The organism is Pseudomonas sp. WMBT8 (assembly GCF_050916005.1).
Taxonomy (GTDB): Bacteria; Pseudomonadota; Gammaproteobacteria; order Pseudomonadales; family Pseudomonadaceae; genus Aquipseudomonas.
The window spans coordinates 5,065,296-5,177,289 of the sequence record NZ_CP188096.1 but is presented as its reverse complement, the minus strand read 5'-3'; the positions used below and the strand labels follow the sequence as shown (position 1 = coordinate 5,177,289).

Genomic DNA, 111,994 nt, shown 5'->3' with positions numbered 1-111,994 from the left:
GCAGGCAGCCTTGCGGGCGGTCATAACGGCCGGGGACGATGCCCGGCAGCGTCGACAGACGCGCAGCGCCCATGCTGTGTTCCGGGATCGCGGCCAGCAATGCCTCGCTGTACGGGTGCGCCGGTACGTCGAACAGGCCGGGCACCTGGCCGACTTCCACTGCTTGGCCGGCGTACATCACGCACACGCGCTGGGCTGTTTCGGCCACTACCGCGAGGTCGTGGGTGATCAGCACCAGGCCCATGTTCTGCTCTTTTTGCAGGGCCAGCAGCAGCTCCATGATCTGCGCCTGGATGGTCACGTCCAGGGCCGTGGTCGGCTCGTCGGCGATCAGCAGTTTTGGCTCGCCGGCAATCGCCATGGCAATTGCCACACGCTGGCTCATGCCGCCGGACAGCTGGTGCGGGTAGGCATCCATGCGGCTGGAAGCGCCTGGGATCTCGACCTTTTCCAGCAGTTCGATGGCACGTTTGCGCGCTTGCTTGCCGGACATTTTCAGGTGCAGGCGCAGTACTTCTTCAATCTGGAAACCCACGGTGTAGCTGGGATTCAGCGCGGTCATCGGGTCCTGGAACACCATCGCCAGGTCTTTGCCGACGATCTGCCGGCGCTGGCGGTTGCTCAGCTTGAGCATGTCCTTGCCGTCGAAAGTCAGGGAGTCGGCGGTGACGATGCCGGGATGCTCGATCAGGCCCATCAGCGCCATCATGGTCACGGATTTACCCGAACCCGACTCGCCAACGATGGCCAGTACTTCGCCTTTGTCCACGGCCAGATCGAGGCCATCGACCACCGGCACAGCGGTTTTGTCGCCGAAGCGCACATTGAGATTCTTGATTTCTAGCAGTGACATGGGAATCTCCTCACGCGGCATTCTTGAGTTTCGGGTCCAGCGCATCGCGCAGTCCGTCGCCCATCAGGTTGATTGCCAGCACGCTGAGCAAAATGGTCAAGCCAGGCAGGCTTACAACCCACCAGGCGCGTTCGATGTAGTCACGGGCCGAAGCCAGCATGGTGCCCCACTCAGGCGTCGGCGGTTGCACGCCAAGGCCGAGGAAGCCCAGGGCGGCGGCATCGAGAATCGCCGAGGAGAAGCTCAAGGTGGCCTGCACGATCAATGGCGCCATGCAGTTGGGCAGCACGGTGACGAACATCAGGCGCGGCAGGCCCGCACCGGCCAGGCGCGCGGCGGTCACGTAGTCACGGTTGAGCTCGCCCATCACCGCCGCGCGGGTCAGGCGCACGTAGGACGGCAACGACACAATGGCAATCGCGATCACGGTGTTGATCAGGCCAGGGCCGAGGATGGCGACAATCGCCACGGCCAGCAGCAGCGAGGGCAGGGCCAGCATGATGTCCATCAGACGCATGATGGTCGGGCCGAGCAAGCGCGGGAAGAACCCGGCGAACAGGCCCAGCAGGATCCCCGGGATCAGCGACATCACCACCGACGACAAACCGATCAGCAATGACAGGCGCGAGCCCTGGATCAGGCGCGACAGCAAGTCACGGCCCAGTTCGTCGGTGCCCAGCAAAAACTGCATCTGCCCGCCTTCCAGCCACGACGGCGGGGTCAGCAGGAAGTCGCGGTATTGCTCGCTGGGGTTATGGGGCGCGACCCAGGGGGCGAAGATCGCGCAGAACACGATCAGCAACATAAACAGCAGGCCGGCAACCGCGCCCTTGTTCTTGGAGAAGGCTTGCCAGAATTCTTTGTACGGCGACGGGTACAGCAGGCTCTGATCGACTGCTGACACTTGAGTTGGTGTGGTCATGGTCATGGTCTCAGCGCTGGTGACGGATGCGTGGGTTGGCGAAGCCGTAGAGGATATCCACCACGAAATTCACCAGGATCACCAGGCAGGCGATCAGCAGGATGCCGTTTTGCACCACCGGGTAGTCCCGCGCGCCAATGGCTTCGATCAGCCATTTGCCGATGCCGGGCCAGGAGAAGATGGTCTCGGTCAAGACCGCACCGGCCAGCAGCGTGCCGACTTGCAGGCCGACCACGGTCAGCACCGGGATCAGCGCGTTACGCAGGCCGTGCACGAACACCACGCGCGCCGGCGACAGGCCCTTGGCCTTGGCGGTGCGGATGTAGTCTTCGCGCAGGACTTCAAGCATCGAGGAGCGGGTCATCCGCGCAATCACTGCCAGCGGGATGGTGCCGAGCACGATGGCCGGCAGGATCAGGTGATGCAGTGCATCCCAGAACGCGTCCGGTTCGTCGGCCAGCAGGGTGTCGATCAGCATGAAGCCGGTGCGTGGCTCGATGTCGTAGAGCAGGTCGATACGCCCGGAAACCGGGGTCCAGCCCAGGCTTACCGAGAAGAACATGATCAGGATCAGGCCCCACCAGAAGATCGGCATCGAATATCCCGCCAGGGAGATGCCCATCACCCCATGGTCGAACAGGGATCCTCGCTTGAGTGCCGCGATCACCCCGGCCAATAGCCCGAGGATGCCGGCGAACAACAGGGCGGCCATGGACAGTTCCAGGGTCGCGGGGAACAGGGCGCTGAACTCGGTCCACACGCTGGTGCGGGTACGCAGGGATTCGCCGAGGTCGCCTTGGGCGAGCTTGCCGACGTAGTCCAGGTATTGCGCATACAAGGGTTTGTTCAAGCCAAGGCGTTCCATTGCCTGGGCGTGCATCTCGGGGTCAACCCGCCTTTCGCCCATCATGACTTCTACGGGGTCGCCAGGGATCATGCGAATCAACGCAAAGGTCAGCAGCGTGATGCCGAAGAACGTGGGGATCAATAACCCCAATCGGCGGGCAATAAAACTAAACATCGTGTTGTGTACCTCAATCAGCCGGTTAGGCAGGTCCGGCCCCGTCAACGTCGACGGGGCCGGGCGTCTCTTATTACTTCACCTGGGTGGTGGCGAAGTTATTGTTGGTCAGGGGGCTTTGGGTATAACCCTCGACGTTCTTGCGCATGGCAGTGAACATTTTCGGGTAAGCCATGGGGATCCACGGTTGGTCCTTGTCGAAAACGTCCAGCGCTTGTTCATAGAGTGTGGCGCGCGCGGCGGGTTCAGCCACGGCGCGGGCCTTGTCGATCAGGCCCTGAAACTCTTCGTTACACCAGCGGGCGTAGTTTTCGCCGTTTTTCGCTGCATCGCAACTCAGGTTCGGCGTGAGGAAGTTGTCTGGGTCGCCGTTGTCCCCGGCCCAGCCGGCGGAAACCATGTCGTGCTCGCCGGCTTTGGCGCGCTTGAGCATCTCGCCCCACTCCATGACCTTGATATTGACCTTGAGGCCAATCTGCGCCAGATCCGCCTGCATGCGCTGGGCGCCGAGCATCGGGTTGGGGTTGGTCGGGCCGCCGCCGTTGCGGGTGAACAGGCTGAACTCGGTGCCTTCCGGCACGCCGGCTTCCTTGAGCAGGGCACGGGCCTTGTCCAGGTCGCGGGCCGGGTTTTTCAGCTTGTCGTTGAAGCCTAGCAGGGTCGGCGGGTACGGGCCGGTGGCGTCGATGGCATTGCCTTTGCCGTACAGGGATTCGTTATAGCCATGTTTGTCGAACGCGATGTTGATTGCGTGGCGTACCCGCGCGTCGCTCATGTACTTGTGGGTGGTGTTCATGGCGGTGTAGGCGGTGGTCATCGCCGCCAGTTCCGCGACCTTCAGGTTTGGATCGGCCTTGATGCTGGGCAGGTCGTCAGGCTTGGGATACAGGGCGATCTGGCACTCATTGGCCTTGAGCTTTTGCAGGCGCACGTTGTTATCCACCGCGATGGCCAGGATCAGCGGGTCGGCGGGCGGCTTGCCACGGAAGTATTCCGGGTTGGCCTTGAAGCGCACCTGGGCGTCCTTCTGGTAGCGGGTAAAGATGAACGGGCCGGTGCCGATCGGCTTGCTGTTGAGCTCGCCGGTCTTGTTGGCGGCCAGCAGCTTGTCGGCGTACTCGGCAGAGTGGATGGCGGTGAAGGGCATCGCGACATCGGCCAGGAACGGAGCTTCAGGGCGGGTCAGGGTGAAGACCACGGTGTGGTCATCGGTCTTCTCGACGCTTTTGAGCAGTTCCTTGAAACCCATGCTTTCGAAATAGGGGAAGCCGGTGGTGGACTTGTTGTGCCACGGGTGTTTGGGGTCCAGTTGGCGCTGGAAGCTCCAGAGCACGTCGTCGGCATTCAGGTTGCGCGTGGGCTTGAAGTAGTCGGTGGTGTGGAACTTGACGTCATCTCGCAGGTGGAAGGTATAGGTCAGGCCGTCCTCGCTGATGTCCCACGATTTGGCGAGTGCGGGTTGGATTTCAGTGGTGCCGGGCTTGAAGTCCACCAGGCGGTTGAACATGGTTTCGGCGGCGGCATCGGCGGTGACGGCCGTGGTGTACAGGACCGGGTCGAAGCCTTCCGGACTGGCTTCGGTGCAGACCACCAGGGGTTTGGCCGATACGCCGATAGCGACGCTTAATAGCGCAGCGGCAACGGCAGCTTGTAGCGGGAGCATTTTCATTCAGAGCCCTCTGCAATCGATGGGACCAGGCAAGCGTAGACGGCGGGCTCGTCCTGAGCCCGCCGTCTACCTGGTGCGATTTAAAGAATGTTGAACGGGACGGTGGTAACCAGACGGAATTCTTTGACGCTGCCGTCAAACTGGTTGGCGCTGCCACGGTGTTCGACGTAGGTGGCACGAATCGCGGTGGCCTTGAGCGGGCCGCTCTGGACCGCGTATGCCGCGCCCACGCCGTATTCCTGGTGTTTTTCGCCGTCCTGGGTCTCGATGCCGGTGTAGGCGTAAGCGCCGTTGCTGTTCCCCGTGTAGTGGGTACCGTCGATGCCCCAGCCGCGTGCGGAGTAGATGTTGAACTTCAGGCCCGGCACACCGTATTCGGCCATGTTGATGGCGTAGGCGACCTGGAAGGATTTCTCGTTCGGGCCGTTGAAGTCCGACGTCAGGGAGTTGGCCAGGTAGATGCCGTTGGTTTCGTGCAGGTAGTCGAAGTACTCGTTACCGTTCACTTGCTGGTAGGAGAAGGTCAGGCTGTGAGCCTGGTGAGCCAATCCAAGGGACAGGGAGTAGGTATCGTTGTCGATCTCCCCCATCAGCTTTTTGCCTTCATCGACGGTCTTGTAGTAGTTCAGGCCGGTGGTCAAGGCCAGGACTTGGCTGTCACCCAGCTGGTGGGTTGCACCGAAGTAGTACTGGTTCCAGAAGTCCTTGACGTTGGCGCCGAAGAAGCTGGTTTTCAGGCTCTCGAACGGCTGGTAGTTGGCGCCCAGGGTGTAGACCTTGTCGGTTGTCGCACTGTTGGCGCCTTGTTGGCTGTACTCGCTGCGGAACTTCGACAGGCTCTGTTCGGAACGTGGGGAGACGCGGTCAAACACGCCGCCCTGGAACGACAGGTTGCTGAACTCTTCGCTGTTGAAGCTCACACCCTGGAAGCTCGATGGCAGGGGACGGTTGCCGATGGTATCGACGATGCCGCTGCTGAAGTTCTGGCGACCGGCCGTCAAGGTGGTGTTGGAGACACGGAACTGCACGTTGGCCAGGCCCAGTTTGCTCCATTGGTCTACGGCATTGCCGTCAGAGTCAGCCAAGGTACGGTTAGAGCCGCCCTTGATATCGCGTTTGCTGCGGTCCAGAACCAGAGCGTTGTACACCGCTACTTCGGTCTTTACGCCAACAGTGCCCTGGGTGAACCCCGAGCTGGCGTTGAGGATGGTGCCCTGGATCCAGTTGGTACGGTTGCGGTCGGTCTTCGCCACACCGTGCTCTTTGTATTTGAACTTGCCACCACGGTACAGGCTCTCGTGGGAGTACCAGTTACGCGTGGTGCCGCCCAGGCTGAAATCTTCGATAAAGCCCTTGGCCTCGCTTTGGGCGCTGGCACTGGCCAGCGTGGTCGGCACGAATTGCTGGCTTGCAGGTTCGGCGTAAGCGGTGGCGGTGATGCTGCTGATGGCCATGGCCAGTAGCACTTTGCTGCTCAATTTCATGGGTGGAGCTCCTTTGGTTCTCTTTTTTTTATGCCGGCCTTATTGGGTGAACCGGCTATTGGGTGTGTAACTCTTCAAGCATTTGCAAACGTTTGCTGTAGGAGATTTCGCGAATTACAGCTACACGTTTGCGACAGGGCCAACGTGGCCCTGCGCATCCGGTTATTTTTTTATGGGGTAATACTGACGCCCGAGAACACGTTGCGGCCGAAGGGGCTCACTTTGAAACCTTCGACCTTGGTGCTTAACGGCTGGTTGACCGTCGAGTGGGCGACAGGCGTGATCGGCACCTGCTGTTTGAGCAGTTGCTGCGCCTGTTTGTACAGAACAGTCCTTTGTTCACGGTCGGTGACGACCTTGGCTTGCTTGATCAGCTTGTCGTACGCCGGGTCACACCACATCGAGTAGTTGTTCCCGCCGATGGCGTCGCAGCTGTAGAGGGTGCCCAGCCAGTTGTCCGGGTCGCCGTTGTCGCCGGTCCAGCCGATCAGGCTGATATCGTGCTCGCCGTTCTTGATGCGCTTGATGTACTCGCCCCACTCATAGCTGACGATCTTGACCTTGAGGCCGATCTTGGCCCAGTCGCTTTGCAGCATCTCGGCCATCAGCTTGGCGTTGGGGTTGTACGGGCGCTGGACGGGCATGGCCCACAGGGTGATCTCGGTGCCTTCCTTGACGCCGGCAGCCTTGAGCAATTCCTTGGCTTTTTCCGGGTTGTAGGCGCTGTCCTTGATGGTGTCGTCATAGGACCACTGGGTTGGCGGCATACCGTTGACCGCCAGTTGCCCCGCGCCCTGGTACACGGCATTGAGAATGCTCTGCTTGTTCACCGCCATGTCCAGGGCCTGGCGCACTTCGAGCTGGTCGAAGGGCTTGTGTCGCACGTTGTAGGCGATGTAGCCGAGGTTGAAGCCGGGCTTGGTCAGCAGTTGCAGGTTCGGGTCGGCCTTGAGGGCGTCGACGTCGGCGGGGCGTGGATGCAGGGTGACCTGGCATTCGTTGGCCTTGAGCTTCTGCACGCGCACCGAGGCGTCGGTGTTGATGGCGAAAATCAGCTGGTCGAGCTTGACCTTGCTCGGGTCCCAGTAGTGTTTGTTGCCGGCGAAACGGATCTGCGAATCCTTCTGGTAACGCTGGAACACGAACGGCCCGGTGCCGATCGGCTTCTGGTTGATATCGCTGGGTTTGCCGGCCTTGAGCAGTTGCTCGGCATATTCGGCCGAGAGGATCGCGGCGAAGCTCATGGCGATGTTCTGGATAAACGCGGCGTCGACCGTGTTCAGGGTCATCACCACGGTGTGCGGGTCGGTTTTCTCGACCTTGGCGATGTTCTTGTTCAGGCTCATCCCGTTGAAGTACGGGAACTCGGTGGGGTAGGCCTTGCGAAACGGGTGGTCGGGGTCAAGCATGCGATTGAAGGTGAATAGCACGTCATCGGCGTTGAAATCCCGTGTTGGCTTGAATTCCTTGTTGCTGTGGAACTTCACCCCTTCGCGCAAGTGGAAGGTGTAGGTCAGGCCGTCTGGCGAAATATCCCACTTAGTAGCCAGCCCTGGTACGACGCCGGTTTCACCCTTTTCGAACTCAACCAGGCGGTTGTAGATCGGTTCGGCCGCATCGTTGTCGGTGGCGGTGGTGTATTGCGCGGTGTCGAACCCGGCCGGGCTGCCTTCGGAGCAGAACACCAGGCTTTTCTTCTCGGCAGCCTGGCCCATCGAGGCGACGGCCAGCAGGCCGGTGCCGAATATCGCGGATAGAACGGTGGTATGGCGCATGACTGTCCCCCAATCCATGTTTATCGTTTTCGTCAGTGAACAGTCGCCACGCCTTACCTGGCTTGGCGAAAGCACTGCTCCCATCCACAGCAAATGCCGTATCGGAACTACGCGTTTGCCTACCTCGACGTTAGGGAACGAGGGCAGGGCAGTAAATGCGCAGAACCGGACAGACCGTGTAGGTATCGGACGGAACCTGCGCAGTTAGCTGCTGTAGGACGGCAGCCTCTGCGAAAGTAGTTCGATTCCTAGGGTCTTGGCGGATGCAATAACGGCGACGTTATGAAACGTCGCCGTCAAAGATCACTACTTGCTGACGCTCACCCCGTAGAAGGAATTCAAGCCAAATGGGCTGATCTTGAAGTCCTGCACGTTGGAACGCATGGGTTGATACACCGTCGAGTGCGCGATAGGTGTCATGGGGACTGCATCTTTGAGGACGTGTTGCGCCTGTTTATACAGTTCGGTGCGCTTGGCGACGTCCGAGGTGGCCTTGGCTTCTTTTACGATGCCGTCGAATTTCTTGTCACACCATTTGGAGAAGTTGTTGCCGGACAGGGAGTCGCAGCCGAACAGCACGTTCAGCCAGTTGTCCGGGTCACCGTTATCACCGCTCCAGCCGATGATCATGGCCTGGTTCTCGCCGCCCTTGGAGCGCTTGATGTACTCACCCCACTCGTAGCTGACGATGTTGACCTTCAAGCCGATCTGCTTCCAGTCGTTTTGCAGCATCTCGGCCATCAGCTTGGCGTTGGGGTTGTACGGACGCTGGACGGGCATGGCCCACAAGGTGATCTCGGTGCCTTCCTTGACGCCGGCTTGCTTGAGCAGTTCCTTGGCCTTGGCCACGTCGTGCGGGACGTCCTTGATGGTCTCGTCATAGGACCACTGGGTCGGCGGCATGGCGTTGACCGCCAGTTGGCCTGCGCCCTGGTATACCGAGTCGATGATCTGCTGCTTATTGACCGACATGTCCAGGGCCTGGCGCACGCGCAGGTCGGCCAATGGGTTGGCGGCAGTCTGGCCCTTGAGCACAGGCATGACGTTGTAGGCGATATAGCCCAGGTTGAAACCGGCCTGGTGCGGCAGTTTCAAAGTCTTGTCCTCGCCCAGTGCCTTGAGGTCGGCCGGACGTGGGAACAAGGTCACCTGGCATTCGTTCTTCTTGAGCTTCTGGATACGCACCGATGGGTCGGTGGTGATGGCGAAGATCAGGTTATCGATCTTCACGTCTTCAGGCTTCCAGTAGTCCTTGTTGCCGGTGTAGCGGATGTTGGAGTCTTTCTGGTAGCTCTTGAACACGAACGGACCAGTGCCGACCGGCTTCTGGTTGATGTCCTGGGGCTTGCCTTCCTTCAACAGTTGGGCGGCGTACTCAGCCGACTGTAGCGAGGCGAAGCTCATGGCCAGGTTTTGGATAAACGCGGCGTCCACGGTGCCAAGGGTGAACTTGACGGTGTGGTCGTCGATTTTCTCGATGTTCTTGATGTTGGTGTCCATCCCCATGTCCGTGAAGTACGGGAACTCGGTGGGGTAGGCCTTACGGAATGGATCGTCTTTATTGATCATCCGGTTGAAGGTGAAGAGGACGTCGTCGGCGTTGAATTCACGAGTTGGCTTGAAGTACGGCGTGGTGTGGAACTTGACCCCTTCGCGCAGGTGGAAGGTGTAGGTCAGGCCGTCTTCGGAAACGTCCCAACTGGTGGCCAGGCCAGGAATCACGGCGGTGCCGCCGCGCTCGAACTGGCTGAGCCGGTTGAACATGGTTTCGGCCGAAGCATCGAAGTCTGTTCCGGTGGTGTACTGGCCTGGGTCGAAACCCGCCGGGCTCCCTTCGGAGCAGAACACCAGATTAGTCGCCGCCTGGGCGAAAGGTGCAGCGGCCATTAAACCGGCGCTGACTAAAAACGGAATGACTGCGTGTTTAAGCATGTTGGCCTCATGATTTGTTGTCATTTTTGGAATTGAGGGCGACCTCGTGAGTCGGCCTGCGGATACTTATGCAGGCCCCATACCCATTGCAAGACGTTGAGAGGCTACAACTGCCAAAGAGTGGTACGAACGTACAGGAATGTCGCATTCATATAATTTTCGACACGAAACTGTATTTTCGAGGGCTTTTTTCGGTGCGTGGAGTGCACCGAATAAGCCCAACCGAGGTGTCTGGCGCACCCGGTTGGGGCATGGTTGTTACTTATTCAGACTTACGCCGTAGAACGGTGTCAGGCCAAACGGGCTGATCTTGAAGTCCTGGACTTCCTTGCGCAGCGGCTGGAAAACCGTCGAGTTCGCAATAGGCGTTATAGGTACTTGATCCTTAAGTATTTTTTGCGCCTGCTGATACCACTTGATGCGTTGGTCACGGTCACTGCTGAGCTTGGCCTTCTGCACCAGTTGGTCGTACTGCGGGTTACACCATTTTGCATAGTTGCTGCCCTTGACCGCAGCACAACTGTAGAGCACGCCCAGCCAGTTATCCGGGTCGCCGTTGTCGCCGGTCCAGCCGTAGATCATCACATCGTGCTCGCCGTTTTTTGCGCGCTTGATGTATTCGCCCCACTCATAGCTGACGATATTGGCAATGATCCCGACTTTGGCCCAATCCTGCTGGATCATCTGCGCCGACATTCGCGCGTTGGGATTGGAGGCGCGCTGCACAGTCATCGCCCACAGATTGATGGTGGTACCTGGTGCAACCCCTGCTTCTTTTAGTAGCGCCCGGGCCTTGGCAGGGTCGTGCGGTGCGTCCTTGATGCTGGGGTCATAAGACCACTGGGCCGGCGGCAGTGCGTTCTGCGCCAATTGCCCGGCACTTTGGTACACCGCCTGGATAATCGCCGGCTTATCGATGGCCATGTCCAGGGCCTGGCGCACCTTGAGCTGGTCCAGCGGCGGATGGGTCACGTTGTAGGCCAGAAAGCCCAGGTTGAAGCCCGCCTGCTGCAGCACACGCAGGTTTGGATCCTGCTTCATCACCTCGATATCCGAGGGGCGCGGATAGCCGCTGACCTGGCATTCGCCGGCCTTGAGCTTTTGCAGGCGCGACGCGGCGTCCGGGGTGATCGCAAATACCAGGCTGTCGAGTTTCACATCCTCAGGCTTCCAATAGTCTTTATTGGCGACGTAGCGAATCTGCGAGTCCTTCTGGTAGCGCTTGAACACAAACGGCCCGGTGCCGATCGGTTTCTGGTTGATATCGGCGGCCTTGCCGTCTTTAAGCAACTGCGCCGCGTACTCGGCCGATTGCACGGATGCAAAGCTCATGGCCAGGTTCTGTACGAAAGCGGCATCGACGTTATTGAGGTTGAAGCGCACGCTGTGCTCGTCGAGCTTTTCCACGCTTTTGATCGTGGTGTTCAGGCCCATATCGGTGAAGTACGGCGACTCGGACGGGTAGGCCTGGCGGAATGGATGGTTGGCGTCCAGCAGGCGCTGGAAAGTGAACAGCACATCGTCGGCATTGAAGTCGCGGGTCGGGGTGAAGTACTCGGTGCTGTGGAACTTGACCCCGTCGCGCAGGTGAAAGGTGTAGGCCAGGCCGTCCTTGGACACCTCCCAACGGGTCGCCAGGCCCGGCTCGACTTCGGTCCCGCCGCGCTTGAATTGGGTCAGGCGGTTGAACACGGTTTCGGCCGAGGCATCAAAATCGGTGCCGCTGGTGTACTGGCTCGGATCGAACCCGGCGGGGCTGGCTTCGGAGCAGTAGACCAGGGTGCTTGCCGCTTGGGCCGTGGGCATGCACGCCAGCAGGCTGGCAGCGAGAAGGAGCGGCTTAAAGACAGTTCTATCCATGGTGACCCCTGAGATGGCAGGTAAACAACGGCCAAAAAAAACGGCGGTCACCGAGGTTACCGCCGTTGTGGGTCATCAGGTAAGGCTTATGGCATCTGTACTTCAATCACGCCATCGGCGCTCATGCTGACCTGGCTGGTGCCGGCTTCGACTTCAGGTGTCGGCGCCGAATCCATTGCCGCCGCCTTCATCATCATGCCGCCATTTCGCGCGTACGGCATTGGGTAGCCGTTGGTGTTGAAGTTCAGGTTAACGATCTTGTAGCCCTTGCCGCCGAGTGCATCGGTGGCCAGTTGGGCGCGGGCCTTGAACGCGGCGACCGCATCCTTGAGCAGGGCATCTTCGCTGGCCTTGCGGGTTGGGTCGGCAATGGCGAAGTCCATATTGTCCATTTTCAGGGTGTTGAGCAGCTCGCCGGTGAGCTTGGACAGCGCCGGGAAGTCGGCACTTTCCAGGCGCAGTTCGGCGCGCTCGCGCCAGCCGGTGATCTTCTGGTTCTTGTTGTCGTAGATCGGATAGCTGTTGCGGCTGCCCTGGCGCAGGGTCACGCCTTTTACTTCGCGAGCCTCGCCCAACGCCTTGTTCATGATGGTCGTGACTTCGGCGGCGAGCTTGGCCGGGTCGGTGTTTTGCGACTCGGTGTAGAGAGTGACGATCATCTTGTCACGGGCCACTTCCTGGCTGACTTCGGCCCGCAGGGAAATCTGGTTGTAGTGCAGTTGATCGGCGGCCAGCGCAGGCAGGCTGGCAACGCTGCCAACACTGAGGGCAATAAGGGCGGCACTGCGAGTGAAACGTGACATGGAAGCTCCTTGAGGGTGATCGTGTTCGGTAAGACTGTAGACGGGCGATTGGGGTTCGGCGGGTTACAAATTCTCTACATCTGGGTACGATGCCGACGAACGGTAAAATCCGCCTTGACCCTTCATATAAGCCATGACCTGCGTCAAAGGGCCACACACGCGCTGCCTGTACTGTCGCTTCGTTTATACTTGCTGCGATCCGCCTGGAGCGCTCATCAGGAGAGCTCATGCTCGCCCCCGTAAAACTGACTTCCGCCACTCGCCAGAACCTCTGGCGCCTGACGTTTATCCGCACCCTGGTGCTGGCCGCACAGGCCGGTTCCGTCGGGCTCGCCTATTGGTTTGAACTGCTGCCGCTGCCTTGGCTGCAACTGTGGGTGACCCTGGCCTTTTCCACGGTGCTGTGTGTGTTCACGGCCATCCGGCTGCGCACCACCTGGCCAGTGACCGAGCTTGAGTACGCCCTGCAACTGGCCTGCGACCTGTTTATCCACAGTGTGTTGCTGTATTTCTCCGGTGGTTCCACCAACCCCTTCGTTTCCTATTACCTGGTACCGCTGACCATCGCCGCCGTGACCTTGCCGTGGCGCTATTCTGTGATCCTGTCGGGGATTGCCCTGGCGCTGTACACCTTGTTGCTGGCGCAGTTCTATCCCCTGGAAACCTTCCCGATCGCCCGGGAAAACCTGCAGATCTACGGCATGTGGCTGAGCTTCGCGCTGTCGGCGGCGGTGATCACGTTTTTTGCCGCGCGCATGGCCGAAGAACTGCGGCGCCAGGAAGAACTGCGCGCTATCCGCCGTGAAGAAGGCCTGCGCGACCAGCAACTGCTGGCAGTGGCGACCCAGGCCGCTGGCGCGGCCCATGAACTGGGCACGCCGCTGGCAACCATGAGCGTGCTGATCAAGGAAATGCGCCAGGACCATCACGACCCGGCCTTGCAGGACGACCTCGGCGTGCTGCAGGAACAGGTCAAGCAGTGCAAGCAAACCCTGCAGCAACTGGTGCGCGCCGCTGAAGCCAACCGGCGCCTGGCGGTGGATATGCAAGACGTCACCCAGTGGCTGGACGAAGCCCTGAACCGCTGGCACTTGATGCGGCCCGAAGCCAGTTACCGTTTCCACCTGCTGGGGCAGGGCGCAGTGCCGCGCATGGCGCCACCACCGGATTTGACCCAGGCGTTGTTGAACCTGTTGAACAATGCAGCCGATGCCTGCCCGGAAGGGCTGGAAGTGCAGCTGGACTGGGATTGGGAAAACCTCACCATCAGCATTCGCGACCACGGTGCCGGTGTGCCGTTGGCCATTGCCGAGCAGATCGGCAAGCCATTCTTTACCACCAAGGGCAAAGGCTTCGGCCTGGGCCTGTTCTTGAGCAAGGCCAGTGTGACCCGTGCTGGCGGCTCGGTGAAACTTTACCCCCATGAGGAAGGCGGCACGCTCACCGAGCTGCGCCTGCCCCGTGCTGCACGAGGAGACATCGATGAGTGACGAGATCCAAGTCGAAGGCGAAGAACTGCCGCACCTGTTGCTGGTAGATGACGATGCCACCTTTACCCGCGTGATGGCGCGAGCCATGAGCCGTCGCGGGTTTCGCGTCAGCACCGCAGGTTCCGCCGAAGAAGGCCTGACCATCGCCCAGGCCGACCTGCCGGACTACGCGGCACTGGACCTGAAAATGGACGGGGACTCGGGCCTGGTGCTGTTGCCCAAGTTGCTGGAGCTGGACCCGGAAATGCGCGTGCTGATCCTCACCGGGTACTCGAGCATTGCCACTGCGGTCGAGGCGATCAAGCGCGGCGCCTGCAACTACCTGTGCAAGCCGGCGGACGCCGATGATGTGCTGGCCGCCTTGCTCTCCGAGCATGCCGACCTCGACACCCTCGTGCCGGAGAACCCGATGTCGGTGGACCGCCTGCAGTGGGAGCACATCCAGCGCGTGCTGACCGAGCATGAAGGCAACATTTCGGCCACTGCCCGCGCCCTGGGCATGCACCGCCGGACCTTGCAGCGCAAGTTGCAGAAGCGTCCGGTACGGCGCTGAACTACGGTGAGTGGGCTTGTGTGGGAGCGGGCTTGCTCGCGAAGGCGGAATGTCAGTCAAGTCTTTAATAACTGACACTGCGCCTTCGCGAGCAAGCCCGCTCCCACATGGGATCTCCATTGTTCTGCCGATCCAGTTCCAACAAAAAGCCCGGCTGATCATCGATCAGCCGGGCTTTTTGTGTGGTTTGAAAACGCCTTACTTTTTCAAGCCGTAATGCTCATCCAGCATGCCGGGGGCGTTCGGCGTTTTTGGCGCGTAGTCCCGCGGCGGTTCCTGGTTTTCCCGCGGCGGGGTCAGGCGCTCCCGTGGGGCTTGCGTGGCATCGGAATGCAGCGCGGCCAGCAGGCGCTGACGGGTGATGTCGTCCAGGGCCAGGCGGTTGGCGCCATCGGCGAGGTGATCCTGTACTTCCTGGTAGCTCTGGGTGAGCTTCTTGACCAGGGTCGCGGTGCTGTTGAAGTGGGTAACAACCTCGTTCTGATAACTGTCAAAACGTTCCTGAATGTCATCCAGCTGACGCTGCGTGCGGTTAGGCGCGGCATTCGGCAGCAGGCGAGCAACCAGGAATCCAATGGCGACACCGGCAACCAGGGCAAGAGTCGGCAACAACCAAACTAAGAGCGAGTGTTCCACGAGTCCTTCCTCTATAAACGGCTTTGCTTTACGTTAACGGCTCGGACCTGCGCTGTATACCGCGATTAAGCTCGCAATGATGCCATGCACAGACTTTTAGCTAGACGAGTCGACCCCTTGAGAGGTCACGGAGTTCATTCCTTGCTCATGCGTGAAACCCCCGTTTTGATCGATGGCCCGCTAGGCCAATTGGAAGCCTTGTACCTGGATCACCCCGAGCCGCGTGGCCTGGCGCTGATCTGCCACCCCAACCCGGTGCAGGGTGGGACCATGCTCAATAAAGTCGTATCGACCCTGCAACGCACCGCCCGCGACGCCGGTTTGATTACTTTGCGTTTCAATTACCGTGGCGTGGGTGCCAGTGCCGGTACCCATGACATGGCCACCGGTGAAGTGGACGATGCCGAAGCTGCCGTCAGTTGGCTGCGTGAAAAACACCCGGACCTGCCCATCACCTTGCTGGGTTTCTCGTTCGGTGGATTTGTGGCCGCAAGCCTGGGCGGGCGCCTGGAAGCCAAGGGCGAAAAACTCGCGCACCTGTTCATGGTCGCTCCGGCCGTCATGCGTTTGCGTGATGAGGACCAGCTTCCACAGGGCTGCCCGCTGACCGTGATCCAGCCGCAAACCGACGAAGTGGTCGACCCGCAACTGGTCTACGACTGGTCCGCGGCCCTCAAACGCCCCCATGAGCTGCTGAAAGTGGCAGAATGCGGGCACTTTTTTCATGGCAAGCTCACCGATCTCAAGGATCTGGTGCTGCCGCGCCTTTCGAATTGATAGCAGTCTGATAAGCGATTACCCATGACGACTCGTACCCGTATCCTCACCGGCATCACCACCACCGGCACCCCGCACCTGGGCAACTACGCCGGTGCCATCCGCCCGGCGATCCTCGCCAGCCAGGATGCCAATGCCGATTCGTTCTACTTCCTGGCCGACTACCACGCCCTGATCAAGTGCGATGACCCGCAGCGCATCCAGCGCTCGCGCATGGAAATCGCCGCGACCTGGCTGGCTGGTGGCCTGGATGTGAACCGGGTGACGTTCTACCGCCAGTCCGACATCCCGGAAATTCCCGAGCTGACCTGGCTGCTCACCTGCGTCGCGGCCAAGGGCCTGCTCAACCGCGCCCACGCCTACAAGGCCTCGGTGGACAAGAACCTGGAAAACGGCGAAGACCCGGACGCCGGGATCAGCATGGGCCTGTACAGCTATCCGGTACTGATGGCGGCGGACATCCTGATGTTCAACGCGCACAAGGTGCCGGTCGGCCGCGACCAGATCCAGCACGTGGAAATGGCCCGTGATATCGGCCAGCGTTTCAACCACCTGTTTGGCAAGGGCAGGGAGTTTTTCACCATGCCCGAGGCGTTGATCGAAGAAAGCGTCGCCACCTTGCCGGGCCTGGATGGGCGCAAGATGTCGAAAAGCTATGACAACACCATCCCGTTGTTCACCAGCGCCAAGGATATGAAGGACGCGATCTCGCGGATCGTCACCGACTCCCGCGCGCCGGGTGAAGCCAAGGATCCGGACAACTCGCACCTGTTCACTCTGTACCAGGCGTTCGCCACGCCTGAACAGGAGCAGCAACTGCGCAGCGAACTGCTCGATGGCCTGGGTTGGGGTGAGGCGAAGAGCCGCCTGTTCCAACTGCTGGACGGCCAGTTGGGCGAAGCCCGCGAGCGTTACCATCAATTGATGGCGCGTCCTTCGGACATGGAAGACTTGCTGCTGATCGGCGCCACGAAGGCCCGCGCCGTTGCCGGTCCATTCCTGCAAGAACTGCGTGAGGCGGTAGGCCTGCGCTCGTTCGTCAACCAGGCCCCCGAGGCTGCCAGCACCAAGAAGAAGGCCGTCAAGGCTGCGCGTTTTGTCAGCTTTCGTGAAGACGACGGCAGCTTCCGTTTCCGCCTGCTGGCGGCTGACGGCGAACAACTGTTGTTGTCGCGCAACTTCGCAGATGGCAAGGCGGCGGGCGCTGTCACCAAGCAGTTGCAATCCGGCCAGGCGCTGGATGTGCGCAGCGAGGCCCTGGGCTTTACGGTGTGGCTCGACGGCGCGTGTATCGCCGACAGCCCGGCATTTGCCGATAGCGCTGCGCGGGATGCCGCCATCGAAGCTGTGCGCGTGGCGTTGACCCCAATCGAGGACTGACCCGACCAAGGGTTGATTGCCATTATCCGGGGCCGTCGTTACAGTGACGGCCCGTTTTTGTTGCCTTGCTAACGAAATTATGACGCCCCTAGAACGATATCAAGCTGATCTGAAGCGCCCCGACTTCTTCCATGATGCTGCCCAGGAAACGGCGGTGCGCCACTTGCAGCGCCTGTACGAAGACCTGGTCGCCTCTTCCCAGAGCAAGCCGGGGATGCTCAGCAAGTTGTTTGGCAAGAAAGACCAGACGCCGGTCAAGGGCTTGTACTTCTGGGGCGGCGTGGGTCGCGGCAAGACTTACCTGGTCGACACCTTCTTTGAAGCGCTGCCGTTCAAGGAAAAGTCACGCACTCACTTCCACCGCTTCATGAAGCGCGTGCACGAAGAGATGAAGACCCTGCACGGCGAGAAGAACCCGCTGACTATCATCGCCAAGCGCTTTTCCCAAGAGGCGCGGGTGATTTGTTTCGATGAGTTCTTTGTGTCCGATATCACCGACGCGATGATTCTCGGCACCCTGATGGAGGAGTTGTTCAAGAACGGCGTGACCCTGGTCGCCACCTCGAACATCGTGCCGGACGGCCTGTACAAGGACGGCCTGCAGCGCGCGCGCTTCCTGCCGGCCATCGCCCTGATCAAGCAGCACACCGATATCGTCAACGTCGACAGCGGCGTCGACTACCGCCTGCGTCACCTTGAGCAAGCCGAGCTGTTCCACTTCCCCCTGGACGACGCGGCCCACGAAAGCCTGCGCAAGAGCTTCCGCGCGCTGACCCCGGAATGCACCCAGGCGGTGGAAAACGATAAGTTGATGATCGAAAATCGCCAGATCATTGCCCTGCGTACTTGCGATGACGTGGCCTGGTTCGACTTCCGCGAACTGTGCGACGGCCCGCGCAGCCAGAACGACTACATCGAACTGGGCAAGATCTTCCACGCCGTGATCTTGAGTGGCGTCGAGCAAATGAGCGTCACCACCGACGACATCGCCCGGCGCTTTATCAACATGGTCGATGAATTCTATGACCGGAACGTCAAGCTGATCATCTCGGCTGAAGTCGAACTCAAGGACCTCTACACCGGTGGGCGCTTGAACTTCGAGTTCCAACGGACCTTGAGCCGCTTGCTGGAGATGCAGTCCCACGAATTTCTGGCGCGGGCGCACAAGCCTTAGGCAAACACCGAACCAAAATGTGGGAGCGGGCTTGTTCGCGAATGCGGTATATCAGTCGACTTATTCGTTAACTGACACACCGTATTCGCGAGCAAGCCCGCTCCCACATTTGATTGTGCCCGGCTTTAGTTAGGCGGCCTGCTGGAATTGCTGGCGATACTGGTTCGGCGATAACTCCGTGTGCTGCCTGAACAGCCGCGCAAAGAAGCTCGCATCGTCATACCCCACCTCATAGCTGATGGTCTTGATGCTCTTGCGGCTGCCCGACAGCAAGCCCTTGGCCGTCTCGATCCGCAGCCGTTGCAGGTAATGCAACGGCTTGTCGCCGGTAGCCGTCTGGAACCTTCGCATAAAGTTGCGGATGCTCATGCCGTGTTCGCGGGCCACGTCTTCAAAGCGGAATTTGTCGGCGAAGTGCTCCTCAAGCCAATGCTGGATCTGCAGGATGATTACGTCCTGGTGCAGCTTCTGCCCGCCAAAACCGATGCGCCCCGGCGCGTAGTTGCGCTGCACTTCGTAGAGAATGTCGCGGGCCACGGCCTGGGCGATGTTGGCGCCGCAGAAACGCTCGATCAGATAGATATACAGATCGCAGGCCGACGTGGTGCCGCCGGCGCAGTACAGGTTGTCGGCGTCGGTCAGATGCTTGTCCTGATTGAGCTGGACCTTGGGGAAGCGTTCGCTGAAGGCGTTGAAGAAGCGCCAGTAGGTGGTCGCCTCCTTGCCATCGAGCAGGCCGGCTTCGGCGAGCCAGAACACCCCGGTGGCCTCACCGCATAGCACCGCCCCCCGGGCATGCTGCTCGCGCAGCCACGGCAGGATCTGCGGGTAACGTCTGCTCAGGGCGTCGAAGTCGTCCCAGAACGCCGGCAGCACAATGATGTCGGCGTTTTCCAGGCCACCGTCCACCGGCATGATCACATCGCTGAAGCTGCATACCGATTGCCCGTCGGGGCTTACCAGGCGGGTTTCAAAGGCCGGCGTGAGGCCCAGGCCCTGTTGTTTGCCGTAACGCAGGCTGGCGAGGTGGAAGAAATCCTTGGCTTGCATGAGGGTAGAAGCAAACACCCGATCAATGGCCAAAATGCTGACGCGCCGCAAGGGCGTGGAGACGAGGCTAGACATAATTTCGATTATTCTTATAGGGGAAAGTGGTCAACTAACGGCTGGATCGTCTTATTTTTTGTCGCATGTGTCCAGTGTCCCGTGACGTCCGTGCAGCTTAGGCTCTGTGATCTTGTTTTTGTCTGACAATCGACGCAGGTGACTCATGATTCCCAGAACCTTGTTCAGCTCCGAGCACGAACTCTTCCGTCAGAGCGTGCGCACCTTCCTCGAAAAAGACGCGGTGCCGTTCCATGCGCAATGGGAGAAGCAGGGCCATATTGACCGCGCCCTGTGGAGCAAGGCGGGGGAGGCGGGGATGCTCTGCTCCCACCTGCCGGAAGAATACGGAGGCCTGGGCGCGGACTTTCTCTACAGCACCGTGGTGATCGAAGAGATCGGCCGTCTGGGCCTGACCGGGATTGGCTTCTCCCTGCATTCGGACATTGTTGCGCCGTACATCCTGCATTACGGCAGTGAGGCGCTGAAGCACAGGTACCTGCCCAAGCTCGTTTCCGGGGAGATGGTCACGGCCATTGCCATGACCGAGCCGGGCGCCGGGTCGGACCTGCAAGGGGTCAAGACCACCGCCGTGCTGGATGGCGATGAGTATGTGATCAACGGCTCCAAAACTTTTATTACCAATGGTTTCCTGGCGGACCTGGTGATCGTGGTCGCCAAGACCGACCCCAAGGCCGGCGCCAAGGGCACCAGCCTGTTTCTGGTGGAGGCCGATACGCCGGGCTTTGACAAGGGCAAGCGTCTGGAGAAGGTGGGGATGAAGGCCCAGGACACCTCCGAGCTGTTCTTCCAGGACGTGCGGGTGCCCAAGGAGAACCTGCTGGGCCAGGCGGGGATGGGTTTTGCCTACCTGATGCAGGAACTGCCCCAGGAGCGCCTGACCGTGGCGATTGGCGCTCTGGCCTCGGCCGAAGCGGCGTTGCAATGGACCCTGGACTACGCCCGCGAGCGCAAGGCGTTTGGCAAGGCGATTGCTGACTTCCAGAACACCCGCTTCAAGCTGGCGGAGATCGCCACCGAGGTGCAGATCGGCCGGGTATTCGTCGACAAGTGCCTGGAACAGCATCTGCAAGGCAAGCTGGATGTGCCGACGGCGGCGATGGCCAAATACTGGACTACTGACTTGCAATGCAAGGTGCTCGACGAGTGCGTGCAGTTACACGGCGGCTACGGTTACATGTGGGAATACCCGATTGCCCGGGCCTGGGCGGATGCGCGGGTGCAGCGCATTTATGCGGGGACCAATGAAATCATGAAGGAGATCATTGCGCGGGCGCTTTGAATCGTTGGTGCTGCTATCGCCGGCAAGCCGGCTCCTACAGGGGAATGGGTTCCAAATGTAGGGGCCGGCTTGCCGGCGATGGCGTTCTAGAGATCAATCAAGGCGCAGGATTGGGATGATCCTTCTGAATCGCCTCGATCCCCTCCAGCACCTCTTTCGACAGCTTCAGGTCAGCACTGGCGATGTTGCTGTCCAACTGCGCAAGCGTCGTCGCCCCAATGATATTGCTGGTCACAAACGGCTGTTGCGTCACAAACGCCAGGGCCATCTGCGCCGGGTCCAGGCCGTGCTCGCGGGCCAGGGCCACATAGCGGCTGCACGCAGCTTCCGATTGCGGGTTGAAGTAGCGGCTGAAGCGGCTGTACAGGCTCAAGCGGCCCTTGGCCGGCCGTGCGCCGCCTTCGTACTTGCCGCTGAGCATGCCGAACGCCAACGGCGAGTACGCCAGCAAGCCACATTGTTCACGGATGGCAATCTCCGCCAGGCCCACCTCAAAGCTGCGGTTGAGCAGGTTGTAGGGGTTCTGGATCGACACCGCGCGGGTCCAGCCACGGGCCTCGGCCAGGGCCAGGAACTTCATGGTGCCCCACGGCGTTTCATTGGACAGGCCGATATGGCGGATCTTGCCGGCCTTGACCTGCTCGTCGAGGGCTTCGAGGGTTTCTTCAAGTGGCGTCAGGTCGGGTTCTTCCTGGTGCTTGTAGCTCAGTTGGCCGAAGAAGTTGGTGCTGCGTTCCGGCCAGTGCAACTGGTACAGGTCGATCCAGTCGGTCTGCAGGCGCTTGAGGCTCGCGTCCAGGGCGTCGACGATGTGTTTGCGGTTGTGCTTGAGCTGGCCGTCGCGGATGTAGTCGATGGTGTTGCCGGGCCCGGCGATCTTGCTGGCGAGGATCCAGTCGGCGCGGTCGCCACGGCTCTTGAAGTAATTGCCAATGTAGCGCTCGGTGGTGGCGTAGGTGTCGGCCTTGGGCGGCACCGGGTACATTTCTGCGGTATCGAGGAAGTTGATCCCTGCGCCTTTGGCCCGCTCAATCTGGGCGAAGGCCTCTGCCTCGGTGTTCTGCTCGCCCCAGGTCATGGTCCCGAGGCAGATCGTGCTTACGTTCAGATCGGTCCGGCCCAGCTTTCGATAATCCATCGGGTACTCCTTTGGGGAAAACAATCATAAAAGCAGGTTGAATTTTTTTTCGCAATCTGCATAATTGCCCACCTCTTTCTGCAGTGGAAGTGATGCGCCGCCTGCCGAAGAATCTTGCCGTTGAACGGACGCGCTGACCCGAGCCCCCGATAGCGTCTGTATCCGGCTGCCTTTGACTTGTCAAAGTACGCACTATTCAGTAAGATCCGCCGTCTAATTTACAGGGCGGCCCCTGAGGCTATTAAAGAATGACAACTTTTACTGCAAAACCGGAAACAGTTCAGCGCGACTGGTTTGTCGTCGACGCCGCTGGTCAGACCCTGGGTCGTCTGGCCACTGAAGTCGCCAGCCGTCTGCGTGGCAAGCACAAGCCTGAGTACACCCCTCACGTCGATACCGGTGACTACATCGTGATCATCAACGCTGAGCAGGTTCGTGTAACCGGCAACAAAGCAAGCGACAAAATGTACTACCGTCACTCCGGTTTCCCAGGCGGTATCAAGTCTTCGAACTTCGAAGGCCTGATTGCCAAGAAGCCTGAAGCCCCGATCGAGATCGCGGTTAAAGGTATGCTGCCGAAGGGCCCACTGGGTCGCGACATGTATCGCAAGCTGAAAGTCTATGCGGGCGCTGCTCACCCTCATGCTGCTCAGCAGCCCCAAGAACTGAAGTTTTAACGGAATAGTTCATTATGTCGGCGACTCAAAATTACGGCACTGGCCGTCGCAAAACCGCAACCGCACGCGTTTTCCTGCGTCCGGGCACTGGTAACATCTCGATCAACAACCGCACTCTGGACAACTTCTTCGGCCGCGAAACTGCCCGCATGGTAGTTCGTCAGCCGCTGGAACTGACCGAGACCGTTGAAAAGTTCGACATCTACGTCACCGTTATCGGTGGCGGTGTAAGTGGTCAAGCTGGCGCAATCCGCCACGGTATCACTCGCGCTCTGATGCAGTACGACGAAACCCTGCGCGGCGCTCTGCGCAAAGCTGGCTTCGTGACTCGCGATGCCCGTGAAGTTGAACGTAAGAAAGTCGGTCTGCGTAAAGCGCGTAAGCGTCCGCAGTACTCGAAGCGTTAATTCGCTTTACGTTCCACAAAAACGCCCAGCCTCCTCACGGAGCTGGGCGTTTTTTATTGCCCGCGTTTTATGCGGGTTTTTTCTGTGTGACAACTTGCCACATCCGTAGACCCCCTATACTACAAGGCTTGGGGCTTAGGCTTCGGGTAATTACCTTGTCAGAGGTGGGGCTTTTCATTACCATTCGGCAAAATTTTTATAAGTTCAGATTTAATACTTAGTAGACGCCTGATTTAACAGGCCAAAAAGCTGATGGGAGAGGACTGAATGAGCAATGACGGCGTGAATGCAGGCCGGCGTCGCTTCTTGGTAGCAGCCACATCCGTGGTGGGTGCTGCAGGAGCGGTGGGGGCTGCGGTCCCGTTCGTGGGGTCATGGTTTCCCAGTGCCAAGGCGAAAGCCGCAGGTGCACCGGTGAAGGTGAATGTCAGCAAGATCGAGCCAGGCCAGCAGATGATTGCTGAATGGCGCGGCCAGCCAGTATTCATCGTTCGTCGTACCGAGGAAATCCTGGGGAATCTGAAGAAGATCGAGGGCCAGTTGTCTGACCCCGAGTCCAAGAATTCCGACCAACCCGCCTACGCCCAAAACGAAGTGCGTTCGATCAAGCCAGAGATTCTGTTGCTGGTCGGTCTTTGCACGCACCTGGGTTGCTCGCCGACCTTCCGCCCGGAAGTCGCGCCAGTGGACCTGGGCAAGGACTGGGTCGGTGGCTATTTCTGCCCTTGCCACGGTTCCCACTACGACCTGGCCGGTCGCGTCTACAAGTCCCAGCCTGCTCCGTTGAACCTGCCGGTTCCGCCGCACAACTACGAATCTGACGACGTTATTGTCATTGGTGTCGATAAGGAGAGCGCGTAATGAGCAAGTTCATGGATTGGGTGGATGCGCGCTTCCCCGCCACCAAAATGTGGGAAGACCATCTCAGCAAGTATTACGCGCCGAAGAACTTCAACTTCTTCTACTTCTTTGGTTCCCTGGCATTGCTGGTACTGGTCAACCAGATCGTTACCGGTGTCTGGCTGACCATGAGCTACACCCCGTCGGCGGAAGAAGCGTTTGCCTCCGTCGAATACATCATGCGCGACGTCGAGTACGGCTCGATCCTGCGCCTGCTGCACTCCACCGGCGCTTCGGCGTTCTTTATCGTGGTCTATCTGCACATGTTCCGTGGCTTGCTCTACGGCTCGTACCAGAAGCCGCGTGAGCTGGTATGGGTGTTCGGCATGCTGATCTACCTGGCGCTGATGGCAGAGGCCTTCATGGGCTACCTGCTGCCGTGGGGCCAGATGTCCTACTGGGGCGCCCAGGTGATCATCTCGCTGTTTGGTGCGATCCCGGTCATCGGTAACGACCTGACCCAGTGGATCCGTGGTGACTACCTGATCTCCGGGATTACCCTGAACCGCTTCTTTGCCCTGCATGTGGTGGCCTTGCCGATCGTGATTCTCGGCCTGGTGGTGCTGCACATCCTGGCGCTGCACGAAGTGGGTTCGAACAACCCGGACGGCGTGGATATCAAGAAGCACAAGGACGAGAACGGCATTCCGCTGGACGGCATTCCATTCCACCCTTACTACACCGTGAAAGATATCGTCGGCGTAGTGGTGTTCCTGTTCGTGTTCTGCTCGATTGTGTTCTTCTTCCCGGAAATGGGCGGCTATTTCCTCGAAAAGCCGAACTTCGAACAGGCCAACGCATTCAAGACCCCGGAACACATTGCCCCGGTCTGGTACTTCACGCCGTTCTACGCCATTTTGCGGGCAATCCCCGACAAGCTCATGGGCGTGATCGCCATGGGTGCGGCCATCGCCGTGCTGTTCGTGTTGCCATGGCTCGACCGTAGCCCGGTCAAGTCCATGCGCTACAAGGGTTGGCTGAGCAAGATCTGGCTGTGGGTGTTCTGCATTTCGTTCGTGATCCTGGGTGTGTTGGGCGTACTGGCGCCGACCCCAGAGCGCACGTTGCTGTCGCAGGTCTGCACCTTCCTGTACTTCGCCTACTTCATTCTGATGCCGTTCTACACCCGGCTCGAGAAGACAAAACCGGTTCCGGAAAGGGTGACTGGCTGATGAAAAAATTATTTGCTGCATTGATTCTTGCTGCCCTGCCGGTATTGGCCTTCGCGGCCGAGCACGGCGCAGAGCTGGAAAAAGTCGACATCGACGTTTCTGACAAGGCCGCCATGCAAGACGGCGCCCGTACGTTCGCCAACTACTGCATGGGCTGCCACAGTGCCAAGTTCCAGCGTTACGAGCGGGTTGCCGATGACCTGGGTATCCCCCATGAGCTGATGCTCAAGAACCTGGTGTTCACCGGTGCCAAGATTGGCGACCACATGAACATCGGCATGCAACCGGCCGACGCCAAGGCCTGGTTCGGGGCTGCGCCGCCCGACCTGACCCTGGTAGCGCGCGTACGTGGCACCGACTGGCTGTACGGCTACCTGAAATCGTTCTACGAAGACCCTACACGTCCCTGGGGCGTGAACAACAAGGTCTTCCCGAACGTCGGTATGCCTAACGTGCTGGTCGGCCTGCAAGGGCGCCAGGTGGTAGGATGCAAGCAGGTTCAAGTCGTGGAAAACGGCAAGAAGCAATATGACCCGCTGACCGGCACGCCGTTGACCCATGAGGCCTGTGATCAACTGACCATCGTGCCCAAGAGCGGTGCGCTGAACGAGGAGCAGTTCGACGAGAAGGTCAAGAACCTGGTGACCTTCCTGGCGTACTCCGCCAACCCGGTCAAACTGGAGCATCAACGCATCGGTACCTATGTGTTGCTGTACCTGGCTTTCTTCTTCGTATTCGCTTATTTGCTCAAGCGTGAATACTGGAAGGATGTGCATTGATCCAACCTTAGGCAATTGCTGTTAATCTTGCGCGCCCAGCGACGTCTCTGAACGGGTAACGCTCTGGTTGATCCAGGTGTTACGAGAGATGCTTTCTGGGCGCGCTCGTTTTTGAGCTTTCGATAATTTCAACAAGCGAGGAGGACCGCCATGGGCGTGACCAACCGGTTGGCCTGTTACTCCGACCCCGCCGACCACTATTCCCACCGAGTACGCATCGTACTCGCAGAGAAGGGTGTCAGCGCCGAGATCATCAGTGTGGAGGTGGGTCGTCATCCGCCGAAACTGATCGAAGTGAACCCTTACGGCAGCTTGCCCACCCTGGTCGATCGTGACCTGGCGTTGTGGGAGTCAACCGTGGTGATGGAATATCTGGATGAGCGTTACCCCCATCCACCTTTGCTGCCGGTGTATCCGGTGGCGCGTGCCAACAGCCGCCTGCTGATCCATCGGATCCAGCGTGACTGGTGCGGGCTGGTGGATCTGATTCTGGATACACGCAGCAAAGAAGCTGCCCGTGTGCAGGCGCGCAAGGAATTGCGCGAGAGCCTGACCGGGGTTTCGCCGCTGTTCGCCGACAAACCTTTTTTCCTCAGTGAGGAACAAAGCCTGGTGGATTGCTGCCTATTACCCATACTCTGGCGTTTGCCGATTCTGGGCATTGAACTGCCGCGGCCTGCCAAGCCGCTGCTTGATTACATGGAGCGCCAGTTTGCGCGTGAGGCTTTCCAGGCAAGTCTGTCTGGCGTCGAACGTGATATGCGCTAAGGCTTAAGGAGCCGTTGATGAACTCCAGTCGACCTTACCTGGTCCGCGCGCTCTACGAGTGGATTGTGGACAACGATTGCACCCCGCACATGCTGGTCAATTCCGAGTTTCCTGCGGTGCAGGTACCACAAGGTTTTGCCAGTGACGGACAGATTGTCCTGAACGTTTCGCCCAGTGCCGTACGCCAACTGCACATGGACAATGAAGCGGTCAGCTTTGAAGGGCGTTTTGGTGGGGTACCCCATACGCTCTATGTGCCCATCGGCGCGATCCTGGGGATTTATGCCCGGGAAAATGGCCAGGGCATGGTGTTTGATCTGGAGTCGTCCCTTGAAGACGACGAAGCGATTGAAATTGAAGATGATCTGCCGCCACCAGATTCCGAGCCACCGCGCCCTAGCGGCCGGCCGAGCTTGAAAGTGGTGAAGTGACAAAACATGCGCCTGCGGGTATGTGTTGAAAGTGCCCCGGCTTAGGCTGGGGCATTTTTTTGCGCGCGATAAGCTTTGGGCAAATCATCCAGAGCGGTGATCGTACAACCCGCTTGGGCTATGATGCCCCTTTGAATCATCGAGATAGTTGCCTGCCCATGGAAAACCCCAGCACAGCCCCGCGTCTTCCCCGCAAGCGCCGTAGCCTTGCCCAGGAACTGGTCACGGTGTTGTCCGAGCAGATCCGCGATGGTCAGCTCAAGCGTGGCGACAAGCTGCCCACCGAGTCAGCGATCATGGAAGCCCATGGGGTCAGCCGCACGGTGGTGCGCGAGGCAATCTCGCGGCTGCAGGCAGCTGGGCAGGTGGAAACCCGGCATGGCATCGGCACCTTTGTGCTGGATACGCCGAGCCCCAGCGGGTTTCGCATTGATCCGGCGACCGTGGTCACGCTGCGTGATGTACTGGCGATCCTCGAGTTGCGCATCAGCCTGGAAGTAGAGTCCGCCGGCCTCGCGGCCCAGCGTCGCAATGACGAACAGCTGGCAGCAATGCGCGCAGCCCTCGATGCGTTGAATGAAAGTGCGGCGCACGCCAGCGATGCAGTGGCCTCGGACTTCCAGTTCCATCTGCAGATTGCCTTGTCCACCGGCAACCGCTACTTCACCGACATCATGACCCACCTGGGCACCAGCATTATCCCGCGCACCCGCCTGAACTCAGCGCGCCTGGCCCATGACGACCAGCAGCACTACATGAGCCGCCTGAGCCGTGAGCACGAAGAGATTTATGAGGCGATTGCCCGCCAGGATTCGGATGCGGCGCGGGCGGCGATGAGATTGCATTTGACTAATAGTCGAGAGCGGCTGCGCCAGGCTCATGAAGAGGCGCAGGCGCAGCGCGGATAATTCGATGCCTGCCAGGAAGGCATGTCACGCCAAGAAAAAGTCGATTTGGGTAACTTCACCATTGTTGATATGGAAGTTCTTGCCCAGGACCAGGGCCGGCGGGTCACCATCAAGTTGAATGGTGTCACCAATATTGGGTAGGTCCACAGGATCGATGTTCTGCGTCGATGCCTTGGAATTATTGGATTTGGATTTAAATGTGCATTTTTTTTCGGTAGCCATGGTGTGCCTCACTGGTTGTGGATGAGTAAAGGGCCTCCAAGGTGACTGCACCTGCTGCATGTGCTGAGGTAACCCGGCGGTCGCACCCAATCTAGGGGCAGCGAGCCGGTCGCCGATACTGTCAGAATTCACAGTGACGACGAACGGTCCCCTGTGTACGAGTCATCCGCCCACAGGGGAACTATGGCTACCTCAAGGCTGCGGCTTGTTCGGCTTGTAATCCTTAAGCAACAGATACGTACTCCACCCCCACCAATCATTGGTCCATTGCTTGTCGTTCAGGTTGTTGACGTCCTTGCGTCGCAACACCTTGTCGCCCTCAGCCTTGAACAGTGGCGAAAAGTTGTTCGCCGGGTTGTTCGCCGCATTCAGGTCCGGCACGTGCAGCGGTGCCTTGAACGTGGCCGGGGAGGGCGCGATACCGCTGATGTACGCGTCGAAGATCTCATCGGCCGAAGACTGCACCGCACGCTTGACCTGGGTGCGGTTGGCGGCGTCATTGCTATCGAAATAGCGTTTGTCGCCATAGGCATGCCACTCATCGCCCAGGGCATTGCGTACATTGAGCCCGAACTTGCTGTCTTCATCGTGCATAAAGCGGCTGATCAACGACCCCAGTTCACCCGGTGTCACCACGGCCGCCAGTTGTTTGCGTGGGACGCGCAGGTGCCCTGCGGAAAACAGGTCGGTCAAGAAGTGATCAGCAAAGCTGTTCATGGCGTAAGCCAGTTCCAATTGCTGGCCACTGCCGCTTTGGTGGGCCACGACCGCTTGTTGCAGGGCGGCGGTATGCCCAGCTAGGTAGGCAGACAGCGCCCATTCGCCGAAATGGTCGGCATTATCGGCCGCCAGCTTCAGGTAGCGCCCCAGGGGAACCATGGCTGAAACCACGCTGCCACCGCCAGTGATGCGGTTCCACTCTTCGGACAACGTATCTCCTAGCGCGTCGTAGGCCTCATGGGGTTGCTTGCCATCCTGTATGGCCTGCTTCACTGCGTTGATCTCTTTTTGCATGACTGCGAGGATTTTGCCCGCTTCCTCCCGTGACGCCGGCAAAGTTGCCAGCGAGTTAAACGCGGCGATGAAACGCTGCACACGCTCGGTGGGTGACGCACCGTCACTGATGGGCTGGCCGGGAATCCCGTAGAAATCGCCGCCCAGGGCAATGATCTGGCCATAGGTCAGGGCCAGGCCGTTGGGCAGGTGCAGTTGGACTTTTGCCCCAGCAATTGCTGGCTTGCCCGGGACAAAACGCAGCAGGGTCTCGTCGCCAATGGCGGTGTGCTCGCCGCCTTCGAAGCGTAGGGCGGGGATAGGGTTTTCGGTGTTGATCGACTTTAGTTCTGACATGTTAGCTCCTTGCTATGTCGTATGAATCTTCCTTGATAGCTGTATGTATATACAGCTGTCGCAAGCATAGAGGAATAATTTCCTACGTCAAGGCGCTCTCAATAACCGACCGCAAAACCCTGGCAAGCCGACGAAATAACATTGACGGATGATTTTATAGTTGTACGATGACGTACAACATTAACAACAACTGTTCATCGATAGTCTTTACCCAGGGTGTTCGAATAATGAATCCACAAGAACTGAAGTCCATCCTCTCCCACGGTCTGCTGTCTTTTCCGGTGACCGATTTCAATGCCCAGGGCGATTTCAACCAGGCAGGCTATATCAAACGCCTGGAGTGGCTGGCCCCTTACGGCGCCACAGCCTTGTTCGCAGCGGGCGGCACCGGTGAGTTTTTCTCCCTGGCGGCCAGTGAATATTCCCAAGTGGTGAAAACCGCAGTGGATACCTGCGCCACCAGCGTGCCGATCCTCGCCGGTGTTGGCGGCTCTACTCGCCAGGCCATCGAGTACGCCCAGGAAGCCGAGCGCTTGGGGGCCAAGGGTCTGCTGCTGTTACCGCACTACCTGACCGAAGCCAGCCAGGACGGGGTTGCCGCCCACGTCGAAGCCGTGTGCAAGTCGGTAAAAATCGGCGTGGTGGTCTACAACCGCAACGTCTGCCGCCTGACCGCGCCGCTGCTTGAGCGCCTGGCCGAACGTTGCCCGAACCTGATTGGCTATAAGGATGGCCTGGGCGATATCGAGCTGATGGTGTCGATCCGCCGTCGCCTCGGTGATCGTTTCAGCTACCTGGGCGGGTTGCCGACCGCAGAGGTTTACGCCGCTGCCTACAAGGCCCTCGGCGTGCCGGTGTACTCCTCGGCGGTCTTCAACTTCATTCCTAAGACCGCAATGGACTTCTACCACGCGATTGCCCGGGAGGATCACGCCACCGTCGACAAGATCATCGACGACTTCTTCCTGCCTTACCTGGACATCCGTAACCGCAAGGCCGGCTACGCCGTAAGCATCGTCAAGGCGGGCGCAAAAATCGCCGGCTATGACGCAGGCCCGGTGCGCACCCCGCTCACCGATCTGTTGCCAGAAGAATACGAAGCCCTGGCCGCGCTGATCGACAAGCAAGGCGCGCAGTAACCCATTAATAAAGCCGCTGAGTGATCAGCGGCTTTTTGCGTAAGGAGAAGATGCGTGTCCCAAGCCAAGCGTTTTGACAACTACATCGGTGGCCAGTGGGTGGCCGGTGCTGACTACTCAAGCAATATCAACCCGTCGGATCTGTCGGATGTCATCGGCGATTTTGCCAAGGCCGACGTGGCTCAGGTCCACGCCGCTATCGACGCCGCCCGCGCGGCGTTCCCGGCATGGTCGACCTCCGGCATCCAGGCCCGGCATGACGCCCTGGATAAAGTCGGCAGCGAGATCCTCGCGCGCCGCGAAGAGCTCGGTACGCTGCTGGCCCGCGAAGAGGGCAAGACCCTGCCGGAAGCCATCGGCGAAGTGACCCGTGCCGGTAATATCTTCAAATTCTTTGCCGGCGAGTGCCTGCGCCTGTCCGGTGACTACCTGCCGTCTGTACGCCCGGGGGTCAACGTCGAGGTCACGCGCGAAGCCCTGGGCGTGGTGGGCCTGATCACCCCGTGGAACTTTCCGATTGCGATCCCCGCCTGGAAAATCGCCCCGGCCCTGGCCTACGGCAACTGCGTGGTGCTCAAGCCGGCAGACCTGGTGCCCGGCTGCGCCTGGGCCCTGGCCGAAATCATCTCCCGTGCAGGCTTTCCCAGTGGTGTGTTCAACCTGGTGATGGGCAGCGGCCGGGTAGTGGGCGATGCGCTGGTCCATAGCCCGAAGGTCGACGGCATCAGCTTCACCGGTTCCGTGGGCGTGGGCCGGCAGATCGCGGTCAGTTGCGTGTCGCGCCAGGCCAAGGTGCAGTTGGAAATGGGCGGCAAGAACCCGCAGATCATTCTCGACGATGCCGACCTCAAGCAGGCTGTCGAGTTGTCGGTACAGAGCGCGTTCTACTCCACCGGCCAGCGCTGCACGGCATCCAGTCGCTTTATCGTGACCGCCGGGATTCATGACCAATTCGTCGCCGCAGTGGCTGAGCGCATGCAGTCGATCAAGGTTGGCCATGCCCTGCATGCCGGGACCGACATTGGCCCGGTGGTGTCCCAGGCCCAATTGGACCAGGACCTGAAGTACATCGACATCGGCCTGGGCGAAGGCGCGCGGCTGGTCAGCGGTGGTGGCCTGGTGATGTGTGACACCCAAGGCTACTTCCTCGCGCCGACCTTGTTTGCCGACAGCGAAGCCGCTATGCGCATCAGCCGTGAAGAAATCTTCGGCCCGGTGGCCAATGTGGTGCGCGTGGCGGACTACGAGGCAGCACTGGCCATGGCCAACGACACCGAGTTCGGGCTGTCGGCGGGCATTGCCACCACCTCGCTCAAGTACGCCAACCACTTCAAGCGCCACTCCCAGGCCGGGATGGTGATGGTCAACCTGCCGACGGCGGGCGTGGATTATCACGTTCCCTTCGGGGGTCGCAAGGGTTCATCCTACGGGTCGCGTGAGCAAGGTCGCTATGCGCAGGAGTTCTACACCGTGGTGAAAACCAGCTACATCGGTTCGTAAACGCAATAAATGTGGGAGCAGGCTTGCCTGCTCCCGCAAAAAAGCAGTGCGCAGCACCAACACGACAATTACCCGCAAAAAAAATAATTAGTGGGAGTACATCTACATGCAAGCGACCAAGCCGACGCACGTCCGTTATTTGATCTTGCTCATGCTGTTCCTGGTGACCACGATCAACTACGCCGACCGTGCCACCATCGCCATCGCAGGTTCCAGCCTGCAAAAAGACCTCGGCATCGACGCCGTCACCCTCGGTTACATCTTCTCTGCTTTCGGTTGGGCCTACGTGGCCGGGCAAATTCCCGGCGGCTGGCTGCTCGATCGTTTCGGCTCGAAAAAAGTCTATGCCCTGAGCATCTTCACCTGGTCGCTGTTCACCGTGCTGCAAGGCTATGTCGGTGAGTTCGGCGTCTCCACCGCCGTGGTTGCGCTGTTTATGCTGCGCTTTCTGGTCGGCCTGGCCGAAGCGCCATCCTTTCCCGGCAATGCGCGCATAGTCGCTGCCTGGTTCCCAACCGCCGAGCGCGGCACGGCTTCGGCGATCTTCAACTCGGCGCAGTACTTCGCCACTGTGTTGTTTGCCCCGTTGATGGGGTGGATCGTCTACAGCTTCGGCTGGCAGCACGTATTTATCGTGATGGGCGTGATTGGCATCGTGTTCTCGCTGATCTGGCTGAAAGTGATCTACAGCCCGCGCGAGCACCCGCTGATCAATGAGGCTGAGTTCAAGCACATTGCCGCCAATGGGGCGATGGTCGATATGGACCAGGACAAGGCCAAGGGTAAGAAAACCGACGGGCCGAAGTGGGATTACATCCGCCAGTTACTGACCAACCGCATGATGCTTGGCGTGTACCTGGGCCAGTACTGCATTAACGGCATTACCTACTTCTTTCTCACCTGGTTCCCGGTGTACCTGGTGCAGGACCGCGGCATGACCATCCTCAAGGCCGGCTTCATCGCTTCGCTGCCGGCGATCTGCGGTTTTATCGGCGGCGTGCTGGGCGGGGTTATTTCCGACTACCTGCTGCGCAAGGGCCACTCCCTGACCTTCGCGCGCAAGGCGCCGATCATTGCTGGCTTGCTGGTCTCCAGCAGCATCATTGCCTGCAACTATGTGGATGTGGAGTGGATGATCGTGGGCTTCATGGCCCTGGCCTTCTTCGGTAAAGGCGTTGGCGCACTGGGTTGGGCGGTGGTGTCTGACACCTCGCCCAAACAAATCGCTGGCCTCAGCGGCGGCTTGTTCAATACCTTCGGCAACCTGGCTTCCATCACCACGCCTATCGTGATCGGCTACATCATCAGCACCACCGGTTCGTTCAAGTGGGCCCTGGTGTTCGTCGGCGCCAATGCGCTGGTGGCGGTATTCAGCTACCTGGTGATCGTCGGCCCGATCAAGCGCGTGGTGCTCAACGAGCCACCGAGCAAAGGCCCTGAATTGACTAACCTTTCCCAAGCGCAATCCTGAAGGGGCCGTGTGATGCAGTTGATTGAACATGCCGACTCGCCGCGCTCCATTCGGTTGCACGAGCGCGACAACGTAGTAATCGTGGTCAATGATCAGGGTGTGCCAGCCGGCACCGAGTTCCCGGACGGCCTGGTGACCGTGGAGTTCATCCCCCAGAGCCATAAGGTGACCCTGGAAGATATCCCACAAGGTGGTCAGATCATTCGCTATGGCCAGACCATCGGTTACGCCTTGCAACCGATACCACGCGGCAGTTGGGTCCAGGAGGATCAACTGCGCATGCCCACTGCACCGCCGCTGGACAGCCTGCCGCTGTCCACCGAAGTGCCCGAGGCCCAGGCGCCATTGGAAGGTTTCACCTTCGAGGGCTATCGCAATGCCGATGGCACTGTGGGCACGCGCAACATCCTCGGCATCACCACGACCGTGCAGTGCGTGACCGGCGTGCTGGACCATGCGGTCAAGCGCATCAAGGACGAGTTGCTGCCCAAATACCCGAATGTCGATGACGTGGTGGCACTGACCCACAGCTATGGTTGCGGCGTGGCCATTACCGCCACCGACGCCTATATTCCGATCCGCACCGTGCGCAACCTGGCGCGCAACCCGAACCTGGGGGGCGAAGCCCTGGTGATCAGCCTGGGCTGCGAAAAGCTGCAAGCCGGGCAGGTGATGCACGACAACGACAGCTCGGTGGACCTCAGCGAGCCGTGGCTGTACCGCTTGCAGGACGCAAGCCACGGGTTCAGCGAAATGATCGAGCAAATCATGGAGCTGGCCGAAACCCGGTTGAAGAAACTCGACCTGCGCCGGCGGGAAACCGTACCGGCCTCGGAGCTGATCCTGGGCATGCAATGCGGCGGCAGCGACGCGTTTTCCGGGATCACCGCCAACCCGGCGCTGGGCTACGCGTCAGACCTGTTGCTGCGGGCCGGGGCGACGGTGATGTTTTCCGAAGTGACTGAAGTGCGCGATGCCATTTACCTGCTGACCTCCCGCGCCGAAAACCAGGAGGTCGCGCGGGAACTGGTGCGGGAAATGGACTGGTACGACCGCTACCTGGCCAAGGGCGAGGCCGACCGCAGCGCCAACACCACGCCGGGCAACAAGAAGGGCGGCCTGTCGAACATTGTCGAGAAGTCCCTGGGGTCTATCGTCAAGTCCGGCAGCAGCGCGATCAATGGCGTGCTTGGGCCGGGCGAGCGCTTCAAGGGCAAAGGCCTGATCTTTTGTGCGACCCCGGCCAGTGATTTTGTCTGCGGCACCTTGCAACTGGCGGCGGGGATGAACCTGCATGTATTCACCACCGGCCGCGGCACGCCCTACGGGTTGGCGATGGCGCCAGTGGTGAAGGTTTCGACCCGTACGGAATTGGCCCAGCGCTGGCCGGACCTGATCGATATCGATGCCGGACGGATCGCCACCGGGCGTGCGACCATCGAGGAACTGGGCTGGGAGTTGTTCCATTTCTACCTGGATGTGGCCAGCGGCAAAAAGCAGACCTGGGCCGAGCAACATAAGCTGCACAATGACATCACCTTGTTCAATCCGGCGCCGATCACCTAGCCCAGGTCAGGACAGGGCGCCGATCAAGGCCTGCAGATGGGGGTAGACCTGCTGCGGGCTGGCCGCGCGAAGGATGTGTCCGCTCATCTCGGGCATGGGTTGGCGGGTGTAGTAGTCCGCACACACAAAACCGTCGACCCAGCCATCGACATACACCTGGTGGTCTGAGCGGGCATCGCCGACGATCAGCGCCCGGCCCTTGAGCCTGCCGCTTTCGCGCCACCGTCGCACGATCCGGCTTTTGCCGGTACCGGGGTTGATCAGCGGCGAAGGCCGGGGGCACAGGGCCCGCGAACCGGCCCAGAACAGGCGGTTGGCGAGCACGTTGCGGGTGTCGATATCCAGCGAGCGGGCAATCGGGGCGATCCATTCGGTGTAGCCGCCAGACAGGATATGCACCTGCACGCCCTCGCGCTGTAGGTTGTGCAGGGTCAGCATCAGGGCCGGGTCGAGGCTGCCAATGACCGTGTCGACGTAGCGCTGGATATGCTGGCGGCGGATGCGCGGGATCACCTTGACCAAGGACAGCAGTTCCCAGGCACTGGCGCGACCGGCCAACGCCTTGGGCGCGATCAGTTGCAGTTGCTCCAGCATGGCTTGCCCAGCGGGGCTGTCGCCAATCGCCGACTGGATGATCGCAAGGGTGCTTTCGTGGTTCACCAGGGTCTGGTCAAAGTCGAAAATCACATGGGTAGTGCCGGTTGCGGTCATGGGCGTGCCTGCGCATCGAGCTGGCGATAGCGGTGTTTGTCTTCGCGGGTCCACGGGGTGGTCGCAATGCCCAGGTGTTGGGCGATGCGGGCCTGGATTTGGTCTGCAAAGGCCTGGCCGCTTTGCTGCTCCTGGCGTTCGCAGCGTTCCAGGTAGCTCATTTCACAGATCATCCAGGGCATCGTCAGCAAGCGCAGGAAACTTGCCAGGCCAGAGGCATGCAGTGGGCTGGCGACCAGGCCGAAGGGCAGAATCAGGCGCCCGGCCAGGGGCACGACGGGCAAGCCGCGGCTCAGCAGCCCCGCGCGAAAGCGATACAAACCCCGGCCGTTGTTAATGGTCGCTTCGGGGGTGGTGTAGAGGGCGGTGCCTTGCGGGTTGATGCGCAGTTTATGCAGGTTACGGGAGAATGCCTTCTTATCGGCACCGTTCCAGAACTGTCCGCCCGAGCATTTGAGCAACAGGAAGGCGGTGAAGGCGATAAAGCGGTTGTAGCCACTGGCCGCCACCAGTGTTGCGCCTGGCATCGCGAGGATGGCGAATGGATCAATCACGCTGACGTGATTGGCGGCCACTACGCAGCCGTCGGTGATCAGGGCGATTTGCCGCGATGAATGGCTGCAACGGATGCGAATGCCCATTATCCACAGGAGCCCTCGATACATCACGGGCCTGGCAGCCAACGGAAGCGGCCAGGCGAGCAGGCTCACCACGACCATCGACAGCAGGCGCAGGCCCGCCAATACGCAACCAAACGGCAGGTAGACCTGGCGTCGCAAGCAGCGGTAGGCCCAGGTTTCCCGGGTGCACAGGCCCGCTACTGAGTGAAGGGGGTCGGGTGGAGGCAGAATGTTTTTCACGGGGATGTTGCTCAGTGATGGTTTTGGTCAGGCCAGCTTGCTGTGCTCGGCGGTTTTCATCCGGCGCGAAAACCGGTCGATGCGCGCCAGGTTGGCAGGGCTGATTTCCCTGAACCGTTCGCGGGTAAGATCAATCTTCACGTGGGGGCCGTAAGGGGTTTCAATCACTTGCCCGGCCAGTTGTGGCGCGTGCAAAAACGCCCGGTTCATTTCCAGTGCGCGGTGGTGCCGGATATTGGTCAGGGTGTAGATCTGCTCGAACCCCAGGTGCTCAAAGCCGTATTCAAGCGCCAGGTGGATGGCAATAAAGGGGTAGGGCGTTCCCCAGTATTTCTTGAGGAAACGGTTGCCGAAATTGATGCCGTATTCTTTTTGCGCGAACCCGGCATAACCGATAAAAGGGCCTTGCAGGCCAATGCTCACCGCCCAGCGTGACCAGTTTTGGTCGGTCATTTCTTTTTTGAAGGTGGCGATTTCGTTGGCGGCGGCGGTCATGTCCCGGGTGGTGCCGGCGGAAATGAATTTCATCGCCTCGGGGTCACTGAGTAGTTCGGTGTAACCCGCAATGTCCTCATCGTCCCAGCTTCTGATATGCACATTGTGTAAATGGTTGACGGATCTACGCATGGGGCCCCCCTGGAGTTATTCAGTTGTTACAGGAGGGGGATTTTCAGGGGCGGCGTTACTGAAGCGGAGGTGTGGATTCTCGTTAGTGCGTGGGAGCTTGTGCAGTGCTTTGTGGGACGGGTGAACCCCGGCCGGGATAGTGGGATTACCTCCTACGAAGTAGCCACAGTTCCCAATTCTGGACTTTTTTAGTTCGTGTTTATGTTTCGAAATCCAATATCAACAGTGCAGCCCACTGCTTTATCATGACGATTCCCTGAAAACAGGACTTAGCATGCTCGCCATTTTCCTTGCGACGCTCACCATCACTGCGCCGGTGTTTGCCATGCTGTTCCTGGGGGTGCTGCTCAAGCGCATCAACTGGATCAACGACAATTTTATCCACACCGCGTCAGCCCTGGTGTTCAACGTCACCATGCCGGCGTTGCTGTTTCTGGGGATCTTGCACGCCGACCTGCATTCGGCGCTCAAGCCAGAACTGCTGATCTATTTTGCCGTGGCCACGGTCGCCAGCTTCGCCCTGGCCTGGGGCTGGGCGATTTTCCGTTGCCCGCGGGAAGACCGGGGCATTTATGCCCAGGGCGCGTTTCGCGGGAACAACGGGGTGATCGGCCTGGCACTGGCGGCCAGCATGTACGGCGACTACGGGATTTCCCTGGGGGCGATCCTCGCGGGGCTGGTGATCCTGTTCTACAACACCCTGTCGACCATTGTGCTGGCGGTGTACAGCCCGGTGATCAAGTCGGACCCGTGGAGCATCTGCAAGAGCGTACTGGCCAACCCGCTGATCCTCAGTGTGATTGCCGCCACGCCATTCGCCTATTTCCAGATCGGCCTGCCCAGTTGGCTGGAAACCTCCGGGAGGTACCTGGCCGACATGACCCTGCCCCTGGCATTGATCTGCATTGGGGGCACTCTGTCCCTGGCGGCCTTGCGCCAAAGTGGCAACATGGCGTTGAGTGCCAGCCTGGTGAAAATGATCGGTTTGCCGCTCGTGGCCACCGTCGGGGCCTGGCTGTATGGCTTCCGGGGACCGGAGCTGGGGATTCTGTTTTTGTATTTTGGCGCGCCGACGGCCGCCGCCAGCTTTGTCATGGCCCGTGCGGCCCAGGGCAACCATGAGTTGGCGGCGGCGATCATTGTGATCACCACCCTGATGGCGGCAGTGACCACCAATATCGGGATCTTTGTGTTGCAGGCCGGTGGCTGGATCTGAAATGAGTGGTGTTTTTTAGGGCCTATCGCGGGCAAGCCCGCTCCTACACTTGAGGGGGTTCACCACTAATTGTGGGAGCTGGCTGATACGTCTCAATCACTTCCTGCGCCGCGCGAAACGCATCAATCGCCGCCGGCACACCGGCATACACCGCGCAATGCAGCAACGCCTCGCGAATTTCTTCGACAGTACAGCCATTGTTCAGCGCGCCGCGCACATGGCCCTTGAGCTCCTGCGGGCACTTCAAGGCGGTCAATGCCGCGAGGGTGATCAGGCTGCGGGTCTTCAGCGGCAGGCCTTCACGGTTCCACACCCCGCCCCAGGCATGTTCGTTGACGAAGTCCTGCAACGGCTGGGTGAACTCGGTGGCATTGCCCAAGGCGCGGTCGACAAATACGTCGCCCATGACCTGGCGACGCATTTGCTCGCCGGATTTCGGTTGATCGGTCATTGCGACTCCCTCTTGTGGTGTTGGCGGCGCCAGGCCCGCAGCGAAGTGAACAACAGGAAAGCCACCAGCGCTGGCAGGACGTAGTACAGCATCAGTTGTTCGAGTTTATTGGCCAGCGGCATGCCGGTGGTGAACGACACCACGTGCAGCCCATACGCCAGGTACAGCCCCAGCAGCAGCAAGCCTTCGGCGCGGGTAATGCGGTAGCCGGTGTAAAACACTGGCAAGCACAACACCACCACGCCGAGCATCACCGGCAGGTCGAAATCCAGGGCATTGGGCGATACCGACAAGGGCGACGGCGCCACCAGCGCGGTAAAGCCCAGTACCCCCAACAGGTTGAACAGGTTGCTGCCGATCACGTTACCCACCGCAATCTCCCGTTCGCCGCGCAGGGCGGCGATCAGGGACGTGGCGAGACACGGCAGAGAGGTGCTGACGGCAACGATGGTCAGGCCGATCACCCGTTCGGACAGGCCCAGGTCGCTGGCCACTTCCACGGCCGCCCCCAGCAGCAGATGCCCGGCGAATACCAGCAGCGCGAGCCCGGCGATCATCCACAGCAAACTGCTCAGCCACGGCGCTTGCACTACCGTGTCGCGGGTCCGCGGGCGGCGCGAATGGCGGGTCTGGTACAGCAACAGCGCGAGGTAGGCGAGCAGGGCTGCCAGTAAGGTCAGGCCGTCGAGCGGAGTCAGGGCCTCATCGCTGGCGAGGATGAACAGCAGCAGGCTGGCGCCGATCATCACCGGGATATCCAGGCGCACCAGTTGCCGCGACACGCGCAGGGGAATGATCAGCGCTGAAAGGCCCAGGGTCACGAGGATATTGAAGATGCTGCTGCCAATCACGCTGCCCACGGCGATATCGCTATTGCCGGCCAGGGTGGCCTGCAGGCTGACGGCGATTTGCGGCGCGCTGCTGCCAAAGGCGACGATGCTCAAGCCAATGATCAGCGGCCTGACCTTGAGGCTGGCGGCCAGGCGCACGGCGGCGCGTACCAGCATCTCGGCGCCGGCAATCAGCAGCAATAGGCCGCTGATCAGTTCAATCAGGCTCAGGGGCGAGAGGGCGCTTAATCCGAAAATGGCCAGGGCTCCGTCAGTCAGTTGTTCAGGGCTTGCACGCGCACGCGCGCGGTTCCGCTGCGCAGCATACCCAACTGCTCGGCGGCCTGGCGTGAAAGATCGATCAGCCGGCCACGGGTGTGTGGGCCGCGATCATTGATGCGCACCACCACGGATTTGTCGTTGGCCAGGTTGGTGACCTGCACCCGCGTGCCGAATGGCAGGCGCCGGTGGGCGGCGGTCATGGCGTGTTGGTTGAAGGGTTCACCGCTGGCGGTTTTTTTGCCGTGGTGCTTGGCGCCGTAGTAGGACGCTGTGCCGGTTTCGTCATAACCGTTGGGATCGATCAGGCCACTGGCGCAGCCGGTGAGCAGTGAAAACAGGGCGCAGAGGCCGAGTAGACGCTTCATTTTCAAGGTGTCCCCAAAATTGATATGGGAACCGACCTTTGTAGAAGCTGGCTTGCCTGCGATGCGGGCGCCTCGGTTTTTCAGATGCACCGAGGTGATGCTATCGCAGGCAAGCCAGTTCCTTCACAAGCCGGCTCCCACAGGGCGGCAACCGTTATCAGCCTTCGAGCTTGCTCTTGAGCAATTCGTTCACCTGTTGCGGGTTGGCCTTGCCTTTGGAGGCCTTCATCGCCTGGCCCACAAAGAAGCCGAACATCTTGCCGCGTTTGGCTTCGTCCGCTGCACGGTACTGCTCGACCTGCTCGGCGTTGGCCGCCAGCATTTCATCTAGCACGGCCGAGATCGCGCCGCTGTCGGTGACTTGCTTGAGGCCGCGTTTCTCGATGATCTCGTCGGCGCTGCCTTCACCGCTGGCCATGGCTTCAAACACGGTCTTGGCGATCTTGCCGGAGATGGTGTTGTCCTTGATGCGCAGCAACATGCCGCCCAACTGTTCGGCCGTTACCGGGGCTTCGTCGATTTCCAGGCCCTGTTTGTTCAACAGGCTGCCCAGTTCAACCATGACCCAGTTGGCGGCCAGCTTGGCGTCACCGGCAATGCTCACGACTTTTTCAAAGTAGTCGGCTTGCTCGCGGCTCGACGCCAGAACGCTGGCGTCATACACCGAAAGACCGAACTGCGCCTGGAAGCGCTCGCGTTTTTGCGGTGGCAATTCCGGCAGGGTGGCGCGCACGTCATTGAGGAACGAATCCTCGATCACCACCGGCAACAGGTCCGGATCGGGGAAGTAACGGTAGTCGTTGGCTTCCTCTTTGCTGCGCATGGCGCGGGTTTCGTCTTTGTTCGGGTCGTACAGGCGCGTCTGCTGGATCACCTTGCCGCCGTCTTCGATCAGCTCGATCTGGCGACGGACTTCGGTGTTGATCGCCTTCTCGATGAAACGGAACGAGTTGACGTTCTTGATCTCGCAGCGAGTGCCGTACTCGACCTGGCCTTTTGGCCGCACCGACACGTTGCAGTCGCAACGCAGGGAGCCTTCGGCCATGTTGCCGTCGCAGATGCCCAGATAGCGCACCAGCGCGTGGATGGTCTTGACGTAGGCCACGGCTTCCTTGGCGCTGCGCATGTCCGGCTCGGACACGATTTCCAGCAGTGGCGTGCCGGCGCGGTTCAGGTCGATGCCGGTGGCGCCATTGAATTCTTCATGCAGGCTCTTGCCAGCATCTTCTTCCAGGTGCGCACGGGTCACGCCGACACGTTTGATGGTGCCGTCTTCCAGGGGGATGTCCAGGTAGCCCTTGCCGACGATCGGCAGCTCCATCTGGCTGATCTGGTAGCCCTTGGGCAGGTCCGGGTAGAAGTAGTTCTTGCGCGCAAACACGTTGTGCTGGCCGATCTGGGCGTCAATCGCCAGGCCGAACATCACCGCCATGCGTACCGCTTCCTGGTTCAGTACCGGCAATACGCCAGGCATGCCCAGGTCTACCAGGCTGGCCTGGGTGTTGGGTTCTGCACCGAACGTGGTGGCGCTACCGGAGAAAATCTTCGATTGGGTGGCGAGCTGGGTATGAATCTCCAGCCCGATCACAACTTCCCATTGCATAGTGTTCTCCTCAGAAGCCGGTTGGGGTGCGAGTGTGCCAGTCAGTGTTCAACTGGTACTGGTGCGCCACATTGAGCAAGCGGCCTTCCTGGAAATACGGGGCGAGCAACTGCACGCCCACCGGCAGGCCATCGACGAAACCTGCAGGCATGGACAAGCCCGGCAAGCCCGCGAGGTTGGCGGTGATGGTGTAGAGGTCTTCAAGATACTCGGCGATCGGGTCACCGGTCTTGGCGCCGATCTTCCAGGCCGGGTTCGGTGTAGTCGGACCGATGATCACGTCGACTTCATTAAAGGCAGCCATGAAGTCATTTTTGATCAGGCGTCGGATTTTTTGCGCCTTGAGGTAGTACGCGTCGTAGTAGCCGGCCGACAGGGCGTAGGCACCGACCATGATCCGGCGCTGCACTTCCACGCCGAAGCCTTCGCCACGGGAGCGTTTGTACAGGTCGGTGAGGTCTTTCGGGGCTTCACAGCGGTAGCCGAAACGCACGCCGTCAAAGCGCGACAGGTTCGACGAGGCCTCTGCCGGGGCGATCACGTAGTACGCCGCAATCGCGTGCTGGTTGTTCGGCAGGCTGATTTCCTTGATCACCGCGCCGAGCTTTTCCAGCTCCTTGATGCTGTTGTGCACCAGTTCGGCGATACGTGGGTCGAGGCCGGCGCTGAAATACTCTTTCGGCACGCCGATACGCAGGCCTTTGAGCGAGGTATTGAGGCTCGCGCTGTAGTCCGGCACGGGTTCATCGATGCTGGTGGAGTCCTTCCCATCGAAGCCAGCCATGCCTTGTAACAATATTGCGCAGTCTTCGGCGCTGCGGGCCAGGGGGCCGCCCTGGTCGAGACTGGAGGCGTAGGCAATCATGCCCCAGCGGGAAACACGCCCGTAGGTCGGTTTCAGGCCGGTGAGGTTGGTGAATGCGGCTGGCTGGCGGATCGAGCCGCCGGTATCGGTGGCTGTAGCGGCCGGCAGCAGGCGGGCGGCCACGGCTGCAGCCGAGCCACCGGACGAGCCGCCGGGCACGTGTTCCAGATTCCACGGGTTTTTCACTGCGCCGTAGTAGCTCGATTCGTTGGCCGAACCCATGGCGAATTCGTCCATGTTGGTCTTGCCCAGGGTCACGGCCCCGGCTTCGGCCAGCTTGGCGACCACGGTCGCGTCGTAGGGCGCCTTGAAGTTGTCGAGCATCTTCGAGCCGCAGCTGGTGCGGATACCCTGGGTGCAGAACAGGTCCTTGTGACCGATTGGCGCACCCAGCAGCGCGCCGCTTTCACCGTTGGCGCGACGGGCGTCGGCGGCCTTGGCCTGGCCTAGTGCCAGTTCCTCGGTGAGGCTGATAAAGCTGTTGACCTTCGGATCCAGCGCGGCGATGCGCGCCAGCAGGGTCTTGGTCAGCTCTTCGGAAGAAAACTTTTTGTCGGCGAGACCGCGGGCGATCTCGGCCAGAGTCAATTGATGCATTGCAGGCTCTTTCCCTTTAGTCGATGACTTTCGGAACCAGGTACAGGCCGTTTTCGACCGCTGGTGCGATGGACTGGTAGGCCTCGCGATTATTGCGTTCGGTCACGACGTCTGCGCGCAGGCGCTGGCTGGCTTCCAGTGGGTGGGCCAGGGGTTCGATGCCGTCGGTATTCACCGCCTGCATCTGGTCGACCAGCCCGAGAATGCTGTTCAGGGCTGCGGTGGTCTGTGGAAGATCGGCTTCATTGAGGCCCAGGCAGGCCAAATGAGCGATTTTTTCCACGTCGGAGCGTTCAAGCGCCATGGGATTCTCCAGTGGAAAACAGAACGGAAGCTATCCGTGTGTTAGATTGTCGGAACACTACCGCATTTCTACGGTCATAAGGCCGCGATTGTGGGGTTAGGTGCACAGAAAGTCGGCCAATTTAGCACATTGGCGCCTTGCCCAAAATCCCTGTCGTTGTTAGAGTTTGCCGCACTTTTTTACCCACGCGTTGCCTAGGGTCCCTTTCCCATGTTCAAGAAACTGCGTGGCATGTTTTCCAGCGATCTTTCCATCGACCTGGGCACTGCCAACACCCTTATTTACGTGCGCGAGCGCGGTATCGTCCTGAATGAGCCATCGGTTGTGGCCATTCGGACCCATGGTAATCAGAAAAGTGTCGTTGCCGTGGGCACCGAGGCCAAGCGCATGCTCGGCCGCACACCTGGCAACATTGCCGCCATTCGTCCGATGAAAGACGGCGTGATCGCCGACTTCAGCGTCTGCGAGAAGATGCTGCAGTACTTCATCAACAAGGTTCACGAAAACAGTTTCCTGCAGCCCAGCCCTCGTGTGCTGATCTGCGTACCGTGCAAATCCACCCAGGTGGAGCGTCGGGCCATCCGTGAATCGGCCCTTGGTGCCGGTGCCCGCGAAGTGTTCCTGATCGAAGAGCCAATGGCTGCTGCCATCGGTGCCGGCCTGCCGGTTGAAGAGGCGCGCGGTTCGATGGTGGTGGATATCGGTGGCGGTACCACAGAAATCGCCCTGATTTCCCTCAATGGCGTGGTGTATGCCGAATCCGTGCGGGTTGGCGGCGACCGCTTCGACGAAGCGATCATCACTTATGTGCGTCGTAACTACGGCAGCCTGATCGGCGAATCCACCGCCGAGCGCATCAAGCAGGAAATCGGTACCGCTTACCCGGGCGGCGAAGTGCGCGAAGTAGATGTTCGCGGTCGCAACCTGGCCGAAGGCGTACCACGTGCCTTTACCCTGAACTCCAATGAAGTGCTGGAAGCTCTGCAAGAGTCCCTGGCCACCATCGTTCAGGCAGTAAAAAGCGCGCTGGAGCAATCGCCGCCGGAGCTGGCTTCCGATATCGCCGAGCGTGGCCTGGTGCTGACCGGTGGTGGCGCCTTGCTGCGTGACCTCGACAAGCTGCTGGCCCAGGAAACCGGTCTGCCGGTGATCGTCGCCGAAGACCCGCTGACCTGCGTTGCCCGTGGCGGTGGTCGTGCACTGGAAATGATGGATAAACACACCATGGACCTGCTCTCCAGCGAATAAGATCGTTGGTTGCACCATGTTTCGCCAACAGGCAGCACTTTGCAGTGCTGCCTGTTGGCGTTTATCTTCTTCAATCTGCATCCAGGCCGGTTTGATGCCGTATGAATAAAGAGAATATCTGCCCGGGAGGAGCGGCCTATTAAACCGCTCTTCACTAAAGGCCCCTCATTGGGCGTGCGCTTGTTGGTGCTGGTCGTGCTATCGGTCGCGCTGATGGTGGTCGATGCCCGCTTCACACTGCTCAAGCCAGTGCGTAGCCAAATGTCGCTGGTATTGATGCAGTCCTACTGGATCACCGACCTGCCGCAACGGCTATGGCAAGGCGTGGCCAGCCAGTTTGGCAGCCGCACCGAGCTTGTGGCCGAAAACGAAAAACTCAAGACTGAAAACCTGCTGTTGCAGGGGCGCATGCAAAAGCTGGCGGCCCTGACCGAGCAGAACGTTCGGCTGCGCGAGTTGCTCAACTCTTCCGCGCTGGTCAATGAAAAGGTCGAAGTGGCCGAGTTGATCGGCATGGACCCCAACCCCTTCACCCATCGCATCATCATCAACAAGGGCGAGCGCGATGGTGTGGTCCTTGGCCAGCCGGTGCTCGATGCCCGTGGCCTGATGGGCCAGGTGGTGGAGTTGATGCCCTATACCTCCCGCGTGCTGCTGCTGACCGACACCACCCACAGCATTCCGGTGCAGGTCAACCGCAATGGCCTGCGGGCGATTGCCAGCGGCACCGGTAACCCGGAACGCCTGGAGTTGCGGCATGTGGCGGACACCGCCGACATCAAGGAAGGCGACCTGCTGGTCAGCTCCGGCCTTGGCCAGCGCTTCCCGGCAGGCTATCCGGTGGCGACGGTCAAGGAAGTGATCCACGATTCCGGCCAGCCGTTTGCGATTGTCCGCGCCGTGCCGACGGCCGCGCTGAACCGTAGCCGCTACCTGTTGCTGGTGTTCAGCGACACGCGTACGCCGGAAGAGCGCGCCAACGAAGCCGCCCAGGCCCAGGAAGCGCAGGACAAGCAAGACGGCACCACGACGCCGGTTATTCCGGCAACCGTACCCAAACCGGCGGCACCCGTGGCGACACCGGTTGCACCTGCCGCGCCTGCTGTGGCGACACCAGCCAAACCGGTGACCCAACCGGCTCGGCCGGTCAAGCCAGCGGCGACTGCGCCAGCGGCGGCACCTGCACCGGCAACCACTCGACAAGGGGCGCAATAATGGCCGGCACTCATTCGCGCAATGGCTGGATGGTCTGGTTGACCTTTGCCATCGGCATGCTGCTCAGCGTTTCGCCGATGCCGCAATTCATGGAAATCCTGCGCCCGCTGTGGCTGGCGTTGCTCCTGGCCTTCTGGGCGCTGGCCCTGCCGCACAAGGTCGGCATGGTCACGGCCATGTGCCTGGGGCTGGCTGAAGATGTGATGTATGGCACGTTGCTCGGCCAGAACGCCTTGATTCTTACGCTGATTACCTTCCTGGTGCTGTCGTTGCAGCAACGCCTGCGGATGTTCCCGATGTGGCAGCAGTGCCTGGTGATCCTGGTGATCTTCGGCTTGGCCCAATTGGTGCAGCTGTGGCTCAGTGCCCTGACCGGCAACCGCCAACCGACCCTGGCGCTGGTCTTGCCGGCCCTGGTCAGCGCGCTGCTGTGGCCATGGGTCAGTTTCGGGCTGCGTGGGTTGCGTCGTCGCTATAAAATCAATTGAGTGGGTCGCGAGGCTCTGCCTGGTTATCGAACCCACAGGGAGAGTCTGCAATGCATGCACTTTATCTGGCCTCCGGCTCTCCTCGGCGGCGTGAATTGCTGACCCAGATCGGCGTGCCGTTCACTGTGGTCAGCGCGGCTATCGATGAAACACCCCTGGGCGACGAGTCGCCGGCGTCCTACGTCGAACGCCTGGCCCGTGGCAAAGCCGCCGCAGGCCTGGCGACACTGGCCGATACCGCCAATGCCTGCGTGCTGGGCGCCGATACCGCCGTCATCCTGGATGGCCGGATCCTGGGCAAGCCCCTGGACCAGGCCGATGCCCTGGCCATGTTGCTGGCCCTTTCTGATCGTGAACACGAAGTCCTCACCGCCATTGCCGTGCTCAGTGACCTGCGCTGCGAAACGCGCCTGGTCAGCAGCCGCGTGCGCTTTCGCCAGGTTTGCACACACGAGGCAACGACTTACTGGCACAGCGGGGAGCCTCAGGACAAGGCGGGCGGCTATGCTATCCAAGGCTTGGCGGCGGTATTTGTCGCCGGGCTAAATGGCAGTTACTCCGCGGTCGTTGGCTTGCCGGTCTGCGAAACAGCAGAACTGCTGGGCCATTTCGGCATACCCTGTTGGCAACACCTTTCCGTGCGCTGAACGCCTAACTCCAGCGCCATATTTAAGCGATCGGCCACTATTGTGAAAACGCCTGAACGAGACCCAGCCATGAGTGAAGAGATTCTGATCAATATCACGCCGATGGAATCGCGCGTGGCGGTGGTAGAAAACGGTGTTTTGCAAGAAGTGCACGTCGAGCGCACCCAGAAGCGCGGGATTGTCGGCAATATCTATAAAGGCAAGGTTGTAAGGGTATTGCCGGGCATGCAGGCGGCCTTTGTCGATATCGGCCTGGACCGCGCGGCGTTTATCCATGCCTCGGAAATTTCCCTGCGCGAAGGCCCGGCGGTCGAAAGCATCAGCGCCCTGGTGCATGAAGGGCAGAGCCTGGTGGTGCAAGTCACCAAGGACCCGATCGGCTCCAAGGGCGCGCGCCTGACCACACAGTTGTCGATTCCTTCGCGTTACCTGGTGTACATGCCGCGCACTGCCCATGTCGGTATTTCCCTGAAAATCGAAGACGAAGGTGAGCGTGAGCGCCTGAAAAAGGTCGTCAGCGATTGCGTGGCGGCCGAAGGCATCAAGGAGGCCGGCGGCTTTATCCTGCGTACCGCCGCCGAAGGTGCCGGTGCCGATGAAATCCTCATGGACATCCGCTACCTGCGGCGGCTGTGGGACCAGATCGGTGCCCAGATCAAGACCGTCGGCGCGCCGAGCGTCATCTATGAAGACCTGGGCCTGGCCCTGCGGACCTTGCGCGACCTGGTCAGCCCCAAGATCGAGAAAATTCGCATCGATTCGCGGGAAACCTTCCAGCGCACCACGCAATTTGTTGCCGAACTGATGCCGGAAATCGCCGACCGCCTGGAGCACTACCCCGGTGAACGGCCGATTTTCGACCTATATGGCGTCGAGGACGAAATCCAGAAGGCCCTGGAGCGCAAGGTGCCACTCAAGTCTGGTGGCTACCTGGTGGTCGACCCGGCAGAAGCCATGAGCACCATTGATGTGAACACCGGTGCTTTCGTCGGCCATCGCAACCTTGAAGAAACCATCTTCAAGACCAACCTCGAGGCCGCCACCGCCATTGCCCGCCAACTGCGCCTGCGCAACCTGGGCGGGATCATCATCATCGACTTCATCGACATGGAAGATGAAGAGCATCAGCGCCAGGTATTGCGCACCCTTGAAAAGCAACTAGAGCGCGATCACGCCAAGACCAACATTATCGGGATCACCGAGTTGGGCCTGGTGCAGATGACCCGCAAACGCACCCGCGAGAGCCTTGAGCAGGTGCTGTGTGAGCCGTGCAGCAGTTGCCAGGGGCGCGGCAAGTTGAAGACCCCGGAAACGGTTTGCTACGAGATTTTCCGGGAAATCCTGCGGGAGGCACGCGCTTACCAGGCCGAGGGTTATAGAGTCCTGGCCAACCAGAAGGTGGTGGACCGGTTGCTGGACGAAGAGTCGGGCAACGTTGCGGAATTGGAGGGCTTTATTGGCCGCACCATCCGTTTCCAGGTCGAAACCATGTATTCCCAGGAACAATACGACGTGGTGCTGCTCTGATCCGCATCAGTCTTTTTCAACGAGACCGCCAGACCTTGATCTGCCGTCCGACTATTACCTTGAGGGTCGCCTGACATGGAGCGTCTGCAACGCTTTTTTGCCGCACTGACCCGTTGGGGCCTTGGCCTGTGTGCATTGCTGTTGGTACTGGCGGCGGTCTACGTCAGCCTGGGTCGTGAATTGACGCCATTGGTGGCGGAGTACCGTGGCGAAGTCGAGGCCAAGGCCCAGGCGGCGGTTGCTATGCCCCTGAGTATTGGCAGCCTGGAGGGGCGCTGGAGCGGTTTTGCCCCGGTATTGCTGGCCCATGACGTGATGGTCGGTGAAGGCAGCAGTGCCTTGTGCCTGGACCAGGTGCAAGTGGTGCCCGACCTGTGGGCCAGCCTGCTGGCGTGGGATGTGCGCATTGCCCATCTGGAAGTCAGCGGCTTGCAGCTCAGCGTCAAGGAAGACCAGGACGGCCGCTGGGCGTTGCAAGGCCTGCCGGTGCAGGACGACCAGCCCCTGGACCCCGAGCAACTGCTCAAGCGCATGCAGGCGGTGGCCAAGGTCTCGCTGCTGGACAGCCAGGTCACCTTGCAGCCGTTCGAGCAAGCGCCGCTGACCTTGACCTATGTGGGGCTGAGCCTGCAAACCGGTACCACCCGCCAGCGCCTGGATGCGCGCCTGACCTTGCCCGATGGGCAACCGCTGGCCCTCAGCCTGCGCACGCGGATCCGTGCCAGCCAGTGGCGCGACGGTGAAGTGCAGGCCTACCTGAGCCTGCCCCAGAGCAATTGGGCGCAGTGGATTCCGGCGAAGTTGACTCGGGACTGGAAACTCAGCGAGTTGAAAGCCGGCGGTGAATTCTGGCTGACCTGGGCCAATGGCACGCTGCAAAGCGCCGCCGCCCGGCTCAATGCGCCACAGGTGAAGGTCCGTTATGCCCAGCGCAAGCCCACGAGCATCCAGAACCTGGGCCTGACGGCTTACCTGCAGCGCAGCGACAGCGGCCTGAAGGTGATCTTCGATTCGTTGGCCATGAACCTGGGCGACACCCGTTGGGAGTCGCACCTGCAATTGCAGCAAACCCTGGCCACTGATAAGGCGCAGGAAACCTGGAGGCTGCAGGCCGACCGCCTGGACCTGACACCGATTACCCCTCTGCTCAACGCCCTCGCGCCATTGCCGGAAGGTTTTGCCAAGACCGTCGAAGCGTTGAAGGCCACGGGCGTGCTGCGCAATGTGCTGGTGGATTATCGTCCCCAGGACGCGGGCGATCAGCGCGTGAGCTTTGCTGCCAACCTCGAGCGCGTGGGCTTTGACGCCTATTTCGGCGCGCCGGCAGCCCGCAACGTCTCCGGCAGCATCAGCGGTGACCTGGGCCAGGGCGAACTGCGCATGGACAGCAAGGATTTCGTCCTGCACCTGGACCCGATTTTCGCCAAGCCCTGGCAGTACCTCCAGGCCAACGCGCGCCTGACGTGGAAGCTGGATAAGCAAGGTTTCACGCTGATCGCGCCGTATATCAAGGTGCTGGGGGAAGAGGGCAAGATCGCAGCGGATTTCCTGATTCGCCTGCATTTCGATCATAGCCAGGAAGACTACATGGACCTGCGGGTCGGCATGGTCGATGGCGATGGGCGCTTTACCCCCAAATACTTGCCGGCGGTCCTGAGCCCGGCCCTGGATGAATGGCTGCGTACGGCAATTCTCAAGGGCGCGGTCGATGAAGGCTTCTTCCAGTATCAAGGCTCGCTGAACCACGATGCGGTGACGGCGGCACGCAATATCAGCCTGTTCTTCAAGGTGCATGATGCCGAGTTGGCGTTCCAGCCGGGCTGGCCTCATGTGAGCAAGGTGGCCGGTGAAGTGTTTGTCGAAGAGACCGGCGTGCGCATCCTGGCCAGCAAGGGGCAATTGCTCGATACCAAGGTCAAGGGGATCTACGTCAACATTCCCCATGCGTTGCCCGGCCATGACAGCCATCTGCTGCTGACGGGCGGGTTTGCCGGTGGGCTGGGGGACGGCCTGAAGATCCTCCAGGACGCGCCCATCGGTACGGCATCGACGTTTGCCGGCTGGAAGGGCGAGGGCGACCTGCAAGGTTCCCTGGACCTGGATATTCCCCTGGCCAAGGGCACCGAGCCGAAGATCGTGGTGGACTTCAAGACCGACAAGGCGCGCCTGCAACTGGCCGAGCCGACTCTGGACCTGAACCAGCTCAAGGGTGAGTTCCGCTTCGACAGTGCCAAGGGCCTGAGTGGGCAGAACATCAGCGCCCAAGCCTTCGACCGGCCGATCACGGCGCAGATTGCGGCCGGTGGCAGACCGGGCAATCTCAGCACGCGGGTCACGGCCAAGGGCCAGGTGACGGTCAAGCGGCTCACCGACTGGCTGAAAGTCAGCCAGCCGCTGCCCGTATCCGGAGATATCCCTTATCAACTGCAACTGGACCTGGACGGTGCCGACAGCCAGTTGCGGGTCAGCTCCAACCTCAAGGGCGTGGCGGTGGATTTGCCTGCGCCATTTGGCATGCCCGCCAGCCAGGGCCGTGACAGTGTGTTGCGCATGACGTTGCAGGGCGCGGAGCGGCGCTACTGGTTTGATTACGGCGAGTTGGCAAACTTTACCTTTGCCGCTCCGGCGAACAATTTTGCCCAGGGCCGTGGCGAGCTGTTTCTGGGGGATGGCGATGCCTTGCTGCCCGGTGGCAAGGGCCTGCGGATTCGCGGGGTATTGTCGGAGCTGGATATCGATCCCTGGAAGAAGTTGGTCGACCGTTACGCCGGCAATGACCCAGGCGGCAATGCCAAGCAACTGTTGAGCAGTGCCGACTTCAAGATCGGCAAGCTGACAGGGTTTGGTACCCAACTCGACCAGGTCGCCCTGAAACTGGACCGCAAGCCCGCCGCCTGGGGCTTGCAGCTCGACAGCCAGCAGGTCAAGGGCACTGTTGGCCTGCCGGATGCGAAGGGCGCACCCATTGCCATCAACCTGCAGTACGTGAAGTTGCCGGCGGTCGATCCTACGGTGCAGGCCGATGAAAACGCGCCTGATCCCCTGGCGAGCATCGATCCCAAGGACATTCCCGCGCTGGATATCGCCATTGCCCAGTTGTTCCAGGGGCCTGACTTGATCGGCGCCTGGTCGTTGAAGGTGCGTCCGACAGCCAAGGGCATGGCGTTCAACAACCTCGACCTGGGCCTCAAGGGCATGCAGCTCAAGGGGGCCGGTGGCTGGGAGGGTGCGCCGGGCGCCAGCAGCAGTTGGTACAAGGGGCGCCTGGACGGCAAGAACATCGCCGATGTGCTCAAGGGCTGGGGTTTTGCGCCCACGGTCACCAGCCAGGACTTCCATCTGGATGTTGACGGGCGCTGGCCGGGTTCGCCCGCGTGGGTTGGGCCCAAGCGTTTTTCCGGCAGCCTGGATGCTTCGTTCCGCAAGGGCCAGTTCGTCGAGGTCGAGGGCGGTGCCCAGGCGTTGCGGGTATTTGGCCTGCTGAACTTCAACTCGATTGGCCGGCGTTTGCGCCTGGACTTCTCGGATTTGCTTGGCAAGGGCCTGAGCTACGACCGGGTCAAGGGCCTGCTGGCCGCCAGCAATGGTGTGTTTGTGACCCGCGAGCCGATCATCCTCACCGGGCCGTCGAGCAACCTGGAGCTTAACGGCACCCTGGACCTGGTAGCCGATCGTGTGGATGCCAAGTTGCTGGTGACTTTGCCGGTGACCAACAACCTGCCGATTGCTGCGTTGATTGTGGGTGCGCCGGCCATTGGTGGCGCGTTGTTCCTGATCGACAAGCTGATCGGTGATCGGGTGTCGCGTTTCGCCAGCGTCCAGTACAAGGTGGAAGGGCCCTGGAAAGATCCCAAAATCACCTTTGACAAGCCATTTGAAAAACCACAGTAAGCGCCTGTGGAGTAGCATGGCCCCATGCTTTTTTTGGAGTGTCGGCCCATGTGCTTTGCGGTAATCCAGATGGTCAGCCAGAGCGACGTCCTGGCCAACCTAGCCCAGGCCCGGAGCTTGCTGGAGCGGGCGGCGGCAGGGGGCGCGCAACTGGCGGTCCTGCCGGAAAACTTCGCCGCCATGGGTCGCCGCGACGTGGCGGCTATCGGCCGCGCCGAAGCGGTGGGCGAGGGGCCGATCCTGCCCTGGTTGAAACTGGCCGCCCGCGACCTCAACTTATGGATAGTGGCCGGTACCTTGCCATTGCCTCCCCTCGGGCAGCCCGACGCCAAGTCCAACGCCTGCTCGCTGTTGATCGACGCGCAGGGGCAGATCGCGGCCCGTTACGACAAGCTGCACCTGTTTGACGTGGATGTGGCTGACACGCGCGGTCGTTATCGTGAATCCGACGACTATGCTTACGGCAACCAAGTGGTGGTGGCCGATACGCCGGTAGGGCGTCTGGGGCTCACGGTCTGTTACGACTTGCGCTTCCCGGAGCTGTACAGCGAATTGCGCGCGGCGGGCGCCGAATTGATTACCGCGCCTTCGGCCTTTACGGCGGTAACCGGCGCGGCGCACTGGGATGTGCTGATCCGTGCGCGGGCAATCGAAACCCAGTGTTACCTGCTGGCGGCCGCCCAGGGCGGAGTACATCCGGGGCCGCGGGAAACCTATGGCCATGGGGCGATTGTCGACCCATGGGGGCGAGTGCTGGCACAACAGAATCAAGGCGAAGCGGTGTTGTTGGCCGAACGCGATAGCAGCGAACAAGCGTCGATACGGGCGCGCATGCCGGTGGCAGGCCACCGGCGCTTTTTCTCGCAGGGCGCGCAGCGACCTGCTTCAGAACGATGAATTTAAGGCCGAACCTATGAGCGAGTTGTTGTCCTCAGTCAGTGAACACCTCCTGGCGCCCGGTGGCGTGACCATCGAAAATCTGCAAACCGTACTGGGCGACCTGGCCGGGCCGGGCATCGATGCCGCAGACCTGTATTTCCAGGGCCAGATCTCCGAGTCATGGTCCCTGGAAGACGGGATCGTCAAGGATGGCAGCTTCAACATGGACCAAGGGGTTGGCGTGCGTGCGCAATCCGGTGAAAAGACCGGCTTCGCCTACAGCAATGCCATCACCCTGGAAGCCCTGGGCCTGGCCGCCCGCGCGGCGCGCTCGATTTCCCGCGCTGGGCAGAATGGCACCGTGCAAGCGTTCAGCACCCAGGACGTGACCCAGTTGTACGGCCCGGATAACCCGTTGGAAGTCATGACCCGAGCCGAAAAGGTCGAGCTGCTCAAACGCGTGGATGCTGCAACCCGTGCCCTTGACCCGCGCATCCAGCAGGTGAGCGTGAGCATGGCCGGGGTCTGGGAGCGGATCCTGGTGGCATCCACCGATGGCAGCCTGGCTGCGGATGTGCGGCCGCTGGTGCGTTTCAATGTCAGTGTGATCGTCGAGCAGAACGGGCGTCGCGAGCGCGGCGGCCATGGCGGCGGTGGGCGTACGGATTATCGCTATTTCCTCGCCGAAGACCGCGCCATGGGCTATGCCCGCGAGGCGTTGCGCCAGGCGCTGGTCAATCTGGAAGCCATCCCGGCACCGGCCGGTACGTTGCCGGTGGTGCTGGGTTCGGGCTGGTCCGGTGTATTGCTCCACGAAGCGGTAGGGCATGGCCTGGAAGGCGACTTCAACCGCAAGGGCAGTTCCGCCTACAGCGGGCGCATGGGCGAAATGGTCGCCTCCAAACTCTGCACCATCGTCGATGACGGCACGTTGGCTGGTCGCCGTGGTTCCCTGAGCGTCGACGACGAAGGGACGCCGACCGAGTGCACCACGCTGATCGAAAACGGTGTGCTCAAGGGCTACATGCAAGACAAGCTCAACGCGCGCCTGATGGGTGTGGCGCGCACCGGCAACGGTCGTCGCGAGTCCTACGCGCATTTGCCGATGCCCCGCATGACCAATACCTACATGCTCGCAGGCGAAAGCGATCCGGCAGAGATCATTGCCTCGGTGAAGCGCGGGATCTATTGCGCCAACCTTGGTGGCGGTCAGGTGGACATCACCAGCGGCAAGTTCGTGTTCTCCACCAGCGAAGCCTATTTGATCGAGGACGGCAAGATTACCGCGCCGGTCAAGGGGGCAACCCTGATTGGCAACGGCCCGGAAGCCATGAGCAAGGTGTCGATGGTCGGTAACGACCTGGCGCTGGACAGCGGGGTGGGGATGTGTGGCAAGGATGGGCAGTCGGTGCCGGTCGGTGTCGGCCAGCCAACCCTGAAAATTGATGCGATCACCGTGGGTGGCACGGGGTCGTAAGGCGTGGAGCTTCGGGTGGCGAAGACCGCCACCCGGGGAAGAGGATCAGCGCAGGCCGCGTTGAGTCTCGTCCAGCTCACGGATGTACTTGAAGATTTTACGGCTGGTGGCCGGCGCCTTGTTCTGTGCCAGTTCGTGCTGGGCCTGACGGATCAGGGAGCGCAGTTGCTGGCGGTCGGCATCCGGATAGTCCAGGACGAACTTCTCCAGTACAGCGTCGTCACCGCCGATCAGGCGGTCGCGCCAACGCTCCAGGTTATGGAAACGTTCGTTGTACTGGCGTGTGGAAGCATCGAGTTGGTCGAGCAAAGTCAGAATGGCGTCAGTGTCCTGGTCGCGCATCAGCTTGCCGATAAACATGATGTGCCGTTTACGCGCGATATTCGCCGTGTGCTTGGGTGCATCTGCCAGGGCCCGGCGCATTTCGTCGGTCAGAGGCAGTTTGGCAATCAAGTCCGGCTTGAGTGTTGTAAGGCGCTCGCCGAGATCAACCAGAGCATGCAGCTCGCGTTTGACCTGGGTTTTGCTTTTCTCCCCATCGAGGGAGTCGTCGTAAGAATCAACCATGGTGGCAGTCCGCAAAGAAACGCCGCCATGATAACCAGTCGGGGGCCGCTTGTCCGGCCCGGTCGCTCGATGGCCTTAACCGAAAGCAGAATTTGAGTGGAGAACACCATGAGTGCAGCCCAAAGCGTCGGTCCACAAGCGTTACCGGCACTGCAGGAACAAGTTGAACAGATCATCGCGGAGGCCAAGCGCCAGGGTGCCAGTGCCTGTGAAGTGGCGGTATCCCTGGAGCAGGGCCTATCGACTTCGGTACGCCAGCGGGAGGTGGAAACCGTTGAGTTCAACCGCGACCAGGGTTTTGGCATCACCTTGTATGTGGGGCAGCGCAAAGGCTCGGCCAGCACCTCGGCCAGTGGCCCGGAAGCCATTCGCGAAACCGTCGCCGCCGCCCTGGCGATTGCCAAGCACACTTCCGAAGACGAGGCCTCGGGCTTGGCGGATGCGGCCCTGATGGCGCGGGACCTGAAAGATTTCGATCTGTATCACGCCTGGGATATCACCCCCGAGCAGGCCATCGAAAAGGCCCTGGCCTGCGAAGCCGCGGCGTTCGACACCGACAGCCGGATCAAGAATGCCGATGGCACTACCCTGAGTACCCATCAAGGTTGCCGTGTGTATGGCAACAGCCACGGGTTTATCGGCGGCTACGCGTCGACACGCCATAGCTTGAGCTGCGTGATGATTGCCGAGGCCGATGGCCAGATGCAGCGTGACTACTGGTATGACGTAAGTCGCCAGGGTGAGCTGTTGGCGGACCCGGTGAGCATTGGCCAGCGCGCCGCGCAACGGGCCGCGAGCCGACTGGGCGCACGACCGGTGCCGACGTGCGAAGTGCCGGTGCTGTTTTCGGCGGAGTTGGCGGGTGGCCTGTTCGGCAGTTTCCTGGGGGCGATTTCCGGGGGCAACCTGTACCGCAAGTCGTCGTTCCTTGAGGGCGCGCTGGGGCAGAAGTTGTTTCCCGAGTGGCTGACCCTGGATGAGCGCCCGCACCTGATGCGCGCCATGGGCAGCTCGGCCTTTGATGGCGATGGCCTGGCAACCTACGCCAAGCCGTTTGTCGAGAACGGTGAGCTGGTGTCCTACGTGCTCGGTACCTACGCCGGGCGCAAGCTCGGTTTGCCCAGCACCGCCAACTCCGGTGGCGTGCACAACCTGTTCGTGACCCATGGCGACGAAGACCAGGCGGCGCTGCTGCGGCGCATGGGCCGTGGCTTGTTGGTGACCGAATTGATGGGCCATGGCTTGAACATGGTGACGGGGGATTATTCCCGAGGTGCGGCAGGGTTCTGGGTGGAGAATGGCGAAATTCAGTTCGCAGTCCAGGAAGTGACCATCGCCGGCAACATGCGCGATATGTTCAAACAGATCGTCGCCGTGGGTAACGATCTGGAACTGCGCAGCAATATCCGCACTGGCTCGGTGCTGATCGAACGCATGACCGTCGCCGGCAGCTAAGTACCAACCGGTTACACAACAGCGCCACCCCAAGGGTGGCGCTTTTTTTTGCCTGGAATATCCCAAGGCCGACAAAGGTATAGGTTCAAGAGCTTGTTTTGATTCTCAATATCATTTAATAATAAATATCATTATCGAGTGAGCGTGGATCATGAGTTCTGTCCTGCACGAGGATCCCTACCTGGAAAGCTGGCGCTGGATGAGTCGCCAGATTCGCTGTGGGCTCAACCCTGACGAGCCGCGCCTGATCGAGCATTATCTGAACGAGGGGCGCTACCTGGCCTGCTGCACGGCTACGCACCCGTGGACCATCGCCGAGACCTCGTTCCGCCTGCTGATCGATACCGCCACCGATATCGCCTTGCCCTGGCATTGGCGCTCCACGTGCCTGGACCAGGCCTGGCGCCCGCTGCGCGACCTGGAAAACCTCTCTCACTGCGCCTGTCGCCTCAAGCGCTGGCAGACCTTTGCCTGGCAATTGGCGACTTGCGAACTGCAACCTTCGATTTCTCACTCCGACTTGGTGCAAGGATCTTCCGATGAGTAATACCCGTATCGAACGCGACAGCATGGGCGAACTGCGAGTGCCGGCCGACGCGTTGTATGGCGCACAAACCCAGCGTGCGGTGGATAACTTTCCGATCAGCCACCAGCGCATGCCGACCCAGTTCATCCGTGCCCTGATCCTGGCCAAGGCCGCGGCCGCCAAGGCCAACGTCGATCTCAAGCAGATCAGTGCAAGCCAGGGCAAAGCCATCGTCGACGCCGCCCAGGGTTTGCTGGAAGGTGACTTCATGCAGCACTTCCCTGTGGATATCTTCCAGACCGGCTCCGGCACCAGCTCCAACATGAATGCCAACGAAGTGCTTGCGACCCTGGCCAGCCGCCTGTTGGGCGAACCGGTCAACCCTAATGACCACGTCAATTGTGGGCAAAGCAGCAACGACATCATCCCGACCACCATTCACGTCAGCGCCGCGCTGGTGTTGCATGAACAGACGTTGCCGGCATTGCTGCACCTGGTTGAGGTGATCGAGCGCAAGGCGGTAGAGGTTCATCCGTTCATCAAGACCGGGCGCACTCACCTGATGGACGCCATGCCTGTACGCATGAGCCAGGTTCTCGAAGGGTGGGCGCAGCAACTCAAGGCCAATATCGCTCACTTGCAGGGCTTGTTGCCAAGCCTGCAGGCCCTGGCCCAGGGCGGTACTGCGGTAGGTACCGGGATCAATGCGCACCCTGAGTTTGCGGCGCGTTTCAGCCAGCAGTTGAGCAGCCTGACCCAGGTGCAGTTCACACCGGGTACGAACCTGTTTGCTCTGATTGGCTCCCAGGACACCGCCGTCGCCGTCTCCGGCCAACTGAAGGCCATTGCCGTGTCGCTGATGAAAATCGCCAACGACCTGCGCTGGATGAACTCCGGCCCACTCGCCGGTCTCGGTGAAATCGAGCTCGAAGGCCTGCAACCAGGCTCGTCGATCATGCCGGGCAAGGTCAATCCGGTGATTCCAGAGGCCACCGCAATGGTTGCGGCACAGGTGATCGGCAATGACAGCGTAATCACCATCGCCGGTCAGTCCGGCAACTTCGAACTCAACGTGATGCTGCCGATCATCGCCCAGAACCTGCTCAGCAGCCTGGAGCTGTTGGCCAACTCCAGTCGTCTGCTGGCAGACAAGGCCATCGCCAGCTTCAAGGTCAACGAACCCAAGCTCAAGGAAGCGCTGTCGCGCAACCCGATCCTGGTCACCGCACTCAACCCGATCATTGGGTACCAAAAGGCCGCTGAAATCGCCAAGAAAGCCTATCAACAAGGCCGGCCGGTGATTGATGTGGCGCTCGAGCACACCGACCTGCCCCGCAGCCAACTGGAAGTCCTCCTGGATCCGGAAAAGCTCACGGCGGGTGGCGTGTAATTACCGACCCTGCTTTGGAGGCTCACCATGGAGCACTGGAAACGCACGATCGAACGGGCCAATCGCTGCTTTATGCAAGGCGAACTGGTGGATGCCCGCGAGCATTACCTGCAAGCCCTGGCCCTGGCCCAAGTGTTGTTCGAGCGCTGGGGTGATGCCGACGAGGCGGTGGCGGCCTGCGTCATTTCCCATCACAACCTGGCGGACCTGCATCTGCGCCTGAACCAGCCTGAAGAAAGCGCCGAATACCTCTGCGCCATTCACCAGCGCTTGCTGCAGACCATGCAGGACACCCGGCTGCCTCAAGCATTGCGCGAGGCAGCCTTGCGCCAGAGCAGCAAGACCTACGTCGAACTGTTGAATTTCATCAGCGATCACGGCGAGTACCCCCGTACCCATCGCTTGCTGGGCAGCAATACGGCGCAGACGGATGCGCCGACCCGCAACAGCCCTTTCTATGGAGCACATTGATATGTCCTACACCTTGCCTGCCTTGCCTTACGCCTACGACGCCCTGGAACCGCATATCGATGCGCAAACCATGGAAATCCACTACACCAAGCACCACCAGACCTACATCAACAACCTCAATGCCGCCGTCGAAGGCACCGAGTTCGCCGGCTGGCCCATCGAGAAACTGGTCTCCAGCGTCCAGCAACTGCCGGAAAAACTGCGCGCAGCGGTGATCAACCAGGGGGGCGGGCATGCCAACCACTCGTTGTTCTGGGCGGTCATGTCGCCCAAGGGCGGCGGCAAGCCCGAAGGTGCCCTGGGCCAGGCGATTGATGCACAGTTGGGTGGCTTTGATGCCTTCAAGGAGGCCTTCACCAAAGCTGCGCTGACCCGCTTCGGCAGTGGTTGGGCCTGGCTGAGCGTGACCCCGCAAAAGACCCTGGTGGTCGAGAGCAGTGGTAACCAGGACAGCCCGTTGATGAACGGCAATACGCCGATCCTCGGTCTGGACGTCTGGGAGCACGCCTACTACCTGCTGTATCAGAACCGCCGTCCTGAATACATCAACGCTTTCTACAGTGTTATCAACTGGCCGGAAGTCGCTGAGCGCTACCAGGCTGCACTGGCTTAATGCCCTCTCATAACAAGACCTAAGGCCGACTATGGGCACTGAAACACTGGCGATCAGCAGCGTACGAATGTTCCGCTATGCGTTTGGCTCGCTGCTGCTATTGGCTGGAACTGCATTGCTGGTGGCCCACGGGCTGGCCTGGCTGAACCTCGAGCCGCGGATCCTGCGTGCCCTGCAAGGTGGCGCAATCTGTGCCCTGGGCACTGCATTGGGCGCGGTGCCGGTACTGGTGATCCGGCGGATGCCGTTGGCGGTCAGCGACACACTGCTGGGGTTTGGCGCTGGCGTGATGTTGGCGGCGACCGCGTTTTCGCTGGTCGTGCCGGGGATTGCCGCCGCTGAAAACCTGGGGCTCAGCCCCTGGGCGTCCAGCGGCCTGATCAGCTTCGGCATCATGCTGGGCGCCTTCGGCCTGTTCCTGGTGGACCGCAAGGTCTCCGGTGCCAGTCCGGAGCTGCTGGTTGGCACCCCTGACAAACCGGTAATTCCACCACGCATCTGGCTGTTTGTATTTGCCATCATTGCCCACAACATCCCCGAAGGCATGGCGGTGGGCGTCTCGGCGGGGGGCGGCATGCCCGATGCCGACAGCCTGGCCATGGGCATCGCCTTGCAGGATGTACCGGAAGGGTTGGTGATCGCGTTGGTGTTGGCTGGGGCGGGGATGTCGCGGGTCAAGGCCTTCTTGATCGGCGCGGCATCCGGGCTGGTGGAGCCGGTGTTTGCCGTGTTGTGTGCCTGGTTGGTCAGCCTGGCCGAGATGCTGCTGCCTTTGGGCCTGGCCCTGGCGGCGGGGGCGATGCTATTGGTGGTGACTCATGAAGTGATCCCCGAGTCGCGCCGCAATGGTCATGACAAGCTCGCCAGCCTGGGGTTGTGCATTGGGTTTTGCCTGATGATGGCAATGGATACAGCGCTGGGCTGATGCCTAGCGCAAATCCAATGTAGGAGCTGGCTTGCCTGCGATGCAGGCACCCCGGTTTTTCGTCTAGACCGAGGTGATGCTATCGCAGGCAAGCCAGCTCCCACGCAAGCCCGTACAGGGGCTATTCGCCTTCATCGAAGTAATTGTTGATCAACTTCACCAGCGCATCCAGCGCTTCCTGCTCCTGCTCACCTTCGGTCTTCAGATGAATCTTGGTGCCCTTGCCTGCGGCGAGCATCATCATGGCCATGATGCTTTTACCATCGACCATGGACTCCGGTGTACGCCCGGCACGCACCTGGCAAGGAAACTGGCCCGCTACCCCGACAAATTTAGCCGACGCGCGGGCATGCAGGCCCAGTTTGTTGATGATTTCAATTTCCAGAGCGGGCATCGCGAAGGTGTTCCTTTCAGCTGAGGTCGCGGTGGCGAACCTGGACATTCTTGAGGGTTTTCTGCAAGACCTGGCCCAGCCGCTCGGTCAGGTAGACGGAGCGGTGATGCCCGCCGGTACAGCCGATAGCGATGGTGACGTAGGCCCGGTTGCTGGCGGCAAAGCGCGGTAGCCACTTGAGCAGGTAGCTGGAGATGTCCTGGAACATCTCTTCCACATCCGGTTGCGCCGCCAGGTACTCGGCAACCGGTAGGTCCAGCCCGGACTGATCGCGCAGTTCCGGCTTCCAATAAGGGTTGGGCAGGCAACGCACGTCAAATACCAGGTCGGCGTCTACCGGCATGCCCCGCTTGAAACCAAAGGATTCAACCAGGAAGGCCGTGCCCGGTTCCGGTTGGTTCAGCAGGCGCAGCTTGATGGCGTCACGCAGCTGGTAAAGGTTCAGGCTAGTGGTATTGATCTTGAGGTCGGCCAAATCGATGATCGGCCCCAACAGCTTGGTCTCGTCTTCGATGGCTTCGGCCAGCGAGCGGTGTGGGCTGCTCAGCGGGTGGCGGCGACGGGTCTCCGAGAAGCGCTTGAGCAGCGTTTCTTCGTCGGCGTCCAGGTACAGCACGTCGCAATGAATATGCTTGGCACGTACCTCTTCAAGCAATTCCGGGAATCGCGTGAGGTGGCTGGGTAGGTTGCGTGCATCGATCGAAACGGCCACCAACGGTTGCGCCAGTTCGGTATGGATCAGCGCGCGCTCAGCCAGCTCGGGCAGGAGGCCAGCCGGCAAGTTGTCGATGCAATAGAAGCCGTTGTCCTCTAACACATTGAGGGCCGTACTTTTACCTGAGCCGGAACGCCCGCTGACGATGATCAAACGCATGATTACTGCCCGCTTTGCTCATCTAGGACAACCTGATACAGCGCTTCATTGGTGCTGGCGCTACGCAGTTTCTTACGTACTTCTTCACGGTCGAGCATGCTGGCGATCTGCCGGAGCAGCTCCAGGTGTGCATCGGTGGCCGCTTCCGGGACCAGAAGGACGAACAGCAGGTCAACCGGAGCGCCATCGATGGCGTCGAAATCAGTGGGGGCGTCCAGGTGCAGCAGGGCGCTTACCGGTGTTTCACAGCCTTTGAGGCGGCAATGAGGAATAGCGATGCCGTTGCCAAAACCGGTCGAGCCAAGTTTTTCACGGGCGATCAGGGCCTCATACACGTCTTGCATCACCAGTTCAGGCACTTCGCGGCTGATCAGGTTGGCAATCTGTTCGAGGGCTTTCTTTTTACTGCCGCCCGGCGCGTTCACGAGGGAACGGCCGGGGGTCAGGATGGTTTCAAGTCGAATCATGGGTGGGGAGTGTTAGCGGCCTGTGCCTTGAAGAAGGCTCTGCTGCTTTTCCTTATGCTTTTTGATTTGGCGATCCAGCTTGTCGGTCAGGTCGTCAATGGCGGCATACATGTCTGAATGCTCTGCATTGGCGACTACTTCCCCGCCGGGTATACGCAAGGTGGCTTCGATTTTCTGCTTCAGCTTTTCGACAGACATGATGACTTGCACATTGGTGATCTTGTCGAAATGCCCCTCAATTCGTTTGAGTTTTTCGCTGATGTAGGCGCGCAGCGGTTCGGTCACTTCCAGTTGGTGTCCACTGATGTTGACTTGCATACAGCTTCTCCTTCGTTGCCAGTGCATAAAGCGGCGGGTAGGGATACCCGCCACTGGAACGCTGTGGCCTGCCCGTCACATCAACCGCTTACGCTCGCTGGAAGGCGCGATCCCAAGGGACTCGCGGTACTTGGCGACGGTTCGACGGGCGACCTGAATGCCTTGTGCTTCCAGTAAACCAGCGATCTTGCTGTCACTCAACGGCTTTTTCTGATTTTCCGCCGCAACCAGTTTTTTGATGATCGCGCGGATCGCCGTGGACGAGCATTCGCCGCCCTCGGAGGTGCTGACGTGGCTGGAGAAAAAGTATTTCAGCTCATATATACCCCGTGGGGTATGCATGAATTTCTGCGTAGTGACCCGGGAGATAGTCGATTCATGCATGCCGACAGCCTCGGCAATGTCATGCAGCACCAAAGGCTTCATCGCTTCGTCGCCGTACTCCAGGAAGCCGCGCTGATGCTCGACGATCTGGGTGGCCACTTTCATCAGGGTCTCGTTGCGGCTTTGCAGGCTCTTGATGAACCAGCGTGCTTCCTGCAACTGGTTGCGCATGAACGTGTTGTCGGCACTGGTATCGGCCCGGCGCACGAAGCCTGCGTACTGCGGGTTGACCCGCAGGCGTGGCACCGATTCCTGGTTCAGTTCCACCAGCCAGCGCTCGTTGTCCTTGCGCACAATTACGTCAGGTACGACATATTCGGCTTCGCTGGACTCGATCTGCGAGCCTGGGCGCGGGTTGAGGCTCTGTACCAGTTCGATGATCTGGCGCAGGTCATCTTCCTTGAGCTTCATCCGGCGCATCAGCTGGCTGTAGTCGCGGCTGCCCAACAGGTCGATGTAATCGGTGACCAGGCGTTGGGCCTCGGTCAGCCACGGTGTCTTGGCGGGCAGTTGGCGCAATTGCAGCAACAGGCACTCGCTGAGGTTGCGCGCGCCAATGCCGGCAGGCTCGAACTGCTGGATGCGGTGCAGGACGGCTTCGATTTCGTCCAGCTCGATATCCAGCTCCGGGTCGAAGGCCTCGAGGATTTCTTCAAGGGTTTCGTCCAGGTAGCCCTGATTGTTGATGCAGTCGATCAGGGTCACGGCGATCAGGCGATCGGTGTCGGACATCGGGGCAAGGTTCAGTTGCCACAGCAAGTGGCTCTGCAGGCTTTCGCCGACGGAGGTGCGGGTGGTGAAGTCCCACTCGTCATCATCGTTGCTGGGCAGGCTGCTGGCGCTGGTCTGGTAGACATCTTCCCAGGCCGTATCCACCGGCAGTTCATTGGGGATGCGTTCGTTCCATTCGCCTTCTTCCAGGTTATCCACCGTGGGTGCGGTTTCCTGGTAGGACGGTTCCTGGACGTCAGTGTTGGGTTTTTGCTCTATGTTGTCGGCCAGCGGGTCGGCATTATCGAAGTCGTCGCCTTCTTCCTGGCGTTCGAGCATCGGGTTGGACTCCAGGGCCTCCTGGATTTCCTGTTGCAGGTCCAGGGTCGACAATTGGAGCAGGCGGATGGCCTGTTGCAGCTGCGGTGTCATCGTCAGCTGCTGGCCCATTCTCAGGACTAGCGATGGTTTCATGGCAGGGGCTTAACACCTTATTCGCCGGCGCAATGCGCCATCCACGACAGGGCGCGTGAGCGCCAAACATAAGCAAATTATATGCCTGATATCGGGGGCTTTGCCTAGAGCGCGGTAACAATAAAAATAATGAGGTTTTTATTGACTCCCGCGCCTGATGGCGAATGTCCTGACACCCCAGCGCTTACAGGCGGAACTCGTGCCCCAGGTACACTTCCTTGACCAGTTCGTTGGCCAGGATGGTGGCGGAGTCGCCTTCGGCAATCAGTTGGCCGTCGTTGACGATGTAGGCGGTTTCGCAGATATCCAGGGTCTCACGCACGTTGTGGTCGGTGATCAGTACGCCGATCCCCTTGGCCTTGAGGTGATGGATGATCTGCTTGATGTCGCCTACCGAAATCGGGTCGACACCGGCGAAGGGTTCATCCAGCAGGATGAACTTCGGTGCAGTGGCCAGGGCGCGGGCGATTTCCACGCGACGGCGCTCGCCGCCGGACAGGCTCATGCCGAGGTTGTCGCGAATGTGGTTGATGTGGAACTCCTGCAGCAGGCTTTCCAGCTCCTGGCGGCGTCCGTCGCGATCCAGTTCCTTGCGGGTTTCAAGGATCGCCATGATGTTGTCGGACACCGACAGTTTGCGGAAGATCGACGCCTCCTGGGGGAGATAGCCGATCCCGGCCCGTGCACGACCGTGCATGGGCTGGTGGCTGACGTCCAGGTCGTCGATCAATACGCGACCCTGGTCCGCCTGGACCAGGCCGACAATCATGTAGAAGCAGGTGGTCTTGCCGGCACCGTTGGGGCCAAGCAGGCCGACGATCTGGCCGCTGTCGATCGACAGGCTGACGTCGCGCACGACCTGACGGCTTTTATAGGCCTTGGCCAGATGCTGGGCTTTCAGGGTTGCCATTACTGGGCCTTCTTCTTCGGCTGGATAACCATGTCGATTCGCGGACGTGGCGCAGTGACCTTGGTGCCATTGGCGCGGCCGGCAGTGGCGACCTGCTTGACGGTGTCGTAGACGATTTTCTCGCCTTCGGTCGAGTTGCCGTCACTGCTGATCACTTTGGCGCGGTCGGTCAGTACGATGCGATTCTGCGGGGCATGGTACTGGATGGTCACGCCGTAGCCCTTGATCGGAGCTGGGTCGGTCGCCGCCTGTTGCTGCTCGAAATAGGCCAGGTTGCCCACCGAGGTCACGACGTCGATGTCGCCAGCCGGGGTGCGGGTAAGGGTTACGGTATTGCCGGTAATCTTCATCGAGCCTTGAGTGATGATTACGTCGCCCTTGTAGGTCGCGATACCTTGTTTGTCATCCAACTGCGCATCGTCAGCCTGAATGTGGATCGGTTGCTGGCTATCGTTCGGCAGAGCCCAGGCGCTCACGCTTCCCAGTGCTGCGCCCAGACCGAGCAAAATAGGGAGGGTTTTAACGAGCCTCATACTGTCCTCTTACGTTCGATAGCAGGTGTATCCTGCTTTCTTTCAAATACGCTTTCATTCCCTTGCCAGTCGATACACCGCCAGCGCCGTCGATTCTAACGTCTTGCTCGGTCTGCGCATATTGCTTCTGTGGGAATACGGTCATGCGACTGCTGGTAATAATGGTGTCGCGGTTCTGGGCGTCAGTGCGGGCAACACGCACCGAGTCGATCAGCTCCACTTCGGTACCGTCCGGGTTGACCTCGCCACGCTTGCTGGTGACGTGCCACGGAAATTCGGTGCCGCGATACAGGTTCAGGTCCGGATTGGTCAGCAGTGTGACCTCCGAAGCCTTCAGGTGTTCGACCTTGTCCGACGTCATTTCGTACTGCACCTTGCCGTCTGGCAGGAACTGCACGCTGTAGGCGTTGGTGGCGTAATAGTCGATGGCGCCCTGGTCGACCTGCGCGACAGGCTGGTCGAGGAAGCGCTCCGGGCTGATATTCCAGTAGCCCACCGCGAGGAACAGCGCGGCGATGGCTCCGAATATCAGGAAGTTGCGAATCTTTTTGCTCAGCATAGAAGGCTCTATAGGTAGGCGGCGTGGGCCGCTTCAAGGCTGCCCTGGGCGCGCAGGATCAGCTCGCAGAACTCGCGCGCGGCACCTTCGCCGCCACGGGCCTGGGTAATGCCGTGGGCGTGTTCGCGAACAAATGACGCGGCATTGGCCACCGCCATGCCCAGGCCGACGCGGCGAATCACCGGCAAGTCAGGTAAGTCGTCACCCAGATAGGCGACCTGCTCATAGCTTAGGTTGAGTTTCCCAAGAAGCTCATCCAGGACCACCAGTTTATCCTCGCGGCCCTGATACAGGTAAGGAATCCCCAGGTTTTGTGCGCGGCGTTCCACGACCGGGGTCTTGCGACCACTGATAATCGCGGTTTGCACGCCAGAGGCCATCAGCATCTTGATGCCCTGGCCGTCCAGCGTGTTGAACGTCTTGAATTCACTGCCGTCTTCGAGGAAGTACAGGCGGCCATCGGTCAGCACGCCGTCCACATCGAAAATTGCCAGTTTGATGGCCTTGCCCCGTTGCAACAGGTCGTTGCTCATTTACATCACTCCTGCGCGCAGCAAATCGTGCATGTTCAGGGCGCCAATCGGATGATCGGCATCATCGACCACCACCAGGGCGCCGATTTTATGATCTTCCATGATCTTCAGGGCTTCCGCCGCGAGCATTTCGGCGCGGGCGGTCTTGCCGTGGGGGGTCATGACTTGATCGATAGTCGCGGTATGGATATCGATGGTGCGGTCCAGAGTGCGACGCAGGTCGCCGTCGGTGAACACCCCGGCCAGGCGCCCGTCGGCCTCGAGGATCACGGTCATGCCCAGGCCCTTGCGGGTCATTTCCATCAGCGCGTCCTTGAGCAGGGTGCCACGCTGTACCTGTGGCAGCTCATCGCCAGCATGCATGACGTTTTCCACTTTCAGCAGCAGGCGACGGCCAAGGGCGCCACCCGGGTGGGAAAAGGCGAAGTCTTCGGCGGTAAAACCACGGGCTTCCAGCAAGGCTACGGCTAGCGCGTCGCCCATGACCAGGGCGGCGGTGGTGGAGGAGGTCGGCGCCAGGTTCAGTGGGCAGGCTTCATGGGTCACATGCACGTTCAGGTTCACTTCGGCGGCCTTGGCCAGCGTCGAGTCCGGGTTACCGGTCATGCTGATCAGCTTGATGCCCAGGCGCTTGATCAGGGGCAGCAGGGTCACGATTTCGTTGGTGGTGCCGGAGTTGGACAGGGCGACGATCACGTCGTCGCGGGTAATCATGCCCATGTCACCGTGGCTGGCTTCGGCCGGGTGCACGAAAAAAGCCGTGGTGCCGGTGCTCGCCAGGGTGGCGGCAATCTTGTTGCCGACATGGCCTGACTTGCCCATGCCGACCACGACAACCCGGCCTTTACTGGCCAGGATCATCTCGCAGGCGCGTACGAAATCTGCGTCGATATGGGCCAGCAAGCCTTCTACGGCTTCAAGCTCGAGGCGGATGGTGCGTTGTGCGGATTGAATAAGGTCGTTGGATTGGCTCATGTCTGAAATCGTATAGCCTGACGAAAAGTCGGCGATTATAGCGGGATTGAGCAATTCCCTCACGCAAGTTCGTCAGCTGTTGTTCTTCTAGAGAGTGAGATCAGTCCCAAATGCGCTTTTTACCTGTCCTGTTTCTGAACAAGCGCTGCTGCGGCCTTGGGCGCTCTACGTCAGCAGTGATATAGTTCGCCGCCAGTTCGGTCCGCGCAGCGCACATGTGTCTAACTGTCGCAAGCAGTTGTCCCAAGCATGGTGTCTGAGTGAGAAGCTGCATCCCAAGGAGTTTAGATGAGTGCCGATAACGCCTACGCGGTCGAGCTGAAGGGCCTTTCCTTCAAGCGCGGTACGCGCAGCATCTTCAATAATGTCGATATTCGCATTCCCCGCGGCAAGGTGACGGGTATCATGGGCCCTTCCGGTTGCGGCAAGACGACCCTGCTGCGCCTGATGGGCATGCAGTTGCGTCCGACTGCCGGGGAGGTCTGGGTCAATGGCCAGAACCTGCCGACCCTGTCGCGCAGCGACTTGTTCGATGCGCGCAAGCACATGGGGGTGCTGTTCCAGAGCGGCGCTCTGTTCACCGACCTCGATGTTTTCGAAAACGTCGCGTTTCCGCTGCGGGTGCACACCCAGCTGTCCGAAGAAATGATTCGTGACATTGTTTTGTTGAAGTTGCAGGCCGTCGGCCTTCGCGGTGCCATCGACCTGATGCCAGATGAACTCTCCGGCGGTATGAAGCGGCGTGTCGCCCTGGCGCGGGCGATTGCGCTCGATCCGCAGATCCTCATGTATGACGAGCCGTTCGTCGGCCAGGACCCTATCGCCATGGGCGTCCTGGTGCGCCTGATCCGCCTGCTCAACGATGCGCTGGGCATCACCAGTATCGTGGTTTCCCACGACCTGGCCGAAACCGCGAGCATTGCCGACTACCTCTATGTGGTCGGCGATGGCCAGGTATTGGGCCAGGGCACGCCTGAAGAGCTGATGAACGCTGATAACCCGCGCATTCGCCAATTCATGACCGGCGATCCTGATGGCCCGGTGCCTTTTCATTTTCCGGCAGCGGATTACCGCGCAGATCTCCTGGGGAAGCGCTGATGCGCAAGACATCTTTAATCGAGAAGGTTCGCCTTTTCGGTCGTTCCGGCATCGACATTGTCGAAGTGCTCGGGCGTTCGACGATTTTCCTGTTTCACGCCTTGCTGGGCCGCGGCAGTATCGGCGGCGGTTTTGGCTTGCTGCTCAAGCAGTTGCACTCGGTGGGCGTGATGTCCCTGGTGATCATCGTGGTCTCCGGGGTTTTCATCGGCATGGTGCTGGCGTTGCAGGGCTTCAATATCCTGTCCAGCTACGGTTCCGAGCAGGCGGTGGGGCAGATGGTTGCGCTAACGCTGCTGCGTGAACTGGGACCGGTGGTCACCGCGTTGCTGTTTGCCGGGCGCGCCGGTTCTGCGTTGACTGCCGAGATCGGCAACATGAAGGCCACCGAGCAGTTGTCCAGCCTGGAAATGATCGGCGTGGACCCGCTCAAGTACATCGTTGCCCCGCGCCTGTGGGCCGGCTTCATTTCCCTGCCTCTGCTGGCGATGATTTTCAGCGTGGTCGGGATCTGGGGTGGCTCATGGGTGGCAGTGGACTGGCTGGGGGTCTACGACGGCTCCTACTGGGCCAACATGCAAAACAGCGTGACGTTCAGCGGTGACGTGCTCAATGGCATTATCAAGAGCATCGTCTTCGCTTTCGTCGTGACTTGGATCGCCGTATTCCAAGGCTATGACTGTGAGCCCACTTCAGAAGGGATCAGTCGTGCCACCACCAAGACCGTTGTGTACGCCTCGCTGGCGGTACTGGGTCTTGACTTCATTTTGACCGCCTTGATGTTTGGAGATTTCTGATGCAAAACCGCACTGTGGAAATCGGTGTCGGCCTTTTCTTGCTGGCTGGCATCCTGGCTTTACTGTTGCTTGCCCTGCGAGTCAGCGGCTTGTCGGCCAGCTCCAGCGCCGACACCTATAAACTTTACGCCTACTTCGACAATATCGCCGGTTTGACGGTCAGATCCAAAGTGACCATGGCCGGTGTGACCATCGGCAAGGTCACGGCAATCGATCTGGACCGCGACAGCTTCACCGGCCGAGTGACCCTGCAACTGGACAAGAAGGTAGATAACCTGCCGACTGACTCCACGGCGTCTATCCTCACGGCGGGTCTGCTGGGCGAGAAGTACATCGGTATCAGCGTGGGCGGGGAAGAAGCCTTGCTCAAGGATGGTTCGACCATTCATGACACACAGTCGTCGTTGGTGCTGGAGGACCTGATCGGTAAATTCCTGCTTAATACGGTTAGTAAAGACGCCAAATGAGGAGTTTGTTCATGATCTCAACCTTGCGACGTGGCCTGTTGGTGCTGTTGGCAGCCTTGCCATTGATGGCTAACGCCGTGGCAGCGCCTTCGGCGCACGACATAATTGATAGAACCACCAAAGAGCTGCTGGCTGACCTTGCCGCAAACAAAGAGCAGTACAAGCAGAGCCCAAGCGCGTTCTACGATGCCCTCAACGGTATCGTGGGCCCGGTGGTCGATGCTGATGGCATCTCCCGCAGCATCATGACCGTCAAGTACTCGCGCAAGGCCACGCCTGCGCAGATGCAGCGCTTCCAGGAAAACTTCAAGCGCAGCCTGATGCAGTTCTACGGCAACGCCCTGCTGGAATACAACAACCAGGGTATCGTCGTATCTCCGGCCAAGGATGAGTCCGGCAACCGTACCAGCGTGGATATGCAGGTCAAGGGCAACAATGGCTCGATCTACCCGGTTTCCTACACCCTCGAGAAAATCAACGGTGAATGGAAAGTGCGCAACGTGATCATCAACGGCATCAACATCGGCAAGCTGTTCCGTGACCAGTTCGCCGATGCCATGCAGCGCAATGGCAACGACCTGGACAAGACCATCGATGGTTGGGCCGGCGAAGTGGCCAAGGCCAAGGAAGTGACCGAAGAAGCCGCAGAGAAGCAGGCCCCATGACTGAGTCGGCTGTTCGTCAAGGCCAGGCCGGCGAGCTGCTCTTAAGTGGCGTGCTCGACTACAGCACCGGGCCGGCCCTGCGCAAGCAGGGCCAGGCGCTGATCAATGCCAGCACTGCGTCGGCAGTGGTTATCGACTGCTCGGCGGTGGTGAAGTCCAGCAGTGTTGGCTTGTCATTGCTCCTGTGTTTCCTACGCGACGCCGCGGCGGTCAACAAACCTGCCAGTATTCGTGCATTACCCGAGGATATGCGGGAAATTGCCCAGGTTTGCGGTCTGGCCGAGCTGTTGGCGCATCCTTAATACACATTATTGAAGAAGCCCCCCGTCAGAGTCCTGCTATGCGGGGTTCGCAGGCGCGGGGCTTTTTTGTATGATGTGCGACCCGCGCGCACTGGGCGCCGATAGAGGTTGAGCATGCAGGCCCTAGAAGTTAAAAGCTTCCTTGAAGGAAAGCTGCCGAATACTGAGGTTGCAGTTGAAGGCGAAGGCTGCAATTTCCAGCTGAACGTGATTAGCGATGAACTGGCGGCATTGAGCCCGGTCAAGCGTCAGCAGCAGATCTATGCCCATTTGAACCCGTGGATCACCGATGGCAGCATCCATGCGGTCACTATGAAATTTTTCAGCCGCGCGGCCTGGGCCGAGCGCACCTGAGCCCCCAAGGCGTCGAGATTCTTATGGATAAATTGATTATTACCGGCGGTGCCCGTCTTGATGGCGAAATCCGTATCTCCGGGGCTAAAAACTCGGCCTTGCCGATCCTGGCTGCTACCTTGCTGTGTGATGGCCCGGTTACCGTAGCCAACCTGCCGCACCTGCACGACATCACCACCATGATCGAGCTGTTCGGTCGCATGGGCATTGAGCCGGTGATCGACGAGAAGCTGTCGGTCGAAATCGACCCGCGCACCATCAAGACCCTGATCGCCCCGTACGAACTGGTGAAAACCATGCGTGCCTCGATCCTGGTACTGGGCCCGATGGTTGCCCGTTTCGGCGAAGCCGAAGTGGCACTGCCTGGCGGTTGCGCCATTGGCTCGCGGCCGGTGGACCTGCACATCCGTGGCCTTGAAGCCATGGGTGCGACCATCGACGTCGAAGGCGGCTACATCAAGGCCAAGGCGCCGGAAGGCGGCCTGCGTGGCGCGAACTTCTTCTTTGATACCGTCAGCGTGACCGGTACCGAGAACATCATGATGGCCGCTGCCCTGGCGAACGGCCGCAGCGTCCTGCAAAACGCCGCGCGCGAGCCGGAAGTGGTCGACCTGGCCAACTTCCTGATCGCCATGGGTGCCAACATCACTGGCGCCGGCACCGACACCATCACCATCGACGGTGTGAAGCGCCTGCACTCGGCTACCTATAAGGTCATGCCGGACCGTATCGAGACCGGTACCTACCTGGTTGCTGCTGCCGTCACCGGTGGTCGCGTCAAGGTCAAGGATACCGATCCGACCATCCTGGAAGCGGTCCTGGAAAAACTGCGCGAAGCGGGTGCCGAAATCACCACCGGCGAAGACTGGATCGAGCTCAACATGCACGGCAAGCGGCCAAAAGCCGTCAACGTGCGTACCGCTCCGTACCCGGCGTTCCCGACCGACATGCAGGCGCAGTTCATCTCCCTGAACGCGATTGCCGAAGGCACCGGTGCTGTGATCGAGACCATCTTCGAGAACCGCTTCATGCACGTGTACGAACTGCACCGCATGGGCGCCAAGATCCAGGTCGAAGGCAACACAGCCATCGTCACCGGTATCGAGCAGCTCAAGGGCGCGCCAGTAATGGCCACCGACCTGCGGGCTTCGGCCAGCCTGGTGATCTCGGCGCTGTGCGCTGACGGCGACACCCTGATCGATCGCATCTACCACATAGACCGTGGCTACGAGTGCATCGAAGAAAAACTGCAGATGCTCGGCGCAAAAATTCGCCGCGTACCGGGCTAGTCCCCACTGCTCGGGCGCAGGGAAGCGCCCGCCCGAGGTGTGCACAGGCACGCCTTGGCTGAATTTGTTTCAAATCGAGGCTGTAATGGCCTCGATCTGTGTCTGGCGCCGTTTGCGACCGGACAGCAATAGCCTGATGAAGGACTGACGTTTCCCATGTTGACCATCGCACTGTCCAAGGGCCGCATCCTTGACGATACTTTGCCGCTTCTGGCTGAAGCGGGCATCGTGCCGACCGAGAATCCGGACAAGAGCCGCAAGCTGATCATCCCCACGACCCAGGACGACGTTCGCCTGTTGATCGTGCGGGCTACCGACGTGCCGACCTACGTGGAACATGGCGCCGCCGACCTTGGTGTCGCCGGTAAAGACGTGTTGATGGAATACGGCGGCCAGGGCCTGTACGAGCCGCTGGACCTGCGTATCGCCCTGTGCAAGCTGATGACTGCCGGTCGTGTCGGTGACGTCGAGCCAAAAGGCCGCCTGCGGGTGGCCACCAAGTTCGTCAACGTCGCCAAGCGTTATTACGCCGAGCAAGGCCGCCAGGTCGATATCATCAAGCTCTATGGCTCGATGGAACTGGCACCGCTGATCGGCCTGGCCGACAAGATCATCGACGTGGTCGACACCGGCAACACCCTGCGCGCCAACGGCCTGGAACCCCAGGACTTTATCGCTGACATCAGCTCCCGCCTGATCGTCAACAAAGCTTCGATGAAAATGCAGCACGCCCGGATCCAGGCGTTGATCGACACCCTGCGCAAGGCAGTGGAGTCTCGACACCGCGGTTGACTCACCTGCGCGGCCCTAGGTCGCGCCCGTCTATCCGCCTCATAGCCAGAATTCTCAGGTGCCCAAGCGGAAACGACTGCTAGTTTAGGGCGCCTGAGTTTTTGCCAATACTATTGAGGCCCTCGCTATGACCACGTCCACTGCAATTGCCCGACTCAACGCTGCCGACCCGGATTTCGCCCATCATCTGGATCATCTGCTGAGCTGGGAAAGTGTGTCCGACGACTCGGTCAACCAGCGGGTGCTCGACATCATCAAGGCCGTGCGTGAGCGCGGCGATGCGGCGCTGGTGGACTTTACCCGCCAGTTCGACGGCCTGGACGTCAAGTCCATGGCCGACCTGATCCTGCCCCGCGAACGCCTGGAGTTGGCCCTGACGCGCATCACCGCGCCCCAGCGTGAAGCCCTGGAAGTCGCGGCCGCGCGGGTGCGCAGCTACCACGAAAAACAGAAGCAGGATTCCTGGAGCTACACCGAGGCTGATGGCACGGTGCTGGGGCAGAAAGTCACGCCCCTGGACCGCGCCGGCCTGTACGTGCCAGGCGGCAAGGCTTCATACCCTTCGTCGGTGCTGATGAATGCCATTCCCGCCAAAGTTGCGGGCGTGACCGAAGTGGTCATGGTGGTCCCGACCCCGCGCGGTGAAATCAACGAACTGGTGCTGGCTGCCGCTTGCATCGCAGGCGTTGACCGCGTGTTTACCATCGGTGGCGCCCAGGCCGTCGCCGCGTTGGCCTATGGCACCGAAAGCGTGCCGAAAGTAGACAAGGTGGTCGGCCCCGGCAACATCTATGTCGCCACCGCCAAGCGCCATGTGTTTGGCCAAGTCGGGATCGACATGATCGCCGGCCCTTCGGAAATCCTCGTGGTGTGCGACGGCCAGACCGATCCGGACTGGATCGCCATGGACCTGTTCTCCCAGGCCGAGCACGACGAAGACGCCCAGGCGATCCTGGTCAGCCCCGACGCCGAGTTCCTCGGCAAGGTGGCGGCGAGCATCAACAAGTTGCTGCCGACCATGGACCGCGCCGAGATTATCGAGAAGTCGATCAATGGCCGGGGTGCGCTGATCCAGGTGCGGGACATGGAACAGGCTATCGAAGTGGCCAACCGCATTGCCCCTGAGCACTTGGAGCTGTCGGTGGCCGACCCACAGGCCTGGCTGCCATCGATTCGCCACGCCGGTGCGATCTTCATGGGCCGCCACACCAGCGAAGCCCTGGGTGACTACTGCGCCGGCCCCAACCATGTGTTGCCGACCTCGGGCACTGCGCGATTTTCGTCGCCGCTGGGGGTGTATGACTTCCAGAAGCGCTCGTCGATCATCTTTTGCTCGCCACAAGGGGCTTCCGAGCTAGGCAAGACCGCCTCGGTGCTGGCCCGTGGTGAATCGTTGAGCGCGCACGCCCGCAGCGCCGAATACCGCATCGTCAAGGGGGAGTAAGACATGAGCAAATTCTGGAGCCCTTTCGTCAAGGACCTCGTGCCTTACGTGCCCGGCGAGCAGCCGAAGCTGACCAAGCTGGTCAAGCTCAACACCAACGAAAACCCCTATGGCCCGTCGCCCAAGGCCCTGGCGGCGATGCATGCCGAGTTGAACGACAACCTGCGTTTGTACCCGGACCCCAACAGCGACCTGCTCAAGCAGGCCGTGGCCAAGTACTACGGGGTGGATGGAAGCAAGGTCTTCCTCGGTAACGGTTCCGACGAAGTCCTGGCGCATATCTTCCACGGTCTGTTCCAGCACGACCTGCCACTGTTGTTCCCGGATATCAGCTACAGCTTCTACCCGGTGTACTGCGGCCTGTATGGCATCACCTCGGCCCCGGTGCCGCTGGACGAGCAGTTCCAGATCCGCGTGGCGGACTACGCCAAGCCCAACGGCGGGATCATCTTCCCCAACCCGAACGCGCCGACCGGCTGCGTGCTGGCGCTGGACGCGGTGGAGCAGCTGCTCAAGGCCAGCCCGGATTCGGTGGTGGTGGTCGATGAAGCCTATATCGACTTCGGCGGCGAAACCGCCATCAGCCTGGTGGATCGCTACCCCAACCTGCTGGTCACCCAGACCCTCTCCAAATCGCGCTCACTGGCCGGTTTGCGGGTAGGCCTGGCGGTGGGGCATCCGGACCTGATCGAGGCGCTGGAGCGGGTCAAGAACAGCTTCAACTCCTATCCGCTGGATCGCCTGGCGATTGTCGGCGCGGCGGCGGCCTTTGAAGATCGTGAATACTTCGAGAAGACCTGCCAATTGGTGATCGACAGCCGCGAGAAGGTGGTTGCGCAGTTGCAGGACAAAGGCTTTGAAGTGCTGCCGTCGGCTGCCAACTTCATCTTCGCCCGCCACCCACGGCACGAAGCGGCCAGCCTGGCGGCCAAGCTGCGTGAGCAAGGGGTGATCGTGCGGCACTTCAAGCAGGAGCGGATTGCCCAGTTCCTGCGGATCAGCATCGGTACGCCTGAGCAGAACCAGGCGTTGATCGATGGCTTGGGCGATCTTTAAGCCTTAGATCTATATTGGCTGGACTGGCCTCATCGCGGGCAAGCCCGGCTCCCACATTGGAATGCGTTCCCATGTGGGAGCCGGGCTTGCCCGCGATGAGGCCATCAGCAACACCGACAGTCCCTAACCTTCAGAGCAACGGCTCGTCCGGCTTCTTGTGCTTCCAGCCATCATTGCCCGGCAGCAGCAGGTTCAGGCCAATCGCTACCACCGCGCACAGGGCGATGCCCTTGAGGCCGAAATCGTCCGGGCCAGTGCCGGTGCCGATCAGCACACCACCTATCCCGAACACCAGGGTCACCGACACAATCACCAGATTGCGCGCCTCCCCCAGGTCGATCTTGTGACGGATCAAGGTGTTCATCCCCACCGCCGCAATCGAACCGAACAGCAGGCACAGAATCCCGCCCATCACCGGCACCGGAATGCTCTGCAGCAGCGCGCCGAACTTGCCGACAAAGGCCAGGGTGATGGCAAATACCGCCGCCCAGGTCATGATTTTCGGGTTGTAGTTCTTGGTCAGCATTACCGCGCCGGTCACTTCGGCGTAGGTAGTGTTGGGCGGGCCGCCGAACAGGCCAGCCGTGGTGGTGGCGATGCCGTCGCCCAATAGCGTGCGATGCAGGCCGGGCTTTTTCAGGTAATCGCGACCGGTCACGCTACCCACGGCAATCACGCCGCCGATGTGTTCAATGGCTGGTGCCAGGGCTACCGGGACGATGAACAGAATCGCCTGCCAGTTGAATTCCGGCGCGGTGAAGTGGGGCAGGGCGAACCACGGGGCGGCGGCGATCTTCGCGGTGTCGACCACGCCAAAGTAGAACGACATGCCAAAACCCACCAGCACCCCGGCAATGATCGGCACCAGGCGGAAAATGCCCTTGCCGAATACGGCCACGATCAGCGTGGTCAGCAGCGCCGGCATCGAGATCAGCATTGCCGTCTGGTAGTGGATCAGCTCGGCACCGTCGCCCGACTTGCCCATTGCCATGTTCGCGGCAATCGGCGCCATGGCCAGGCCGATGGAGATGATCACCGGTCCGATCACCACGGGCGGCAGCAGCCGGTCGATAAAACCGGTGCCTTTGATCTTCACGGCCAGGCCGAGGAAGGTGTAGACGAAACCCGCCGCCATCACCCCGCCCATGGTCGCCGCAAGGCCGAACTGGCCCTTGGCGAGAATGATCGGGGTGATAAAGGCAAAGCTCGAGGCCAGGAACACCGGCACTTGGCGCCCCGTGACGACCTGGAACAGCAATGTGCCCAGGCCTGCGGTAAACAGCGCAACGTTTGGATCAAGACCTGTGATCAGTGGCATCAACACCAGCGCGCCAAATGCTACGAAGAGCATTTGTGCGCCAGACAGGATCTGGCGCCAAAGCGGGTCGTTGAATTCATCCTGCATGCTCACGCGTCCTTCTGCTTGGTGCCGAAGATCTTGTCGCCAGCATCGCCCAGGCCCGGAATGATGTAGCCGTGCTCGTTCAGGCGCTCATCGATGGACGCGGTATAGATCACTACATCCGGGTGCGCTTTTTCGACGGCGGCAATACCTTCGGGAGCAGCGACCAGCACCATGGCGCGGATGTCCTTGCAGCCGGCTTTCTTCAGCAGATCGATGGTGGCAACCATGGAGCTACCGGTGGCCAGCATCGGGTCGATGATCATCGCCAGGCGCTCGTCGATTTCCGGTACGAGTTTTTCCAGGTAGGTGTGGGCCTGCAGGGTCTCTTCGTTGCGGGCGACGCCCACAGCGCTGACCTTGGCGCCCGGGATCAGGCTCAGCACGCCTTCAAGCATGCCGATACCGGCGCGCAGGATCGGCACCACGGTAATTTTCTTGCCGGCGATTTTCTCGACCTGGACGGGACCGCACCAACCGGGGATCTCGTAGTTTTCCAGGGGCAAATCTTTGGTGGCTTCGTAGGTGAGCAACGCTCCGACTTCCTGAGCAAGCTCACGGAAGTTCTTCGTGCTAATGTCGGCGCGGCGCATAAGGCCGAGCTTGTGTCGGATCAGCGGGTGGCGGATCTCACGGATGGGCATGGGGAAAGGCTCCGGCGGCGGGCAAAAAAACCGGCCTAGATTAATCTATCCGAGGGTGTTGTCCTATAGACAACCAGTACGTTAGTCCATAAAGGCTTGAACGTTGCGTCCCAGAGGCGTACCTTCGCCCGCTTTTCTTGCCACAGTACCCCTGGAGAGCGCCATGTCCGCTGATCTCGAGCATATCCGTCAAATCATGCACGAGGCTGACTGCCTGTACACCGAAGCGCAAGTCGAAGAGGCTATCGCCAAGGTCGGCGCGCACATCACCCGTGAAATGGCCGATACCAACCCGGTGGTGTTCTGTGTGATGAACGGTGGTCTGATTTTCGCCGGCAAATTGCTGACTCATCTGCAATTCCCGCTGGAAGCGTCCTACTTGCACGCCACGCGCTATCGCAACGAAACCAGCGGCGGCGACCTGTTCTGGAAGGCCAAGCCGGAAGTGTCGTTCATCGACCGTGACGTGCTGATCATCGATGACATCCTCGACGAAGGTCATACCCTGGGCGCGATCATCGACTTCTGCAAACACGCCGGCGCGCGCAAAGTGCACACCGCCGTGCTGATCGACAAAGACCACGACCGCAAGGCCCGGCCAGACCTGAAGGCTGATTATGTTGGCCTGCCGTGCATCGACCGTTACATTTTCGGTTATGGCATGGACTACAAGGGCTACTGGCGCAACGCCAATGGCATCTTTGCCGTGAAGGGGATGTAAGCCATGGCGCGTTTTCTTGATCAGTCGCTGTTTGCCGAATTGGCCGAGAAAGCCGCCCTCAACCCCCGTGGCCGGCAGAACGTCAACTTCCACCAGATGGAAGAGCCTTGCCATCGCATGGCTGTTGGGTTGCAGCCACACACTTATGTGCAGCCCCATCGTCATCTCACCGCTGACAAAGCCGAGACCCTGCTGGTACTCAAGGGGCGCCTGGGCATTCTGATCTTCAGCGAGTCAGGCGAGGTCCTGGAGCGGCGCGTCTTGCAGGCGGGTGGAGATTGCCTGGGTGTCGACCTATCGCCCGGTGTTTTCCATGGCCTGGTGGTGCTTGAGCCCGACACGATGATGTTCGAGTGCAAGGCTGGCCCCTATCGCCCGGTGGGCGAGGGCGAACTGGCCACCTGGGCGCCCCGGGAAGGCGAGGCTGGCATGGCTGAGTATCATCGCTGGATGCTGGCCCAGTTCGATTGAACCTGGCAGCAAAAAAACAGGTGGGTTTGTGTGGGAGCGGGCTTGTCGGGTCGCCGCATCGCCGCGATAGCGGAGTGTCAGGTTAGATATATTCGACTGACCCACCGCCATCGCGGCGATGCGGCGACCCGACAAGCCCGCTCTCACATAGAGCCTCGTGGCTTCCGAACCTTGTGTCCCGCAGGTAGACTTCCACTCCCGTGTAAATGTCTGCAGGCTGGAGTCGGCAATGCGTAAAGATAAGAAACAAGTGATTGGTGACGAGATCGGCGACGATCAGATCAAGCTGTTCCTGGATTTTGAACCGGTCGACGCCACTTCACCGTCCCTGCACAAACTGATCAAAGCCTATCGCGGCCTGCGCATCGATGACTTCGGACGTTTCCTGACCTTTTTCAAAGAGGCCGGGCTGGACCTCGACGGCAAGGATGAGCATGGCCAGACCTTCGTCGATCTGATCAAGGACCAGCGCAACGCGGACGAGTACCTCGAGCTGATCGAACAAGCCCGCGGCTGATTTCCAAGACATACAAAAACGCCCCGTTCTCATCACGAGAGCGGGGCGTTTTTTTGCCTTTTTGTAGGCGTCAGGCGTAGCTTGCGGCCTCGCTACCTTGCTCAACCAGCTCCAGGCTGATGTTGTTCTGCACGCTGATCTTGCGATACAGCTCGGCATCGGTTTCCAGGACTTTTTCCCGGGCCGGGAAGATCTCCTGCAGCTTGGCCGCCCACTCGCCGGCCGCCTGGGTCGGGAAGCATCGTTCGATCAGATCCAGCATGATCGAAACAGTCACCGAAGCCCCTGGAGAGGCGCCCAGCAGTGCCGCCAGCGAACCGTCCTTGGCCGCGACCAGCTCGGTGCCGAATTGCAGCACGCCGCCTTTCTTCGGGTCTTTCTTGATGATCTGCACCCGTTGGCCGGCCACTTCCAGGCGCCAGTCCTCGGCTTTGGCTTCGGGGTAGAAGCGGCGCAGGGATTCCAGGCGCTGCTCCATGGACTGCATCACTTCGCTGACCAGGTACTTGGTCAGGTCCATGTTGTCCCGGGCCACGGCCAGCATCGGGCCGATGTTGCCCAGGCGAATCGACATGGGCAGGTCAAGGAACGAACCGAACTTGAGGAACTTGGTGGTGAAGCCGGCATATGGCCCGAACAGCAGGGATTTCTTGCCATCCACCACGCGGGTGTCCAGGTGCGGCACCGACATCGGCGGCGAACCCACGGCGGCCTGGCTGTAGACCTTGGCCTGGTGCTGCTTGACTACTTGCGGGTTGTCGCAACGCAGCCACTGGCCGCTGACCGGGAAACCGCCAAAGCCCTTGCTCTCTTCGATACCTGAGGCTTGCAGCAGCGGCAGGGCCGCGCCGCCGGCGCCGAGGAACACGAACTTGGCGTCGACATGGCGCGTGTTGCCGCTGTTGACGTCCTTGATGCTCACGGTCCAGCCAGCACCATTGCGCTTGAGGCCGGTGACGCGCTTGCTGTACTTGACCTGGGCATCGGCCGAACTGCTCAGGTGCGCGAGCAATTGGTTGGTCAGGGCGCCGAAGTTGACGTCGGTGCCGTTCATCACGCGGGTCGCGGCGATTTTTTCGTCAGCCGGGCGGCCCGGCATCATCAGCGGCATCCATTCGGCCATTTCGGCACGGTCTTCGGTGTAGTGCATATCCGAGAACGCGTGGTGCTGGCTGAGGGTTTCAAAGCGCTTCTTGAGGAACGACACGCCTTTTTCGCCCTGCACGAAGCTCAGGTGCGGCACTGGGCTGATAAAGGACTTGGACGAGCCAAAGGTGCCTTTTTTGGTCAGGTACGCCCAGAACTGCTTCGACACCTCGAACTGGGTGTTGATGTGCACGGCTTTTTTGATGTCGATGGAGCCATCACCCGCCTGCGGGGTGTAGTTCAGCTCGCACAGGCCGGCGTGGCCGGTACCGGCGTTGTTCCACGGGTTGGAACTCTCCGCGGCACCCGAATCCATCAGCTCAACGACTTCCAGCTTGAGGCCGGGGTCGAGCTCCTTGAGCAGCACGGCAAGGGTGGCACTCATGATGCCCGCACCTACCAGTACTACGTCGACTGCTTCGTTATGCGCCATTTAACGCGTCTCCAAAATCTGCAGCACCAAATTGACGGCATGGCTGCCAGGAGTGACGGGGCGGTTCACGTGATGCCCCAGGTTACCCATGGCCAGGATCGCCATGTCCGATTCTTCGCAATTTTTTTGCAACTTCAGCGGACGCTGCCGACCAGGCCTTATCTGCATATGAACGCATTTAAGGGGCCCTGTGGCAATTCGACTTATGGTCAAGTACGTCCGATCGTGCAACCAAATCCGTAGCGGACAGGCTTCAAGCTCCGGTTTTTGAGGAGTACTCGGTCCTGTGTGGTTGGGCAGTGCCAGACGTTGATGGTGCTTGTACAAACGCAAAACTATTCATTTGCTCGCCACACTCTTGTGAAGTTGTGAAAACCCGTTTTTTTCACGCTCTTTTGAAGACGTGAACCTCAAAAAAGGGCTGCCCCAGCCTGGCACCTGGCCCGAAATCACTGCCGACACGCGGCATAACGGGCAAACAACTCAAGTGGCCGAGCGCAATGGCAGCTCTGGCAGATTCGGTAAAGGCGCAGGTTTGCAGACAAAACAGCCAGCTCGCCAGCTTCACTCGATCTGTGTGGGCGGCTCTCTGTGGGCGGTGCGGGGGAGCTAATACCAGGGCATTAGCGATGCTGCGAGGCCCGATCAGGAGACGTCCTTATAATCGGGGGGAGATTGTAGCGAAGAACTGGCGGGAAATGGACGTGTTTTATGACTTTTATTAGCGCTTCGGTCAGGCGGTCAACGGCAGGCGGTGTGATGACCGTGCGCGGCGCGGGCTGACACGGGCGCGGGCGGGCAGAGGATGGTGCATCCAGCTCAGGCGGATCTCCTGGACTTCGACCCAGCCTTCGCCCACGGGCGGCTGGCTGCACTGCTTGAAGGCCTGGCAGCGACCTTGCGAGTCGAGCAGGGCAAAGTTGCGATGGGCGGGCGTGCGCGCGAAAAAGCGCCAGAGAAAATTGAGCATGGCGGGCCTCCTGAGAATGACGCCAAGCATATCTGTCAAGAATGACATCTGGGTGACACTGAGTCGCTGCACGCAGGCCTGGACCTGAGGTTGTAACTGGCGCTAGTTCCAGGCGGTGACGCGCCGCTATACTGGCGCACTGTCGGTACCTGAATTCTGGAGAGAAAAGCATGTTGCAACGCCTGTTGTTCGGTTTGATCACTGTGACCAGCTTGACCCTGGTTGGCTGCGCCCACAGCCCGCAGCAACTCAGCCCGCAACCCAAGCTCACCACCCAGTTGGCGCCTGTGGGCCATGGCCAGCCGGTCTCGGTGCGTGTGGTTGATGGCCGTCCGTCGCCGACCCTGGGCACCCGCGGTGGCCTGTACCCGGAAACCAGCGCCATCACGGTGACCGGTGCCGACGTGCTGCCCAAGCTGCAAGCCCAGGCCGAAGCGGCTGTGCGCCTGCTGGGCTTTACCCCGACCAGCAACTCGCCAGGCGCACCGCAACTGACGGTGACCCTGGCCGAGCTGAAGTATCAGTCGCCCAAGGAAGGCCTGTACGTGACCGAAGCCACCATCGGCGCGACCTTCCGCTCTGATGTGTCGGCCGGCAACCGCCGCTACAACGGCCGTTACGCTGCGTCCCTGGACCAGCGCTTTGGTATGGCGCCGAACCAGGAAACCAACACCAAGCTGGTCAGCGACGTATTGAGTGATGCCCTGACGCGTCTGTTCAAGGATCCAAGCATCGGCCAGATCCTCAGCTCGCAGTAATCGGTTGTAAAAAAGCCGGGCCCCGCCAAGGGCCCGGCTTTTTTGTGTCTGCTGCGGTCATGCCGCCGTTTCGACATAAAAGTCCAGCACACTCACTCCCGTCAACAGATCCAGCTCCGGCAGGTCGGCATGCTGATGCCCGCCGAGGGCGCAATACACCAGCCAGTGCCGGTCCTGGACATTGAACGCCAGGCCGCCGACCAGCGCCTCTTGCTCATCGGTAGGGGCGATCAGGTACAGCCGATCCTGGTTCTGCGCGTGCAACATGACAAGCTCCCGGGTGTGCGAAGGGCAACAGAGTGGCTTGTTAAGGTGACGTTCAGGTGACGCTGTAAATTACTCGATACATTAGTCGTCAATGGGGGAGGGAGCTGTGAGGCGCAGGAGGGCGCAATTCGTTCAGGTTTGTATCTGAATGGATACCTGGTCACTGTTACACCGAGGTTTTTGATGTCGCTGCCGGCATTATTGCTAAATACCGCTGCCTTGTTGATCGCCTGCCCAGGCGCCGGGCTGTTGTTTGTGACCCGCCTGCGCGAGCAGCGGGCGATGGCTCGACTCACCGCGCAAAGTGAAGATCGAGCGATTGATCAACCGATGTTGTTCCTGGATGTGCGTACCGAGCGCAGTCATCGCCTTGGCTACCGCCTAGGGTTTGCCTGTATCGGGCTGGCGCTTGTCGTCTCTTGGCTCAGCACTCAATTGTAAAAATACCCAAAACCAATGTGGGAGCGGGCTTGCCCGCGATAGCAGTGGGGCAGTCAAATAGTTATCAACTGACCCACCGCTATCGCGGGCAAGCCCGCTCCCACGTTGTGTTGTGTGTTATTCAAGCTGGTGGGTTACAGGGGGATCCCGGCCTTGACCCGATACTGATTACGCACCGGCGTCGCATATTGCAGCACCAGGTACGGTCGGTGCTCCGCCGGGCAGGCATTCAGTCGTCGCTCCCACTCCGCTTTCGCCTTGGCCAACTCATCCGCCGGGAACACCTCGGCAGCCGTCGGCACCTGCAATTGCGGGTCGGCGTCGCTCCACTGTGCGTATGCCAGGTAATGCACCGGGAACAACCGATACCCGCCGAGAATCTGCCGGTCCATCTCGGTGGCCAACAGCTTGGTGTCTTCAAAACGTTCGGTAATCGGTGGCGCAAAGTTGATATGGACCCGGCCCTTGTAACCGGTGATGCCCAGGGCAATGCTCACGTCATCTTCACCGGGCGCCTTGGTGTAGGTGCCGGTGGTGGCGCGGATATACAGCTCGCGAGCCTTGGCCGCGTCGCACGGGTCGTATTCGTAGCTGATGGACACCGGCGTCAGGTTCAGCGACAGGATGACGTCGGCGAACGGCTCTTCCTTGCGGCTCATATGGAACATCTTGAGGATCGCCGACTCGGTGCGATCATCCCCATCCTTGGCGCGGCCTTCGGCCTGGGCGATCCAGATCGACTGGCAGTCATTGCGGATCGAATGGTTGATGTAGGCCGACAGCAGCTGATACGCCGCCATCTTCTCGCGTCGCCCGGTGATGGAGCGATGCACGATAAAACTTTTGTTCAGGCGCATCAGGTCGCTGACAAACGGCTTTTGCAGCAGGTTGTCACCGATGGCTATCCGCGGTGTTGGCAGGCCGGCGTGGTACACCGCGTAGTTGACGAAGGCCGGGTCCATCACGATATCGCGGTGGTTGGCCAGGAAAACATAGGCCGTGCCGGACTTGAGCTGCTCGACCCCGGTATAGGTGACGCCGTCGGTCGCCCGATCAATGGTGTGGTCGACGTAAAACTCGACTTTGTCCTGCAAGGTGGCGACGGTGGTGACACCGGCGAACTCACGGCGCAGCTTCTGGGCGATCAGCGGCTTGAGCAGCCAGCCAAAGGCGCCGGCAAAGCGCGGGAAGCGAAAGTGGGTCAGGATGTCCAGAAAGGCCTTGTCACTGAACAGCCGGGCCAGCACTGCCGGGACTTCGCTGTCGTTGTAAGGTCGGATGGTATCGAATTCGCCCATCATGCTCTCTTGTTAGAAACGGCTAGGGTAAGTAAAGGTTTGGATCGATAAGTGACAGGGCGAGGTCTGAACAAATGGCATCAAACGAAAAAGCCCTGCAAATAGACCGGCGATTATACGCACAAGTCACCTGGGAGACCGCGATGCTCGAAAGTGCGCTGTACGATTGTCCTTATTGTGGTGAACGGATCGAGACAAGCGTGGATTTGTCCGGTGGCGACCAGAACTATATAGAAGACTGCCAGGTGTGCTGTCGGCCGATCATTTTCGACCTGCAGGTCCACGGCGATGAATGGATGCTCGAAGTGCGCAGCGAGAATGAATAAAGGGGGGGCGGCCATGCAACGAATCTACGAGCCGGAAAACCTGATGGAAGGCGAGTTGCTGCAACAAATGCTCGCCAGCGAAGGCATCGACGCCCATCTGGTGGGGCGCCATCTGCTCGGTGGAACGGGTGAACTGCCGATTTTCGGCCTGTTGGGCCTGGAGGTGGAGAACGACCAGGCCACCTACGCCCGCGAGTTGATCACCGCCTATATCGGTGCGCAACCGCTGCCCGGCGATGAACCCGACAGCTACCCCGACGTGCTGGTCTGTTAGGCTGTCGGCCGGTTTACCCAAGAGTCGTGTTGCCCCATGTGTGGACGTTATGCCCTGTTTCGCTGGAATCCCGCCTTTGCTGCCTTGCCGGGGTTCCCGGCGGATCAACAGGCCCAGTGGAATATCTCCCCCAATGATTCAGTGCTGATCCAGCGCGCCACCGATGGCCAGCGCACCCTGGCGCGGGCACGTTGGGGACTGACGCCGCCGTGGCTGACCGATCTGTCCCGCACGCCGGCCCACGCCCGCGCCGAAACCCTGGCCGAACAGCCGATGTTTCGCGAGGCCTTTCGCCTGCGCCGGTGCCTGCTGCCAGCCAATGGCTTTTATGAATGGCGCGGCACCCAGCGCAAGCGGCCGTACTGGCTCACGCCGGGGGAGGGCTCGACCCTGTTTTTCGCAGCGATCTGGGAGGCCTACCCGGTGCAGGAGCAAGTGTGGCTGAGCGCGGCGGTGGTGACCCAGGCGGCGCAGAGCCAGCGCCGGCCGTTGATTCTGGACGCGGCGGGGCAAGCGGCCTGGCTGGATCCCGAGACGCCGTTGCATGTGTTGCAGGGCTTGCTGGCCAGCGAGCCGGCGGCGTTGCGTGAGCGGGTGCTGGCTAACATGGTCAATGATCCGAAGCTCAATGGGCCGGAGTGTCTGACCCCGGGTTGAGACTGGGAGTTGTGTGGGGGATTCGCTGGCGCCATCGCAGGCAATCCAGCCCCCACATTTTGATTTGTGAATACCTTCAAATGTGGGAGCTGGCTTGCCTGCGATACGGCCCCAAACGCCACTGAAACCTTCAGACCTTGAACTGATTGATCAGCCGCCGCTGCTGCTCCGCCAACTGGGTCAGCCCCGCACTGGCGGCACTGGACTCATCCGCCCCGCCCGCCACCTCATTGGCCACCTGGCCGATATTGATCACATTGCGGTTGATGTCCTCGGCCACCGCGCTCTGTTCCTCCGCCGCACTGGCAATCTGCGTATTCATGTCATTGATCACCGACACGGCCTGGGTGATGGTCTCCAGGGCCTGCGCGGCCTTGGCGGCGTGTTGCACGCTTTCATCGGTGCGCTGCTGGCTGTCTTCCATGACCCGCACCACATCCCGCGTGCCTTGCTGCAATTGCTGGATCATGGCCTGGATTTCTTCGGTGGCCTTCTGGGTTTTCTGCGCCAGGTTGCGTACTTCGTCGGCCACCACCGCAAAACCTCGGCCCTGTTCGCCGGCCCGGGCGGCTTCGATGGCGGCGTTCAGGGCCAGCAAGTTGGTTTGCTCGGCAATGCCGCGAATGGCAATCAGGATCGCGTTGATGTTCTCGCTGTCCTTGGCCAGGGCCTGGACTACCGTCACCGCCTTGCCGATCTCCAGGGCCAGGGCGCCGATGGAAGTGGAGGTGTCGCGCACGATCTGCATGCCCTGGCTTGCAGCCTGGTCGGCATGGGTGGCGGCCTGGGCTGCCTGGGTGGCATTACGCGCCACGTCCTGGGCGGTGGCGGTCATTTCGTGCACGGCCGTGGCGACCTGGTCGATCTCGACCATTTGCTTGTGCACGCCCTGGTTGGTGCGGATGGCAATGTCGGCGGTGTGTTCCGACGAGTCGCTGACCTTCTGTACCGAGCTCACCACCTGGCTAATCATGCCCTGCAGCTTGATCAGGAAGGTATTGAAGCCGGCGGCAATCGCGCCCAGTTCATCGGCGCGGTCACTGGTCAGGCGACGCGTCAGGTCGCCTTCGCCCTGGGCGATGTCATTGAGCATCGCCACCATTTGCTTGAGTGGGCGGGCAATGCCGTGGCCCACCAGCCAGATCACCAGCAGGCCGATGCCGGCAATCAGCAGGCCGACCATGGTCATGCCGAAGATATCGGTCTTGCGCTGGGCGTCCAGGTCGCCTTGCAGGGTGTGCAGGTCGGCCATTACCGCGCCCAGGGGCAGTTGCAGCATCAAAGTCCAGCGCGCATCGGTCTGGCCGATATTGAAGGGCAGGAACAACTCGATATGCCCGTTTGCCTGGTCGATGTCGTAACGCACGTCGCCGACCTTCAACTGGCCGAGGTTCTCCAGTTCATTCTGGTCGAGCAGGTCGCTGGCCTTTTCCCCCAGTTTGCTGGGGTCCTTGGTGTAGGCCACCAGGCGGCCGTTGCTGGAAATCAGCGCCATTTCGCCAGCGCCGTTGTAAAGCTTCTGGTCGGCGGCGGTGAGCATTTCCTGGATGAAATTGACCGACAGGTCGGCGCCGACAATGCCCTGAAACGCGCCGTCGATCATGATCGGTTCGATAAACGAGGCCAGCATCACCGTGGTGTTGCCCACGCGATAGGGCGCCGGGTCGATGGCGCAGGGCTTCTGGGTTTCCTTGGAGCAGAGGTAGTACTCGCTGGCGCGAATGCCGGTGGCGAGGATTTTCTGGTCGGTCAGGTCGGCGAGTTTTTCCAGGCCCAGGCTGCCATCCTGATTGCGGAACCACCAGGGCATGAAGCGCCCGTTGGCAGGTTCTACGCCGACGACGGCGGTGTTCAGGTAGTTGGCATCATTGTGGTCGATGGCATTGGGTTCCCAGGCGATATAGGAACCGAGGATTTTCGGGTTGCGTACCACCGTTTCGTGCAGCAGGTTGATCAGTTGTTCACGGCTGACCTGCAGCGGGGCCGCGCCGTTTGCGTCCTTCATGCCCATCAGCGCATTGGTGGTGGCCAGGCCTTTGGCGGTCACCAGCGGCGCTTCCAGCTCGCGCTGGATCAGCGTGGCCTGGGTTTGCGCCAACGCCGTAAGGCGTTGCTCGATGATTTGCTCGAATTGCGCCTGGGTGCGGTCCTGCACCATCTCTTGGGTCCGGGCGCCGGCGAACAGCGCGTATAGCACCAGGGCCGCCACGACACTCAGGACAATGGCCCCGGCCAACGCCGCGACAGAAAACTGAATCGACTTGAATTTCATGAAGGCTCCGGGCGCTTGGTGGGCATGATCTGCCTTTGTGTATCGGCCACAGGCCACGCAGACATGAGGCGCTGCCCTGCAAAAGAACCAGGCATGTCGTTTATAGAATGGTCGTGGGCGTCGGTGGTCTCTGAAATTAGCGGTTAAGCGTCAGGTGTATCTGGCGCCGATACATGAGAGGGCCTACGATACGCGCCATGTTTTCAGGGAGAATGTGCATGAAAAAATCATTGGCGGTAACGGCATTGAGCGCAGCCTTGCTGCTCGCCGGTTGCCAGTCGGTCAACACCACCAGCGGCGGTGCCGTGGGTGTGGAACGCAAGCAGTACATGTTCAGCATGCTGTCGAGCCAGGAAGTCGACCAGATGTACGCGCAGTCGTACCAGCAGACCCTGGGCGAAGCCAGTGGCAAGGGCCTGGTAGACAAGACCAGTGCCAACGCCAAGCGTGTGCAGGCCATTGCCAAGCGCCTGATCGCCCAGGCCCCCACCTTCCGTCCGGATGCGGCGCAGTGGAAGTGGGAAGTGAACCTGATCAAGAGCGACGAGATGAACGCCAACTGTGGGCCTGGCGGCAAGATCTTTGTCTACAGTGGCTTGATCGACACGCTCAAGTTGACCGATGACGAGCTGGCGGCGGTCATGGGCCATGAAATTGCCCACGCCCTGCGTGAGCATGGCCGCGAAGCCATGTCCAAGGCTTACGGCATCGAAATGGCCAAGCAGGGCGCTGGCGCATTGTTGGGCCTGGGCCAGGACAGCATGGCGCTGGCCGACACCGTGGCCAACTACGGCATGACCTTGCCTAACAGCCGCAGCAATGAGAACGAAGCCGACCTGATCGGCCTGGAGCTCTCGGCCCGCGCCGGTTACGACCCGAACGCGGCGATCACGCTGTGGAACAAAATGGCCAAGGCTTCCGAAGGCGCACCGCCTGAATTCATGAGCACCCACCCGGCCTCCAGCAGCCGGATCGCCTCGTTGCAGGCGGCGATTCCCAAGGTGATGCCGCTGTACCAGCAGGCCAAGAAGTCCTGATAATCCAGGCCTTGTGAAGGTCCAAAAGTGGGAGCGGGCTTGCTCGCGATAGCGGTGGTTCAGTTAATTAATACGTGACTGATACAGCGCTATCGCAGGCAAGCCAGCTCCCACATTTGTAAAGGGTTACAACCAGCCGCTGCTTTGCATGGCCTTGTACACCGCCACCAACGCCAGGATGAAGAACGCCGAAGCCGCCAGGCGCCGAATCAAGGTCAACGGCAGTTTCTCCGCCGCGAAATTCCCCGCCAGAACCACCGGTACGTTGGCAATCAACATGCCCAGGGTGGTGCCGATGATTACCAGCCACAACTCGGGGTATTGCGCCGCCAGCATCACCGTGGCGATCTGCGTCTTGTCACCGATTTCAGCGATAAAGAACGCAATCAGGGTGGTCAGGAACGGCCCGAACTTGCGCGAGGTGCTGGCTTCATCATCGTCGAGCTTGTCTGGCACCAGGGTCCACAGGGCCGTGGCGCAGAAGCTCGCGGCGAGGATCCAGTGCAGCACTGCATCCGAGAAGAAACTGCCAAACCAGGCACCCACGGCACCGGCAGCGGCGTGGTTGGCCAGGGTCGCGGCGATGATGCCGGCGATGATTGGCCAGGGTTTGCGAAAGCGTGCGGCGAGGATGAGCGCGAGCAATTGCGTCTTGTCGCCGATTTCGGCCAAGGCAACGATTGCGGTAGGAACGAGAAGTGAATCCAGCATCAGGTAGGTTTCCAGGGGCGGGTCGACACGGCTATGACACGTACAGCCTTCCCGCCCCGGGTAAGGTGTGCGTGTCATAGGTCTTGTCAAACCCCGGTACGTCTGTGCGGACTCCTGGGTCGCATACGCCATGGTCTGCTGACCAAGTATGTTGACGTATGCCGGACGAGCATGTTGCTCGTGGGAGACTACTCCCCTAGGACGGAGCGGATTCTGCCTTGGCAAAATCCATTCGGCAAGCCTTCTTTTTCAAACGCCCGTCAGCCGCGTTTGGCCCGATAGATGCGAAAACCCTGGCCCTCGGCCTTGACTGCGCACACGCCCAGGTGCTCTTCGATCAGCGGTTGATACTTCAGGAAGCTATTGGCGACTAGCCGAAGTTCGCCGCCGTTTTTCAGATGTTGGCGTGCTTTTCGCAACAGGTTTTCCGTAGCGAAATAATCCGTGTGTACCCCGACATGGAACGGCGGGTTACTCAGAATCGCATCCAGGCCCATGGGCGCGGCGTCGATGCCATCAGCGGTCAGCACTTCGCCTTCCAGGCCATTGGCCTCCAGCGTCAGGCGACTGCTGGCGGTAGCAAAGGCGTCCACATCAAGCAGGGTCACGGTGTTGTGCGGGTAGCGCCGCTTGACCGCCGCGCCCAACACGCCGGCGCCACAGCCGAAGTCCAGCAGATGACCGCTGGGCAGTTTGTCCAGGTGTTCCAGCAACAGCGCGGTACCGCGATCCAGGCGGCCATGGCTGAACACGCCCGGCAGACTGACGACCTTGAGCGGTCCGTCGGCCAGTGGCACTTCAAACACCTGGGCCAGGCTCGCCAGTTCCGGCGCCGCCGGAGCATCGGCCACGGTGGCCAGCCACAGCTGGCAGTGCCGTGCGTTGTCGAGCTTGCGTGGCTTGCCGAAGGCGTTCAGTTGCTTGGCGGCGCTTTCGATGCCGCCGCGTTTTTCACCCACCAGGTACAGCTCGGCGCCCGGCAGCCGTGCCGCGACGGCCTTGAGGATGTAGTCGGCCAGATCCTTGGACTTGGGCAGGAACACCACCGCCGTGTCGAATGCGCGTTGCGGCACATCGACCCCGAAATGGCTGCGTTCGGCAAACCGCGCATCCAGCGCTGCCTGGTCGCCCGCATGCCAGCACCAGCCATGGGCATTGGGCAGGCGGCCCAGCAGGTCATCGGCGGGCAGGCCGGCCAGCAACACGTTGCCTTGAAAAAGTTCGGCCTGACGAAGCAGTACTTCACTGCGCGGATCCATGGTCTGCTCCCTGAAAAAGGAGCGCAGTTTATCAACTGACGACGCGCTGCGGTGCTCCGCTGAAAAAGCCCCGGGCGTTTTCAGTCAATTGGCCGACGATCCGTTGCCGTGCTTCGCGGCTGCCCCAGGCACTGTGTGGCGTGATGATCAGCCGTGGAATGTCGCTGGCCAGTAGCGGGTTGCCGGTGGTCGGCGGTTCGACGCTCAGCACATCGCTGGCCGCCCCCCCCAGATGACCGCCGCGCAAGGCGTCTGCCAGGGCCTGTTCATCGATCAGGCCGCCGCGCGCAGTGTTGACCACGAACGCGCCCGGCTTGAGCAGCGCCAACTCACGGGCCCCGATAAAGTGGCGCGTGTGTTCGTTGAGTGGGCAATGCAGGGTCAGCGCATCGATCTGCGGCAGCAGTTCGTCCAGCGGCACCCGGTCTGCACGGGCCGGGCGGCCGGGGATAGCGCCCAGTAGCACGCGCATGCCAAACGCTTGGGCCAGGCGCGCGACGGCGCCGCCCAACTCGCCATGGCCCAGCAAGCCCAGGGTTTTGCCTTCCAGCTCGACAATCGGGTAATCCAGCAGGCAGAACTGCTTGGCTTGCTGCCACAGGCCGGCGTCGACGTCTTTTTGATAGTCCTTCAGGCGTGTGGCGAGGTTGAGCAGCAGCATGATCGTGTGTTGCGCCACCGATGGCGTGCCGTAACCCTGGCAGTTACTAACGGTAATGCCCTGGGCGCGGGCAGCGGCCAGGTCGACGTTGTTGGTGCCGGTAGCAGCGATCAGGATCAGCTTCAGCTCGGGGCAGGCGGCCAGAGTCTGGGCGTTGAGCAGGATCTTGTTACTGATCGCTACCTGGGCACCTTGCAGGCGTTCGACCACCTGATCGGCCGAGGTCTGCTCACACAGCTGCAATTCGCTGAACGTCTCGCGCAATTCGCTGAGGTCGAGGTCTCCCTGGTCCAGGGAAGGGTGATCAAGGAAGACGGCGCGGCGATTGTTCGTCATCAACTGTACCTTTTGCGACAGAGTTCGAAGGCGTAATCTGCCGAGCCTACCAGATGAAATAATCAGTTACTTCTTGGAGTGTGCATGTACCTCACCGAGTTTTTGACCGTGGCGTTGATTCACCTGCTGGCCGTGGCCAGTCCCGGGCCTGACTTTGCCGTGGTGGTACGCGAGAGCGTGACCCATGGCCGGCGCGCCGGTACCTGGACGGCGCTGGGCGTCGGCTCGGCGATTTTTCTTCACGTTGGCTACTCGCTGCTTGGTATCGGCTTGATCGTGTCCCAGTCCATCGTGCTGTTCAACGCCTTGAAATGGGCGGCGGCGGCCTACCTGTTGTACATCGGCTTCAAAGCCCTGCGGGCGCAGCCGGCCAAGCCTGCCGGTGCAGAAGAGCTGCACCGTGAAGTGGGCGAGCGCAGCGCTCGCGGCGCCTTTACCTCGGGCTTTGTGACCAATGGCCTGAACCCCAAGGCCACGCTGTTTTTCCTGTCGCTGTTCACCGTGGTGATCAACCCCCACACGCCGCTGGCGATCCAGGCCGGTTATGGCCTGTACCTGGCCGTGGCCACCGCCCTGTGGTTCTGCATGGTGGCCATGTTGTTCAGCCAGCAGCGCGTGCGCGCAGGCTTTGCGCGCATGGGCCACTGGTTTGATCGGAGCATGGGCGTGGTGCTGATTGCCATCGGTGTGAAAGTGGCTTTCACCGACCGCTGAGTGCGTCATGCGTGAATGAATGCTGGCGCAAAGCTAGCATTCATCCGGTTCTGCAAATCATTCCTTCGGCTGATTTGGCCGGCGTGCAAGGTCTCTACAGTGCAAATCCTTTAGCCAAGACCGTGCAGTCATAAAAAGGGATTCGTATGTTGCAGACTCGTGTTATCCCGCCCGCCGAAGGCGCGTACCAATACCCGCTGTTGATCAAACGCCTGTTGATGTCGGGCGCCCGCTACGAGAAAACCCGGGAAATCGTCTACCGCGACAAACTGCGCTACACCTACCCAACCCTGACCGAACGTGTCGCCCGCCTGGCCAATGTGCTGACCGCAGCGGGAGTCAAGGCCGGTGATACCGTGGCCGTGATGGACTGGGACAGCCACCGTTACCTGGAGTGCATGTTCGCCATCCCGATGATTGGCGCGGTGATTCACACCATCAACGTGCGCCTGTCGCCAGAGCAGATCCTGTACACGATGAACCACGCCGAAGACCGCTTTGTGCTGGTCAACAGCGAGTTCGTCGGCCTGTACCAGGCCATTGCCGGGCAGTTGACCACCGTCGACAAGACCCTGTTGCTGACCGATGGCGACGAAAAAACTGCTGACCTGCCCAATCTGGTAGGCGAGTACGAAACCCTGCTGGCCGCTGCCAGTACCCAGTACACCTTCGAGGACTTCGACGAGCACTCGGTGGCCACCACTTTCTATACCACTGGCACCACCGGTAACCCCAAGGGTGTGTATTTCACCCACCGCCAACTGGTGCTGCACACCATCGGCGTGGCGACCATCATGGGCAGCGTCGACAGTGTGCGCCTGCTCGGCACCAACGATGTGTACATGCCGATCACGCCGATGTTCCACGTGCATGCCTGGGGCTTGCCGTATGTGGCGACCATGCTCGGGCTGAAGCAGGTCTATCCCGGCCGCTACGATCCGGAATACCTGGTGGAGTTGTGGCGCAAGGAAAAGGTCACGTTCTCCCATTGCGTGCCGACCATCCTGCAGATGCTGCTCAACGCCAAGGCCGCCCAGGGTGTGGATTTTGGCGGCTGGAAGATCGTCATCGGCGGCAGTGCCCTCAACCGTTCGCTGTACGAAGCGGCCAAGGCCCGTGGCATCCAGCTGACGGCGGCCTACGGCATGTCCGAGACCGGACCGCTGGTGTCCTGTGCCCACCTCAATGAAGAACTGATGGCCGGCAGCGAAGACGAACGCACCACCTACCGGATCAAGGCCGGTGTGCCGGGGCCGTTGGTGGAAGCCGCGATCATCGACGGCAACGGTAACTTTCTGCCGGCCGATGGCGAGTCCCAGGGCGAACTAGTGCTGCGCGCGCCATGGCTCAGCGAAGGCTATTTCAACGAGCCGCACAAAGGCGCCGAGCTTTGGGAGGGCGGCTGGATGCACACCGGCGACGTGGCCACCCTCGATGCCTTTGGCGTGATCGATATTCGCGACCGTATCAAGGACGTGATCAAGACCGGCGGCGAGTGGATCTCCTCCCTGGCGCTGGAAGATCTGGTCAGCCGTCACCCGGCGGTACGCGAAGTAGCGGTGGTCGGGATTGCCGACCCGCAGTGGGGCGAGCGCCCGTTTGCCCTGCTGGTGGTGCGCGAAGGCCACGGGATTGGCGCGCGCGAACTCAAGGAGCACCTCAAGCCGTATGTCGAGCAGGGCCACCTGAGCAAGTGGGCGATTCCAAGTCAGATTGCCATTGTTACGGAAATTCCCAAGACCAGCGTCGGCAAGCTGGACAAGAAGCGTATCCGGATCGACATCATCGAATGGCAGGCCAATAACAGCACCTTCCTCTCCACGCTCTGACCCCTCCTGCCGTGCCCGTTCGGGCACGGCAATGCTCTATTACAGGCCTTCGCCTTGTTATTTGCGTAATTTGAGCCATTCTCTTTCGCGTCAGCCCTCGCTGACATGGCGAAAGGGCTGTCGCAGACGGGTTGGTGATGCAAATCACACTTTAGAGGGATCAAGCGCTACCCCCTGCTGGCTATAGTCCCTCCCAGAGTTTTTCAAGGATGCGGCGCTGCGGTCCTGGGTGGTCCGGCGGCAGTCTGGCATTGGAATCGTTGTATTCCGGCCGTTACAAGCGTGTTTGAAAAGGCTCACTGCCATAACAATAAAATGCACATGGAGTAGCGTCGATGACCTCAGTAAATCAGTTCTGGCGCCGGGCGAGATTGCCCCTGGCGGTCAGTCTTGCCTCGACCCTCGCCGGGCCCGCATTCGGCGTCAGTTTCAACATTGGTGAGGTCGAAGGCAGCTTCGACTCGTCCCTGTCGGTGGGGGCCAGTTGGGGCACGTCCAAGCCCAACAAGGACCTGATCGGTGCCAACAACGGCGGCAGGGGGCTGTCGCAGACCTCCGATGACGGCCACTTGAACTTCAAGCGTGGGGAGACGTTCTCGAAGATCTTCAAGGGTATCCATGACCTGGAACTGAAGTACGGCGATACCGGTGTGTTTGTGCGTGGCAAGTATTGGTATGACTTTGAACTCAAGGACGAAAGCCGCGAGTTCAAGGACATCAGCGACCACAATCGCAAAGAGGGCGCCAAGTCTTCTGGCGGGCAGATCCTCGATGCGTTCATCTACCACAACTACTCCATTGCCGATGCCCCGGGTTCGGTGCGTTTTGGCAAGCAAGTCGTGAGCTGGGGTGAAAGTACCTTTATCGGTGGCGGTATCAACTCCATCAACCCGATCGACGTGTCTGCGTTCCGTCGTCCGGGTGCCGAGATCAAGGAAGGCCTGATTCCGGTCAACATGTTCTACGTGTCGCAATCGTTGACCGATAACCTGTCGGCGGAAGCGTTCTATCAGTTGGAGTGGGACCAGACGGTTACCGACAACTGTGGGACTTTTTTCTCGCAACCGGATGTTATTTCCGATGGTTGCAACGACAACCTGCGGGTGCTGAACAAGCGTTCGCAATTCCCGGCAACAGCGATCCCGTTCCTGACGTCCCAAGGGGTCGACATGAACGAAGAGGGTGTGAAAGTCGCCCGTGGACCTGACCGCGATGCACGTGACAGTGGGCAGTTCGGTTTTGCGTTTCACTACAACTTTGAACCGCTGGATACCGAGTTCGGTGCGTACTTCATGAACTATCACAGCCGTGCGCCGATTTTCAGTGGCCAGGGCGCCTCCCAGCGCGTGTTCAACCTTGCCAATAACCTTCCAGCCCCGTTGGCCGGCCTGGCGCCGGTTATTGTCGCGGGTAATTCCAACTATTTTGTTGAATACCCGGAAGACATTCGCCTCTACGGTTTGAGTTTCTCCACCACCTTGCCTACGGGCACGGCGTGGAGTGGTGAGTTGAGCTACCGTCCGAATGCGCCTGTACAACTCAACACCACGGATATCCTGTTTGCAGGTGTTACTGGGGTTAATGGGTATAACAACGCCTCGGTACTCAAGGGGCAGCCTGGGCAGGACTTGCATGGCTATCGCCGCAAAGAAGTCAGCCAATTCCAAACTACCTTTACGCACTTCTTCGATCAGGTCATGGGGGCAAGCCGCCTGACGACCGTGGGTGAGATTGGTGTGACGCATGTCGGGGGGCTTGAGAGTAAGTCTGACGCGCGTTATGGGCGTGACCCGGTGTTTGGGCCAGGCAGCTTGCCCGGCGGTTTCTGTAACCGTCTCAATGCTTCGACCTCCGCTGGTGCCGGGTTGGGTGGCAGTACTGCCGGCTTGAACACCAATTGCAACCAGGACGGCTACACCACCGCCACTTCCTGGGGTTACCGCGCCCGTGCGATCTGGGAATACCCGGACGTCTTCGCCGGTGTCAACCTCAAGCCAAGCGTGGCCTGGTCCCATGACGTCAAAGGTTACTCGCCAGGCCCTGGCGGCAACTTTGAAGAGGGCCGCAAGGCCGTCAGCCTGGGTGTGGATGCTGAATACCAGAACACCTACACCGTCAGCCTGAACTACACCAACTTCTTTGGTGGCGACTTCAGCACGGTGGATGACCGCGATTTTGTCGCCTTGAGCGCCGGCGTGAACTTCTAAGCACACTCTTTAAGCAGTCAGTATTTTCAGGAAGACCAGAACATGAAAATAACCAAAAGTCTGTTGCACGTGGGTGTGCTGGGACTGTCGATCATGGCCAGCAGCGTCATGGCGGCGGTCTCGGCGGATGAAGCCGCCAAGCTGGGCACCACATTGACCCCGATGGGCGCGGAAATGGCCGGCAACGCTGCCGGCACCATCCCGGCCTGGAAAGCCCTGCCGACCAACGCCGGCGCCGTGGATGCCAAGGGCTTCCTGGCCAACCCGTATGCCAGCGAGCAGCCGCAGTTCACCATCACCGCGCAAAACGTCGAGCAGTACAAAGACAAGCTGGCCCCTGGGCAGTACGCGATGTTCAAGCGCTACCCCGAAACCTTCAAGATGCCGGTGTACACCACCCATCGCGGCGCCACCGTGCCGCCGGAAGTGTTCGCCGCCATCAAGAAAAACGCCACCAGCACCAACCTGGTAGGTGGCGGTAACGGCCTGGAAAACTTCGAGACCGCGATTCCGTTCCCGATCCCGAAAAGCGGGGTCGAGGTGATCTGGAACCACATCACCCGTTATCGCGGCGGCAGCGTCACGCGCCTGGTGACCCAGGCCACGCCACAGGCCAACGGCTCGTACAGCCTGGTGTACTTCCAGGATCAGTTCGTGTTCCGCGACAAGATGAAGGACTATGACCCGAAAAACCCGGGCAACATCCTGTTCTACTTCAAGCAGCAAGTGACCGCCCCGGCGCGCCTGGCCGGTGGTGTATTGCTGGTGCACGAGACCCTGGACCAGGTGAAGGAACCGCGCGCGGCGTGGGTCTACAACGCCGGCCAGCGCCGTGTACGCCGGGCGCCGCAAGTGTCCTATGACGGGCCGGGTACCGCTGCCGATGGCCTGCGTACCTCCGACAACCTCGACATGTACAACGGTGCGCCGGATCGCTACGACTGGAAGCTGGAAGGCAAGAAGGAAATCTACATCGCGTCCAACAGCTACAAGCTCGACGATCCGAAGCTCAAGTACTCCGACATCATCAAGGCCGGGCACATCAACCAGGACCTGGCACGCTATGAACTGCGCCGCGTCTGGCACGTGGTCGCAACCCTGAAGGAGGGCCAGCGCCATATCTACGCCAAACGTGACTTCTACATCGATGAAGACACCTGGCAAGCGGCTGTGATCGACCACTACGACGGTCGTGGCCAGCTGTGGCGCGTGGCTGAAGCCCATGGCGAGAACTACTACGACAAGCAAGTGCCGTGGTACGCCCTGGAAACCCTCTACGACCTGCAGTCCGGCCGCTACCTGGCACTGGGCATGAAGAACGAAGAGAAAAAGGCCTATGACTTCGGCTTCACCGCCACCACCAAAGACTTCACCCCGGCGGCCCTGCGCCAGGACGGTGTTCGCTAACGTGCAGTAAACACGTTGGCCTCTGTAGGAGCTGGCTTGCCAGCGATGGCATCACCTCGGTCTATCTGACATACCGAGGCGATGCCATCGCAGGCAAGCCAGCTCCTACATTTGTTTGGGGGGGCTGAACATCGCTGGTTATTTCTTGTTGTAGTCTTTTTCAGACAAATGTTGCAAAGATCTACAAAGCGACGGGTTTTAACGCTAGTCTGCGGACATCTGCAATGCCGACCACAGCCTACTACAAGAGCCCGGCGATGACTGATCTGTCCCCAATCCAAGGGCCTGCCAGTGCGGTAATCCCCACGCTGGAAGGGCGCTTCTATCGACCCCCACTGCCTGATGGCTATGTGCTGCGCCCACGCCTTTGCGAGCGCCTGAGCGCGGGCCTGGAGGGCCGTTTATTGCTGGTCAGCGCGCCGGCCGGGTTCGGCAAGAGCTCGCTGGCGGTGGAGTTCTGCCAAAGCCTGCCGGATCACTGGCAAAGCCTGTGGCTGGGCCTCAGTGCGCGGGATAGTGATCCGGGGCGTTTCCTTGAACGCCTGCTGGAGGGTCTGCAACAGTATTTCCCGCAGGTAGGCAGCCAGGCCCTGGGCCTGCTGAAAATGCGTCAGCGCCACCAGCCGTTTGCCTTTGAAGAATGGCTCGATGGCTTGCTCGACGAATTGACCGTCCATCTATCCACACGCACGCCGTTATTACTGGTGCTGGATGACTACCACCTGGCCCAGGGGCCGGTGCTGGATCGCTGCCTGCAATTTTTCCTCAATCATTTGCCTGATGGCTTGTTGGTGCTGGTTACCAGCCGCCAGCGTCCCGACTGGCATTTGGCGCGGTTGCGTTTGTCCCGGCATCTGCTGGAGTTGCATGAGCAAGACCTGCGCCTGACCAACGACGAATCCCTGGCCTTGCTTGACCGCCACAGCAGTTCGTTGCGCGGTGAGGCACTGGACAACCTGATCCGCCGCAGCGAAGGCTGGGTGGCCGGCCTGCGCTTCTGGTTGCTGGCGGCCGCCGAAGCCGGCAGCGAGGCCAACCTGCCCCAAGGCCTGCATGGTGGCGAAGGGCTGATCCGTGACTATCTGCTGGAAGAGGTGATCGATTGCCTGCCACCGGAAGTCCAGGCGTTCTTATACGACACCGCCTCCCAGGAGCGTTTTTGCAGCGAGCTCTGCGATGCGGTGCGCGAGGCTCATGACAGCGCGGAAATCCTGCGTTACCTGCAAGCTCATCAGGTATTCTTGGTGCCGCTGGACGAACAGGGTCACTGGTACCGCTATCACCACTTGTTTTCCGATTTGCTGCGCACCCGGCGCTCGCCGAATGCGATGCTGCCGGCCGCCAGCCTGCACTTGCGCGCCTGTCGCTGGTTCAATGCCCAGGGCTTGCTCGATGAGGCCGTGGAGCAGGCCCTGCGCGCCGGGCATCTGGATGTAGCGGCGAACCTGGTGCAGAACCTGTCTGAAGAGCAACTGCTGGCTGAACAGAATGTCGGCATGCTCCTACGCTGGAAGATGGACTTGCCTGACAGTCTGTTGATCAGCACGCCCCGCTTGATCGTGCTCTACAGCTGGGCGCTGGGGCTGGCCTGTCAGTTGGACGCCGCAGAAGAACTGTCCAGCCATCTCAGCCGCTTCCTACCGGCACCGTCGGCCACGGCGCAGAAGTCGATGCTCGCCCAGTGGCTGGCCCTCAGTGGCATCATTGCCCGTGGGCGCGGCAATCGCGAGCTGACCCAGCTGTATTGCAGCGAAGCCCTGGAAAGCCTGCCGCTCAAGCGTTACGGCCAGCGCTTGATGTGCCTTTCGACCCTGTCGAACCTGGCCATCGTCGACGCCGACCTGTGGCGCGCACGCGGCTTGAATCGCGACTCCCTAGAGCTGGCGCAACGTGTCGGCAACCCGCTGTTCGAGGCCCTGGCCCATTACGATCGGGCGCGGGTGCTGCAGGCGCGCGGGGAAATCCTGCGCTCCCTGGACGAGGTGCGCGAGGGCCTGCAACGCTTGCAGGGCCTGGCGCCCCAGCGCCTGTATGCGGTGCGTGCGCGCCTGTCGCTGTACGAAGGGTTCCTGCTGCTAATGCGTTGCCAGCCCGAAGCCGGGCTGTTGCGCCTGCGTGCCGGGTTAGCCGAGGCTCGCGCCTGCCGGGATATCAGCGTGTTGATCGGCCACTGTGTCATCGCCAACCTCGAGGGGCGCCGTGGCGATTTCCCCAAGGCCTTTGCCGAGCTGGCCGAAGCCGAGCGGCTGATGCATATCTGGGATGTGCCGCCGATTTACTACCTGGCCATGATCACATTGATCAAATGCGAGTTGTGGCTGGCCCAGGGCCGTACGGACCTGGCCGATGCCTGGCTGGCGCGGCTGGGGCAAACCTACAACGGCGACCAGGCTGCCGCCGCCCCGGAGTTTCATCCACATCTGCCGCAACATATCGAATTGCAGCAGGCGGCCCTGGATGCCATTCGTGGCCACGCCGAAAACGCCCTGCGCCGGCTCGATGCACTCGCCCGGCAAGCTGAAGGCAAAGGCCAGCAGATGATCGCAGTGATGGCCCTGAACCAGTACGTGCTGTTGTTGCTGGATGACGGTCAGGCTGCATCGGCCCGCCCGGTTTTTGCCCGCGCCCTGCAAGTGGCGAGCGGCGGTGCGTTGCAACCCTTCCAACGTTTGCTGGAACGTTATCCGGACTGGATGCGTGAGCAACTGGGCCACGCGCCGAATGACCTGCTGCGGCAAAGCTTGTGGGCCTTGCTGCCGGTAGTTGCCCTGCGCGAGCCGATCGAAATCACCCACACCGGCGAAACCTTGAGCGCCCGTGAGCTGGCGGTGCTGCAGTTGATCGCCCAAGGGTGTTCCAACCAGGAAATCAGCAACCAGCTGTTTATCTCGCTGCACACCGTCAAGACCCACGCCAGCCATATCAACAGCAAACTGGGAGTGGAACGCCGTACCCAGGCCGTCGCGCGGGCGCAGGAGATGGGGTTGTTGGGGTAAGGGGGAGACTTGCGCCGCAAAAGCCGGATAATGGCGGCCAATTCGTTTGCTCCGCTATTCTGGTAATCCCGCATGGAAATCAAGGTCAATTTTCTCGACAACCTCCGGCTTGAAGCCAAGTTCGACGACTTCACCGTGGTGGCCGACCAGCCGATTCGCTACAAGGGCGATGGCTCGGCCCCCGGTCCGTTCGACTACTTCCTGGCTTCGTCGGCGTTGTGTGCGGCTTACTTTGTGAAGTTGTACTGCAGCACGCGCAATATCCCCACGGACAATATCCGCCTGTCGCAGAACAATATTGTCGACCCGGAAAACCGCTACAACCAGATCTTCAAGATTCAAGTCGAGTTGCCTGCCGATATTTCCGATAAGGATCGCCAGGGCATCCTGCGCTCCATCGACCGCTGTACGGTAAAGAAAGTGGTACAGGCCGGGCCTGAGTTTGTCATCGAAGAGGTAGAAAACCTCGACGCCGACGCCCAGGCGTTGCTGATGCCGGCTTCTGCGTCAGACGCGGGTACCTATATTGCGGGCAAGGACCTGCCGCTGGAGCAGACCATCGCCAACATGTCGGCCATTCTGGCGGGCCTGGGCATGAAGATTGAAATCGCTTCGTGGCGCAATATCGTGCCCAATGTCTGGTCGCTGCATATCCGCGATGCCCATTCGCCGATGTGCTTTACCAACGGCAAGGGCGCGACCAAGGAAGGCGCACTGGCGTCGGCGTTGGGCGAGTTTATCGAGCGCCTGAACTGCAACTTCTTCTACAACGATCAATTCTGGGGCGAAGACATCGCCAACGCGGCGTTTGTGCACTACCCGGACGAGCGCTGGTTCAAGCCGGGCCGCAAAGACGCGCTGCCGACTGAAATTCTCGATGAGTACTGCCTGAAGATCTACAACCGCGATGGCGAGTTGCGCGGTTCGCACCTGATCGACACCAACTCCGGCAATGAAGAGCGTGGCATCGTCTCACTGCCGTTTGTGCGCCAGTCTGACGGCGAGGTGGTGTATTTCCCCTCCAACCTGATCGAAAACCTGTACCTGAGCAACGGCATGAGTGCCGGTAATACCCTGGCCGAGGCGCAGGTGCAGTGCCTGTCGGAGATCTTCGAGCGCGCGGTAAAGCGCGAAATCATCGAAGGTGAATTTGCCCTGCCGGATGTACCGGCCGACGTGCTGGCCAAATACCCAAGCATCCTCGCCGGTATCCAGGCCCTCGAAGAGCAGGGCTTCCCAGTGCTGGTCAAGGATGCGTCCCTGGGCGGCGAGTTCCCGGTGATGTGCGTGACCCTGATGAACCCGCGCACCGGCGGCGTATTTGCCTCGTTTGGTGCCCACCCAAGCCTGGAAGTGGCGCTGGAGCGCAGCCTGACCGAGTTGCTCCAGGGCCGTAGTTTCGAAGGTTTGAACGACTTGCCGCAGCCGACCTTTGAGGGGCATGCGGTGACCGAGCCGAACAACTTTGTCGAACACTTCATCGACTCCAGCGGCGTGGTGTCGTGGCGTTTCTTCAGTGCAAAATCCGATTACGCGTTCGTGGAGTGGGATTTCTCCGGCCAGGGCGAAGACTCCAACGCCGAGGAGGCTGCCACCCTGTTCGGCATTCTCGAAGGCATGGGCAAGCAGGTCTACATGGCAGTGTACGAGCATATCGGCGCCAAGGCTTGCCGGATCCTGGTACCGGACTATTCGGAAATCTATCCGGTGGACGACCTGATCTGGGATAACACCAACAAGGCGCTGTTCTTCCGCGCCGATATCTTGAACCTGCACAGCCTGGATGAAGAGGGCCTCCAAGCGCTGGTCGAGCGCCTGGTGGAAAGCGAACTGGATGACTACACCGATATCACCACCCTGATCGGCATCGAGTTCGACGACAACACCGCCTGGGGCCAGTTGACGATCCTGGAGCTGAAGCTGCTGATCTATCTCGCCTTGCAGCAGTTTGAAGAGGCGAAGGAAGCGGTGGAGATGTTCCTGCAATACAACGACAACACCGTCGAACGCGGCCTGTTCTACCAGGCGGTGAATGCAGTGCTGGAGATGCAGTTGGACGAGGATTTGGAACTGGAAGACTACGAGGCCAATTTCCGCCGGATGTTTGGCAACGAGCGCATGGACGCCGCCATTGGTTCGGTGGATGGCAGCGTGCGCTTTTATGGCCTGACCCCAACCAGTATGAAGCTGGAAGGGCTGGACCGGCACCTGCGGTTGATCGACAGCTACAAAAAACTGCACGCGGCACGGGCCAACAGCTAGAAGGGATTCCTTATGCAAATCGCAACCCCTGGACTGATCCGCGAAACCTTCCCCGTCGGCCCGTTGCAGTGCAACTGCACGATCATCGGCGACCCGATCAGCAAGAAGGCCATCGTGGTCGATCCGGGCGGCAACCATGAGCTGATCCTGGCACGCCTCGACGCACTGGGCTTGAAGGTGGTGAGCATCATCCACACCCATGCGCACCTGGATCACTTCCTGGCCTCCGGCCAGTTGAAAGAAAAGACCGGCGCCACGCTGCACCTGCACAAGGAGGATCAGTTCCTGTGGGATAACCTCGAAATGCAGTGCCAGATGTTCGGTGTGCCCTACACCCCGGTGCCGTCGCCGGATCGCTGGCTGGCCGATGATGAAGAGCTGGCCTGTGGCTGCGGCGTCGCCTTGCACACGCCTGGGCATACGCCGGGCTCGATGAGTTTCTGGTTTGCCGATGCCAAGCTGCTGATCGCCGGCGATACCTTGTTCCGGCGCGGGGTAGGGCGCACGGATTTGTGGGGCGGCGACCAGGCGACCATCGTGCGGTCGATCAAGCAGCGGCTTTATACCCTGGACGAAGGGGCGACCGTGGTGACCGGGCATGGCCCGGATACGCGCCTGGGGGATGAAATGCGCGAAAATCCGTTTGTCAGGGCCTGACAGCGCGAGGCTCTGCTAGGGTTTAGGTGAGCGTGCCGGCGTTTATCTTTTGTCACAGGTGCGCGGCGGAGTACGGAATTTTTACCGTTTGTCGCGTTCCAAACTCGGCACAGGTCCATTGCCAATGTCCTCTGCATCACAGAATGCAAAAGTAGGAGCTTCCTTCATGTTCACTTCGCGTCGTCTGCTTGTTGTTGCTACCGCGGTAGCCCTATTGTCGGGCTGTGCTTCCCCTAACCCTTACGATGGCAGCCAGGGACAGGCGGACAACGGTTCGCAAGGCATGAGCAAAACCGCCAAATACGGCGGCCTCGGCGCGCTGGCGGGTGCGTTGGCCGGTGCAGCCATTGACCATAACAACCGTGGCAAAGGCGCGCTGATCGGCGCAGCGGTAGCCGGTATCGGCGCTGCGGGTTATGGCTATTACGCTGACCAGCAGGAAAAGAAACTGCGTGAAAGCATGGCCAACACCGGCGTCGAGGTGCAGCGCCAGGGTGACCAGATCAAGTTGATCATGCCGGGCAACATCACGTTTGCGACCAACTCCGATGCTATCGCCAGCAGCTTCTACACCCCGCTGAACAACCTGGCTGGGTCACTCAAGCAGTTCAACCAGAACACCATCCAGATCGTCGGCTACACCGACAGCACCGGCAGCCGCCAACTGAACATGGACCTGTCCCAGCGTCGTGCGCAAAGCGTGGCCAATTACCTGACGTCCCAAGGTGTCAGCCCGACCAACCTGACCACCCGTGGTGCCGGCCCGGATAACCCGATTGCCAGCAACGCCGACGTCAACGGTCGTGCGCAGAACCGTCGCGTGGAGGTCAACCTCGGCCCGATCCCCGGCCAGCAGTATGGCCAGCCTGCGCAGCAACAGCAGCAGAACAACCAGTTCCAAGGCAATCCGTACCAGCAGTACCAGTAACCGTCAGCCAATAAAAAGGGCGCCGTGCAGTCAATGCACGGCGCCCTTTTTTGTGGCTGGCGATTACGTCAGTCGATGTATTCGAACAGTTTCACAATTTTCTGTACCCCGGACACACCCTGTACCAGGTTGGTGGCGCGGGTGGCTTCCTGCTGGGTCAGCAGGCCCATGAGGTAGACGATGCCGTTGTCCGTCACAACCTTGATCCGCGAGCCGGGAATTGCGCTGTCGGTGAGCATCTGGGCCTTGATCTTGGTGGTCAGCACGGCGTCATTGCTGATTGCCAGCAGGGTGATGGGCTGCGCGACCTGCAGTTCGTTGTGGACCTTTTTCACCCGTTGCACGGTTGAGGCTGCCTGTTCGGCTTGGGTCTTGAGGTCGGCGCGCGGGGTTTGCCCGGCGAGCAGCACGATGCCGTTGAAGCTGGTCACGACGATACGCGATGCGCCGTTGCCCAGGTCGGGGGCGGCCTTGGCAACGTTGACGCCGACCTTGGTCTCGATCAGCGAGTCATCTATCTTGCTGCCAAAAGTGCGTGTGCCACGGTCGTCCTGGATAGGGGTGTCGCGGGTCGCAGTGATGGCCGAGGTGCAGCCGCTGATAGCGAGGCACAGCGTGATGGCTATAAGGCTGAGGCGGTTAACGGTCATTCTTCACTCCCGAACAGTTGGCTGTCGATCAGATCGCACAGGCAGTGGATCGTCAGCAGATGGACTTCCTGAATACGTGCAGTGACATTGGCCGGGACGCGGATCTCCACATCCTCGGGTAGCAGCAGCGAGGCCATGCCGCCGCCGTCGCGCCCGGTCAATGCTACGACAATCATTTCGCGATCATGTGCGGCCTGGATCGCCTGAATAATGTTCGCCGAGTTGCCGCTGGTGGAAATGGCCAGCAACACATCGCCCGGTTGGCCGAGGGCGCGGATTTGTTTGGAAAAAATTTCGTTGTAGCTGTAGTCGTTGGCGATCGAGGTGATCGTCGACGAATCGGTGGTCAAGGCGATAGCCGGCAGGCTCGGCCGCTCGCGCTCAAAGCGGTTGAGCAGTTCGGAGGAAAAGTGCTGGGCGTCGCCGGCCGAACCACCGTTGCCGCACGAAAGCATTTTGCCTTCGTTGAGCAGGGCGTTGACCATGACCTGGCTGGCTTGCTCGATGTGCGGTGCAAGTACGTCCATCGCCTGTTGCTTGGTATCGATACTGGCCTGGAAAAGCTGGCGAATTCGGGATTGCATGTCCATCTGTGTGACCTTAAGTAGCGCGGCTGTATGGCACACGAATGTGCAGCCCGCAAAGCAAAGAGCAAAAGTGTGCGGTGAAGATGTCTGATCGGTACCGGTAACACTCAGCCGTCGAAGGCGTTGCGCAGCCAGTGCAGATCAGCGGTTCCGTGGGGGGTGCTTTGTATGGCAACCACATCGAAACGGCAGGGGGAGTCAGCCCAGCGACACTCACTGAGCAGGAAAAACTGCGCGGCGAGTATCAGCTTTTGACGTTTGCGCTCGTCGATACTGGCGAGCGCACCACCCCATTGTGCGTATTTTCTGTAGCGGACTTCGACAAATACTACTGTATCGCCGTCAAGCATGACCAGATCAAGCTCGCCGCGTTTACATAACCAGTTCTGCGCCAGCAGGCGCAGACCCTGTTGCTGCAAGTGTTCAAGAGCTTGTTGTTCGGCATCCTTGCCGCTTTGGGCGCTGGAGCGTGGGGGCATCAGCGCGGGGTATCGGGCAGGCGTTCGACCTGGCCACTGACAAACTTGGCCCACGGCATCTGGCGTTCGATCCGCTGGCTCGGGCTCATGCCCAGGTTGCCGGAAAGACCATCGATACGGGTATCAGGCAGTGCCTTGAGCTGACCCAGGCGCGGCGCCAGGCGGTAGGCATCCACGCCCATCGCGTACAGGCGGCCCAGGCTGCCATTGGCTTGTGGCCATTGGGCAGTGACCTGGTTGCGCAGTGGATCGGTGGTGTTGAGCAGCCACGGCGTTTCACAGAACATGATGCCGTTCATGTCGTTGTACTGGTTCTTGTCGCCGCTGGCACTGAACACGTGGGAAGTGGCATACACCGGCACATCGCCTGCGTACTGGAAGTTCAGCGTTGGCTTGATCTGCTGGGCCTGTTGCGGCGTCACGGCGAGGAAGATGAACTCGATGTCCTGGCGACGCGATGGCTGTGCCGCGACATCCGCGCCAACCGTGCTTTGCAGGCTCTTGGCGCGACCTTCGCTCTGGCGCAGCTTGAACAGGTCGGCGATTTGCTGGGCCAAGGCCACAGGCTGGTCGACATGTTCGACCCCAATCAGGGTGCCGCCATTGGCTTCCCAGTCCTGGCGGAAGGCCTTGAGCACGCGGTCGCCCCATTCGCCTTTCGGCACCATGGCCGCCGCGCGGTGCAGGCCGTCGGCGCGGGCGCGACGCGACACTTCGCGGGCTTCGTCCTCGGCAGCCAGGCCGAACTGGAACAGTTGCGCGGGGGCTTGGTCGCCTTCGCTGTAGTTCAGGGCCAGGGTGGTGATGGGCAGTTGCGGGCGGGCGCTGAGTTGTTTGACCAGCGGCTTCTCCAACGGGCCGATGACCAATTGCACGCCGTCAGCCTGGGCCTTTTTGTAGAACTCATCGATGGAGCTGACGCGCGAGCTGTCATAGAACTCGATGACTGGCGGCTTCTGCCCGGCCTGTTGCGCCTGGTAGTGCGCGGCCATGAAGCCTTCACGCAGGGCCTTGGCCACGCTGGCCAGCGGGCCTTGTTGCGGCAACAGCAGGGCGATCTTGTTCAATGGCTGGCTGGCCAGTTCCTTGAGCCGGGTCAGCGGCATCGGCAGTTGCACTGCCGCCGGGTGCGCAGGGTTCTGCGCACGCCAGGTGTCGATGGCGGCTTGCTGCTGCTCCAGGGTGCCGGCGTTCTTCACGGCCTGGGCCAGGCTGATCCAGCCGTCGAGGACCGGGTTGCCGCTGGCCTGCAACTGCTCGCCAGGCACGGCGGCAATCAGGCTCCAGATGGCTTCATGGTTGCTGGTGGCGGCATCGCCCGTGAGCAACGGGGCCATGGCCACGCGTTCGCGGGCGGCGGCCAGGGTCTGGCCGTCGGCTTCATAGGCGCGGGCATGCACGGTGCCGGTGCGGACCTGCTGCTCGGGCGGCAACTCCTTGAGGCTTTGCAGGCTCGGATGGCTTAGCGCCGTCAACGCAGCCTTGGGCTGGTTGCGGGTCATGGCCAGTTCTGCCGACAGGGTGCTGGCAAAAACCTGGGCGGCAGGCTTGAGGCTGTCCAGTGGCACTTGCGCGAGGATCTGCGCGGAGCGTCCTGGATTGTTCTGGTGGAAGGCCATGTCTGCCGCGCTCAGGCGCAGCAGTGCAGCTTTTTCCGGGGTCTTGGCCGAGGTCGCCTGTTCGAGCAGTTGCTCGATGGTGGCATCCGGGGTCCGTGGGAGTTCGCCAAGGCTTGACGAGGGCGAGCTTGCGCAAGCCGCCAACAGGGCAGCCAGGCAAAGGGCAGAGAACAGCCGCAGGCAAGCGATCATGTAAGTGTTCCTGATACCGATCAAATTAGCGTGGAATTGTACCCAAGCACTGGCCGGGGCGCGATGTTACTGGCGTGAAACCGTCTATTTAGATCGTTTAAATGTTGCAGGGCGTCAGTAACCGCCGCAAACAGACCGTCTGGACGCGACCCCGTCGGCGCATTTTCTTGACGTCTACGCGCTACAATATGGCTTTTGCCAATCATCGAGGTGTGCGCTTTGACTGCTCCAGGTCCTTTGAATTCCACTGCTGGCTCGCTTTTTGTGGTGGCGACGCCCATTGGCAACCTGGACGACATCAGTGCGCGGGCGCTGAAAGTGTTGCGTGAAGCCAAGTTGATTGCGGCCGAAGACACCCGGCACTCGCTGCGCCTGATGCAGCACTTCGGTATCGCCACGCCCCTGGCGGCCTGCCATGAGCACAACGAACGTGACGAAGGCAGCCGCTTTATTACCCGCCTGCTCGCGGGCGATGACGTGGCGTTGATCTCCGATGCCGGTACCCCGCTGATCTCCGATCCTGGTTATCACCTGGTCCGCCAGGCGCGGGCCGCAGGTATCAATGTAGTCCCGGTTCCCGGGGCGTGCGCGTTGATTGCAGCCCTTTCGGCGGCGGGCTTACCGTCGGATCGTTTTATCTTCGAAGGTTTCCTGCCGGCCAAGGCCGTAGGGCGCCGGGCGCGCCTGGAGTTGTTAAAGGAAGAGCCGCGCACCCTGATCTTCTATGAGGCGCCGCACCGTATCCTTGAGTGCCTGCAAGACATGGAGCTGGTCTTCGGTGGCGAACGCCTGGCCTTGCTGGCGCGGGAGCTGACCAAGACCTTTGAAACCCTCAAGGGCCTGCCGCTGGAAGAGCTGCGTGGGTTTGTCGAGGGCGACAGCAATCAGCAGCGTGGCGAGTGCGTGGTGCTGGTTGCGGGCTGGACGGCGCCGGAAAGTGAAGATGCCGTGGGTAGCGAGGCCATGCGCGTGCTGGACCTGTTGCTCAAGGAAATGCCGCTCAAGCGTGCCGCAGCCCTGGCCGCAGAAATCACCGGTGTGCGCAAGAACGTGTTGTATCAGGCCGCACTTGATAAACAAAAGAGCGAATAGTTCCTGGGTTTAACGTGCACGACGTCGGAACATGATGGCAATGCTGTCTTTTAATACTTGTTCTAAGACGTCCGTGCCGTTAACCTTCGCGGCGGAGAGTCGATTGGACAGTCGCTGCCCTCTATGAAAATTAGGGGGGGGAGGAAAGTCCGGGCTCCATAGGGCGAAGTGCCAGGTAATGCCTGGGGGGCGTGAGCCTACGGAAAGTGCCACAGAAAATAACCGCCTAAGCACTTCGGTGCCGGTAAGGGTGAAAAGGTGCGGTAAGAGCGCACCGCGCGACTGGCAACAGTTCGTGGCTAGGTAAACCCCACTTGGAGCAAGACCAAATAGGGTTCCAAGGCGTGGCCCGCGCTGGAACCGGGTAGGTTGCTAAAGATGTCCAGTGATGGCCATCGTAGACGAATGACTGTTCAAGACAGAACCCGGCTTATAGATCGACTCTCCACCTTTTTTCCTTCTGCACGAGTCTCGGGCAGAAACCAGGTAGTAACGCAAGAATCCCTCCCTGCCAAATCATTGGCAGATGCGTCTTCGTAATACCGAAAAAATCTTACTCTTAATAAATTACTTTAAGTTCAAGCTCTAGCTCTTTGAGCTATTTGGGGTTGTTGAGTCAAAAACATCGCCGAACTCTCGTTTCTCCTCCTTTTGCGCTCCTAAATCTCCGTTCTGTAAGGCTTTTCCTTTAATCCGCGCCTTGACGGTGTGGTGGGCGCATTCCTATAGTGTGCGCAAGTGGCGGAAAGTGGCACAAAGTGGGTTTTTTGAACGTAAAACGCTAAAATTTGGAGAAACGCATCTGTGTTTCGCGGAGCTAACGCTATAAGTCTCGATGCAAAAGGCCGTCTCGCCATGCCGAGCCGGTATCGTGACGAGCTCATTTCGCGAAGTTCCGGGCAATTAATCATCACGATTGATGCCGTTGATCCCTGTTTGTGTGTTTATCCCCTCGATGAGTGGGAGTTGATTGAAACCAAGTTGCGCGCTCTGCCTTCGTTGCGTGAAGAAAACCGTCGCCTGCAACGTTTGCTGATTGGTAATGCCGTCGATCTCGAACTCGATGGCAGTGGTCGTTTCCTGGTTCCACCGCGTCTGCGCGAATACGCCAAGCTCGATAAGCGCGCGATGCTGGTAGGCCAACTGAACAAGTTCCAATTGTGGGACGAAGATGCCTGGGATGC

General features: G+C 60.4%; 110 protein-coding genes, 1 other RNA gene, 1 pseudogene and 1 riboswitch (2 of these 113 only partly in view). Of the genes and pseudogenes, 63 read left to right on the top strand and 49 right to left on the bottom strand.

Annotated features, from left to right (window positions below; genetic code table 11):
• From ACO77H_RS23535 to ACO77H_RS23495, 9 genes are all read right to left on the bottom strand, one after another.
• A protein-coding gene (locus tag ACO77H_RS23535; protein ID WP_169950963.1) for an ABC transporter ATP-binding protein crosses the window boundary here: on the bottom strand, positions 1-853 show its 5' portion. It extends 116 nt beyond the left edge of the window; 853 of the gene's 969 nt are visible here — the first part of the coding sequence; it begins with the start codon at positions 851-853; the stop codon falls past the left edge of the window.
• Positions 854-863: 10 nt separating this feature from the next.
• Positions 864-1,775, bottom strand: a complete 912-nt coding sequence (locus tag ACO77H_RS23530) for an ABC transporter permease subunit (RefSeq protein WP_169950961.1) — start codon at positions 1,773-1,775, stop codon at positions 864-866.
• Positions 1,776-1,785: 10 nt separating this feature from the next.
• Positions 1,786-2,796 (bottom strand): ABC transporter permease subunit, encoded by a 1,011-nt coding sequence (locus ACO77H_RS23525; protein WP_032860135.1) that lies wholly within the window; start codon positions 2,794-2,796, stop codon positions 1,786-1,788.
• Between the two features lie 73 nt (positions 2,797-2,869).
• Positions 2,870-4,465 (bottom strand): ABC transporter substrate-binding protein, encoded by a 1,596-nt coding sequence (locus ACO77H_RS23520; RefSeq protein ID WP_169950960.1) that lies wholly within the window; start codon positions 4,463-4,465, stop codon positions 2,870-2,872.
• 80 nt (positions 4,466-4,545) lie between these two features.
• Positions 4,546-5,949 carry an OprD family outer membrane porin gene (locus tag ACO77H_RS23515; RefSeq protein ID WP_169950959.1) on the bottom strand — a complete coding sequence of 468 codons (1,404 nt, stop codon included), beginning with the start codon at positions 5,947-5,949 and terminating at the stop codon, positions 4,546-4,548.
• 170 nt (positions 5,950-6,119) lie between these two features.
• Positions 6,120-7,664: an ABC transporter substrate-binding protein gene (locus tag ACO77H_RS23510; protein WP_432755782.1), complete on the bottom strand. Its 1,545-nt coding sequence runs from the start codon at positions 7,662-7,664 to the stop codon at positions 6,120-6,122.
• Between the two features lie 366 nt (positions 7,665-8,030).
• Positions 8,031-9,656 carry an ABC transporter substrate-binding protein gene (locus ACO77H_RS23505; RefSeq protein WP_169950957.1) on the bottom strand — a complete coding sequence of 542 codons (1,626 nt, stop codon included), beginning with the start codon at positions 9,654-9,656 and terminating at the stop codon, positions 8,031-8,033.
• A gap of 258 nt (positions 9,657-9,914) precedes the next feature.
• Positions 9,915-11,516 (bottom strand): ABC transporter substrate-binding protein, encoded by a 1,602-nt coding sequence (locus tag ACO77H_RS23500; protein WP_432754628.1) that lies wholly within the window; start codon positions 11,514-11,516, stop codon positions 9,915-9,917.
• A gap of 86 nt (positions 11,517-11,602) precedes the next feature.
• The gene (locus tag ACO77H_RS23495) at positions 11,603-12,319 is read right to left on the bottom strand and encodes an SIMPL domain-containing protein (protein WP_099167563.1); all 717 of its coding nucleotides are present in this window, start codon (positions 12,317-12,319) and stop codon (positions 11,603-11,605) included.
• Positions 12,320-12,546: 227 nt separating this feature from the next.
• Between ACO77H_RS23495 and ACO77H_RS23490 the strand changes: the two genes are divergently transcribed.
• On the top strand, positions 12,547-13,809 hold the full coding sequence (locus tag ACO77H_RS23490; protein WP_057958430.1) for an ATP-binding protein: 1,263 nt from the start codon (positions 12,547-12,549) through the stop codon (positions 13,807-13,809).
• Entirely contained in the window at positions 13,802-14,362 is a 561-nt protein-coding gene (locus tag ACO77H_RS23485) for a response regulator transcription factor (RefSeq protein ID WP_029291924.1), read from the top strand. Before ACO77H_RS23490 ends, ACO77H_RS23485 begins: the two co-directional genes overlap by 8 nt.
• 198 nt (positions 14,363-14,560) lie before the next feature.
• Here the strand turns inward: ACO77H_RS23485 and ACO77H_RS23480 are convergent, their stop codons facing one another.
• Complete coding sequence (locus ACO77H_RS23480; protein ID WP_029291922.1) at positions 14,561-14,998, bottom strand: YhcB family protein; 438 nt, start codon at positions 14,996-14,998, stop codon at positions 14,561-14,563.
• A gap of 147 nt (positions 14,999-15,145) precedes the next feature.
• Between ACO77H_RS23480 and ACO77H_RS23475 the strand changes: the two genes are divergently transcribed.
• The 3 genes from ACO77H_RS23475 to zapE all read left to right on the top strand — a co-directional run bounded on the left by ACO77H_RS23475 (position 15,146) and on the right by zapE (position 18,329).
• The gene (locus tag ACO77H_RS23475) at positions 15,146-15,775 is read left to right on the top strand and encodes an alpha/beta hydrolase (protein ID WP_169950952.1); all 630 of its coding nucleotides are present in this window, start codon (positions 15,146-15,148) and stop codon (positions 15,773-15,775) included.
• A 24-nt stretch (positions 15,776-15,799) separates the two neighbouring features.
• Entirely contained in the window at positions 15,800-17,155 is a 1,356-nt protein-coding gene (locus ACO77H_RS23470) for a tryptophan--tRNA ligase (protein WP_169950950.1), read from the top strand.
• A 79-nt stretch (positions 17,156-17,234) separates the two neighbouring features.
• A complete protein-coding gene (zapE, locus tag ACO77H_RS23465; protein WP_115129004.1) occupies positions 17,235-18,329 on the top strand; it encodes a cell division protein ZapE in 1,095 nt (364 codons plus the stop codon).
• Positions 18,330-18,458: 129 nt separating this feature from the next.
• Here the strand turns inward: zapE and ACO77H_RS23460 are convergent, their stop codons facing one another.
• The gene (locus ACO77H_RS23460; RefSeq protein ID WP_169951391.1) at positions 18,459-19,379 is read right to left on the bottom strand and encodes a GlxA family transcriptional regulator; all 921 of its coding nucleotides are present in this window, start codon (positions 19,377-19,379) and stop codon (positions 18,459-18,461) included.
• A gap of 220 nt (positions 19,380-19,599) precedes the next feature.
• Here ACO77H_RS23460 and ACO77H_RS23455 point away from each other — a divergent pair, with 220 nt between their 5' ends.
• Complete coding sequence (locus ACO77H_RS23455; protein ID WP_432754627.1) at positions 19,600-20,736, top strand: acyl-CoA dehydrogenase family protein; 1,137 nt, start codon at positions 19,600-19,602, stop codon at positions 20,734-20,736.
• Positions 20,737-20,833: 97 nt separating this feature from the next.
• Here ACO77H_RS23455 and ACO77H_RS23450 read toward each other — a convergent pair whose 3' ends face one another.
• Positions 20,834-21,874: an NADP(H)-dependent aldo-keto reductase gene (locus tag ACO77H_RS23450; RefSeq protein ID WP_432754626.1), complete on the bottom strand. Its 1,041-nt coding sequence runs from the start codon at positions 21,872-21,874 to the stop codon at positions 20,834-20,836.
• Between the two features lie 248 nt (positions 21,875-22,122).
• Between ACO77H_RS23450 and rplM the strand changes: the two genes are divergently transcribed.
• From rplM to ACO77H_RS23410, 8 genes are all read left to right on the top strand, one after another.
• Positions 22,123-22,551, top strand: coding sequence for a 50S ribosomal protein L13 (gene rplM, locus ACO77H_RS23445; RefSeq protein ID WP_029291908.1), 429 nt, complete (start codon positions 22,123-22,125; stop codon positions 22,549-22,551).
• A 14-nt stretch (positions 22,552-22,565) separates the two neighbouring features.
• Positions 22,566-22,958, top strand: coding sequence for a 30S ribosomal protein S9 (gene rpsI / locus ACO77H_RS23440; protein ID WP_003171743.1), 393 nt, complete (start codon positions 22,566-22,568; stop codon positions 22,956-22,958).
• A 267-nt stretch (positions 22,959-23,225) separates the two neighbouring features.
• A complete protein-coding gene (gene petA, locus ACO77H_RS23435) occupies positions 23,226-23,819 on the top strand; it encodes a ubiquinol-cytochrome c reductase iron-sulfur subunit (RefSeq protein WP_038443372.1) in 594 nt (197 codons plus the stop codon).
• The gene (locus tag ACO77H_RS23430; RefSeq protein ID WP_003188526.1) at positions 23,819-25,030 is read left to right on the top strand and encodes a cytochrome b; all 1,212 of its coding nucleotides are present in this window, start codon (positions 23,819-23,821) and stop codon (positions 25,028-25,030) included. The genes petA and ACO77H_RS23430 overlap by 1 nt, the downstream gene beginning before the upstream one ends.
• Entirely contained in the window at positions 25,030-25,809 is a 780-nt protein-coding gene (locus tag ACO77H_RS23425; protein WP_169950943.1) for a cytochrome c1, read from the top strand. The genes ACO77H_RS23430 and ACO77H_RS23425 overlap by 1 nt, the downstream gene beginning before the upstream one ends.
• A gap of 150 nt (positions 25,810-25,959) precedes the next feature.
• Positions 25,960-26,577 (top strand): glutathione S-transferase N-terminal domain-containing protein, encoded by a 618-nt coding sequence (locus ACO77H_RS23420; RefSeq protein ID WP_027604841.1) that lies wholly within the window; start codon positions 25,960-25,962, stop codon positions 26,575-26,577.
• Positions 26,578-26,594: 17 nt separating this feature from the next.
• Positions 26,595-27,008, top strand: coding sequence for a ClpXP protease specificity-enhancing factor (locus ACO77H_RS23415; protein ID WP_057438071.1), 414 nt, complete (start codon positions 26,595-26,597; stop codon positions 27,006-27,008).
• A gap of 158 nt (positions 27,009-27,166) precedes the next feature.
• Positions 27,167-27,916: a FadR/GntR family transcriptional regulator gene (locus ACO77H_RS23410; protein WP_169950939.1), complete on the top strand. Its 750-nt coding sequence runs from the start codon at positions 27,167-27,169 to the stop codon at positions 27,914-27,916.
• Between the two features lie 24 nt (positions 27,917-27,940).
• Here ACO77H_RS23410 and ACO77H_RS23405 read toward each other — a convergent pair whose 3' ends face one another.
• On the bottom strand, positions 27,941-28,138 hold the full coding sequence (locus ACO77H_RS23405; protein WP_169950937.1) for a hypothetical protein: 198 nt from the start codon (positions 28,136-28,138) through the stop codon (positions 27,941-27,943).
• Between the two features lie 192 nt (positions 28,139-28,330).
• Positions 28,331-29,488 carry a phospholipase gene (locus tag ACO77H_RS23400; protein ID WP_170041733.1) on the bottom strand — a complete coding sequence of 386 codons (1,158 nt, stop codon included), beginning with the start codon at positions 29,486-29,488 and terminating at the stop codon, positions 28,331-28,333.
• A gap of 227 nt (positions 29,489-29,715) precedes the next feature.
• Here ACO77H_RS23400 and kdgD point away from each other — a divergent pair, with 227 nt between their 5' ends.
• The 4 genes from kdgD (at position 29,716) to garD (ending at position 35,164) form a co-directional block, all read left to right on the top strand.
• Positions 29,716-30,627, top strand: coding sequence for a 5-dehydro-4-deoxyglucarate dehydratase (gene kdgD / locus ACO77H_RS23395; protein ID WP_029291893.1), 912 nt, complete (start codon positions 29,716-29,718; stop codon positions 30,625-30,627).
• 54 nt (positions 30,628-30,681) lie between these two features.
• The gene (locus ACO77H_RS23390; RefSeq protein ID WP_432754625.1) at positions 30,682-32,127 is read left to right on the top strand and encodes an aldehyde dehydrogenase family protein; all 1,446 of its coding nucleotides are present in this window, start codon (positions 30,682-30,684) and stop codon (positions 32,125-32,127) included.
• A 106-nt stretch (positions 32,128-32,233) separates the two neighbouring features.
• Entirely contained in the window at positions 32,234-33,598 is a 1,365-nt protein-coding gene (locus tag ACO77H_RS23385; protein ID WP_169950930.1) for an MFS transporter, read from the top strand.
• A gap of 12 nt (positions 33,599-33,610) precedes the next feature.
• A complete protein-coding gene (gene garD / locus ACO77H_RS23380) occupies positions 33,611-35,164 on the top strand; it encodes a galactarate dehydratase (protein ID WP_169950928.1) in 1,554 nt (517 codons plus the stop codon).
• A gap of 6 nt (positions 35,165-35,170) precedes the next feature.
• On the opposite strand, the gene ACO77H_RS23375 is transcribed toward garD, so the two are convergent.
• Genes ACO77H_RS23375 through ACO77H_RS23365 form a run of 3 tightly spaced genes read right to left on the bottom strand, consistent with a single transcriptional unit; the run spans position 35,171 to position 37,362 of the window.
• Positions 35,171-35,875 (bottom strand): HAD family hydrolase, encoded by a 705-nt coding sequence (locus ACO77H_RS23375; RefSeq protein WP_169950926.1) that lies wholly within the window; start codon positions 35,873-35,875, stop codon positions 35,171-35,173.
• The gene (locus tag ACO77H_RS23370; RefSeq protein WP_432754624.1) at positions 35,872-36,735 is read right to left on the bottom strand and encodes a 1-acyl-sn-glycerol-3-phosphate acyltransferase; all 864 of its coding nucleotides are present in this window, start codon (positions 36,733-36,735) and stop codon (positions 35,872-35,874) included. The genes ACO77H_RS23375 and ACO77H_RS23370 overlap by 4 nt, the downstream gene beginning before the upstream one ends.
• Positions 36,736-36,762: 27 nt before the next feature.
• Positions 36,763-37,362 carry a GNAT family N-acetyltransferase gene (locus ACO77H_RS23365; RefSeq protein ID WP_432754623.1) on the bottom strand — a complete coding sequence of 200 codons (600 nt, stop codon included), beginning with the start codon at positions 37,360-37,362 and terminating at the stop codon, positions 36,763-36,765.
• Positions 37,363-37,636: 274 nt separating this feature from the next.
• On the opposite strand from ACO77H_RS23365, the gene ACO77H_RS23360 reads away from it, so the two are divergent.
• Positions 37,637-38,578, top strand: a complete 942-nt coding sequence (locus ACO77H_RS23360) for an AEC family transporter (protein WP_169950919.1) — start codon at positions 37,637-37,639, stop codon at positions 38,576-38,578.
• A 43-nt stretch (positions 38,579-38,621) separates the two neighbouring features.
• On the opposite strand, the gene ACO77H_RS23355 is transcribed toward ACO77H_RS23360, so the two are convergent.
• The 6 genes from ACO77H_RS23355 to gatC all read right to left on the bottom strand — a co-directional run bounded on the left by ACO77H_RS23355 (position 38,622) and on the right by gatC (position 43,875).
• Positions 38,622-39,029 (bottom strand): carboxymuconolactone decarboxylase family protein, encoded by a 408-nt coding sequence (locus tag ACO77H_RS23355; protein WP_432754622.1) that lies wholly within the window; start codon positions 39,027-39,029, stop codon positions 38,622-38,624.
• Entirely contained in the window at positions 39,026-40,036 is a 1,011-nt protein-coding gene (locus ACO77H_RS23350; RefSeq protein ID WP_432755781.1) for a calcium/sodium antiporter, read from the bottom strand. Before ACO77H_RS23350 ends, ACO77H_RS23355 begins: the two co-directional genes overlap by 4 nt.
• Positions 40,037-40,134: 98 nt before the next feature.
• Positions 40,135-40,506: a septal ring lytic transglycosylase RlpA family protein gene (locus ACO77H_RS23345; protein WP_169950915.1), complete on the bottom strand. Its 372-nt coding sequence runs from the start codon at positions 40,504-40,506 to the stop codon at positions 40,135-40,137.
• Between the two features lie 157 nt (positions 40,507-40,663).
• A complete protein-coding gene (gene gatB / locus ACO77H_RS23340; protein ID WP_169950913.1) occupies positions 40,664-42,109 on the bottom strand; it encodes an Asp-tRNA(Asn)/Glu-tRNA(Gln) amidotransferase subunit GatB in 1,446 nt (481 codons plus the stop codon).
• Between the two features lie 10 nt (positions 42,110-42,119).
• Entirely contained in the window at positions 42,120-43,571 is a 1,452-nt protein-coding gene (gene gatA / locus ACO77H_RS23335) for an Asp-tRNA(Asn)/Glu-tRNA(Gln) amidotransferase subunit GatA (RefSeq protein ID WP_169950911.1), read from the bottom strand.
• A 16-nt stretch (positions 43,572-43,587) separates the two neighbouring features.
• Positions 43,588-43,875, bottom strand: coding sequence for an Asp-tRNA(Asn)/Glu-tRNA(Gln) amidotransferase subunit GatC (gene gatC / locus ACO77H_RS23330; protein ID WP_003216077.1), 288 nt, complete (start codon positions 43,873-43,875; stop codon positions 43,588-43,590).
• Positions 43,876-44,085: 210 nt separating this feature from the next.
• Here gatC and mreB point away from each other — a divergent pair, with 210 nt between their 5' ends.
• The 8 genes from mreB to tldD all read left to right on the top strand — a co-directional run bounded on the left by mreB (position 44,086) and on the right by tldD (position 55,247).
• A complete protein-coding gene (gene mreB / locus ACO77H_RS23325) occupies positions 44,086-45,123 on the top strand; it encodes a rod shape-determining protein MreB (RefSeq protein WP_002555108.1) in 1,038 nt (345 codons plus the stop codon).
• Between the two features lie 186 nt (positions 45,124-45,309).
• Entirely contained in the window at positions 45,310-46,338 is a 1,029-nt protein-coding gene (gene mreC, locus ACO77H_RS23320) for a rod shape-determining protein MreC (RefSeq protein WP_432755780.1), read from the top strand.
• Positions 46,338-46,826 carry a rod shape-determining protein MreD gene (gene mreD, locus ACO77H_RS23315; protein WP_169950909.1) on the top strand — a complete coding sequence of 163 codons (489 nt, stop codon included), beginning with the start codon at positions 46,338-46,340 and terminating at the stop codon, positions 46,824-46,826. The genes mreC and mreD overlap by 1 nt, the downstream gene beginning before the upstream one ends.
• Positions 46,827-46,876: 50 nt before the next feature.
• Positions 46,877-47,473, top strand: a complete 597-nt coding sequence (locus ACO77H_RS23310) for a Maf family protein (RefSeq protein ID WP_169950906.1) — start codon at positions 46,877-46,879, stop codon at positions 47,471-47,473.
• A 69-nt stretch (positions 47,474-47,542) separates the two neighbouring features.
• Positions 47,543-49,000, top strand: a complete 1,458-nt coding sequence (gene rng / locus ACO77H_RS23305) for a ribonuclease G (RefSeq protein ID WP_169950904.1) — start codon at positions 47,543-47,545, stop codon at positions 48,998-49,000.
• 75 nt (positions 49,001-49,075) lie between these two features.
• Positions 49,076-52,891, top strand: a complete 3,816-nt coding sequence (locus ACO77H_RS23300; RefSeq protein ID WP_432754621.1) for a YhdP family protein — start codon at positions 49,076-49,078, stop codon at positions 52,889-52,891.
• Between the two features lie 48 nt (positions 52,892-52,939).
• Entirely contained in the window at positions 52,940-53,788 is an 849-nt protein-coding gene (locus tag ACO77H_RS23295) for a carbon-nitrogen hydrolase family protein (RefSeq protein WP_169950900.1), read from the top strand.
• Positions 53,789-53,804: 16 nt separating this feature from the next.
• Complete coding sequence (gene tldD, locus ACO77H_RS23290) at positions 53,805-55,247, top strand: metalloprotease TldD (RefSeq protein ID WP_169950898.1); 1,443 nt, start codon at positions 53,805-53,807, stop codon at positions 55,245-55,247.
• 45 nt (positions 55,248-55,292) lie between these two features.
• Here the strand turns inward: tldD and yjgA are convergent, their stop codons facing one another.
• A complete protein-coding gene (gene yjgA, locus ACO77H_RS23285) occupies positions 55,293-55,814 on the bottom strand; it encodes a ribosome biogenesis factor YjgA (protein WP_029291815.1) in 522 nt (173 codons plus the stop codon).
• 108 nt (positions 55,815-55,922) lie between these two features.
• On the opposite strand from yjgA, the gene pmbA reads away from it, so the two are divergent.
• From pmbA to ACO77H_RS23255, 6 genes are all read left to right on the top strand, one after another.
• Complete coding sequence (pmbA, locus tag ACO77H_RS23280) at positions 55,923-57,269, top strand: metalloprotease PmbA (RefSeq protein WP_169950896.1); 1,347 nt, start codon at positions 55,923-55,925, stop codon at positions 57,267-57,269.
• 151 nt (positions 57,270-57,420) lie between these two features.
• A complete protein-coding gene (locus ACO77H_RS23275) occupies positions 57,421-57,816 on the top strand; it encodes a FagA protein (protein WP_169950894.1) in 396 nt (131 codons plus the stop codon).
• A complete protein-coding gene (locus ACO77H_RS23270; protein ID WP_169950891.1) occupies positions 57,809-59,185 on the top strand; it encodes a class II fumarate hydratase in 1,377 nt (458 codons plus the stop codon). Before ACO77H_RS23275 ends, ACO77H_RS23270 begins: the two co-directional genes overlap by 8 nt.
• Before the next feature lie 27 nt (positions 59,186-59,212).
• Positions 59,213-59,656: a hypothetical protein gene (locus tag ACO77H_RS23265; protein WP_169950889.1), complete on the top strand. Its 444-nt coding sequence runs from the start codon at positions 59,213-59,215 to the stop codon at positions 59,654-59,656.
• A 1-nt stretch (position 59,657) separates the two neighbouring features.
• A complete protein-coding gene (locus tag ACO77H_RS23260; RefSeq protein WP_169950887.1) occupies positions 59,658-60,269 on the top strand; it encodes a superoxide dismutase in 612 nt (203 codons plus the stop codon).
• 31 nt (positions 60,270-60,300) lie between these two features.
• Positions 60,301-61,194, top strand: coding sequence for a ZIP family metal transporter (locus ACO77H_RS23255; RefSeq protein ID WP_169950885.1), 894 nt, complete (start codon positions 60,301-60,303; stop codon positions 61,192-61,194).
• 121 nt (positions 61,195-61,315) lie between these two features.
• Here the strand turns inward: ACO77H_RS23255 and ACO77H_RS23250 are convergent, their stop codons facing one another.
• The 10 genes from ACO77H_RS23250 to ACO77H_RS23205 form a co-directional block, all read right to left on the bottom strand.
• Positions 61,316-61,588 carry an HPr family phosphocarrier protein gene (locus ACO77H_RS23250; protein ID WP_170041742.1) on the bottom strand — a complete coding sequence of 91 codons (273 nt, stop codon included), beginning with the start codon at positions 61,586-61,588 and terminating at the stop codon, positions 61,316-61,318.
• Between the two features lie 16 nt (positions 61,589-61,604).
• Positions 61,605-62,462: an RNase adapter RapZ gene (rapZ, locus tag ACO77H_RS23245; RefSeq protein ID WP_169950881.1), complete on the bottom strand. Its 858-nt coding sequence runs from the start codon at positions 62,460-62,462 to the stop codon at positions 61,605-61,607.
• 2 nt (positions 62,463-62,464) lie between these two features.
• A complete protein-coding gene (gene ptsN, locus ACO77H_RS23240; RefSeq protein ID WP_029291796.1) occupies positions 62,465-62,929 on the bottom strand; it encodes a PTS IIA-like nitrogen regulatory protein PtsN in 465 nt (154 codons plus the stop codon).
• A gap of 12 nt (positions 62,930-62,941) precedes the next feature.
• The gene (gene hpf / locus ACO77H_RS23235) at positions 62,942-63,247 is read right to left on the bottom strand and encodes a ribosome hibernation-promoting factor, HPF/YfiA family (RefSeq protein ID WP_032860085.1); all 306 of its coding nucleotides are present in this window, start codon (positions 63,245-63,247) and stop codon (positions 62,942-62,944) included.
• Between the two features lie 75 nt (positions 63,248-63,322).
• Positions 63,323-64,816, bottom strand: a complete 1,494-nt coding sequence (locus ACO77H_RS23230) for an RNA polymerase factor sigma-54 (RefSeq protein ID WP_169950879.1) — start codon at positions 64,814-64,816, stop codon at positions 63,323-63,325.
• Positions 64,817-65,000: 184 nt separating this feature from the next.
• On the bottom strand, positions 65,001-65,726 hold the full coding sequence (lptB, locus tag ACO77H_RS23225) for an LPS export ABC transporter ATP-binding protein (protein ID WP_029291791.1): 726 nt from the start codon (positions 65,724-65,726) through the stop codon (positions 65,001-65,003).
• On the bottom strand, positions 65,726-66,259 hold the full coding sequence (gene lptA, locus ACO77H_RS23220; protein ID WP_169950877.1) for a lipopolysaccharide transport periplasmic protein LptA: 534 nt from the start codon (positions 66,257-66,259) through the stop codon (positions 65,726-65,728). The genes lptB and lptA overlap by 1 nt, the downstream gene beginning before the upstream one ends.
• Positions 66,246-66,818, bottom strand: a complete 573-nt coding sequence (gene lptC, locus ACO77H_RS23215; RefSeq protein ID WP_169950875.1) for an LPS export ABC transporter periplasmic protein LptC — start codon at positions 66,816-66,818, stop codon at positions 66,246-66,248. Before lptC ends, lptA begins: the two co-directional genes overlap by 14 nt.
• A gap of 8 nt (positions 66,819-66,826) precedes the next feature.
• On the bottom strand, positions 66,827-67,351 hold the full coding sequence (locus ACO77H_RS23210) for a KdsC family phosphatase (RefSeq protein ID WP_032860082.1): 525 nt from the start codon (positions 67,349-67,351) through the stop codon (positions 66,827-66,829).
• Entirely contained in the window at positions 67,352-68,326 is a 975-nt protein-coding gene (locus ACO77H_RS23205; protein ID WP_169950873.1) for a KpsF/GutQ family sugar-phosphate isomerase, read from the bottom strand.
• A gap of 288 nt (positions 68,327-68,614) precedes the next feature.
• Between ACO77H_RS23205 and ACO77H_RS23200 the strand changes: the two genes are divergently transcribed.
• The 10 genes from ACO77H_RS23200 (at position 68,615) to hisC (ending at position 76,590) form a co-directional block, all read left to right on the top strand.
• Entirely contained in the window at positions 68,615-69,424 is an 810-nt protein-coding gene (locus ACO77H_RS23200) for an ATP-binding cassette domain-containing protein (RefSeq protein WP_038443322.1), read from the top strand.
• Entirely contained in the window at positions 69,424-70,221 is a 798-nt protein-coding gene (mlaE, locus tag ACO77H_RS23195) for a lipid asymmetry maintenance ABC transporter permease subunit MlaE (RefSeq protein ID WP_170056740.1), read from the top strand. The genes ACO77H_RS23200 and mlaE overlap by 1 nt, the downstream gene beginning before the upstream one ends.
• Positions 70,221-70,688 carry an outer membrane lipid asymmetry maintenance protein MlaD gene (gene mlaD / locus ACO77H_RS23190; protein ID WP_076963541.1) on the top strand — a complete coding sequence of 156 codons (468 nt, stop codon included), beginning with the start codon at positions 70,221-70,223 and terminating at the stop codon, positions 70,686-70,688. The genes mlaE and mlaD overlap by 1 nt, the downstream gene beginning before the upstream one ends.
• A gap of 11 nt (positions 70,689-70,699) precedes the next feature.
• Positions 70,700-71,353, top strand: a complete 654-nt coding sequence (locus tag ACO77H_RS23185) for an MlaC/ttg2D family ABC transporter substrate-binding protein (RefSeq protein WP_169950869.1) — start codon at positions 70,700-70,702, stop codon at positions 71,351-71,353.
• Positions 71,350-71,655, top strand: coding sequence for an STAS domain-containing protein (locus ACO77H_RS23180; protein ID WP_169950867.1), 306 nt, complete (start codon positions 71,350-71,352; stop codon positions 71,653-71,655). Before ACO77H_RS23185 ends, ACO77H_RS23180 begins: the two co-directional genes overlap by 4 nt.
• 114 nt (positions 71,656-71,769) lie before the next feature.
• A complete protein-coding gene (locus tag ACO77H_RS23175) occupies positions 71,770-72,009 on the top strand; it encodes a BolA family protein (protein ID WP_010567702.1) in 240 nt (79 codons plus the stop codon).
• A gap of 23 nt (positions 72,010-72,032) precedes the next feature.
• Positions 72,033-73,298, top strand: a complete 1,266-nt coding sequence (gene murA, locus ACO77H_RS23170; RefSeq protein WP_029291769.1) for a UDP-N-acetylglucosamine 1-carboxyvinyltransferase — start codon at positions 72,033-72,035, stop codon at positions 73,296-73,298.
• Positions 73,299-73,454: 156 nt separating this feature from the next.
• Entirely contained in the window at positions 73,455-74,090 is a 636-nt protein-coding gene (gene hisG, locus ACO77H_RS23165; RefSeq protein ID WP_003188599.1) for an ATP phosphoribosyltransferase, read from the top strand.
• A 127-nt stretch (positions 74,091-74,217) separates the two neighbouring features.
• A complete protein-coding gene (hisD, locus tag ACO77H_RS23160) occupies positions 74,218-75,534 on the top strand; it encodes a histidinol dehydrogenase (RefSeq protein WP_432754620.1) in 1,317 nt (438 codons plus the stop codon).
• A gap of 3 nt (positions 75,535-75,537) precedes the next feature.
• The gene (gene hisC, locus ACO77H_RS23155; protein WP_432754619.1) at positions 75,538-76,590 is read left to right on the top strand and encodes a histidinol-phosphate transaminase; all 1,053 of its coding nucleotides are present in this window, start codon (positions 75,538-75,540) and stop codon (positions 76,588-76,590) included.
• 130 nt (positions 76,591-76,720) lie between these two features.
• Here hisC and ACO77H_RS23150 read toward each other — a convergent pair whose 3' ends face one another.
• Together ACO77H_RS23150 and upp are read right to left on the bottom strand one after the other, a co-directional pair.
• Positions 76,721-77,995, bottom strand: coding sequence for a uracil-xanthine permease family protein (locus tag ACO77H_RS23150; protein WP_169950858.1), 1,275 nt, complete (start codon positions 77,993-77,995; stop codon positions 76,721-76,723).
• A 2-nt stretch (positions 77,996-77,997) separates the two neighbouring features.
• Positions 77,998-78,636: a uracil phosphoribosyltransferase gene (gene upp / locus ACO77H_RS23145; protein WP_029291751.1), complete on the bottom strand. Its 639-nt coding sequence runs from the start codon at positions 78,634-78,636 to the stop codon at positions 77,998-78,000.
• A gap of 163 nt (positions 78,637-78,799) precedes the next feature.
• Between upp and ACO77H_RS23140 the strand changes: the two genes are divergently transcribed.
• From ACO77H_RS23140 to ACO77H_RS23130, 3 genes are all read left to right on the top strand, one after another.
• Complete coding sequence (locus ACO77H_RS23140) at positions 78,800-79,357, top strand: hypoxanthine-guanine phosphoribosyltransferase (RefSeq protein WP_078046900.1); 558 nt, start codon at positions 78,800-78,802, stop codon at positions 79,355-79,357.
• Positions 79,358-79,360: 3 nt separating this feature from the next.
• Positions 79,361-79,828 carry a WbuC family cupin fold metalloprotein gene (locus ACO77H_RS23135; protein ID WP_169950856.1) on the top strand — a complete coding sequence of 156 codons (468 nt, stop codon included), beginning with the start codon at positions 79,361-79,363 and terminating at the stop codon, positions 79,826-79,828.
• Positions 79,829-80,057: 229 nt separating this feature from the next.
• Complete coding sequence (locus ACO77H_RS23130; RefSeq protein WP_169956401.1) at positions 80,058-80,345, top strand: PA4642 family protein; 288 nt, start codon at positions 80,058-80,060, stop codon at positions 80,343-80,345.
• Positions 80,346-80,415: 70 nt separating this feature from the next.
• Here ACO77H_RS23130 and mqo read toward each other — a convergent pair whose 3' ends face one another.
• Positions 80,416-81,924, bottom strand: coding sequence for a malate dehydrogenase (quinone) (mqo, locus tag ACO77H_RS23125; protein WP_169956399.1), 1,509 nt, complete (start codon positions 81,922-81,924; stop codon positions 80,416-80,418).
• 733 nt (positions 81,925-82,657) lie between these two features.
• Positions 82,658-82,894, bottom strand: coding sequence for a hypothetical protein (locus tag ACO77H_RS23120; RefSeq protein ID WP_432754618.1), 237 nt, complete (start codon positions 82,892-82,894; stop codon positions 82,658-82,660).
• 170 nt (positions 82,895-83,064) lie between these two features.
• On the opposite strand from ACO77H_RS23120, the gene ACO77H_RS23115 reads away from it, so the two are divergent.
• The gene (locus ACO77H_RS23115) at positions 83,065-83,652 is read left to right on the top strand and encodes a YajG family lipoprotein (RefSeq protein WP_032860068.1); all 588 of its coding nucleotides are present in this window, start codon (positions 83,065-83,067) and stop codon (positions 83,650-83,652) included.
• A gap of 57 nt (positions 83,653-83,709) precedes the next feature.
• Here ACO77H_RS23115 and ACO77H_RS23110 read toward each other — a convergent pair whose 3' ends face one another.
• Complete coding sequence (locus ACO77H_RS23110; RefSeq protein WP_032860067.1) at positions 83,710-83,919, bottom strand: hypothetical protein; 210 nt, start codon at positions 83,917-83,919, stop codon at positions 83,710-83,712.
• 183 nt (positions 83,920-84,102) lie between these two features.
• Here ACO77H_RS23110 and ACO77H_RS23105 point away from each other — a divergent pair, with 183 nt between their 5' ends.
• Positions 84,103-84,360 carry a hypothetical protein gene (locus tag ACO77H_RS23105; RefSeq protein ID WP_169956395.1) on the top strand — a complete coding sequence of 86 codons (258 nt, stop codon included), beginning with the start codon at positions 84,103-84,105 and terminating at the stop codon, positions 84,358-84,360.
• Between the two features lie 134 nt (positions 84,361-84,494).
• On the opposite strand, the gene ACO77H_RS23100 is transcribed toward ACO77H_RS23105, so the two are convergent.
• Positions 84,495-85,658 carry a 1-acyl-sn-glycerol-3-phosphate acyltransferase gene (locus ACO77H_RS23100; protein WP_169956393.1) on the bottom strand — a complete coding sequence of 388 codons (1,164 nt, stop codon included), beginning with the start codon at positions 85,656-85,658 and terminating at the stop codon, positions 84,495-84,497.
• 143 nt (positions 85,659-85,801) lie between these two features.
• On the opposite strand from ACO77H_RS23100, the gene ACO77H_RS23095 reads away from it, so the two are divergent.
• From ACO77H_RS23095 to ACO77H_RS23085, 3 genes are read left to right on the top strand one after another with little or no spacing between them, the layout of a single operon-like run.
• The gene (locus tag ACO77H_RS23095) at positions 85,802-85,984 is read left to right on the top strand and encodes a CPXCG motif-containing cysteine-rich protein (protein ID WP_029297780.1); all 183 of its coding nucleotides are present in this window, start codon (positions 85,802-85,804) and stop codon (positions 85,982-85,984) included.
• Between the two features lie 13 nt (positions 85,985-85,997).
• Positions 85,998-86,258, top strand: coding sequence for a putative signal transducing protein (locus ACO77H_RS23090; protein ID WP_029297781.1), 261 nt, complete (start codon positions 85,998-86,000; stop codon positions 86,256-86,258).
• Between the two features lie 36 nt (positions 86,259-86,294).
• Positions 86,295-86,915 carry an SOS response-associated peptidase gene (locus ACO77H_RS23085; RefSeq protein ID WP_169956388.1) on the top strand — a complete coding sequence of 207 codons (621 nt, stop codon included), beginning with the start codon at positions 86,295-86,297 and terminating at the stop codon, positions 86,913-86,915.
• 130 nt (positions 86,916-87,045) lie between these two features.
• On the opposite strand, the gene ACO77H_RS23080 is transcribed toward ACO77H_RS23085, so the two are convergent.
• Positions 87,046-87,750: a methyl-accepting chemotaxis protein gene (locus tag ACO77H_RS23080; protein WP_432755779.1), complete on the bottom strand. Its 705-nt coding sequence runs from the start codon at positions 87,748-87,750 to the stop codon at positions 87,046-87,048.
• Positions 87,751-87,951: 201 nt separating this feature from the next.
• Positions 87,952-88,008, bottom strand: a pseudogene (locus ACO77H_RS23075) (hypothetical protein); the annotation flags it as partial.
• A 1,397-nt stretch (positions 88,009-89,405) separates the two neighbouring features.
• Here ACO77H_RS23075 and ACO77H_RS23070 point away from each other — a divergent pair.
• A complete protein-coding gene (locus ACO77H_RS23070) occupies positions 89,406-90,224 on the top strand; it encodes a M48 family metallopeptidase (RefSeq protein WP_169956384.1) in 819 nt (272 codons plus the stop codon).
• A 126-nt stretch (positions 90,225-90,350) separates the two neighbouring features.
• On the opposite strand, the gene ACO77H_RS23065 is transcribed toward ACO77H_RS23070, so the two are convergent.
• The 3 genes from ACO77H_RS23065 to ACO77H_RS23055 form a co-directional block, all read right to left on the bottom strand.
• Positions 90,351-90,935 carry a TMEM165/GDT1 family protein gene (locus ACO77H_RS23065; protein WP_057438151.1) on the bottom strand — a complete coding sequence of 195 codons (585 nt, stop codon included), beginning with the start codon at positions 90,933-90,935 and terminating at the stop codon, positions 90,351-90,353.
• Positions 90,936-91,023: 88 nt separating this feature from the next.
• A riboswitch (yybP-ykoY riboswitch) is annotated at positions 91,024-91,145 on the bottom strand.
• Between the two features lie 50 nt (positions 91,146-91,195).
• The gene (locus tag ACO77H_RS23060; RefSeq protein ID WP_172312111.1) at positions 91,196-92,194 is read right to left on the bottom strand and encodes a class I SAM-dependent methyltransferase; all 999 of its coding nucleotides are present in this window, start codon (positions 92,192-92,194) and stop codon (positions 91,196-91,198) included.
• A gap of 31 nt (positions 92,195-92,225) precedes the next feature.
• The gene (locus ACO77H_RS23055) at positions 92,226-93,191 is read right to left on the bottom strand and encodes a 2-hydroxyacid dehydrogenase (RefSeq protein ID WP_169956380.1); all 966 of its coding nucleotides are present in this window, start codon (positions 93,189-93,191) and stop codon (positions 92,226-92,228) included.
• An 84-nt stretch (positions 93,192-93,275) separates the two neighbouring features.
• Between ACO77H_RS23055 and ACO77H_RS23050 the strand changes: the two genes are divergently transcribed.
• The 8 genes from ACO77H_RS23050 to ACO77H_RS23015 all read left to right on the top strand — a co-directional run bounded on the left by ACO77H_RS23050 (position 93,276) and on the right by ACO77H_RS23015 (position 106,191).
• On the top strand, positions 93,276-93,905 hold the full coding sequence (locus tag ACO77H_RS23050) for a LysE family translocator (RefSeq protein ID WP_169956378.1): 630 nt from the start codon (positions 93,276-93,278) through the stop codon (positions 93,903-93,905).
• A 146-nt stretch (positions 93,906-94,051) separates the two neighbouring features.
• Entirely contained in the window at positions 94,052-95,734 is a 1,683-nt protein-coding gene (locus ACO77H_RS23045; RefSeq protein ID WP_170041749.1) for a fatty acid--CoA ligase, read from the top strand.
• 335 nt (positions 95,735-96,069) lie between these two features.
• On the top strand, positions 96,070-97,941 hold the full coding sequence (locus ACO77H_RS23040) for a DUF1302 domain-containing protein (RefSeq protein WP_170041750.1): 1,872 nt from the start codon (positions 96,070-96,072) through the stop codon (positions 97,939-97,941).
• A 42-nt stretch (positions 97,942-97,983) separates the two neighbouring features.
• Positions 97,984-99,348 carry a DUF1329 domain-containing protein gene (locus ACO77H_RS23035; RefSeq protein WP_169956372.1) on the top strand — a complete coding sequence of 455 codons (1,365 nt, stop codon included), beginning with the start codon at positions 97,984-97,986 and terminating at the stop codon, positions 99,346-99,348.
• 257 nt (positions 99,349-99,605) lie between these two features.
• The gene (locus ACO77H_RS23030; RefSeq protein ID WP_432754617.1) at positions 99,606-102,344 is read left to right on the top strand and encodes a LuxR C-terminal-related transcriptional regulator; all 2,739 of its coding nucleotides are present in this window, start codon (positions 99,606-99,608) and stop codon (positions 102,342-102,344) included.
• Between the two features lie 72 nt (positions 102,345-102,416).
• Positions 102,417-104,606: an OsmC domain/YcaO domain-containing protein gene (locus ACO77H_RS23025; protein ID WP_169956368.1), complete on the top strand. Its 2,190-nt coding sequence runs from the start codon at positions 102,417-102,419 to the stop codon at positions 104,604-104,606.
• A 12-nt stretch (positions 104,607-104,618) separates the two neighbouring features.
• Positions 104,619-105,263 carry an MBL fold metallo-hydrolase gene (locus ACO77H_RS23020; protein ID WP_169956366.1) on the top strand — a complete coding sequence of 215 codons (645 nt, stop codon included), beginning with the start codon at positions 104,619-104,621 and terminating at the stop codon, positions 105,261-105,263.
• A gap of 166 nt (positions 105,264-105,429) precedes the next feature.
• Entirely contained in the window at positions 105,430-106,191 is a 762-nt protein-coding gene (locus ACO77H_RS23015; RefSeq protein WP_029297808.1) for an OmpA family protein, read from the top strand.
• Positions 106,192-106,259: 68 nt separating this feature from the next.
• Here ACO77H_RS23015 and ACO77H_RS23010 read toward each other — a convergent pair whose 3' ends face one another.
• The 4 genes from ACO77H_RS23010 to ACO77H_RS22995 all read right to left on the bottom strand — a co-directional run bounded on the left by ACO77H_RS23010 (position 106,260) and on the right by ACO77H_RS22995 (position 109,718).
• On the bottom strand, positions 106,260-106,841 hold the full coding sequence (locus tag ACO77H_RS23010) for a BON domain-containing protein (protein WP_169956365.1): 582 nt from the start codon (positions 106,839-106,841) through the stop codon (positions 106,260-106,262).
• The gene (locus ACO77H_RS23005; protein WP_003171862.1) at positions 106,838-107,431 is read right to left on the bottom strand and encodes a phosphoheptose isomerase; all 594 of its coding nucleotides are present in this window, start codon (positions 107,429-107,431) and stop codon (positions 106,838-106,840) included. The genes ACO77H_RS23010 and ACO77H_RS23005 overlap by 4 nt, the downstream gene beginning before the upstream one ends.
• Positions 107,432-107,535: 104 nt before the next feature.
• On the bottom strand, positions 107,536-107,907 hold the full coding sequence (locus ACO77H_RS23000; protein WP_172312101.1) for a YraN family protein: 372 nt from the start codon (positions 107,905-107,907) through the stop codon (positions 107,536-107,538).
• On the bottom strand, positions 107,907-109,718 hold the full coding sequence (locus ACO77H_RS22995; RefSeq protein ID WP_169956361.1) for a penicillin-binding protein activator: 1,812 nt from the start codon (positions 109,716-109,718) through the stop codon (positions 107,907-107,909). Before ACO77H_RS22995 ends, ACO77H_RS23000 begins: the two co-directional genes overlap by 1 nt.
• Positions 109,719-109,937: 219 nt before the next feature.
• Here ACO77H_RS22995 and rsmI point away from each other — a divergent pair, with 219 nt between their 5' ends.
• The 3 genes from rsmI to mraZ all read left to right on the top strand — a co-directional run.
• Positions 109,938-110,810: a 16S rRNA (cytidine(1402)-2'-O)-methyltransferase gene (gene rsmI, locus ACO77H_RS22990; protein WP_169956359.1), complete on the top strand. Its 873-nt coding sequence runs from the start codon at positions 109,938-109,940 to the stop codon at positions 110,808-110,810.
• A gap of 95 nt (positions 110,811-110,905) precedes the next feature.
• Positions 110,906-111,259: RNase P RNA component class A (gene rnpB, locus ACO77H_RS22985), an RNA gene on the top strand.
• Between the two features lie 355 nt (positions 111,260-111,614).
• Positions 111,615-111,994, top strand: partial view of a division/cell wall cluster transcriptional repressor MraZ gene (gene mraZ / locus ACO77H_RS22980; RefSeq protein ID WP_003171868.1) — the 5' portion only. Its footprint extends 76 nt past the window's final position; 380 of the gene's 456 nt are visible here — the first part of the coding sequence; it begins with the start codon at positions 111,615-111,617; the stop codon falls past the right edge of the window.

Bases quoted from the DNA above. Each gene is read 5' to 3' on its own strand.
- ACO77H_RS23060 (WP_172312111.1), bottom strand. From the start codon at position 92,194: ATGGATCCGCGCAGTGAAGTACTGCTTCGTCAGGCCGAACTTTTTCAA.
- garD (WP_169950928.1), top strand. From the start codon at position 33,611: ATGCAGTTGATTGAACATGCCGACTCGCCGCGCTCCATTCGGTTGCAC.
- rpsI (WP_003171743.1), top strand. From the start codon at position 22,566: ATGTCGGCGACTCAAAATTACGGCACTGGCCGTCGCAAAACCGCAACC.
- ACO77H_RS23490 (WP_057958430.1), top strand. From the start codon at position 12,547: ATGCTCGCCCCCGTAAAACTGACTTCCGCCACTCGCCAGAACCTCTGG.
- ACO77H_RS23095 (WP_029297780.1), top strand. From the start codon at position 85,802: ATGCTCGAAAGTGCGCTGTACGATTGTCCTTATTGTGGTGAACGGATC.
- ACO77H_RS23405 (WP_169950937.1), bottom strand. From the start codon at position 28,138: ATGGCTACCGAAAAAAAATGCACATTTAAATCCAAATCCAATAATTCC.
- ACO77H_RS23255 (WP_169950885.1), top strand. From the start codon at position 60,301: ATGGGCACTGAAACACTGGCGATCAGCAGCGTACGAATGTTCCGCTAT.
- ACO77H_RS23525 (WP_032860135.1), bottom strand. From the start codon at position 2,796: ATGTTTAGTTTTATTGCCCGCCGATTGGGGTTATTGATCCCCACGTTC.
- ACO77H_RS23030 (WP_432754617.1), top strand. From the start codon at position 99,606: ATGACTGATCTGTCCCCAATCCAAGGGCCTGCCAGTGCGGTAATCCCC.
- hisG (WP_003188599.1), top strand. From the start codon at position 73,455: ATGTTGACCATCGCACTGTCCAAGGGCCGCATCCTTGACGATACTTTG.
- ACO77H_RS23175 (WP_010567702.1), top strand. From the start codon at position 71,770: ATGCAGGCCCTAGAAGTTAAAAGCTTCCTTGAAGGAAAGCTGCCGAAT.
- ACO77H_RS23140 (WP_078046900.1), top strand. From the start codon at position 78,800: ATGTCCGCTGATCTCGAGCATATCCGTCAAATCATGCACGAGGCTGAC.
- ACO77H_RS23205 (WP_169950873.1), bottom strand. From the start codon at position 68,326: ATGAGCCAATCCAACGACCTTATTCAATCCGCACAACGCACCATCCGC.
- rplM (WP_029291908.1), top strand. From the start codon at position 22,123: ATGACAACTTTTACTGCAAAACCGGAAACAGTTCAGCGCGACTGGTTT.
- ACO77H_RS23150 (WP_169950858.1), bottom strand. From the start codon at position 77,995: ATGCAGGATGAATTCAACGACCCGCTTTGGCGCCAGATCCTGTCTGGC.
- ACO77H_RS23260 (WP_169950887.1), top strand. From the start codon at position 59,658: ATGTCCTACACCTTGCCTGCCTTGCCTTACGCCTACGACGCCCTGGAA.
- ACO77H_RS23350 (WP_432755781.1), bottom strand. From the start codon at position 40,036: ATGCTGGTACGCGCCGCCGTGCGCCTGGCCGCCAGCCTCAAGGTCAGG.
- ACO77H_RS23005 (WP_003171862.1), bottom strand. From the start codon at position 107,431: ATGGACATGCAATCCCGAATTCGCCAGCTTTTCCAGGCCAGTATCGAT.
- zapE (WP_115129004.1), top strand. From the start codon at position 17,235: ATGACGCCCCTAGAACGATATCAAGCTGATCTGAAGCGCCCCGACTTC.
- ACO77H_RS23110 (WP_032860067.1), bottom strand. From the start codon at position 83,919: ATGTTGCACGCGCAGAACCAGGATCGGCTGTACCTGATCGCCCCTACC.
- ACO77H_RS23210 (WP_032860082.1), bottom strand. From the start codon at position 67,351: ATGAGCAACGACCTGTTGCAACGGGGCAAGGCCATCAAACTGGCAATT.
- ACO77H_RS23415 (WP_057438071.1), top strand. From the start codon at position 26,595: ATGAACTCCAGTCGACCTTACCTGGTCCGCGCGCTCTACGAGTGGATT.
- mlaD (WP_076963541.1), top strand. From the start codon at position 70,221: ATGCAAAACCGCACTGTGGAAATCGGTGTCGGCCTTTTCTTGCTGGCT.
- mreD (WP_169950909.1), top strand. From the start codon at position 46,338: ATGGCCGGCACTCATTCGCGCAATGGCTGGATGGTCTGGTTGACCTTT.
- ACO77H_RS23050 (WP_169956378.1), top strand. From the start codon at position 93,276: ATGTACCTCACCGAGTTTTTGACCGTGGCGTTGATTCACCTGCTGGCC.
- ACO77H_RS23250 (WP_170041742.1), bottom strand. From the start codon at position 61,588: ATGCCCGCTCTGGAAATTGAAATCATCAACAAACTGGGCCTGCATGCC.
- ACO77H_RS23530 (WP_169950961.1), bottom strand. From the start codon at position 1,775: ATGACCACACCAACTCAAGTGTCAGCAGTCGATCAGAGCCTGCTGTAC.
- ptsN (WP_029291796.1), bottom strand. From the start codon at position 62,929: ATGATTCGACTTGAAACCATCCTGACCCCCGGCCGTTCCCTCGTGAAC.
- rng (WP_169950904.1), top strand. From the start codon at position 47,543: ATGAGTGAAGAGATTCTGATCAATATCACGCCGATGGAATCGCGCGTG.
- pmbA (WP_169950896.1), top strand. From the start codon at position 55,923: ATGAGTGCAGCCCAAAGCGTCGGTCCACAAGCGTTACCGGCACTGCAG.
- ACO77H_RS23510 (WP_432755782.1), bottom strand. From the start codon at position 7,664: ATGGGCCAGGCTGCCGAGAAGAAAAGCCTGGTGTTCTGCTCCGAAGGC.
- ACO77H_RS23295 (WP_169950900.1), top strand. From the start codon at position 52,940: ATGTGCTTTGCGGTAATCCAGATGGTCAGCCAGAGCGACGTCCTGGCC.
- ACO77H_RS23275 (WP_169950894.1), top strand. From the start codon at position 57,421: ATGAGTTCTGTCCTGCACGAGGATCCCTACCTGGAAAGCTGGCGCTGG.
- ACO77H_RS23180 (WP_169950867.1), top strand. From the start codon at position 71,350: ATGACTGAGTCGGCTGTTCGTCAAGGCCAGGCCGGCGAGCTGCTCTTA.
- ACO77H_RS23500 (WP_432754628.1), bottom strand. From the start codon at position 11,516: ATGGATAGAACTGTCTTTAAGCCGCTCCTTCTCGCTGCCAGCCTGCTG.
- mreB (WP_002555108.1), top strand. From the start codon at position 44,086: ATGTTCAAGAAACTGCGTGGCATGTTTTCCAGCGATCTTTCCATCGAC.
- ACO77H_RS23230 (WP_169950879.1), bottom strand. From the start codon at position 64,816: ATGAAACCATCGCTAGTCCTGAGAATGGGCCAGCAGCTGACGATGACA.
- ACO77H_RS23410 (WP_169950939.1), top strand. From the start codon at position 27,167: ATGGAAAACCCCAGCACAGCCCCGCGTCTTCCCCGCAAGCGCCGTAGC.
- ACO77H_RS23365 (WP_432754623.1), bottom strand. From the start codon at position 37,362: ATGCGTAGATCCGTCAACCATTTACACAATGTGCATATCAGAAGCTGG.
- ACO77H_RS23010 (WP_169956365.1), bottom strand. From the start codon at position 106,841: ATGACCGTTAACCGCCTCAGCCTTATAGCCATCACGCTGTGCCTCGCT.
- hisD (WP_432754620.1), top strand. From the start codon at position 74,218: ATGACCACGTCCACTGCAATTGCCCGACTCAACGCTGCCGACCCGGAT.
- ACO77H_RS23065 (WP_057438151.1), bottom strand. From the start codon at position 90,935: ATGCTGGATTCACTTCTCGTTCCTACCGCAATCGTTGCCTTGGCCGAA.
- ACO77H_RS23450 (WP_432754626.1), bottom strand. From the start codon at position 21,874: ATGGATTATCGAAAGCTGGGCCGGACCGATCTGAACGTAAGCACGATC.
- murA (WP_029291769.1), top strand. From the start codon at position 72,033: ATGGATAAATTGATTATTACCGGCGGTGCCCGTCTTGATGGCGAAATC.
- lptC (WP_169950875.1), bottom strand. From the start codon at position 66,818: ATGCTGAGCAAAAAGATTCGCAACTTCCTGATATTCGGAGCCATCGCC.
- yjgA (WP_029291815.1), bottom strand. From the start codon at position 55,814: ATGGTTGATTCTTACGACGACTCCCTCGATGGGGAGAAAAGCAAAACC.
- ACO77H_RS23505 (WP_169950957.1), bottom strand. From the start codon at position 9,656: ATGCTTAAACACGCAGTCATTCCGTTTTTAGTCAGCGCCGGTTTAATG.
- ACO77H_RS23300 (WP_432754621.1), top strand. From the start codon at position 49,076: ATGGAGCGTCTGCAACGCTTTTTTGCCGCACTGACCCGTTGGGGCCTT.
- rapZ (WP_169950881.1), bottom strand. From the start codon at position 62,462: ATGCGTTTGATCATCGTCAGCGGGCGTTCCGGCTCAGGTAAAAGTACG.
- ACO77H_RS23045 (WP_170041749.1), top strand. From the start codon at position 94,052: ATGTTGCAGACTCGTGTTATCCCGCCCGCCGAAGGCGCGTACCAATAC.
- ACO77H_RS23105 (WP_169956395.1), top strand. From the start codon at position 84,103: ATGTCGCTGCCGGCATTATTGCTAAATACCGCTGCCTTGTTGATCGCC.
- ACO77H_RS23080 (WP_432755779.1), bottom strand. From the start codon at position 87,750: ATGACCGCCACCGCCCAGGACGTGGCGCGTAATGCCACCCAGGCAGCC.
- ACO77H_RS23345 (WP_169950915.1), bottom strand. From the start codon at position 40,506: ATGAAGCGTCTACTCGGCCTCTGCGCCCTGTTTTCACTGCTCACCGGC.
- ACO77H_RS23475 (WP_169950952.1), top strand. From the start codon at position 15,146: ATGCGTGAAACCCCCGTTTTGATCGATGGCCCGCTAGGCCAATTGGAA.
- lptA (WP_169950877.1), bottom strand. From the start codon at position 66,259: ATGAGGCTCGTTAAAACCCTCCCTATTTTGCTCGGTCTGGGCGCAGCA.
- ACO77H_RS23495 (WP_099167563.1), bottom strand. From the start codon at position 12,319: ATGTCACGTTTCACTCGCAGTGCCGCCCTTATTGCCCTCAGTGTTGGC.
- mqo (WP_169956399.1), bottom strand. From the start codon at position 81,924: ATGGCGCATAACGAAGCAGTCGACGTAGTACTGGTAGGTGCGGGCATC.
- gatB (WP_169950913.1), bottom strand. From the start codon at position 42,109: ATGCAATGGGAAGTTGTGATCGGGCTGGAGATTCATACCCAGCTCGCC.
- ACO77H_RS23055 (WP_169956380.1), bottom strand. From the start codon at position 93,191: ATGACGAACAATCGCCGCGCCGTCTTCCTTGATCACCCTTCCCTGGAC.
- tldD (WP_169950898.1), top strand. From the start codon at position 53,805: ATGAGCGAGTTGTTGTCCTCAGTCAGTGAACACCTCCTGGCGCCCGGT.
- ACO77H_RS23020 (WP_169956366.1), top strand. From the start codon at position 104,619: ATGCAAATCGCAACCCCTGGACTGATCCGCGAAACCTTCCCCGTCGGC.
- kdgD (WP_029291893.1), top strand. From the start codon at position 29,716: ATGAATCCACAAGAACTGAAGTCCATCCTCTCCCACGGTCTGCTGTCT.
- ACO77H_RS23360 (WP_169950919.1), top strand. From the start codon at position 37,637: ATGCTCGCCATTTTCCTTGCGACGCTCACCATCACTGCGCCGGTGTTT.
- ACO77H_RS23120 (WP_432754618.1), bottom strand. From the start codon at position 82,894: ATGCTCAATTTTCTCTGGCGCTTTTTCGCGCGCACGCCCGCCCATCGC.
- ACO77H_RS22995 (WP_169956361.1), bottom strand. From the start codon at position 109,718: ATGATCGCTTGCCTGCGGCTGTTCTCTGCCCTTTGCCTGGCTGCCCTG.
- ACO77H_RS23115 (WP_032860068.1), top strand. From the start codon at position 83,065: ATGTTGCAACGCCTGTTGTTCGGTTTGATCACTGTGACCAGCTTGACC.
- ACO77H_RS23420 (WP_027604841.1), top strand. From the start codon at position 25,960: ATGGGCGTGACCAACCGGTTGGCCTGTTACTCCGACCCCGCCGACCAC.
- ACO77H_RS23040 (WP_170041750.1), top strand. From the start codon at position 96,070: ATGACCTCAGTAAATCAGTTCTGGCGCCGGGCGAGATTGCCCCTGGCG.
- ACO77H_RS23000 (WP_172312101.1), bottom strand. From the start codon at position 107,907: ATGCCCCCACGCTCCAGCGCCCAAAGCGGCAAGGATGCCGAACAACAA.
- lptB (WP_029291791.1), bottom strand. From the start codon at position 65,726: ATGGCAACCCTGAAAGCCCAGCATCTGGCCAAGGCCTATAAAAGCCGT.
- ACO77H_RS23310 (WP_169950906.1), top strand. From the start codon at position 46,877: ATGCATGCACTTTATCTGGCCTCCGGCTCTCCTCGGCGGCGTGAATTG.
- ACO77H_RS23100 (WP_169956393.1), bottom strand. From the start codon at position 85,658: ATGGGCGAATTCGATACCATCCGACCTTACAACGACAGCGAAGTCCCG.
- ACO77H_RS23515 (WP_169950959.1), bottom strand. From the start codon at position 5,949: ATGAAATTGAGCAGCAAAGTGCTACTGGCCATGGCCATCAGCAGCATC.
- ACO77H_RS23035 (WP_169956372.1), top strand. From the start codon at position 97,984: ATGAAAATAACCAAAAGTCTGTTGCACGTGGGTGTGCTGGGACTGTCG.
- mlaE (WP_170056740.1), top strand. From the start codon at position 69,424: ATGCGCAAGACATCTTTAATCGAGAAGGTTCGCCTTTTCGGTCGTTCC.
- gatC (WP_003216077.1), bottom strand. From the start codon at position 43,875: ATGGCGCTTGAACGCTCCGACGTGGAAAAAATCGCTCATTTGGCCTGC.
- ACO77H_RS23015 (WP_029297808.1), top strand. From the start codon at position 105,430: ATGTTCACTTCGCGTCGTCTGCTTGTTGTTGCTACCGCGGTAGCCCTA.
- ACO77H_RS23375 (WP_169950926.1), bottom strand. From the start codon at position 35,875: ATGACCGCAACCGGCACTACCCATGTGATTTTCGACTTTGACCAGACC.
- ACO77H_RS23470 (WP_169950950.1), top strand. From the start codon at position 15,800: ATGACGACTCGTACCCGTATCCTCACCGGCATCACCACCACCGGCACC.
- ACO77H_RS23135 (WP_169950856.1), top strand. From the start codon at position 79,361: ATGGCGCGTTTTCTTGATCAGTCGCTGTTTGCCGAATTGGCCGAGAAA.
- ACO77H_RS23430 (WP_003188526.1), top strand. From the start codon at position 23,819: ATGAGCAAGTTCATGGATTGGGTGGATGCGCGCTTCCCCGCCACCAAA.
- hisC (WP_432754619.1), top strand. From the start codon at position 75,538: ATGAGCAAATTCTGGAGCCCTTTCGTCAAGGACCTCGTGCCTTACGTG.
- upp (WP_029291751.1), bottom strand. From the start codon at position 78,636: ATGCCCATCCGTGAGATCCGCCACCCGCTGATCCGACACAAGCTCGGC.
- petA (WP_038443372.1), top strand. From the start codon at position 23,226: ATGAGCAATGACGGCGTGAATGCAGGCCGGCGTCGCTTCTTGGTAGCA.
- ACO77H_RS23520 (WP_169950960.1), bottom strand. From the start codon at position 4,465: ATGAAAATGCTCCCGCTACAAGCTGCCGTTGCCGCTGCGCTATTAAGC.
- ACO77H_RS23090 (WP_029297781.1), top strand. From the start codon at position 85,998: ATGCAACGAATCTACGAGCCGGAAAACCTGATGGAAGGCGAGTTGCTG.
- ACO77H_RS23400 (WP_170041733.1), bottom strand. From the start codon at position 29,488: ATGTCAGAACTAAAGTCGATCAACACCGAAAACCCTATCCCCGCCCTA.
- ACO77H_RS23385 (WP_169950930.1), top strand. From the start codon at position 32,234: ATGCAAGCGACCAAGCCGACGCACGTCCGTTATTTGATCTTGCTCATG.
- gatA (WP_169950911.1), bottom strand. From the start codon at position 43,571: ATGCATCAATTGACTCTGGCCGAGATCGCCCGCGGTCTCGCCGACAAA.
- ACO77H_RS23355 (WP_432754622.1), bottom strand. From the start codon at position 39,029: ATGACCGATCAACCGAAATCCGGCGAGCAAATGCGTCGCCAGGTCATG.
- ACO77H_RS23130 (WP_169956401.1), top strand. From the start codon at position 80,058: ATGCGTAAAGATAAGAAACAAGTGATTGGTGACGAGATCGGCGACGAT.
- ACO77H_RS23485 (WP_029291924.1), top strand. From the start codon at position 13,802: ATGAGTGACGAGATCCAAGTCGAAGGCGAAGAACTGCCGCACCTGTTG.
- ACO77H_RS23085 (WP_169956388.1), top strand. From the start codon at position 86,295: ATGTGTGGACGTTATGCCCTGTTTCGCTGGAATCCCGCCTTTGCTGCC.
- ACO77H_RS23425 (WP_169950943.1), top strand. From the start codon at position 25,030: ATGAAAAAATTATTTGCTGCATTGATTCTTGCTGCCCTGCCGGTATTG.
- ACO77H_RS23455 (WP_432754627.1), top strand. From the start codon at position 19,600: ATGATTCCCAGAACCTTGTTCAGCTCCGAGCACGAACTCTTCCGTCAG.
- ACO77H_RS23265 (WP_169950889.1), top strand. From the start codon at position 59,213: ATGGAGCACTGGAAACGCACGATCGAACGGGCCAATCGCTGCTTTATG.
- ACO77H_RS23025 (WP_169956368.1), top strand. From the start codon at position 102,417: ATGGAAATCAAGGTCAATTTTCTCGACAACCTCCGGCTTGAAGCCAAG.
- ACO77H_RS23070 (WP_169956384.1), top strand. From the start codon at position 89,406: ATGAAAAAATCATTGGCGGTAACGGCATTGAGCGCAGCCTTGCTGCTC.
- ACO77H_RS23200 (WP_038443322.1), top strand. From the start codon at position 68,615: ATGAGTGCCGATAACGCCTACGCGGTCGAGCTGAAGGGCCTTTCCTTC.
- ACO77H_RS23185 (WP_169950869.1), top strand. From the start codon at position 70,700: ATGATCTCAACCTTGCGACGTGGCCTGTTGGTGCTGTTGGCAGCCTTG.
- ACO77H_RS23460 (WP_169951391.1), bottom strand. From the start codon at position 19,379: ATGCAAGCCAAGGATTTCTTCCACCTCGCCAGCCTGCGTTACGGCAAA.
- hpf (WP_032860085.1), bottom strand. From the start codon at position 63,247: ATGCAAGTCAACATCAGTGGACACCAACTGGAAGTGACCGAACCGCTG.
- ACO77H_RS23270 (WP_169950891.1), top strand. From the start codon at position 57,809: ATGAGTAATACCCGTATCGAACGCGACAGCATGGGCGAACTGCGAGTG.